The sequence below is a fragment of the Dyadobacter sp. CY356 genome (assembly GCF_021440195.1).
In the GTDB taxonomy this organism is placed as follows: Bacteria; Bacteroidota; Bacteroidia; order Cytophagales; family Spirosomataceae; genus Dyadobacter.
Map to the genome: position 1 here is coordinate 1 of NZ_JAJTSZ010000008.1, position 115,343 is coordinate 115,343.

Sequence of the window (115,343 nt, forward strand, 5' to 3'; positions counted from 1 at the left end):
TCTTGTTGGTGACTATTGGCCTGGTGTTCACCTCTTCCCATCCCGAACAGAGAAGTTAAGCCCAGAACCGCCGATGATACTTGGGTCAAACCTGGTAAAGTAGGTAGTCGCCACAATACCATTACAAAAAAATCCCATCTTCATAAGAGATGGGATTTTTTTGTTTGTGCATAATCACAATCAACCTGAAAACGGATCACTTCAAAGATTTAAGACTATTCAAAGGGTTCAATGTGAATAAGAATAAATTCTATTTCAGGAATTTCCATCTGCAACCTATCTTTTAATTTATGTGCAAGAATATGTCCTTGTTTAACTGAAATACTGGCATCCACGGTTGCATGTAAATCGACCAGATATTTCATTCCGGATTTCCTGATCAGGCATTTTTCAGTGCCCAATATTCCTTCCACGGTTAATGAGATTCGCCTGATATCTTCTATTAAATCATCGTAAATATTTTCATCCATAATCTCGCCAAGAGCAGGGCGGAAAATTAAATAACTGTTATACAGTATAAATCCTGATGCAAATAATGCAGCCCAGTCATCAGCTGATTCGTAACCTTTTCCTAAAATAAGAGCAGTTGTAATCCCTATGAACGCAGCCACAGAGGTAATGGCATCACTTCTGTGGTGCCATGCATCTGCTTTTAAAGATGAACTATTGGTTTCGATACTTTTTTTAATTACAAGCCTGAATGAAATTTCCTTCCAGATGATAATACCTGCCAAAACAAAAAGCGTGAATGGTTTAGGCAAAGCGTGCGGGGTACGAATATTTTCTATGCTTTCATAAGCAATCACCACAGCAGAGGTAATTAAAAAACCAACAACCAGAAATGTAACTAAGGGTTCAGCGCGGCCATGACCATAAGGGTGGTTTTTATCGGCAGGCCTGTTGGAGTATTTAATACCGAAAAGCACCAGAAGCGATGAGAAAATATCACTCGTTGATTCGATTGCATCAGCTATGAGCGCATAGGAGTTACCGAAATAACCTGCAAGTCCTTTGATAACCGCCAAACATGTATTACCTATTATACTGAAATAGGTTGCATTAACTGCCTTTTCTTCATTTGTCATTGCCAAATTGAATTTCTATTATCCTTAATATATCATCTCAGTCCCTGAGGGAGTATTTTCAAACTGCACTAAGGTAAATTTACTATTTGGATAATGATTCCTTTTTTGAAAATATGTAATACTAAATTTAAGATTCACCCATAATATCCTGCGGATACAGACAACTTCTTTTTTACCTTGCAGCTTAAATTTTTAGACTTCATTTAAACATAAAAACTTCAAACTGAACAAACATGAACAATTCTAAAATAGGCTGGATTGGCCTTGGGAAAATGGGAATTCCAATGTCTGGGCAACTATTAAAAGCTGGTTTCTCCATAACAGTTTTTAACCGGAGTAAGGAAAAAGAGCAGGATTTGAAGGCGTTGGGAGCTGGCATAGCAGATACACCAGCCGATTTAATTCAGCAAACAGATTTAATCATTATCATGGTTTCGGATGACAAAGCCATCGATGCTATTTTTAAAGGAGACCAGGGAATTCTAAGTGCCGGAGCTATCAATAAAATCATTATCAATATGAGTACAGTTTCTCCTGCAATCAGTCGTGAAATTGCTGATCTGTGTAAGAAACAAGGGAATTATTATTTAGATGCACCTGTCTCGGGTAGTGTCAAACAAGCAGAAGAAGGACAACTTGTCATTATGGTCGGCGGCGATGATGAGATATTTCATAACGCTAAACCTGTTCTGGAAAAACTTGGAAAACTTACCTTACGTGTAGGCGAAAATGGTGCAGGAAATACAGCTAAACTTGCTGTCAATACTTTACTAGCATTTCACGCACAGGGGCTGGCGGAGGCGATAGTTTTTGCCAATAAAAATGGAATTTCTACCGACGATTTACTGACTATTGTCAATAACAGCGCATTAGGAAATGTATTCGGTAAAATAAAGGGAGAGGCTATCATGAATGATAATTATCAACCAGCTTTTGCATTAAAACATATTGCCAAAGATCTGCGGCTGGCAAAAGCAGAAGGATTAGATACACCTTTGGGTAAAACAGTTTTTCAAACTTTTCAAGAAGCTGAATCTGCTTTTGGAGAGCAGGACATTATCTCTGTGATTAAACAGATAAGGTAAGTAGAATAAGACAACTAAAAATAATTGAGCAACTTTTGCCACGTAAGATCAAATTATTCCCGAGTTTTCTGAATCTTACATATCCTCTTTTTTATTAAAATCTTGATTAATAATTTGAAATATGAATTTTCACAAAAGTGCAATTAAAAAATATCGCCTTGGCAAAAGGAAGGTGAGCAAGCTTGTAGATTTATCCAAATCTTAAATGTTAATTTGATATGAGGTTTAAAAATATCGTCCCGGTTCTCGGAACATTATTCTTTATCACTAATTTCTATACTCCAAAACCTTATTCTAAATTTGTTACTTTGGGATTTCTATAATTATTTTCAAACTTTCAGTATAATTCAAAATTGCAGGTAACTAGTTGAAGGTGAAACGGCAAATCTGCGCAATGTGATGTATTCATTATGGTTTTGTTTCAATGTAAGGATTTAATTTTTAGGTAGATCTTTGAGCAACAAAAAAGCGCAAACAGAATAAATCTGCCTGCGCTCTGTAAGCTTCATATTCTATAAACTAGTTATTTACCAATTTCATAGAACCTTCATTATAACGTTCACCGGTATGTGGATACCTTTCAATCAAATCATCAATCGTTTTCAGATCCTCAGCGGATAAGTTTACATCGACGGCTCCGGCATTCTCTTCCAGATATTTTCTTTTTTTCGTGCCCGGAATTGGAATGATATCTTCTCCCTGCGCCAAAACCCAGGCAAGTGCCAGTTGAGCCGGTGTACAGCCTTTGTCTGTGGCAATCTCTGCAAATCCACCAACCAGTTTTGCATTATTGTCTTCATTTTCCTTTTGATAACGAGGCAATGATTTACGGAAATCATCGTCAGCCAGGGTGCTCAGATCCAGTTTATTTGTTACAAGACCTCTGGCCAGCGGCGAATAAGGAATAAGTGAAATACCAAGCTCACGAACGGTTGATAAAATTTTGCCCTCTACGTCTCTCGTCAGTAAAGAATATTCACTTTGCAAAGCTGAAATCGGGTGAACACCATGTGCTTTGCGAATAGATTCTGCCGAAGCCTCACTTAATCCCAGATAGCGCACTTTTCCTTCTTTAACCAGTTCAGCCATGGCACCGACAGTGTCTTCAATTGGCACATTTTTATCCACCCGGTGGGCATAGTAAAGATCAATCGTATCTATTTTTAACCTTTTCAGACTTTTTTCAACCGCCACTTTTATCCATTCAGGAGAACCGTCAAAATAGGTCCCGGAGGCATTGCTCGGACCAGCAACGTCACCTTTAAATCGGAACCCGAATTTGGTGGCAATAAAGACTTTATCTCTGTTTGGTACCAGTACTTTTGATACAAGTTCTTCATTTAAACCATTGGCATACATGTCGGCAGTATCCCAGAAATTGATTCCCAAATCCAGCGCTTTATGTAATGTCGCGATACTTTCTTCGTCGTCAGTAGGGCCGTAAGCAAAGCTCATTCCCATGCAACCAAGCCCCAGGGCTGAAAGTTTTTCTTCTGTTGTCCCAAGATTTCTATATTTCATAATTCCTGATTTTTGTTGGAACAAAATTACCTGGATATATCTTCAAGGGTTTTATCATATTCAAACATATGCTTATAAAATTCAAACAGCCGGATGTCTTATTTCGCCGGGAGGAACGCCGGTGTGTTTTTTGAAGAAATTGGTAAAGTAAGCAGGATACTCGAAACCCAGACTGTAAGCTATCTCAGAAATATCCCAGTCGGTATGCTGTAATAAAGCGTGGGCCTCACGGGTAATTCTAGCAGCGATATGTTCTGTGGTAGTTTTCCCGGTAGTTTCCTTTACCGAACGGTTTAAATGGTTTACGTGCACTGAAAGATTGAGAGCATAATCATTTGCTGTTTTCATTTTCAGGGCAGCTTCGGGCGTGTCGATTGGGAATTGTCTTTCAAGAAGTTCAATAAAAAGCGAAGTGATCCTTGACGAAGCATTGATGTGTTTCTCATAATTCTCCGCGGGATTCATTTTCATGGCTTCATGAATGATCAGATGAAGGTAATTTCTTAGCAAACTATACTTATGCGTATATTCCGAAGTAATTTCCCGCATCATCTTTTTGAAAATTCCTGAGACTTCTTCCAATTGAAGGTCGTCTAAAAAGAATATAGGATTTCCACCAAGTTTAAATAATGGGGATTCCTGTAAGGATTGGTTGCGTTCATCCGGTTGAATAAATGCCTCAGTGAACAGACAAAACCAGCCTTGTTGAACCCTGGATTCCGCTTCCCAGGAATAGGGTACGACCGGGTTTGAAAAGAGTAGGGCGGGTCTGTCAATGGCGATCCACTTATCTGCATAATGCAGTTTGCCGGTGCCAATAATTAGGGATACTTTGTAAAAATCGCGGCGGCTATATGGTGTGATCAGCGTACAGGATTCTCTTGAAAAGACATTAAAATGGCCTGCGCCGGCATTGTTCATCGGCAAATCAAGTCGGTTAGCAGCAGGAACACGACTGTAAAATTCCTGAACAGTTTCTGAATTAGTCATTGTTTAAGTTATAAAAATCAAACGTTGGAGGGTAGTGAATAAGATATTTTCTAACTAACAAATTTATTACTAAATGTCAGTTTCATGTTTATTGTTCCGTAAAATGTTCTTGATTAATTATTTTACGGAAAGTTTTCTTCCAATTGATTAACTAAGGTAGCGTTAGACTTCTGAACTTTTAATGGCCTAGATCGAATAACATTTTGTTGTTAAATAAATGAATTTAATCCTTTGGATGTTGATAAAGGCCACATAGATTGCCATGTGGATCACTTAATTGTGCAGTAATTTCAGTTAAATGTTTGTCAACCTCTTCTATTATTTTTCCGCCATTACTTGGTATCAGCTCGATGGCAATATTGATATCGTCAAACACAATTGATATTGCCAATCCAACTTCTGTACTGATTTTTCTGGCTGTAACCCAGGTTCCGCTTACTTCACCGGCTCCATCGTCAGGAGCAACACGATTTTTCCATTTAAAGTGAATCTGGTAACGTGGCTGCGGGTTTTGGTTTGATTCATGGAATGGCTTTTTGCCAGAAAACTGATCAATTTAAATCTTGATATTTATCAGTTAGGACTGAGTATTCCCGGCTTCAATCTCAGTATTGAACTGATGCAGCTTTTGTGATCTTCGCCAAATTTCCCTGGCAGATTATTTTAAGTAAAGGTTATTTCTATTCTTTTATCAGGATTGCCGGGGCAATATTTTCTGCCATTGCAGCATCCGGGTGGATGATGGAAAGAGTAATGCAGCGTTAAAATTTTATAACGGAATCAATACAAAAAATTGTGCATTATGCCCCTTGGTTGGTTTTTACTTTTTGGCATTTGATTCCAGGATAAGTTGGATCAATGACGTTTTTTCAAAATTGAAATGGAAAGAAGAGATTCCGGAACCTGTTGAATTTTAGTTTTTATCTAATAGATTTCAACCCAAAAATGAATCCGGAAATTCCCGGATTCATTTTTGGGTTGAAAAAAATTGCGTTACTCAGATAGCCTGGCGAGAACGGCTGGTAATGTATTGAGTCCCCAGTGTTCAAAATATTTTCCATCACGGATTTTTACAATATCAATAACATCAATGGCAACTTCTTTTCCTGTCGGTGTTATACCAAACAACGTTCCCGTGTGGGTGCCGGTAATGGTTTTTCTGGTTGTTACCATATCATTTTCTGCAACCTGCGCATGAATGATTACTTTCAAATCAGGAAAAGCAGGTCGGAGAATGTTATTGAAAGTATGAATCATACCACCCGAACCATTATCTGCGCCTTCCCGTGCGGAATGATTGATGAAATCCTTGTCCATCAATTCGTTAAAAGTTTCCAGATTTCCTTCTTCAATAACCTCCTTATTGAACCTTAAAACAAGTTCTTTATTCTTTTCGGCAGTTTCCATTGATGTAATTTTATTTATATGTTTTAACCGCAAGGTTTATAATGAATCGTATCTTCTAAGTGATGTAATATTTAATTTAAAACATGGATTTAGGTTAAATAACATCCGCTGGGAAATTTACAGAACATTTTCTCATGGAACGGAATTTGATCTGAATTTTATAAACCAAGACACATTAAATTCTTTGACCATGAAAGATATTGAAAATATAGCCGGAGGTTTAGCCGGTGCACTGGCACTAAATATATTACACGAAAGCTACAAAAGGCTGGACAGTGAAGCGCCGCGTGTTGATCTTGTCGGGGAAGAGGCATTAACTAAAACAGTAGAAAGTGTAGGTCTGAAAGCACCCAAAGGCGAAAAGTTATTTGGCCTGACGCTGGCTGCGGATGTGATCAGCAATGCCGTATATTTCAGCGCCATTGGTGTGGGCAAGAAGAAAAATCTTTTGTTTCGGGGAGCAGGTTATGGGCTTGCAGCCGGACTGGGAGCAGTTTTACTTACAAAACCCCTGGGTTTGAATGATGCACCGGTAACTAAAACAACCAAAACAAAAATACTAACAGTCGCCTGGTATCTTGCCGGCGGACTTGTTACTGCGTTAACCATACAAGCTCTGAAAGGAAAGGTATCAGATAAAAATCTTAGAACACTACTCAATTTTTAGTACCAAAATATGAGCGTAAAGAGCAGAGGCGCATTTTTTTCCGGAACCAGCGGGTTGGTACTTCCTGTACCTAATAAAGAGTATTATCCAGCCGAATTTAAAGAAAAAAGTCGGCTGGAATATTACGCATCCCTGTTTAACAGTGTCGAAATCAATAGTTCATTCTATAAGATTCCAATGCCGTCTACGGTAACAAAGTGGGCTGGGAGTGTACCTAATAATTTCCATTTTACATTTAAATTATGGCGCGAAATAACGCATAACAAAGGGCTTGAATTTCAGGAAAATGATGTTTTTCGTTTTATTCAAACCATTAATAATGTTGGAAATAAAAAAGCATGTTTGCTGGTTCAGTTTCCGCCAAGTGTTAAAATTAATTTGTTTTCCAGATTGCAAAAGCTTCTATTAACTATTCGTGAAGCGGATACAGATGGTCTGTGGGAAATAGCAATAGAATTCAGGGAAGCATCCTGGTATCATGAGGAGGTTTATGAAATGGCCGATGAATTTGACGCATCCATCGTGATACACGACAAACCGAAATCGGCGACGCCATTGATAGAAACCCCTGAAAGTTTCAAATATCTACGATTCCATGGTCCCAGTGGAGACTATAAAGGTCATTATGAGGATGACCTGTTGAGTGATTATGCTGAAATGATTGATCAATGGAACGTTGAAGGAAAGGATGTGTATTGCTATTTTAATAACACAGCAGGCGATGCGGTCAAAAATCTGGTAAGTATTAATACTATGGTTACTAATTATACTATTTAAAAGTATTATACTAATCGTGTCTTCAACGCAGCTTTCGTTATAGCATTAAAAAATCATCATTATAATGTAAATAGACCGATTATAATATAATTAAGTTATGCTTGATATAGTATAAAGATTTCTGGTTAAAGTTTAAATAAAAACGTTGTTGAATAGCGGTATTGAAAGATGCGTTTTTATCCTGAAAAAATATTTTTGATTTGCTTGTGATTAACCATTTTTAGGTATTAATTAGCCGCAGGTATCAAAATTTAGTAAAGTATTTCATGGAACTCAACGCTAAGGAAGAATTAATTCAGTCTGAAATTCCAATACCACAAAATGAAATGGAAAGGATCATAAGCCTTTCCGAGCTGGATATGGACTTTTCCGATCCGCAAATTCAATTTAAAGATCTGGTCAAACTTGCCGCCAAAGTAGCTGGAACCAGTATTTCAATGTTGAATATGCTTGATTCGCTGACGCAATGGACAATCTCAAATTATGGATTGGATATTGACCAGATGCTGAGGCAGGATACTGTTTGTCAGTATACCATTATGACTGATGAACATTTTGAGGTGAATGATCTGAAATCGGATGAACGTTTTAAAGACAAGAATTATGTAACCGGCGAGCCAAATGTAAGTTATTACTACGGTATTCCGCTGCAAGTTTCAAAAGGCCTCAATATCGGGGTTTTGTGTATGCTTGATCAACAAAAGAGAGTCCTTGATCCTGAGAAAGTAGAGCTCCTGAAAATTATCGCCGACGAAATTGTAGGGCGACTCAGAACGCAGAAGGTGTTGGAAAGTTTAAAAAACAGACTTTTGGAATCTCATCATACGCAGCAAAAAGTTGCGCACGATATCCGCGGTCCATTGGGTGGAATTATCGGCCTGGCTTCAATCATACGTGATCAGGGTGAGGATAATCGTATGGAGGAGGTACTTGAATTTATTAACCTTATTCACAAAAGCGGTAACTCCATTTTAGATCTGGCCGAAGAGATTTTAAGTGCCCACAAGCCCCAGAAAAAAAATGCAGGGGCGGTAAGTTCTGTAAATGATTTCAATTTATTGATTTTTAAAGATAAGCTTGAAAAACTTTATAAACCGCAGGCTGTTAATAAAGACATACGTTTTAAAGTATTAACAACCTCAGATACTGAATCTGTACCTTTTTCTAAAAATAAACTGCTGCAAATCGCAGGGAATCTTATCTCCAACGCGATGAAGTTCACGCCTGTGGGGGGAGAAGTTACGGTGAAACTTGATCTGTTGATAAACGACTTATCTACAACGTTGGTCATCGAAGTAAAAGATAGCGGAATAGGACTTGATCAGAATGGCATTGATTCAATTTTGGCCGGCACATCGGGAACGACGGATGGAACGGGGGGAGAACATGGTTACGGTTTTGGGCTGGCCCTGGTGAAACATCTGATCGAAAGTTTGAAAGGCAAGCTTTCCATAACCTCTGGCATAGGGGAAGGTGCAGTATTTCGTGTAGAATTACCCCAAAATTAAACAAAGGGTGCCCCGTTTGGGATCACCCTTTGACACGTATTTAATTTAGGTTATTCATTTTAATTGACTGTTAACCAGAGTGCTTCCTTGTGGGCCAACACGGGTATTTTTTCTTTATAATTACTCTTTGGTGTGAAAATCTCGTCTGTTAAAATTAGTGATGAAAATGTAGCCCCTCTGATGGATCGAAACTCATGATAAGAGGAAAGTGAACCCGTTTTCCAGCCTTCATGATTGTCACCTGCCTTGAAAAAAGTTTCCATCAAACAAAAGAAGACATATCCCTCCGGTGTTTCCCTTATAGCATAAATATAGTAATCGTCCCTGCTGCTGCTATTTTCGTAGCGAATTATTTTTTTCTTATTCATTGCTTCTGAGAATAAACCATAATATTCCTCGTTTGTCATTCCAAATGGTTTTCGTTGAACATCGAACAATTTAGAATAACTTACGCTTCAAAAGACCTGATAGATTTGTCACACTTAAATTAAATTCTTCTATCTAAAATACTTTGGCTTTTTTGACACAGAAAGCGTCCGGAAACCGTATAGATTTTAGGATGCCATGCAAACAAAACTGATTATCCCGCCATTCCGGGGGTTTGGATTGAGTTGGATATTTTGTGGCATGATTATTAATGTTTTAATACTGGTAGGGATAATAGGTTAAAAGATTAGATCTACGTTTATTGCTGAACGTTAAATATCAGTCTAAAAAAATGCTATTTTGAAAAAATTTATTTTCAGCTAACTGATTGACGCGTTGTGTGAAAAATATTACTTTCGAATTTTATTTTTAAAGCGCAGATAAACAATAAAAATATTTCATAAAAGTTTTGGTATTATTTAAAAGTCAGAATGTTAAATCTTGGAATTTTCAAGCGGCGTTGTTTTTACAGGTGAGAAGATGGACGAAGGGTTGAAAGAAAAAAATAGCGATAGGTGCGTAATTACGATGGAATTACCCGTTTTGAAAATCAAGTTTGGGAACAGTAGATTTTAAGTTCCACCATGTTTCAAGATAGTCAGTAAAATTATGGATTGTAAATTTTTTAAATAGAATAACTCAATGGCATTTTTGGATCACGTATTACAACCTCCTTCTTATGGATGGAAGGACAATGAAGGCAATTTAGTTAAACCGGGCGCCGGTCAGATTTTTAAAGAATTTTTTACAAGACTTAATGTATTTGCTGATAGAAAAAACTGGCTGCCGTTTTTCAGCTGGCTAAAAGTTTTCTGCCTGATACCTTTCTTTTTTCTTTTTCTTTTCAAATTTCTGAGCTGGCCTCTTTTCATTGCTGCGTTTTTGTACAGCATGATCATTATGGGGACACACGGTACCATCTGGCATCACAGATATTGCACGCATGGAGCCTATAAGTTTAAAAATAAATTTTGGCGGTTTTTTACACAAAACCTGACAATCAACGTGATACCGGAAGAAATCTATGTTGTTTCTCATCACGTACATCACGCAAAATCAGACCAGCCCGGCGACCCATATAATGCCGAAGCGGGGTTTCTATATTGTTTTCTTGCCGATGTAAATCATCAGCCCATTGCAAAGGATTTAAGTGAAGCAGATTATGATCGAGTAAAATCGTTGATGAAACATACGGGTGTCACTGGAAATACATATGCCCAATATTTAAAATGGGGCTCTTATGTGAATCCGGGAAGTGCCGTACTATCCTGGATACTTAACTGGGCATTCTGGTATACTGCATTTTATTTAATAGGCGGACACGCGCTGGCCTGTACGCTATTTGGTGCCGCAGGTTTTTGGGCCGTTGGTGTGCGAACTTTCAATTATGAAGGCCATGGCAAAGGTGAAGACAAGCAGCAGGAAGGTGTTGATTACAATTCCAAAGACAAATCAATCAATCAGATTTGGCCTGGGTTAGTTGCCGGCGAATGGCATAATAACCACCACCTTTTTCCAAAAAGTGCACGAAGCGGTTTCAAACCACATCAGATTGATATGGCTTTTTATTATATCAAATTCATGAATATCATTGGTGCAGTGAGTTCGTACACAGATTCTAAAAAGCAGTTTGAACAGCAGTATCATTTGCCATATCTGGCGAAGAAAAACAGGGTTACACCAATTGAGCAAAAGGTGGAAGTTGAATAGAAATTATTTCAAAGTGATAATTATAAAAATGAAGAATGCGGTTATGCATTCTTCATTTTTTGTTCTATGAAGTCTTTGTGACGTTTTAGTTCTTCGTTGACCAGGGTGTTGATCTCTTCTTGGGTTAGTTGGTCGTTGTATGTTTTTTCGAGTTTTTTTGTCTTATTTAAATCAACAATTATATAAGAGTTTTTGTGAAGAAAAATATCGAAATGAGAGTTATAACCAAAACTACCAACACCAGAATTAATAAAATTGTTATAATGGTAATGTATTCCAAATGAGACGGTGTCTGGGGATATGCTATTTCCGATAGTTGGTAAAGCGTGATCTAAATTCTGAAAGGAAATGTTATCAATTTTAACAAAATAATCAGTCCTTAGATAAAACCTATTAAATTTTTCAAAACCTCCAATAAGCTTATAAAAAAAGGGAACAATCGATTGATCATACAAGTCATGAATCAACTCAACCGTCTTCTCCACCTCCTGATTCCCTTTATTCAACCTAGCTTCCAAAATCGTCAGTTCTTTATCCAAATCATCCGGCTCTTCAATGCTTTCTCCTTTCGCGCCACGAATCATGATTTCAAGAGAATTGCTCAAATTATCCGCGATGTAATTGACAAAGGCTTCAATTATACCACTATCAGCCTGCCTTAAAGCAAAAAAATATTTATTCTTTTCATCAGTTTTTATAATTACTGGTGGAAAATGAAATTGCATAAGAATAAAATTCATTAGGATTCTGGCAGTTCGTCCATTCCCATCGTCAAAAGGATGAATTCGGATAAAGCGATAATGAAATTCTGCTGCTATTAAAATTGGATTGATATTAGTGCCATTAATTTTATTACGATACCAATCGATCAATTCGCCCATCATGGCCGGCGTTTCTTCTGGTGAGGCGAAACGGAAGATTTCACCTGTACTTGTCAAAACATGATTTGGTTGACTTTTATATTTACCAATTTCAACACGTTTTGTTGTTGGCAAACCTTCAGCTGTAATGGCAGTAACCGTGTAAGATTTCTTTAATAATAGCGAATGGATTTCACGAATGAATGCTTCCGCCAACGGATATTCTCCTTTGACAATATCAAGAACCCATTCAATTGCTTCATTATGTCCTTCTATTTCAAGATGATCTTTCAAAGGCTTTCCTTGCGCAGTCAGACCAAAAAGAATAAGTGCTTTGGTTTCTCCATAGGTAAGCGAATTGCCTTCCAGATTGTTGGAATGATAGTTCCAGTCAAGCCGAAATTTCTGCATGATTTTTAATTCCTGCGCTGCACTGATTGGTCTTAAAGAATCAAGTTCTTCCTTCAGTTGCAAAGCTCTTTCTATTGATCCCATCCGCAATACTATGTTTTATGTAAAGCTATTTAATCATAGCAGATAAAATAATAAATACCGGATAATTATTGGGTGTCTGTATTAAGAATTTGAAAAGGAGTGCAGATCTTTAACGACCAAATTAATAATGAAACAAATTTTCGGAAGCTTTCAAAAATTCAGCCACGAATACAGGAATTTTACCAAGTTACATCAGTGAAAAATTCGTGCATTCGTGGCTACCAGGAATAGCTAAAATCTAATCTATTCAGATTTTAAAGACTTTACCGGATTCATCAAAGCAGCTTTAATACTTTGAAAACTTACAGTGAACATGGCCACACTAACGGCAATTCCACCGGCAAGCATAAATATGCCCCACGATAAATCAATGTGATAGACAAAATCTTGCAGCCATTTGTCCATGACATACCAGGCCAGTGGAGAAGCCAGTACAATTGAAACCAGAATTAATTTGATAAAATCTTTTGAAAGTAAGGCGATAACGCTGGCGACATTTGCACCAAGAACCTTCCTGATACCGATTTCTTTAGTACGTTGTTCAGCTGTAAATGCAGCCAGACCCAATAGTCCCAGACAGGAAATAACGATGGCCAGTATTCCAAAATATTTGATCAGTGTATTAACGATCATCTCTGAACGATACATTTTTTCATAATCTTCATCCAGAAAGTGGTATGTGAAAGGATAATCCGGATTAAATGCGCGGGTTATTTTTTCCACATAAGCTATCGCTTCTTTTGTTTTTCCGGGTTGCGTTTTGATCATCATGTATTCTGTATTCAGACCTTTATAATTGACAAGGATCAGCGGCTGAATGGCCTGATGGAAAGAGCTGAGATGGAAATCTTTCATCACGCCGACGATGGTTCCTTTTCCCATCCAGAATTTCACCTGTTTCCCGACAGGATCTTTCATTTTCATCATTTTAACTGCCGCCTCGTTGACGATATAATTTGCCGTATCCGCAGCGAAATCTTTGGAGAAATCGCGGCCGTCAAGCATCTCAATATTCATCGTTTTGGCAAAATCATAACCCACAAAAGTTGCACTCACCGTATTGACCAAATCTTTATCACGACCATCCCAGTCCAGATCACCGGAATTACCCTGAATATTGGTGGGCATAGCACCTGTTGTGGTAGCAGAAGCTACGAAAGGGGAGTTCATGATTTCCTGGCGGAAAACTTCAAGTTTGTTGATTAAATTACCTTCCAGGGTAATGTAGAGTACGTTTTCCTTGTTCAAACCAAGTCGCTTGGTTTGGATATATTTCATCTGACGGCCAATAACCAGCATGCCTATGATCAGGAAAATTGAAAGCCCGAATTGGAAAACGACCAGCCCTTTTCTAAGAAAAGCACCTTTGTTTGTAAATGTCAGTCTGCCCTTTAAAATCCGGATCGGCTGCAAAGAGGAAAGATATAGCGCAGGATAACTGCCGGCAACCATTCCGGTAACCAATACCAGCGAAATGATGGAAAGCCATAAAACGGGGTCCAGTGCTTTTAAACTAATCTGTTTTTGAACAACTTCATTAAATGCGGGCAACAAGCCGATTACGAATATCATTGCCAAAAATGCAGCAAGTCCGCTCACGATTAATGATTCGCCTAAAAACTGCATGACCAAAAATTTCCGTTCCGCACCAACCACTTTTCTCACACCAACTTCCTTGGCCCTTTTGACAGAGCGCGCGGTAGACAAGTTCATGAAATTGACGCAAGCGATCAATAATATGAAAATGGCGACAATGGAAAACACACGAACATATTCTATACGGCCTCCGGTAGGTTTCAGGTTTTCATATTCTCCATGAAGGTAAAGATCTTTTAGGCCCTGAAGTATTGGGAAACTTGCAAACTGTGGTGGTGTATTTTTCTTTATTACTTTTTTAATGATCGCATCAGCGTGGACAGGATCAGCTTGTGGATTGAGACGCACAAAGGTTTTGAAACTAAAATTGCCCCATGTTTTCATCCAATCCTGTTCCTGAACTTTAAAATTGATAACCCAGTCAAGTTGTACGGATGCGTTTTGAGGTATATCTTCAAAAACGGCACTGACAGTATAATCCGATGAATTATCCAGTTTTAAGGTCTTGCCGACTGCATTTGAACTGCCAAAATATTTTTCCGCCAATTTACGGGAAATGGCAATAGAAGTTGGCTGATCAATCGCAGTATTCGCATTTCCCGCTACAAACGGTGTTTGAAATACTTTAAAGAAATCCTGCGTCGCATAAATCCCGTTTTCCTTTGTTGATTTTTCCCCGGCCTTCACCAGCAAATCTCTGTTCCAGGTAATTTTTGTCAGAGCAGCCACTTCGGGTACTTCTTTTTGGATCGCTTCCGACCAGGGGCCAGGTGTTGCTTCTCCAACATTTTTTTCGCCATTCCAGTCCGAGGCTGACCGTACAAGATAAATTTGTTCGAGATCAGGATAGAAACTGTTGTAAGAAATTTCATCCCGCACCCAAAGCCATATCAGCATACTGCATGACATGCCCAGTGCCAGACCAAAAATATTGATAAACGAAAAAAGTTTATTTTTCAATAAACTACGGATCGCAATTTTAAAGTAGTTTTTAAACATGGCCGGAAGTTTAAAATATTGATATTCAGGTTTAGTATGAAATGTGCAGCACAAATTATGTACCAATAATCACAATGCATTTTGTAGTCTGTAAATCAGTTGCTTACAAAAGTTTAACGTATTTATAATGTTCGTTATCGGACAGTATATCAACGTAACTGAACATTACAATCGGCCGTATTTTACCGTTAATCGGAACGTTTCTCAATCTGAAAATGCTGTAAAATATGTACCTTTCCTTTGACATTCACTAGAAGGTACCGCAGGCATGTTATCTGTATTTAAAAAATATATCACCGAAAAAGCAAATATATCAGAAGCCGACTGGGAGGTTATAGCTTCTGTATGTATTATCAGGAAGTTAAGGAAACAACAATTTTTGCTGCAACAAGGTGAAGTTTGGCGACACAATGTATTTGTAATTGAAGGGTGTTTAAGAAGATATAGTGTTGATGACAAAGGAATTGAACATGTAATTCAGTTTAGTACCGAAAATTGGTGGGCAGGTGACAGGCAAAGCTTATTGAATGAAACGCCTTCAAAATATAATATCGATGCCATTGAAAATTCGGTTATAATTTTGATAAGAAAGGAAGATTTTGACATGCTTTGCGCAAAGATACCTGCCTTTAATGAGCTTATCAACAAGATATTACAAGGAGGATTTAACGCCTCACAAGAAAGAATTAATACCATGATAAGTATGACTGCGGAACAGAAATATCTTAATTTTCTGACTACATTTCCTGGTCTGGCCAACCGTGTTCCGCGCCATATGATCGCCTCGTATCTGGGTATCACACCCGAGACGCTAAGCAGAATTAAAAAGCAGTTAATGCATAAATGACCTTTCAGAATTGTTTATAAAAATAATTCTATTCGGTCACTTTAATAAGCGCTTCTGAGTGAATCGTATGTCCTCTGTTGGTTATACCTTCAATAATGATCCGGAAATTTCCTGTCTGTCCGGATGTGAAAAATGAAAGTTCTGCCGGTTTGTGCGTTGATACTATTTCAAAACGGGGATTCCAGTATAGTGTAGAACGATTATCGGTATGTTCTGCATCTGGTTTAAAGATCTCATAATCAGGTTGTGGAAAGGGCAAGGTCCTGTCGAATCCATGTGCGCTAAAAATTGACAGTGCCCGGGAATCAACCTCATTTGTCTTTTTTGTGAAAATATTGATAAGACCGTTGGCACCGTTTGCTCCCTGATTTGCAGTGATCATACCATTCACTTCAACATGATCAATCATCGCCGGATTAATTTGAAATAATCTGTTCCCGGCAGTTTCACCGGTTACCATCACATTGTCTACATATAAATTTGGTTCCTGCGGATGTCCGTCTCTTCCGTTGATCGTAAATCTGTTCCAGATCAGATACCAATTGTTATCCTCAGAAATTAGTTTAAAACCCGGAACTTTGGCTGCAATTGCCTCGGCCGCGCTTCCAAAATTTCCCATACTTTCACCCTTGATATAGAAATCAGGCGTTGCATATCCATTTTCCTGTTTAACAGTTTTGGTACCGGTCACTTTAAATTCTTTAAGCAAAGTGGCGCGCAGTGTATCGTTTGAATGATAAACCCGCGGCGTGACAAGAGATTTGTGCTTCAATTTAGATACAGGTAATTTCTCGGGAAGATAGGGCGAATCCTGATTTACGATAATAACTTTTCCTTCCGAAGGCTGAAACACAAATTTTAAGCTGTCATAAAACATGAGATTTTTAATTGAAAATTCACCTTCTGTGTTCGTCGTTGCCTGATAAATTCCACCCATGTTTTCCGGAATCAAAGTCAGTTTAGTTTTCTTTGGTTTTCCTTTTTTATCCTGATAAATACCATTTATTGAAATGCCCGTTTCAATGGAATATTTTAATTCCGCCGTTATTTCTCTGGGAATAGCGGACATCTCAAAATCGTTTTTAATATTGGTTGATTCGCTAGTTGGTATCGTCAACTTCTCATCCAGAACTGTAACGGAGAAACTTCCTTTTATCAGATTATCCAACAGAGTGCTGTCAAGTCCAACGGTCATTTTGACTTTGCTTAGTATTTTGTAGTCGGTTTTATCAAACTTAACTTTTAACAAACTATCAGCAAGGGGCGCTGAGGCAATTTGATCAATACTTTCGGAAGGATTTAAAATGATGACGGGTTTGTAGAAAAACAGATCAATCCCATAATTTTTCATCCACTGCGTGTACGCCCTCAATACATAATTTCCAGGTAATGTTTTAGAAGAAATTTGTATGGAACCAGCCGCCCTTCCACTGTCTATCGGGATGGCAAGCATTTTACTGATTGTTTTGTCTGCGGCAATAAGATCAACATACAAAACTTTACTCAACGTATCCATGCGCCCGGGAGTCCTGTAATTCATAAAACCACTGAACCAGATATTCTCCCCTGGATAATAGTAAGGGCGGTCGGTGTTCAGATATACTTTTTCCTGAAGACTTTTCGCCAGCAAACTTTCCGGTGACTGCACTGTGATGATACTTCCTGGTTTGTAATCGAGCGGCAACATTCCGGATACTCTTCCATCCGCCATATTTCCTGAAATGGCGACATCCGTTGGGTTCAGAATCGTGCCTTCTTTGTTGATCAGAATGTAGCCGTTCCTTACTTCAAGCCAGCTGACAGGATTGCTGACATCCATATAAAACCGGTTTTTCGTGTAGTCCAGCCTGTTGTGGATTTCTATTTTATCAGTCACACCTATTCGGAATTCATTTATACCCGACAGGCGTGCTACCATTCCGGTGGTATCATATGGCAAAAGGTTGTGCTTTATTTCAAGACTGAAATTATCGCTTCTCGGACTGCCTTTCAATTTATCCTTATATAAAACAAAACCATGTTTAGTAATATTTCCATCCAGTATCGACTTCATCAGAAATTTAGCAGAAGCACGGTATGCGCTCTCCCGGTTTTTCATCCAGGCAGAGGCTATGGATTTGTCGGTCGTTTCCATTTCCGCAAACCGGATATTGCCGACGATAGAAAATTCTGTTGCTGAAAAACCGAATTTTTTCAGTTGAAAAAAGAGTTTATACCCCAGCACATTATTTTCAATTTCCAGCGGAACTGGCGCTTTGGCGGTCATAGCGTTATTTTCCTCTGTAAAATCAAGTACCCAGGAATTAAGTATTTTAAAATTGGCAGTGTTTCCAAAGAAAACTTTTTCGAATTTTTTTAATTGCCTTTCCCAATTTTTATCCCTTCCGGATTTTATAGCGACCTCTGATAGTTGCCGGGAATCGGCACTGAGCAAGATAGATAATGGCGTATTGCCTGTTTCCTTCACAACAACCTTCAATTGTTGGGGAATATAACCTAGAAAAGAAAAGACAATTTCAGCAGAGCCTAATGGGAGATTTGGCAAAATAAATTTACCTGACGAATCTGTGGTAACACCAATGGTTGTATTATTAATGTACACATTGGTAAAAGGGAGCGGTTCCTGTGTTCTGGCATCAATGACGCGACCAGAAATCTTACCGGTTTGGGCGAAAACTGTACAGGAAATAAAAATAAAGAAGATGAGGAGTGTAACGCGCTTCATATAAAATGATTTATGATATTAATATACGTCAAATTTTTCTGTTTTCCAGAAGCTCGTAATTATAATTTTTTGAGTTTAAAAATTTGCGTTTCTTGACATTTATCAAGATCGATTGTATCATTTATCAAGGGATCTGGCCTGTCTGCCTATTAATTTTGTATCAATAAATTAAAACAGCGATACAAAATGTCAAGTATTATTTTAATAACAGGAACAAGCACCGGTTTTGGTAAATTAATGACTATTACCCTGTCAAAAGCGGGACATACCGTGATTGCGGGCATGCGTGGTGTAAACGGAAAAAATGCTGATGCTGCAAGAGAATTATCTGCTATACCAAATGTTGATGTTTTCGAACTAGAAATTACCAGCGATGAATCCATTAAAAGTGCAGTTGATTTTGCATTGAATAAATATGGTAAAATTGATGTGTTGATCAACAATGCTGCCGTTACGGGATATGGATTGCTCGAAGCCTATTCAATTGATCAGGTAAAAAGTATGTTTGAAGTCAACTTCTTCAGTGTATTAAGAAGCTATCAGGCTGTTTTGCCGTCAATGCGTCAAAATAGAAATGGGCTGATAATCAATATCACCACCGGCGCCAGCGGCCATACTTTGCCGTTCATGATTCCTTACTTTGCATCGAAATTTGGTTTGGAAAGCATCACCGAAGGTATGCAGGATGAGTTGAGAGATTATGGCATTGAGAATGTCAGCATCCAGCCGGGTGTGTATCCTACTGAGATGAACAATGGTACTAAAACCGGCGTTAACGCAGATAAACCGGAAATTATTGAAGAATATGGTGATGCGGCAGCCCGGAAGTTCAACGCTATGGGAGCAAGTATGTTTGGGAAAATGACTAGTTTTAATATGGATCCGCAAATTATTGCTGACGGCGTGTTGAAGCTGGTCAATATGGAAAAAGGAAGCAGACCATTAAGATTGCCGCTCGATGCGATAGCAGAAGGTACTGATGTCGAATTTATAAATGCAAGAGCAGAAATAAAAAGCAGATGGCTTGTGAAGTATAGCTAATAATTAAAATTGTCAACAAAAAAGTCCTTGCCTGTCCGGTGAGGATTTTTTTTTGTTCAATCTGGTTAATTGATTTTTAGCCAACCTGTTATGCTCATCCGGGGTTTGTTGGTCAGCAAAACTTCATGTTCCAGTTCACTGCTTTTGAAAAAAACACTTTTTCCGTTGACAGGAGTTATGTTTTGTAAATGGTCTTCATGATAAATACATAATTCTCCGCCGTCGTTTTCTTGCCAGTCGGTATTGAGGTACATAATCATGGAATATTGGCGGCTGCTGTTATTCTTAAACTGATCAAAATGTTTGGTGTAAAAACTACCTTTTTCGTATAGGGTGTAATGAAATTCGTAACCCGTAATTCCGGTGTAGCAAGTGCTGTTCAGATGACTGATAAAATCATCCATGAGATCAAAAAAATCATTTTCAAAAGGATCCTCATGTTTGCGGTCGAGCCAGTAAATTTTGTCACTTCTTATCTGTTTGTTATGGGAAGTGGTTTTATCATTCCCTGTTCCCGCCGATAAAAGCTGTTTGCCGGAATATAAATTATTCAGATTAGCTTTTAAATGAGCAGCCAGCGACGGGCTTAAAAAGTTTTCTGCAATGCCCACCTTGCTGTCTATGAAACTGTCGATGAGGGTATTAAAGATATCTACCAAGCAGATGTTGTGAAGAATGGACCGGCAAAATGCCTTTTATGTAAGTTACGTCTTATTACTGGTTTACTAAGCTAAATACTTTTTAAGACGAAATTGAAAGACAATTTTAAGCCGCAAATGTTAATACCGGTCAATACGTTCTCAACTCGCTGGAAGAATCACCACTACAAAATTGATATTGAAATATGGGTTTTTGTGGCGGCAGGTATTCTGACCATCGGAGTTGCATTTTTGACAGTCAGCTTTCAAAGTATTAAGGCTGCGCTAATGAATCCGGTAAAAAGTTTGAAATCGGAATGAATCATGTTTGCACGATTTTTGTATTTCAATAAAAAACAAAAAACATGACCGCAGAAGAAACCGACAGAATTATCGAAATGGCCTGGGAAGACAGAACGCCGTTTGAAGCCATAGAGGCGCAATTTGGTATACCTGAAAGCCAGGTGATCCAATTAATGCGGGGCGAATTGAAAAGAAGCAGTTTCAACCTGTGGAGGAAGCGGGTCAACAGCGGCGTTAGTCAGAAACATTTGATGAAAAGAGACTCAGGAATTACCCGTTTCAAATCAAAAATGCAAAAAGCCATTGCAATGAATGCAATCAGCAAACGCTAGGCAGTTTACAATCAAAATCTTGAAAGGACGGGTAATAAATAGCTGATTTCATTGTCAAGTTCGGTCAGCAAGTTTTCAATTACACTTTTGTCAAAAACGGCAATATGTTCCAGCAGTCCGGCAAGCCGGGCAACGTGATTGAGATAAACAGAAGAAGATAAGCCTTTTAGTTTATGCCCGGTAGCTTTGATAGCAATCAGGTCTTCGTCTGCAAATGATTGTTTTAGATCTGATAAGTTTTCGTTTAGCCCGCTTATACTCAGTTCCAGAAGTTCGTGAATGAATTTTTGATCATTCAAATATATATCGTAAAGTTTATTGACATCAAAGCGGTTGCTGTCATAACCGGTGATGTTTTCCGATTTTTTCTGTTTATCAGGAGCACCATCCAAACCTACAAATTTATTCAGCATCTGCCATATTATCTCTTCAACAAAGGGTTTGGTAACAAAGTCATCCATGCCCGCTTCCAGGCATTTTTCCTTTTCACCCTTCACGTTTCCGGCTGTCAGCGCAATAATGGGAACATGGTTTTCTCCTTCGAGATCTCTGATGGCAATGGTAGCCTCGTACCCGTTCATTTCCGGCATTTGTACATCCATGAAGATAATTGCCGGCAATTGTTTTTTACATGATTCAACGGCCTTCAAGCCGTTTTCGGCTTCTATAATTTCTGCATTTGGGGCGATTTTCCTGATCACCGTTTTTGCCAGAAACATATTAACAGGATTATCTTCTGCAATCAGAATAACAAGTCCGCCCGTATAGACCTCAATATTTTCTGACAACTTATTAAACTCTTCGATCTGTTCTTTTTGAGATAATCGTGAGAGAGAAAGAAAAATGTCATGTAGTTTGATCGGTTTCATCAAACGGTAATTCACCTTCAATTCATCACAACCTTTTAAAACAACCGCGTCATCTGCCGAGCTGTTCAATAATACAATGGGAAGCTTTTCTGCATCAATTCCATAAGTAATTCGCACTTCTCTTATTGCTTCCAACCCATCCAGTTGAGGCATGTGATAATCCATCAGCACAGCATCAAAAACTGTTTTTCCATTTACGATCATATCCACCGCTTCAAGACCATTCTTGGCCTGAGAGGATTCTATTTTCAGGATTTCAAGCATTTTTTCAAGGATGATCCGGTTATTATCATTATCATCCACAATCAGGACGTGCTTGATGGAATCGACATGTTCCCATATGATAGGCTCGCCCGGTTCAGATTTCAAGGTGAGATCAAAAAAGAAAGTACTGCCAATTCCGGGAATACTTTTGAGTTGGAGCTGGCTCCCCATCATCCCCAAAAGTTTGTTTGAAATCGTAAGCCCAAGCCCGGTACCACCATATTTCTTTGTAGTTGAGCCATCTTCCTGTAAAAATGCTTCAAATATTTTTGCCTGTTTTTCTTCCCTGATTCCAATCCCGGTATCCCGCACCGAAAACCGGCAGGTTACATTATTGCTCTCTTCCGGATTATATACGAGCATTTCAATTTTTAGCTCAATTTCCCCGCTTTCTGTAAATTTGGCTGCGTTACTTAATAAATTAATTAAAACCTGTTTTAGCCTGACCTCATCAACCCAGACAAAACGCGGCAATTCTGCCGGAATATTCAGCAGCATTTCCAGCCCTTTGTTTTGCACAGGAAATGAAATGATATCGGCTGATTGTGAAGCTATTTCAAAAATATCACACTGGTCTATATCGAGTTCGAGCTTTCCGGCTTCAATTTTTGAGAAATCCAGAATGTCGTTGATTATATTGAGCAAAGCGGTGCCGGATTGGTTGACAATGCCCAGATATTGCTTTTGCGTATCATCGAGCTTTGTTTTCAACACAAGATCAGTAAAGCCAATGATACCATTGAGCGGGGTTCTGATCTCGTGGCTCATATTGGCTAAAAACTCCGATTTAGCAACATTGGCCTGCTCGGCCAGAAGTTTTGCCTGTTTTAGTTCATCCCTGCTGAGCGCAATTTCGGTGATGTCCTGCGTGAACATCATAATCCCGCCGATTGAGCCATCAAACTGATACCAGGGACGAACTTCCCATTTAAGATATTGTTCATGGCCCCAGCCGGGTGGTGACCACATTTCTTCTTCTTTAGTGACAATCGCACCGCGCAAAGCTCTTTGATGGATCTCTTTCCAGTGTTCAGCAGTGTTTGGGAAAACTTGGTAATGGGTCAGTCCAATAATGTCGCGGTCGGTCAAATGATATTCTTCCAGCCATTTCCTGCTGATGGCGAGGAATTTAATATCCCTGTCAAACATGGCGATTGCCGCGGGGGCGTGTTCAACAAATGCCAGAAGACGCGCACTTTGGCTGATAAGTTCTTTTTCAGCTTTTTTGCTTGCAGAAAGGTCAGCTGCTACACCCAGATATCCGATAATGCTGTCATCAAGGTCTCGTATCACTGTCACAGCCATAGAAACCGGAAAAAGTAGACCTGCCTTGTTTTTAAAAGTCCATTCCCTCACCTCAAAACCTTCTTTTTCTGCTTTGTAAACAAAAGTTTTGAAGCCCTTAATTGGCATTCCGTATTCTTTACTTAATTCCTTGGACCGGCTTTCAATTTCTTCGGGTATATGAAATATATCAGGTGTAAGATGTCCGATCACCTCCTCACAGGAATAACCCAGAAGTTTTTCAGCACCTTTGTTGAAAACAGTAATTAGTCCGTTTACATCAATGGCAACGATGCTTACGGCAGATGCCGCATTCAATACATCGTCAAGCAATTTTTTGGACTTTGCAGTTTCAATTTCTGCCCTTTTCTTTTCGTCAATATCCTGAAATGTTCCATAAATTCTTTTGCACCTGCCATTATCCATTTCTGCATTACCAATACTTCGAACCCAGACTGAGTTGCCTTTGGCAGTGGTAAGTTCAAGTTCTAATTCGTAACCTTTCCCCTCTGAAATGGCGAGGTCAATTGCATTCATCAGCGTTTTTCTGCCTTCTGCATCCTGGTAAAACTCCAACGCTGTTTTCAAATCAGGCTGATAATCGGCATCAACTTCATGGATTTGTCGGGTAACTTCCGACCAATTAATTTCCCCGGAAAGTAAATCAACTTCCCAGCCACCAACACGCGCAGTCCTGTTGGTTTGCATCAACATTTCCTGGGTTCTTTGAAGTCGTTTGGCAAGTTGCTGACTTTCAGTTACATCGATAGAGTTTCCGACAACATAATCGTCTCCGTATGGATTTTGGACTAGAATATTGTGATAACTCCAAATCAGATAACTTCCGTTTTTATGCTGAGTAGTCATCAAACCGCTTGACTTTCCGGTTTCCCTGATTTCTTTTAAATAATGTCTGAGAGCGTTATGATGTTTGACCGGAATCAGGTCGGCCAGTCCCATTGTTAAAACCTCACTTGTTGAATAACCCAATAACTCGGCACCAGCCGCATTAACGGTTATGAAATTTCCCTGAAGATCGTGTGTGCACATGAGCCCCTGGGAATTTTCAAAAAACGAGCGGAAATTATCTTCGCTGACTTGTAATTTCTGCTCCTGTATTTTTTCTTCGGTAATATTTCGTGCAATCGCAAAAAGATTTCCGGTCGCGGGCTCTGGCGTAGCTACCCATTGAAGATAAATATAGTTGCCGCTTTTCTGGCGGAATCTTTGCGTAAAATTAATGCCCGGAACTCCGGAAGAAAGTTTTGAGATCTGCGCATAAGTTTCTTCAAGATCATCGGGATGCGTCAGCTCAAAAAAAGAAGTTTTCAAAAGAAATTTTTCGTCCCAACCCAGCAGTTGTTCAAATGCAGGGTTGATCTGTCGGAAATAACCATCTGCGCCGGCAATACAGATCAGGTCATTTGAGAGCTGAAAAAGGCGCTCGAAATACTTTAATTCCTGACGTTTTCGCTGATCCACGATCAGTGACATGACCTGTTCAGCAATTAATTTTAAGGCGCTTTTCTGCTGATCATTCAATTTTTTAGCCTTGTTGTCAATCACGCAGATAGTGCCCAAAGCAAATCCTTTCGGATCAATCAATGGATAACCGGCATAAAAACGGATATGCGGATCGCCTGTTACTAGCGAATTATCTTTAAAACGTTCATCGTTGGTTGCATCCTCAACCTCAAAAATTACATTATCCAGAATAGAATATTGGCAAAATGCAAGATCACGCGATGTTTCAGGTATATCCAGGCCTTTGTTTGACTTGAACCACTGCCTTTTTTCATCGATCAGTGAAACGAGTGAAATTGGCGTGTCGCAAATAATTGAAGCCAGCTCGGTAAGTCTGTCAAATTCCATCTCACTATACGTGTCCAGAATCTGGTAGTCTTTCAGTGCTTTTAACCTTTCATTTTCATTATGAGGAATGGGAAGGTTTTTCATTCTGCGTTGAGTATTTCAAGTTTTAAATCTTCTAAATATCCAAGTATTTTCTGGATTAATAAAATCATGTAACCAATATGAACTTTATCAAAACATTACTTTATAAAGACAAACATCAAAATTAGCAGCTTTTTTTGCTATTTCATGTATACTGAGGAATTAGGGAGATTATCTGCACCAGAAAAAGCGCGCATATATTTAGTTTTATAAGATGCCAGCTGACTGTTTTTCTTTTGCGCTTTCAAACTTTTAGATAATCCTATCAGAGACCAGCCATTACCCGGATTTAGTGCCAGATCTTCCCGGTACACCTTTTCAGCTAAAACATACTTCCCGGTTTTCAAAAGAAAAGCGCCTAAGAACTGCCGCGCTGGAATGGGCCAGTCATTTGGTTCAGTGTAAACCAGGTTATCTTCAATTTTAATGGCATTGTTCAGACTTGAAAAGGATTCATCATATTTTTTTTCAGAAAATAAAATGGTGGCGTTTAATATCTCTCCGGCAATATTTGCCATGGAGATTGGCGCATTAAACGGAATTCTTACCTTGGTCAGAATGGGATCTTTGCTATTCTGATATAATAATTCCAGCTGTTTTTTAGCAGAAATTAAGTCATTTGTATTTGCGTAGGCAAGACCTTTGGCAAAGTTTGAAAGGAGCGCGGCATAGCTCCACTTTGGATCGGGCGAGATACTATCATTCAGGATTTCATCCCATTTTCCAAGTCTGGCCAGTGTGAGTGTTGGCAGCATAAACATGTACTGGTCATAAGTTTGCTGAGGTGAAGGATTAACACTTTTCCTGCATCGCAAGGCATCACGCATACCGGTTTTGTACATGCCGCCGCTCATAGCGCAATAAGTCTGCACCGCAAAATAGTGTGTGCTGTGTTTGTTCAATTGCAGATTAGGCGCCAGAGAATCGTAACGGAGCAGGTTTTCATCCGCCTTGTCATTCACTTCAACACCTTTTGCATACATGCCATTTCTCTGGTATTCATGACTTGACATATGCACCATATGGGCAACTCCCGGAAGGAGGTTTTTTAGTTTATCTGCGTTTGGCAGTGCCACTTCGGGATTTCTGGATGCTTCGGTAAGATGTATATGATAATGGAGAGCGGCGGGATGATTGGGGTTTGTCTTTAAAATATTTTCGCATAACATCACCAGTTCCTGTGTCCATGGTTTTGCAGAACCATCTGCATTCCAAAAATCCCAGGCGTGCATAAGCATGACGGCATCCACATATAACGCTTTTGCATCCATGTTTGCCGTCTTCGAAATTGCTAGCTTTTTCATGGCGTCCGCATAGGTAATGTTTAAATTTTTCCTGTTTTTGTCAGAAAGGTCATTGGAATATCGCAGGGTCATGGCTTTGATCAATGCATTTTCACTCTCATTTCCATACGTCGCTGCCTGATTCATTTTTGAAACTATTTCCGGAATGGCAGCGGGCAACTGATAGGAATGCGCCGCATTGTAGTAGGGGCCCATGGCAAGCGCCTGTCCCCAATACGGCATTGGATGCTTTGTGTCAAACCGTGAAGATTCCATGAAAGAGGCCAGTGCTTCTTTCATATGATAGCTGTAATACATGGTTAGTCCCTGGTTAAAATAGAACTGGGCACTGTCGTTATTGGTCGAGATTTTATAAGAATACTGGCCCGAACCGGGTAGTGGCATTACAAACTTTCCATTCGCAGTTATTCCAGGATTTCCTGATGATATTTGTCCGCAAAAGGGAATTTCTTCCTGTTTGTACACTGTATCTTTTCCGCGTTTATCAGGACCAAATTTCAGCATAAAACCCACAATGACAATAGTAAAAAAGGCGAACGATAGAAGTGAAGTTTTCATTAGGTGTTGTTAGCTGGACGAAAAAGGTTTTGATACCTGGAAACAGGATTTGACAGATCTTTTTTAAATGTAAAAATAGTAAGTGACATTTTGATGATAAAGGCGATAATATGGATATAAAGTCTGCACATCTTTTTAGGTCAATTGATCCAGGTTTGTTGTGACACTTTATTCAATCCAAAAATGCCCGGCAGAGTACGTCCTGGCTTTGCCGCCGATCAATACCCTGTTTCCCTGATCGAAACAAAACAACTTCCCGGATCTTTCCGAAATTTGTTCAGCATTCATTTCATTTTTACCAAGTTTCTCACTCCAGTGAGGTATCAGGGTACAATGCGCCGAGCCGGTAACCGGATCTTCCAATATGGAAGCCTGCGGAGTAAAAAATCTTGAAACAAAATCGGAATAATCTCCTTTTGCCGTAACAATAACCCCTCCCGGATCAAGATTGATCTGATCAAAGTGATTTCTGTCTATCCTGATATCTCTGATTTCACTTTCAGTATCATAAACCAGTAGATAATCTCTTGCTTTAAAAACTGATTTTGGCTGAATATTAAGCGACTTTTTAATGTTTTCCGGTAGATCGACAGGTTGGGCTTTTCTTGATGGAAAGTTTAGAAAATACATGTTCTCACGCATGGTCACGAGGAGTTCTCCACTCAATGAATCGAAAATAATTTCGTCCTTGGCGTAATTTAATATTGTTTTGAGTGCATGTGCAGTTGCCAAAGTTGCATGGCCGCAAAGATCCATTTCAATTTCAGGCGTAAACCACCTGAGATGAATCCGGTCACCGGTAATTACAAAAAAAGCAGTTTCTGCGACAGCATTTTCTCTGGTTATTTTCAGCAGCAATTCGTCCGGGAGCCAACCTTGCAGTGGCACAACGCAGGCAGGATTTCCTCCAAAAATACTTTCCGTGAAAGCGTCAATCTGGTATAATTCGAATGTCATTGATTGCTTTAAATGTAAAGTCTGAATATTGAATAAAAATGGTTGGCAGAAGGTTTGCTAATTTAATGGAATGTCCGGGAATTGAGTATGAAAAATCGTTTTAGTTAATCCTTTTAATAGTCATTTTGGAGAAAGTTTTACTTATTCAATCCTTTTCCAGATGAAAACCACTAAATCATAATTTCACATTTTGTTTAGTATTAATTAACATTTACATAATATATGTTAAATCGAAACCCATTAATTTTACCATATCAAAAGGAGTAATTGTATATATTGTTAAATATTTATTAACTTTTATTTGTTAGATTTTTGTTTTTATCTTATTTTTAAGCTATATTATAACAAGTTATAAAAATGTCGTCTTATAAAAAGTTAAGTAATTGTATACTTTCTTTCGTTATTTACTTAATGAGTTTGTAAGATTATAGTTTTTAGTTTTTCTTTGAAGTTTAGTATTAGTTCACCAATTAAACAGATTATAAAATGTCAATTGAGCTTGTTGTGTTTGATATGGCCGGCACCACAGTAAAAGATAAAAATTACGTGGGTTTTGCGTTTCAGAATGCGATGGATAATTATGGTTACCCGATTGCGATTGAAAATATCAATCCGATTATGGGATATGAAAAACCGGTAGCTATCAAAATGATGCTCGAAAAACACGAGCCCGAAAAACAAAAAATAACCGAAGAACTTATAGATAATATTCATACTGAGTTTGTTGATAGTATGATTAAATTCTATGAAACTTCGGATGACATAGTGCCGCTTCCTAATGTTGAAGAAACATTTTTAAAATTGCGTGAAGCGGGGATAAAAATTGCCCTGGACACGGGTTTTTCAAGAAATATAGCAGATGTTATTATGGCGCGTCTGGGATGGAATAACAAGGTTGATTTTCTTGTAGCCAGCGATGAGGTAGAACATGGACGCCCATTTCCGGATATGATAGAAAAAATTAAGGCTGTACTTGAAATTAAATCTTCGGATGTCGTAGCAAAAGTGGGCGATACTGAAGTTGATATCAATGAGGGAATCAACAGCGGCTGCAAATATGTGATCGGCATTACCACCGGTGCTTTTACCCGGGAAGAATTGATTCCATACAACCCCACGCACATCATTGATAATATTTCGGATGTGATCAACATCATTATTCCTCAACAAGTTACGACTCAACAAGATTAGATAAAAAAATGGGCAAATCAGCAATTGTGATCGGTGCAGGAATTGTTGGGCTGGCAACGGCGCGCGCATTGGGTGCAAGAGGTTATCAGGTTACGGTTATAGAAAGATCAAGTAAGGCGGTTGGGGCTTCGATCCGGAATTTTGGAATGGTGTGGCCGATTGGTCAGCCGGAAGGAAAAATGTATGAAAGAGCATTGTCTGCCAAAAGTATTTGGAAAGAAGTTTTAACAGGTGCAAAATTGTGGTTTCATGAAGGCGGAAGTTTACATATGGCTTACCATCAGGATGAACTGAATGTGGTAAAAGAGATTGTTGAAGTGAGTGATAAACGGCCCGTTCGTGTACTTTCTGCGCAGGAAACTTTGGATATGTCGCCGGCCGTAAATGCGAACGGATTGTTAGGCTCGCTGTTTTGTGAGGATGAAATGATAGTTGATCCAAGACAGGCAATTGCCGGTATTCCGGCTTATCTGACTGAAAAATATCAGGTAAACTTTATCTGGGATACTGCCATTTCGGAGGTTGATTATCCTACTGTAAGATCAGGAGCGAAACAATGGGCAGCAGACGAAATTTTTGTATGCAGCGGTGCTGATTTTGAAACACTATATCCAGAATTATTTTCCTCGTCGCCACTAACCAAATGTAAACTTCAGATGCTGCGTCTCGAAGCGCAGCCTGACAACTGGAAGATAGGACCGTCGTTGTGCGGAGGACTTTCCTTGATTCATTATGACGGATTTAAAGCAGCACCGTCTCTTGAAAATCTGAAAGCCAGATATAAAGCGGAATATGCAGAATATTTGAAATGGGGGATTCATGTGATGGCTTCACAAAATGGTCTTGGCGAAATTACAGTCGGCGATTCGCATGAATACGCACTCACTTTCGATCCTTTTGACCGTGAGTTTATCAACACCATGATCCTTGATTACCTGGCTACTTTCGCTCAGTTTAAATCACCGAAAGTGTTCCAGACATGGCATGGGATTTACCCGAAAATGACAAACGGAGGTACTGAAATTGTTTTAAGACCAGAAGAAGGTGTGACAATCATCAATGGATTGGGCGGTGCAGGCATGACGCTGTCATTTGGTTTATGCGATCAGGTGATTGGCGGAACGTATCAATAGAAATAATTTTACTATCCGTAAAAACTGATATTTTTTACGGATAGTAAAAGGAATACAAATATCAAATAAGGTGAGAATCCATTTTGCGGCGTGCAGCATGGTAATGGCATTGTATTGAACATTTGGCAATGGCTTTTGCCTGTGTTACCGGACAAGGATTGAACAAATCAAAGCATATACCCATAAACTTGCTACTCGTATGAAACCTCTCTCTACAAAACGTTTCCAGCTGAAAAGGGCCGGATTGTTTGCGTTTGGGATACTGATTGCCAACGGGAATTTCCTTCCCTCACACGCCGCAGTCAAAACCCGACTTCCAGTTCCGGAAATCAACATTGCCGAATCAAATGGCTTAGCGGGAAAGCATAAAACGATAGAAAATATTCTAGCGTATAATGTAAATCGTTCAGCATTTCGTGCCGAAATTGACATCAAAGGAAAGGTTACTGATTCCAAAGGGCAGACACTGCCGGGTGTTAATATTGTCATCAAAGATTCACAGAAAGGTACCGCCAGTGATGCTGACGGAAATTTTCGGATTACAGTCGCTTCGCCGGCGGATGTTCTGGTATTCTCTTTTATCGGATACAAAACCCAGCAGGTGATCGTAGGTGGAAAAACCTCTGTCAACGTTATAATGGAAGAAGACAATAATGTGCTTGATGAGGTGGTTGTGACAGCGCTCGGTATTAGCAGAGAGAAAAAATCATTGGGTTATTCAACACAGCAGGTAAAAGGAGAAATTCTTAATGAATCTCCGGCTTCCAATTTTGTAAATAACCTTTCAGGGAAAATAGCCGGTGTTAATATTAGTGGAGCAGGTGGAGTAGGATCGTCTGCCAGGATTGTGATCAGGGGCGAGTCATCTTTGTCCATGCAAAGCCAGCCGCTTTTTATTATTGATGGTGTTCCAGTAGGTAATGATGGTACAAATAACAGTGGCTCAGCTGATTATGGCAATAGTGCTTCTGAAATAAATCCTGCTGATATTGAATCCGTTAACGTTTTGAAAGGTCCTGCTGCCGCGGCTTTGTACGGTTCACGTGCGGCGCGGGGTGCAATCGTGATCACAACAAAAAAGGGAAGCAATAGAAAAGGTGTTGGTGTTAGTTTTAACACTTATTTATTTGTTACCAAAGTAGGTCGTTTGCCAAAGTTTCAAAATCAGTTTGGCCAGGGAAATAATGGTGAGTATGACGGATCAAATTTTGGAGCAAGCTGGTCCGCCTATCCAAATGGAAATAATGATGATTATGATGAAAGCTGGGGTCCGAGGATGGACATCGGGACAACAAGGGCTCAGTTTGATTCTCCTACAACAAACGGTTACCGTGGCGGAGATGTAGCGATTAGCAACAGGGGTGATGTTTTACAGACGCCATGGGTTTCTCAGCCAAACAACATCAAGGATTTTTTTACAACCGGAAAAAAATATTATAACAATCTTGCCTTTTCCGGTGGCAACGAGCATGGAGATTATCGTCTTTCGCTTACCTCATTAAACGAAAAGGGAGTTATACCAAACAATGATCTCAACCGATATCAGGTTAATTTAAACAGCTCATACAAACTATCGAAAAAATTAACATCTTCGATCAATATTAATTATGTAAAACAAACGAGTGACAACCGTCCGGATAATGGTTATGGGCGGAGCACGTTCATGTATTTCTTTACCTGGATGGGTAGAAATGTGAACATGAACAGTCTGAAAAATTACTGGCAGCCAGGTCTGGAAGGAATTCGCCAGTATCAGTACAATTATGGAGAAAATCATAACAATCCATTCTTCCTTCAATATCAGGATACCAAAGGTCAGAACAAAGATCGCGTTTACGGTAATATCGCTTTGGAATATGCTTTCACAGATCATTTAAAATTGAAAGCGCGTGTTGCAGACGATTTTTATAACGATTTCAGACCAATGCAATGGGCCGTAAGTACAGTAGATTATGAAAGCGGCCGTTACGAGATTGTTCAAATTAAAAATGAAGAACGTAATGCAGATTTCCTGCTGACTTATAACAACACAACCAGAAACGGAGATTTCGGTATCAATGTTTCGGCTGGTGGAAACCGGTTTGATAACAATGGGCATAGTGAAGATGTTGCCGCGCCTCAATTATTAATTCCGGGTGTTTACAGTATCGGAAATACAGGAACTGCTTTAACCGGTTCTTCAAGTAAATTCAAAAAGCGGATCAACAGTCTCTACGGTACTGCCAATTTGAATTACAAAGATTTCGTCTATCTGGATGTAACGGCCCGTAATGACTGGTCGAGTACTTTGCCGGCCGGGAACAATTCCTATTTCTATCCTTCTGTAAGTGTCAATGGAAATTTGAAAAGCATTTTGAATCTTCCGGAGGTTTTCAGTCAGGTGCAGTTGAGAGGAAGCTGGGCAAAAGTGGGTAACGACACGGGACCTTATGCTTTGAAAAACACATACAATTATGCTTCACCATGGGGAAGTAATTATGCTTTGGTTGGAACCGGATCACTTTTAAATCCAAAACTGAAACCTGAAATTATTACAACCTACGAGATTGGAACAGCAGTAAGTTTTTTCCAGAACCGTTTGGGATTTGATGTGACTTATTACAATGCCTTGTCCAAAAATCAGATCATCAGCCTTCCTTCTGTTCAAAGTTCAGGTGCAACGAGCAGACAAATTAATGCAGGTGAAATCAGAAACAAAGGTGTTGAAGTTGTCCTGAATTTTACGCCAATTAAAACGGCGGATTTCAAATGGAATATTACTGTAAACTGGGCGCACAATGTAGGAAAGCTGCTCTCTTTGACTTCTGATGTTGATAAAATTGTTCAGGCTGCTCCGGGTGAAGATGCTTCCATTCAGGCCAGGGTCGGACAAAAAATGGGATCGATCTGGGGGCCTGGTTACCAACGCGTTCCGGATGGGCCGATGAAAGGAAATGTGATTATCTTCAATGATTCTTATCCAAGAGGAACCAGCGAAGATATTTATCTGGGAAATTATCACCCGGACTGGACGGGCGGTATTTATAACCAGCTGACTTACAAAGGTCTTAGCCTGAACTTTATGTTTGGCGGACAATATGGCGGCAAATTTGTATCACGTTTTTACAACAAGGCTGCCGGTGCCGGTCAATTGGAAGAAAGTGCGTTGGGTCGGGGAGCACGTGCGCCGGGTACAGAATATAACGACAAATATTACATTCCTGGCGCCGCACTGATGGCTGACGGATCATATCAGCCAAACAATACCAGTACAGACGGCACATACAGTGCTGGTGTTTATGGAACGAATGCAAGGTATTTTATCAAAAAACCACTTGATCATATTTCAGAGGCTCAGCTTTTCAGCTCAACCTATTTCAAGCTTCGTGAACTTTCGATCGGGTATGCTTTACCTCCAAAATGGCTGGCTAACAACAAGTTCATTAAAACGGCAAAAATCTCGGTTACTGGCAGAAATCTGTTCCTGGTTACACCAAAAAGCAATAAACATTTTGATCCTGAGGTAACTACGGCCACGGATGGCAGCGGCTTGATCCCCGGATTTGAAAACATGAGTACTCCTTCCACAAGGGAAATGGGTGTTAGTTTGAATTTGATTTTTTAAACGGCAAAACCAGAAATTATGAAAAAGTTAAGCTTTATACCATTCTTGTTACTGTTGCTTAGTTTAAGCTGTACCAACGACTTTGAGGAAATCAATACAAATCCAAATTCGCCGGATGAAGTGACCAATGTGGGTCTTCTTTTACCAAATGCGATCCGTTCGGCTGTCAACAGAAACTACGAAAGTTCGTATGACCGGGGCAGTGTCGCTGCTAATTTACTTGCCTCAGATTATGCAAGTAATTTCAGCAACTGGGCAAGAGCTGACGCCAGCGGATATTTTTTGTGGAGCAATTATGATTATATCCGTGATCTGAACGAAGTCATTATGCTTTCGGAAGAGAAGGGCTTGAAAAATTACAAAGGAATTGCCATGGTACTTCGGTCTTGGATGTTTCAAAATCTAACCGATATCTATGGCCCTATTCCATTTCGCGATGCTGCAAGTGCAAAACTTACGGGCGTTAGTAATCCTACCTATGAGTCTCAGGAAGCGGTTTATGCAGGATTATTGTCAGATCTTGAAGAAGCGAATACTTTGCTGAGTACAGGGACAGAGTCTGTTACGGGGGACATTTTATACAATGGAAATACTGCCAACTGGAGAAAGTTCGCAAATAGTTTGAAACTCCGTTTGTTGATGCGCCAGTCGAAGAGAGTTGACCCGAGTGCGGCAATGAAAAAGATTGTTGAAAACGTCACAACGTATCCTCTTTTTACTTCCAATGCAGACCAGGCAGCGCTTGAATACATTGCCGATATTCCTGCCAATGAATCTCCATATTACCGCTCCGGCAACGGCGGGACGAATACGAAGGTAACGAAACAACTGGTAGATTATCTGACACAAATGAACGATAAAAGACTGTATGTTTATGCACTTCCAACACCGGCAAGCAGCGCGATTGACGCCAGCGGAAACCGCCCGGATCCTTCCAAATTTGTTTATGCGGGAGATTTGAACGGAATCGGATCATTACCAAATGCAAACATTACTTCACCATCCGGTATGATCTGGATGTCGATTCAATACAGTCCGGATCTTGCTAATGCAAAGGCGGGCGAAGGGATTTTGATGAGTTATTCAGAAGTACAATTTATTCTGGCTGAGGCGGCAGAAAAAGGATACATTTCTGGTGGGACAACTGCTGCGGGAACGTATTACCAAAACGGTATCAAAGATCAGTTTACATACCTGGCATCCAGAATCCCTGCTAATTACGCCACATCATATTTAAAACTAACTCCTGCCAGTATCACTGCCGACGACGCTTATTTCAAACAGGATGCTGTTGCTTACACCGGAACGACGGATAAAAAGCTTGAAAAAATTGCCATCCAAAAATGGATTTCTTTGTATCTGGTTGGTTATGAGGCCTGGTCTGAATGGAGGAGAACGGGTATACCAAATATTCCGGTTGGGCCGGTAGGTCCCGGTTATGTGCCAAGAAGAATGTTTTATCCAGCCGATGAATTGCGGATTAATGAAGCAAATTACAGCAAAGGTGTCGCTTTACTTGGTGGCGCAGATGACTTAAAAACACACGTTTGGTGGGACAAACAATAATCTTTAATTGATTCTGGTCATAATATTTAACGCAATGAAATTTAAAACTTCCAAAACCCTTACTTTTCTTGCCTTTGCCGGTTTATTTATTTCCTGCAAAAAAGAAAGTGAAAAATTCCCTGACGGTATTGAACACGTTATTGTGATTGGCGTGGACGGATTGAGCCCGGATGGGATTCAAAAATCCAAATCACCGGTCATTCACGACATGATTGCCAATGGCAGCGTAAAATGGAACGTCCGTACGGTTTTAGGATCCAGCAGCAGCCAGAACTGGGCTTCGATGATTTCCGGTGCAGGTCCGGAACAACATGGTGTGATTAATAACGATTGGGAGCTTGATGACCACAGTTTGCCTCCGATTGTACAGGAAGCGGACGGCCGTTTCCCAACCATTTTCAGTGTGCTTCACAAAGAAAAACCTGATGTGGAAATTGGTACTGTTTATCATTGGGATGGTTTTGGTAGATTATTTCAAAAAAGCGCCGTCAATTATGACAAACGTTTTTCTACAGAAGATTCTACGGCAACAGATTTTATTCGTTACATCAAAGAGAAAAAGCCGGCACTTGGATTTGTTCATTTTGATCATGTCGATCACGCCGGGCATCACGGCGGTCATGGCTCTCCGGAATATTATCAGTCAATAGCAAAGACGGATTCTCTGGTTGCACAGATTTTGAAAGGGATAAAAGACGCCGGAATTGAAGACAAAACGTTGGTTATCATCTGGGCAGACCACGGCGGAATTGGTTACGGTCATGGCGGCGCAACACCTCAGGAAGCAGAAATTGCCGGAATATTTTATGGCAAGGATGTAAAAAAAGGTTATAAAATTGAACAACAGGTTTATACCTATGATCTGGCGGCTACTATCGCTTTTGCACTTAACATAAAACAGCCATATGCCTGGATCGGTCGCCCGGTAAAACCTGTTTTTGAAGGTTTTTCGGAGCCTGAAAATTTATATCTGGGAGAGAAAACGGTTGCACAACCTGTCATTTATCCTGAGAGAAAACTGTATCAGCAGGCTGGTGGGTTGTATACCACGGAAACGTCAACGGTAAAAATTGAAACAAAAGCCGAAAAAGGAGTAACACATTATACGACTGACGGATCTGAACCGAAAACTTCATCGCCTGTTTATAAAGCACCGTTTACAATAAACAAAACGACGGTTGTAAAGGCAAAAACCTTTGATGAAAAAGGGAACGGAAGTCCACTTTCAACCGCTTATTACCGTTTGGTAAAACCAGGTATGGGAAATGGTCTGAACACAACTTTCTATCAGGGAAAAGATCTGACAAAAGTGCCTGTTTTCACAACTTTGAAAAAAGGATCATCCTGGATCAGTCCTGAATTCAATATCAACCGCGACCAGATTAATGGTATGGTTGAAAAAGATAATTTCAGCTTTGCAATTCAGTTTTCCGGATTTATCCGGATCGACACAGCGGGAAAGTATACTTTTTCGACGCAGTCGGATGATGGCAGCAAACTTTTTATTGACGGAAAAGAAGTCGTAGATAATGATGGAAATCACGGTGTGCAGGAAGCAACCGGTTCTGCTGAACTTACTGCGGGAAAACATTCCATTCGCGTAGATTACTATAATAATGGCGGCGGTTTCTGGCTTGACGCTTTTTACAAAGGTCCCGGCATTACCAAACAGCTGATCCCGGCTGATAAACTTTTTACCAAATAATACCCTGACTATTCCTAAACAACCCGGGGCGAAAGTCCCGGGTTAATTTAATATCTTGAATAAAAATTTGATCCGGTGAAATTTTAAAATAATGAGTGAAAAACAACATAACAGAACCGAAGGAGACATTAACCTGACTTCGGAAAGAAGCAATTGGTATGCTGTAATCAAAGATGCGGATACGCTTTCTTATCTTGAACAGGACGCAGAATATTTTTTACACCAGGCTTTGTCAACACCTTGTCTTGATGTTCTGGCATCCTGTGAAGGAATTTATCTGACAGATATCCAGGGCAAAAAATACATGGATTTCCATGGCAATAACGTGCACCAGGTTGGATACCGGAATCCATATGTGCTCGACAAAATCAAAGCCCAGCTTGATATTCTTCCTTTTTCACCAAGACGATATACAAATGTTCCTGCCATTGAACTGGCAAAAAAACTGGGGTCGCTTTTACCGGGTGACTTAAAGCGTGTTCTATTTGCGCCGGGTGGTACTTCTTCCATCAGTATGGCACTCAAACTGGCGCGTATTGTTACAGGAAAACATAAAATTGTTTCGCTTTGGGATTCATTTCATGGTGCTTCTCTTGATGCTATATCTGCTGGTGGGGAACTGGATTTTCGTAAAGATATGGGGCCGCTTATGCCTGGGGTTGAAAGAATTCCACCGCCTATGACCTACCGCGGTCCGTTTATTTCTTCGGGTGACAGCGATCTGGCTTATGCGGATTATCTTGAATATGTGATTGAAAAAGAAGGAGATATCGGTGCCTTTGTTATAGAAACAATTAGAAATACGGATGTTCAAATTCCGTCTCAGGCTTATTGGGACAGAGTCAGGGAAATATGCACACGTCATAAAGTTTTGTTAATTCTGGATGAAATTCCAATTGCATTCGGACGAACCGGAAAAATGTTTGCCTTCGAAAATTATGGTTTCGAGCCGGATATTATTTGTCTTGGAAAAGGCCTCGGGGCGGGGGTAATGCCGATGGCGGCAATTGTTGCGCGTGAAAGTTATAATGTTGCCGGAAGTATTTCGCTGGGACATTTCACGCATGAAAAAAGTCCTCTCGGAAGTGTAGCAGCACTGGCTATGCTTGAATTTATTGAGCAAAATAACATCCTCGAAAAAGTGCAGGATGACGCGTTGTTCATGCGGAAGGAAATTGACATGCTTGCTGAAAGATTTCCACTTATCGGTGACGTACGCGGAATCGGCCTGCTTTGGGGTATTGAATTGGTAAATGATAGAAGATCAAAAGAAAAGGCAGTTCGTGAAGCAGAGATTGTCATGTACGAATGTCTGAAAAACGGAATGAGTTTTAAAGTTTCTCAGGGAAATGTATTGCAGCTTTCGCCTCCTTTGACCATTACGCGTGAAGAGTTGAAAGCCGCGTTGCAAATTCTTGAAAATGCTTTGGAAGTAGCTTCATTGGTAGAAAACGTTAATTGAAAATACCGGATCATGCAAGTAAAGAAAGCATTGTCAAGCTCCAATACGTTATTTGTTATCTGGTCAATTGTGGCGTCATTTGGTGCTTACTTTTGTATGTATGCTTTCAGAAAGCCCTTTAATTCAGGTCTTTATCAAGGGTTGGAGCTATGGGGAATTGGCTATAAATCCATTTTGATACTAGCCCAGGTAGCGGGTTACACGTTGTCAAAATTCGCAGGAATTAAGGTTATTTCAGAATTAAAGGCCCCTGATCGGGTAAAGCTTATAATTCTGTTGATACTGGTTGCGGAGGTTGCTTTATTATTTTTTGGTCTGGTTCCATATCCATACAATTTCATTTTTTTGTTCATCAATGGCCTGCCTTTGGGGATGGTTTACGGTGTCGTTTTCAGCTTTCTTGAAGGTCGCCGGTTCACTGAAATGATTGCGTTGGGGCTGAATATCAGTATTATAGCCGCTTCGGGAATGCTTAAAACGACCTATCTGGAAGTACATCAAATGTTGCCATACGTAACAGAATTCTGGATGCCATTTTTGATGGGATTGCTTTTCCTCCCGTTTTTCCTGTTGTTTGTCTGGATGCTTCACATGATGCCTGCGCCAACAAATGAGGACAAAATTCTTCGTACAGAAAGGGAACCGATGACGGATCAGGACAAAAAAAGTGCGCTAAAAGAATATGGTTTTCCCGTGTTATGTATTCTCATTTGTTATGCGCTGCTGATCGTGGGGCGGGATTTTCGGGATAATTTTACCATTGAGATCTGGAATGAAATTTCGGTAGGCTGGGTAAGTTCTGTTTTATCAAAAACCGAAATGATCACTGGATTTATAGTCCTGATTGTGGTAGCAAGTCTGGCCTTTATCAAAAATAACCTGATCGGTTTCCGAATGACAAATCTGGTCATTTTTACCGGCGTCGTGATGAGCGGGGTTTCCAGTTTCCTTTTTGAAATGCATATGATAAGTGGTTTTTACTGGATGCTGATGATTGGTACCGGAATGTTTCTGGGATTTACCGTAATCCAGTCCGCCTTGTTTGACCGTATGATCGCACTGTTCCGGATCAGGGCCAACGCAGGATTTTTTGTCTACATGTGCGAAAGTATAGGATATCTGGGCAGTGCGGGATTATTACTATATAAGGAATTATTTATGAAGCAGTTAAGCTGGTCGAAAGTATTGATACAGTTTACGTATCTGCAAGCGGCGGTTAGTCTGGCTTTACTCATATTTGGAAATCTATACTTAGAAAGACATCGAAGAAGATTGAAAAAAAAGGAAAAAGACAGTTATGTAGCTGTTGCTTAGAGTAATAAGTTTTAACGTCCGAAGGTTTTGTAGGTATACTACGGGCATTCGGACGTTTGATTTACTAAGTCTGGAAATCAGTCGGCTTCTAAGGCAAAACGGCTGCGCGTTGGCCGGTAATATACCCAATTTTTTTATCCGCACTTTCAATATCTGTTTTTTTCAGTTGCAACGGTTTTCCTTCATAACTTTCTAAAATTATTGAGTCAGCAGACACATACTTTACGATTTCAACGGATTTTATTTCGCCAGGAATATTGGCACCGTACCAATGAATATCGTCTTTCTGGGACCATGTTACGAGTGACAATTCTGAACCAGCCGGATATTTTTCATCCTTAGCACTTCTTGCATGTTCTGCCGCAATATCATTTCCATATAACGTAGACATGGTTTTCTCTTTTTTGTCAACCATACTCGTAATAACTTTTCCTTCCAGAACACCTGAAATTTTGGTGCTGTCAGCCAATGAAGCACTTTCATTATATAAATGTTCTTTTGCGCAACTTGCCAAACCAAGCAAGGATAAAAAGCTCAACCTGATTATATCTTTCATGGATTATTTAGATTTAAGGTGAAGAGGCATGGTAAACACAAAATCATTATCCTTCACCGGTTTGTGACAGTTAATACATTCCTGGGTAAATGTTTCCGTTTTCCCGTAGGGCGTCAGCTGCATTCCCTTCCATCTGGCCCATCCCCAGCCAGCCGTTTTCTCATATTTTTTATCGTCCTTGATCATAAATTCCACTTGCCTGAACTCTCCGGAGTTCACTTTTCCGGTAGAATCGATCAGTTCCTCCCACCCGATTTTGGCAAATGTTGCTCCGTTGGGCCAGGGATTGATATGGTTTTCCTTAATAGCTTTCACTGCAATATCATTCGCCACGATGACCCGCATCGTTCCGTTATCAAAACGATCAGAAGTACTGATTACTTTCCAGTTTTTAAAATCCGGAATGTATTCAATGCCATTTGGCGAAGGTTTTACATTTTCAATTTTAGTCTTCGCTCCAACCCATTCGTTATATTGTTTGTTTGCAGCATGTATTCGGGAAGTATCAGAAGTTTTGACAGAAACCAGACTGGTTATATAGTTTTTCAATACTGAAATATCAACGGCAGACAACTTCGCTTCCGGGTGTAATGCTGCATATTGTTTTAGTGGCATGGCACCTAACGAAATCTGGTTGAAGGCCTCAAACAATTTTGCTTTTTGATCCGCCGGTGCCAGACTATCCCAGGTAGAGAAATTAAGCACTTTTCTTGCATCTGCAATATCCTGCGCAACCATCCAGGAAGCCGGGGCGATTTTATCAAACCATAGAAGCTGGGTTTCATTGGAATGACAATCATAACAAGCTTTTTTTAGCACTAGCCGGACATCATCCGGAACGGGCAATGCCGTGGTAACCGGTGGATTTTTGATATCCGGTCCTGCATATTGCATTGCTATAAAAATCAGGATCGCTACAACAAAAATCAATACACTATTTTTTTTCATCATTTTCATCAAGGGACTGTTTACATGGAAATTTACGGAAATTAAAATTATTTGTTAATCATGCGATTGTTGATTTAATAATAAATGGATAAAAATTTATATCAATGTCTAAAACTTTATATATCAGCCTGTAACAATTTTATTGCGGGATTAAAAGAATTTTAATCATTTCGAAGGAGTACAATTTGCATCAAATAGTACTTTACTTTGCGTAAGCTGCTAAGAGGAAGTATACATATGCCAAATTTTTAGTAGAATAATTACAATAAAAAATATAATTTTGTCGAATTACTCGTTAATTACTATACGCAAACTGCAATTACCGGATTGTGAACAAATTGACAATGGTAGATTATAAAAAACCATCCGAAGCGGATTTAATAGAGGGATTGAGAAATGGTGACAGAGATGCCTTTACTTTTATTTATAAAGAATACTGGTTCAGAATGTATTCCGTCGCACAGCGAAAATTGCAAAATAGTGCACTTGCAGAAGAGCTGATTCAGGATATTTTCACAAGACTTTGGAAAGAAAGAGAAACAATCCGGATTTCACAGCTGGATTTTTATCTTTTTTCTGCGGTTCGCTATGAAGTAATTGACCAGATCCGTGCCGCTGGTCGTCAGCAAACTTATGCTGAATATTACAAAACGTTTTCATCATTTGAAGAACTAAATACCGAAAATACAGTCGCTTTCAACGATCTGGTACAAATGATCGATAAAGGATTGGAAATCCTGCCTGCCAAATCCCGGGAAATATTCAGGTTAAACCGTTTTCAGCATTTTGCTGTTGGGCAAATTGCCAGTCAACTTGGTTTATCAGAAAAAGCTGTGGAATATCATCTTACCAAAGCCACAAAATCCATCAGAACTTATTTAAAAGAAATCCTGATTTCTCTCCTTGTAATAGCCTCCGCTTTTCTGTATTGATCGGACACCAGATTAATCACTATTTAACTTTAATAGAATTATTTAAAGTTTGTTTGGTTATTAATAGCTATATCGTATAATCTTTCAAAGATTAAATAAAATCATTTAGGGGAAATGTATACTTATGCGGCTTGTATGTATAGTTAGCTATTTATACTAAGCCCTTTAATTTTTTACAAGTAAAGTTAATGTCAAATGTCTGATCGCGAAATTCAGGAACTCCTTTTACGCTACCGCCGCGGAAAATGTACGGAAGATGAAATCATGAAGATTCATTTGTGGTATGAAAGCCTTAACAAGGATTTCACAGCTTCAATGGATAAGGATGAAAAATCATCTCTGGAAGATAAAATTTTTGAAAAAATAAGTCAGGATATAAATCGACCTTTCTTACGTATACACGCGGAGGAACCGGTTGTGCATTCTGTCTGGTGGAAATCCTCTTTTTTAAAATATGGTATGGCAGCGGCTGTTATTCTGTTGCTTGGATTTTCGTTTTTGTTCAAGAAAAATCAGGAGCATGCAGCCATGAAAAGTGAATCCCTGGTTATGCATTCGCAAAAAGGAAATTTAAAATCGTCCTTAAACAGTTCAACATCGATCCAGCGAATACGATTGGAAGATAACAGCCTGGTAACACTGGCCCCGGGAAGCCGAATTTCATATCCACATGTATTTTCCGGAGATAAACGGGAAGTACAGCTGGAAGGAGACGCGTTTTTTGAAATATCAAAAAATCCGGCGAAACCATTTTTCGTTTATAGCGGAAAACTGGTCACCAAAGTGTTAGGTACCAGTTTTTGGGTCAAAACCAATAAGGAATCTTTTACGACCGAGGTGGAAGTATTAACAGGAAAAGTATCTGTTTTTGAAAATGGATTTATACATATCAGCCACAATAAAAAGGCTGTGAAAGATACCCAGGGAGTCGTTCTGACACCTAATCAAAGAGTTTCATATGATGAAGAAAGCGGACATTTGCTGACCGGTATTGTGGAGCAACCTATTCTTATTCCCGAAAATATGACCGGTGCCAATATGGTTTTCAATGACGAAGCCTTGCTGGATATTACCACGAAGCTCCAAAAACAATATGGTATTGAAATCGTATTTGCAAACGAGTTGCTGGAAAAATGCACGTTCACCGGCGACATATCCGAAATCCCGCTTTATGATAAACTGGATTTAATATGCAAGGCAAATACGGCCCGTTACGAAATAAAAGGTACCAGGATATTAATTACCGGAAATGGTTGTGATTGATAAGCTTAAAGAAAATTATAACCAATAAACCTGTCAATATGATCATATAAATCCTCCAAAAATTTATCCTTTTCTGAATTGGAAAGGATAGAAAAGCCGATAACGGTGGAACGTTACCGGCTTTGCAATACCTTCTTCTCAACAAGTATCCGGCAAGATACAGGAAGGAGAAAATATGAACCTATTTTTTTTACAAAAAACAATCGAAACTATGAAAAAAAATCGACAAAGGAAAGGTCGTGCCTGTCTCTATCTGCTCATGAAAATTTCATTGACACAAATTATATTTTGCTTATCCTTCGCAGGGTTTACATACGCCGGACATGTAGGAAGAGCACAGGAGGTTTTGGAACGTACGGTTACTGTTAATGCTGAAAAAACTGAATTGCGGCATGTCTTAAATCAAATAGAAAACAGAGCTGATGTTAAATTTGTTTATAGCAACAAGGCAATAGGTGCGAGCCGGGAAGTGGTTTTTCATGTGACAAATCAGAAACTATCTACCGCTTTAAATTCACTTTTAGTACCGCTGGGAATCTCCTACGAACTTACGAAATCGGGCAGGATTTTACTGACAACAGAGAAGGCGGTGATTTCAAGAGAAGAATCGTCACTGGCAACAGAGCTGAAATCATTTGCGGATCTTAAAGTTTCAGGGAAAATTACGGATGAAAAGGGCGAGGGGCTGCCCGGTGTGAGTGTGCGCGTTAAAGGTACACAAGCAGGTACTGTTTCAGACGTGAATGGCGGTTACAGTGTAGATGTGGCGGACAAATCGGCAGTACTCGTATTCAGTTTTGTTGGATATAAAACACTGGAATTGCCAGTGGGAGACAGGTCAGTTTTTGATGTTAGTCTGGCGCCTGATGATAAATCACTGAATGAAGTTGTCGTGATTGGTTATGGTACCTCGCGTAAAAAGGACGTAGTAGGTTCTGTTGACATTGTGGCTGCAAAAGATGCAGGTTCAACCACAGCTACAAACGCTTCTCAATTATTGATCGGTAAATCTGCCGGGGTGCAGGTTTTACAATCCAACGGTACGCCTGGTTCTGATTCCCAGATACTTATCAGAGGTACGGGTTCGTTTACGGGGGTTGATCCGTTATATGTAATCGATGGTATTCAGGGTAGTAAAACGATGTTCAATACCCTGGGACCTCAGGATATTGAAAATATTACAATACTGAAAGATGCATCTTCGACAGCTATCTATGGTTCTGCGGCTGCCAATGGTGTGGTCATTATCACTACAAAAAAAGGTCTTTCAGGTGCACCAAAAATAAACTTCACTTCGCAATGGGGTGTTGCAAAGGCATGGAAACAACTTGATTTATTGAATGCGTCTCAATATGTTGATCTGTTAAAAGATTTCGCTGCTACTACCAACGCAGTTTTGCCTGAGAAATTCAGCACGGCAGATGTACGTGTTGACCGGAATGACTGGCAGAAACAGATTTTTCAATCAGCCCTGGTTTCCCAGAATAACCTGAGCATCAGCGGTGGAAGTGAAAAAGTTACATACAATTTCTCGCTTGGTTACATGAATCAGCAAGCCATTGTGAAAAACTATACCGACAAAAGGGTGAACGGAAGATTCAGTCTTGACGAATCACTTGGCCGTTTCCATTTGGGTCAAACGCTGAATGTTCGTTATGTAAAAGATGAAGGTCAGCTGGCGAATATTACGGAAGCTGTGTCCTACGCTCCTTATAAAGACATTCTGGATCCAAAAATTCCGGGAGGTTATTCTATCACAACAAACGTAGATGACTTCAACGGTGGTAATAATCCGCTGGCCGCCATCAATCTAAACCATCCTGTAACACAAGGATTTGTGTTTTTCCCGCAGGTTTTTGCAGAAGTGGATCTGATCAAAGGCTTGCGTTTCAGAACGCAATTATCTGCCGAAATCGGTGGAGGTAAAAACAGTGGTTATCAATATGGTTACACGGCGGGTAACAATCTGACACAACCGCAGCAGGCAACTTTAGGATACAATAACTATTCATTTTACACACTTGAAAATTATTTTTCCTACAACAAATCGTTTGGAAAACATTCGATCTCAGCTACTTTGGGTAACAGTTATCTTGATCCGGGACATTCGTCGAGTGTGGATGCCAAAGGAACAAATATTCCAAACAATTCCATTCAGAACATTAGCGTAGCGCAGTCTCAAACGGTTTCGGGTTCAAGTTATGGTTATGCACGGGCATCGGTAATTTCATTTTTCGCCCGGGGTATGTATTCGTTCAATGATAAGTATGTTTTAACAGGAAGTTTCCGCCGGGATGGTGCATCAAACTTTGGAGCAAATAACCGTTTTGGGAACTTCTACGGTCTTGGTCTGGCGTGGAGATTTATTGATGAGGATTTTGTTAAAAACAATCTGTCATTTCTTACCGATGGTAAGTTGAGGATAGGACAGGGACGCACCGGAAATAACACGATTCCTACAACCGGTATCACCAACGTTCTGACTTTCAGTGGAAATCCTAATGGAAACCTGGTTTATTCTCTGGGCACGAACGAGGGATTTAATCCTGGAACAACCATCAGTACTTTGTCAAATCCAAATATCCGTTGGGAAACCACAGATCAGACAGATGTAGGATTGGATCTTGGTTTTCTGCATAATAAACTGACAGTCACCGTTGATTACTACAACAGAAAAAGTACCGGTTTACTTGTAAGTGTTCCGGTTCCGGGAAGTACAGGTGCATCTCAGAGCGGTACTCAGCCGAGCAAATATGCTAATGCGGCGAGTGCACAAAATAAAGGAATTGAGTTTTCAGCCGGATACAGAGGTTCAACAGGTAACGGCTTAACTTATACGATCAGCGGAAATATTGCACGTAATAAAAACATCGTAAATTCTTTGGGAAGTGAATTTGCTGCGCCAATTCAGGCAGGTTCATTCAGTAACCTTCCAACTTTCACCTACACGACTGCGGGTTCCCCAATTGGTTCATTTTACGGATATAACAAGGATCACGTAGCAAAAGATCAGGCGGAAATTGACGCTTTGAACGCGGCTGCAAAAGCAAAATCGGGCGATGCTTCGGCTGTTTATCAGGCAGGACTATTACCGGGAGATTTTATTTTCAAGGATCTTAACGGAGACGGAAAGGTGGATGTGAATGATCAGAAAATACTTGGCAATCCGATTCCAAAGATCGTTTACGGTTTTAATGCAGGGCTTAATTTTAAAAACTTCGACTTCAATATGGTCGTTTCGGGAGTTTCCGGATTGAAATTGTTAAATGCCTTTAAGTTCGTAACACTAAACGAATCCACCGGACATAATGCGACAACCGGAATTTTAGACAGATGGAGAAATCCTGGCGACGTAGCTGCACTTCCAAGAGCAGGACAAAGCGCAACGGGCGATGGTAACCTCAGGCCGTCGGACTGGTGGCTGGAAAACGGTGCTTACATGCGGATCAGGAATATTACGCTGGGATATACAATTCCTAAGTCATTTGTCAGCAGCATTGGCAACGGTCACGTTTTCAGTAGTATCCGCTTTTATGTTGCGGCGCAAAATCTTTTGACAATCACAAAATATACAGGTTATGATCCCGAAGTAAGTACGCAAAGTGGTGGAAGTTACATTTTCTCCCGTGGTATTGACGACCGGACCAATTTGCCGCAACCAAGAACATTCCTTGGCGGTATTCAACTTGGATTTTAATTATTGGTAATTACTAACAGAGAATTGAAATGAAAAAATTAGCAATATATATTTTGGGGTTGCTGGCCGTAGTTAACTTAGCCGGCTGCGACGAATCCAAACTGGAACTTACCAGTCAGAGCAGTTATGATTACAGTACTTATTTTACAACGAGTGATGGATTGAATCAGGCTGTCATCGCAACTTACGCAACGCTTTTGCACAATGGGTTATGGTCGAGAGAGTATTATTACATCTTTGATCTTTTGGGTTACGATGCAAAAAAAACGACGAACCTGCAAGGAGACGTGGCGCAGCTGGCTGATTATTCATTTGGTACCAGTCAAACCCAGATCGGACAGCTTTGGAATAGCCTCTATCGAATGATTCTGCGGGCAAATGTGGTGATAGACCGCGCGAATGTATGGGCACCAACAGTGGCTGCTGATCAGGCTAATGCAAAACAATACATCGCCGAAGCTCGTTTTTTAAGATCGTACGCCTATTTCAACATTGTGAATTTATGGGGAAGAGCGCCGCTGATCACTACTTACGACAGTACGGTTGCCAACAATTATTTCCCTCGTGCTTCAACAGGTGCGATGTGGAGTTTCATTGAAAATGACCTGACACTTGCAGCGGCAGATCTTCCGCTGACATACGATGCAGCCACAGGTTTGGGAAGAGCAACCAAAGGAGCAGCACTTGCATTACTAGGTAAAACATATCTCTATCAGGGAAAATATGCCCAGGCTCAGGCCACTTTTACGCAGCTTACAACAGCTCCGTTTTCGTATAAACTGGATACCTCATATGATAATCTTTTCAGCACATCAAACCAGAGCAGCCCTGAAAACATTTTCCAGGTTATGAATGCGGCCTGGACTGATTGGGGAATTGGCAATCAATATTCGGCTTTTGGCGGACAGGAAACCTGGGGTGGCAGAGCCACTCATTCAGCCCGTGCCCAGGAATATGGATTTAATGACTGGTTTAACACATACATTACTACTGCGGCAGTAAAAGCATTCAAATATACAAATCCTGCAACGGGAGCTTCGTACACCGATCCTCGGGCTTATTCTACTTTCTACGGCAATGCGGAAAGTGGAGGTGATACAGTATACTGCGAAAAGTGTGCATCCGGAAAAGTTACATTTCCCTTTAAAGCCAATGATCCGCAGGGATATTATGTGTGGAGAAAATATGAGTATTATGATGAAGTGGCCACTTATGGTGGACCGGCAAGCAGTATCAATGGGCAGGTAATCAGATATGCTGATGTTTTACTGATGTTGGCAGAATCATACATTCAGCAGGGTCAAACCGGAGCACAGCCACTTGCTTTAATTAATCAGGTAAGAAAAAGAGTAAATGCTTTCCAGTATACAGACCTTGGAGCAAGTAAAACAGAAGCTATGGCCATTTTGATGCGGGAAAGACAACTGGAATTAACCGGAGAACAAACCCGTTATTTTGACCTGATCCGCTGGGGACTTGCCAAGCAGACCATCAATGCGGAAAGATCGGCAGAACCAGGTGATGGAAAATCTCCATTTCAGGATAAACACGTTTTATTCCCGATTCCGGATGTTGAGAAAAATTACAATCCGAACGTTGAAAAGGATATTGCCAATAACTGGAACTAGGGATTGGTTGAGTTGAAAATTTTGAATAGATGCGCCGGAGGGATAATTCCTTCGGCGCATATTTTTTGCACAATCCAAGGCACACTTAATTATTCCTTTAAAAGCTGCCTGATATCTGCTGAAAGCTGTTGAACTTCAAGTTCCAGTGTGCCATTATAAATTCCGCGAATTCGTTTGTTTTTATCGACAAGGATAATGTGTTCCGTATGAAGGAACTGAGTACTGTCTTTTGTGAAACCCAGATACTCTTCGGCAAAATATGATTTTCTGGCAAGTGTGTAAATCTGACTTTTATTACCGGTTAACAAATGCCAGTTTTGCGAAGTGATTTCATGCTGTACTGCAAATTTTTTCAATCGTCGGACGTCATCAATCCAGGGAGTAACACTAAATGAAAGCATTACCACACCAGGGTTATTATAATATTTGCTTTGTATGAGTTTTAAATGTCTGGTCATCACCGGACAAATACTGATGCAACTGGTAAATATAAAATTGGCAATATGAATTTTACCGTCAATTTCTTTATCAGTTATATTATTTCCGTTTTGATCCGTAAATGAAAAAGCAGGTATAACGTGTTTGACTTTTTTATTTATTTCTTCTGAGGATGACAAGAATAAAGGAGAAAAATCTGCCGTGTTATAATATGGCAATTTAGCGGCATCTGTATGTTCAGAACATTCAGTTACCAGAGTTGAAATGATCATAACACTAATTATTGAAAACACTATCCGCAACATTGACGCAATTTTTTGTTCCGAGTAATCCATATCTTCTTCCGTTAAGTACAATGTAGTTAGCTCTCACCTTTCCATTATCATAAAACATCGTTTGCGATCCTTCTTCATGTCCCTTTTTATAATGCATATTCCTGATCAGCTCGCCATCACGGTTCCATTCCTTGCAAGAGCCTTCGTACTCATCATTTTCAAAGTGGTACAAAAGTTTATTTTTTCCATCTTCCCACCAAGCCTGATACAATCCGGTTTTGCGGCCGTGATAAAATTTCCGTTTCTCCTGCATTTTGCCATTAGCGTAATATTTGACTCTGGCGCCATGCTCTTTTCCTTCTTCAAATCCGGAAATTTCCACGGTATCCCCCGAAGGAAATAAAGTATAAACAGAACCAGTGAAAGGTTCTCTGTTGTAAAACAAAGAACCTTTGATACGCTTAAAATTTGTTGAGGCACCATTAACAAATACTGATCTTTCCATAGTAGAAGAATTACATCCAGTGGATAGAATGAGCAGATATAAACCTAACTTACTCAGAAACTGTACCTGCTGTACCATAAAACCCACTGCCGTTTATATAAGGATCGCTACTGGTGATGTGATAATGGTAAATCCCGTTTGGATAATCAGCTGTTGCCAGGATATGCCCATGATAAGCATCCAAAGAGCTGTCAACTACCAGTGATCCGTTTTCTTCCGGTCCATACACCGGAAACCCATCCAGCAGAAATCCTAATAATGCTGATTTTGATGCTTTAACAGTAGTCAGGTAAAGTGGTTCTACGTGATAGTGATACTGTCCGGTTTGCTGCGGATGGCCCCAATATTGATCAAAACTTGTCGCCTCACTCGTAAGAGGCTGATTTGGACCAGCATATTGATTAAAAAATGGAACACCATTTAAAGAGATTCCAATTGGGCCTAATGGAGTCGCAGAATGGGTTGTGGCCACTTTCGGGTCAAGTGGAATTTTAAAGGTGTAAGCCTGTTCAGAAATAGCATTAGGATTTTTATTAAATGTGTTACCGGCAAAAGTAGTACCGCTGAAATTCTCATATAAGCTATTGCTTGTCGCGTAATAAACACTTTTATGATCCGGAACCCCTTTTGTTTTGATTGTTACATAAGTTCCGTCGGAAGTAATACTCGTTGCTCCGTAAATTTTGGAATAAATGGCAGGAACCACGTTATCAGTCGTCGTCACGTCATCAGAATCACTCTTGCATGCAGTAATCAGGAAGCAAAATGAAAATAGGATAAGAATCGATTTATTCATGGTTGTCCGGGCTTTAATATTGGTAAATATTTAAAACTTAGACACATTTCCCGTCATTTGGTAACTGAGGCAGGATAACTATTTCATAATCTGAATTTTATCGTCTTTAATGACCTTTAATGCTATTATATAGCTTGTTATTTTAAATATGAAGAGAAATTGTTTAATATGATTTTTCAGAGTATTTATTGACAGTTTTTACTTTATTGATAAAGTTGAAACAATTAAATTTTTTCATTTTAAATTGATCCAATCTTCTGACAGAGATGAATATATCAAGATGCGTTCCGCTTTTTTTTCTTTTCATTATTTCGAGTTTTGGTTTCTCGTTCCAAAATGAAAAAAGAGGAAATACACAGAAACTCGCCAGAGATTCCCAGCTCCGCATTATTCAAAACCAATCCGCAGAAACGATCAGTATTTTTCGGGGCAATGAAACGAAGCCGATTTTAACCCAAAACGCCAAGGCTAATTTCCGTCCCTATTTGCATCCTCTGGTTGCCCCGGACGGTAAAGGTATTTTAACTGAATACAGTCCCGGCCATCACAAACATCAAACCGGAATTTATTGGGGTTATGCCAGGGTGAACGGAAGAGATTATTTCCATCACCCGGATGCAGGATATTGGCGGCGGGTTTCGGCAAAAGTGGTTGAGGCAAAAGGTGTGGAAGTGAAGTGGCAAACGGTTTATGATCTGCTGGATTCTACCGGGACAGCCGTTTTGACAGAAACACAAAATTGGTCAATGCGCGAAAAAGACGGGAAATATTTACTGGATCTGGAATGGAACGGAGAGGCACAGACGGATGTGACCATCGGGAAGTACGACTATGGCGGCTTGTTCGTTCGTATGCCCTGGAAGGAGGGTATCAAAGGAGAAGTAATCAATGCTGCCCGTCAGCGAAATGAAAAAGCGGAAGGCCAAAATGCACTTTGGGTTGACATTGGGATGCAGGTTGAAGGAAGAAATGATCTGGCGCATATTGCCATCTTTGATCATCCTGAAAACAAAGGATATCCGCAAACCTGGCGTGTTGACAGTCAGCTCGGTGCCGGCCCGGCGCGGGCGCGTAAGGAAGACTGGCATATCAAAAAAGGTGAAACCGAAGTGATCAAACATGAACTGGTGGTTTATACAGGTGAGCTCAATGATGTGGCATTGACAAAAACATTTGGCGATTTTATCGGAAACAATGGCACTTATAACACAGCCGCACTTTGGGCCATTGCGCAAAAGGAAGGCAGGGAAGCGAAATTTCTGAGTGCTCAGGAAGCCGTTGCCGCGATGACGATCAAGGATGGATTTATAGTAAATGCTTATGCATCCGAACCGATGATGACCCAGCCAATGGCTTTTTGCTGGGATGACAAAGGACGAATGTGGATCGCTGAAAATAAGGACTACGAATCCCGTGGAAAGGGATTTTCTAATGCAGGAGACAGCCGCATTCTTATTTTGGAAGATACGGACGGCGACGGCGTTGCTGACAAACGAAAAGTTTTCATGGAAGGTATTGCATTTCCTTCTGCGCTGGCGGTTGGCTTCGACGGCGTATTTATCGGAGCACCGCCAAATTTGCTTTTTGTCCCTGACAAAAACGGTGATGACAAAGCGGATATGGATGATATTGAAGTACGTTTGACCGGCTGGGGCATTCGGGACCGGCATGAAACGCTGAACAGTTTTCATTGGGGACCTGATGGCTGGTTATATGGTTTGCAGGGTTTCGCAACGCCGTCAAAAGTGGGTAAGCCAAAAGGAAAGGGAAAAATCTACAAACATAAGGATACATTTCCGGAGGATATTCTTGAAGGTGAAGGCACGGATATCAATGGTGGCGTTTGGCGTTATCATCCGACAAAAGATAAGTTTGAAGTAGTAGCGCACGGATTCAGTAATCCCTGGGGAATTGATTATGATGCCAAAGGACAATTGCTGATGACGGCCTGTGTGATACCGCATCTATGGCATGTCATTCCTGGTGGAATTTATCATCGTCAAGGCGGACAACATTTCAATCCATATGTTTACAATGATATTAAAACCATAGCAGATCATAGTCATCGTTCGGCGCATGGTGGAGCCAGGGTTTATCTTTCTGACGCTTTTCCGAAGGAGGAAAGGGGTAAGATATTTATGGCCAATATTCATGAACATGGAATTTTGTCTGATAAACTGATATCCAAAGGCTCCGGGTTTATTGGCAAACACGGAGATGAATTCATGATGGCGAATAATGCGCAGTGGGTAGGTTTTAGTATGGAAATAGGCCCGGAAGGTGGCATGTATGTGCTCGACTGGCATGATGCCGATATTTGCGGTTCAGATGTTTTGAATTCCGAAACAGGAAGGATTTTCAGGATTATGCCAAAAGTTTCAAAGGCTGAAAACTGGAAAGACCGCTATGCCGATCTCGGTAAGTTTTCCGATTTGCAACTTGCAGAATTGCAGGCCAGTCCCAGCGAATGGCATGCAAGACGGGCAAGAATTATCCTGCAAAACAGAGCGGCCAAAGGAAAGATTGATAAAACTGCTCAGGATCGTATACAAGATTTATATCAAAACAGCCCTAATTCTGACTGGCGTCTCAGAGCCATGTTGACATTACAGATAACCGGAAGCTTCACGGAAAAAATATTATCAGATGCATTGAATGACGGTGATGAATATATCCGCTCCTGGGCAATCCAGTTTTTGACAGAAGATAAAAACGTTTCCCCGGAGACCATTTCAAAACTAGACCAAATGGGTCAGACTGACAAATCTGCCGTAGTGCGTCTTTATCTGGCATCTGCGTTACAAAGGATGGATTTAAATGCAAGATGGAAACTGGCTAACGCTTTGGTAGCACATGCAGAAGATATCAACGATCATAATTTACCAAAAATGATCTGGTATGGCATTGAGCCATTAGTCAAAGAAAATCCGGCGCGTTCCATGGAACTGGCAAGCGTCAGCAGGATTCCGATGATAACCCAATTCATTGCAAGAAGAGCTGTGGATGCAGACGCGGTTGAAGTATTGGTGGAGGCTATTGGAAAATCAACTATAAATCAGAAAGCATTATTGGAAGGTATGCGCGACGGTTTGGATGGCAGAACGGATCTGAAAGCACCTGCAAACTGGAATGCGGTTTATGCCAAATTAAAACTAAAAGAAAAGTCAGTAGTATTGCTTGCCAAAGAAATGTCACAGCATTTTGGTGATACAGAAGCGGCAAAAACTGCGATGATTATTTTGAAAAATAAGAAAGCGACAGTCGGGGAACGTCGGAAATCATTACAATTATTAAGTTTAAGACAAAGACCTGAGCTTGAAAAAGAATTGCCATTACTATTGGAAGATATAAATCTTCGTCTGGATGTCATTCGTGCCATGGCTGGTTATGACAGCGAAACTTTGGCCAGGCTGCTGATTGAACGTTATCCAAAATTCAACTCAACTGAAAAATCGGAAACCATTCAAACCCTGGCTTCCCGGCCAAAATCTGGCTGGTTACTGACGCAGGCCATTTCCAAAAATTTAATTCCCAAAAAAGATATTCCGACCTATGTTGCCAGACAACTAAGAAGGGTAGTAGGCAGTGGTTTTGTTGAAGTATGGGGGCCGATTGACCACGTCGCTTTTGATGAAAAGGCTTATAAAAAGTACAAAAATCTTTTGTCGGACAAAGCGGTATCAGGCGGAAGTTCCGGTAACGGACGTCTGGTTTTTCAAAAAACCTGTGCGCCCTGTCATAAAATGTATGGAGAAGGCGGGATTATTGGTCCTGAACTTACTGGTTCTAATCGTGCCAATCTTGATTATTTGCTGGGAAATCTGCTTGATCCAAGCGGAGAAATTCAGGATGATTATAAGATGGTGGTGGTCACAACCAGGGATGGCAGGACTTACGTTGGAAATATTGCCAAAGAAACGGACAGGCAACTGATTTTACGGATCGTTGGCCAGGATGCCGTGGCAATCAATAAACCTGACATTCAAACGAGGGAAGTAACGCCGGTTTCCATGATGCCATCCGGACTTTTGGAAACGTTGTCAGATAAGGAAATTACAGATCTGATCGGATATATGCGGACTACCAAACAGGTGATGGTTCAAAAGTAGATTTTTAGAGGAATGGCTTTAAATGAGAAGAACTTATAAATAAATTATATGCAAAATCAGGAAATTTCAAGACGGGAATTTATAGCTAATTCGTCGCTGGCAGCGGCAGGATTTGCACTGCTTTCCGGATCGGCTTTTGGTGCACCCGCCTATATCAAAAATCTGGGCAAGCCCAACTCACTATTCAACGGTGTGCAAATTGGTGCCATCACTTATTCCTGGCGCAGTATGCCCGGCAACGCAGAGCAGATTTTGCAATATTGTATTGACTGTAACATCAGCGCCATTGAATTAATGGGCCCAACCGGTGAATCTTTTGCAGGAGCTCCAACCGCACCGCCAAGACCTTCGATGGCTCCGGGGCCAAACGGACAGCGTCCGGAAATGACGCCTGAACAAAAAGCAGCCCAGGAAGAATATGCCATAAAAATGGCCGAATGGCGTGCGAAGGTTTCGATGGATAAATTTGTTCAGCTACGGAAAATGTATAACGATGCCGGTGTAAGTATTTATGCATTCAAACCATCGGCGTTAGGTGTAAAAAACACGGATGCGGAGGTGGATTACGCTTTTCGTGCAGCCAAAGCATTAGGTGCAAGTCATACCACGGTTGAATTGCCGACAGATCCGGCCCAAACGAAACGTCTGGGTGAAATTGCAGCTAAAAATAAAGTTTACATAGGTTATCACGGACACTTGCAGCAAACTTTTGATGCCTGGGATGTTGCCCTGGGTCAGTCAAAATACAATGCAATGAATTTTGATATGGGACATTACGTAGCTGCTGGTTTTGATCCGTTGGTTTTCATTCCTGCCAAACATGAGCATATCGTCAGTATGCACACAAAAGACAGAAAAATCAAAGCAAATGGCGGGCAAAATGTTCCCTGGGGCGAAGGTGACACGCCAATTGTGGCAGCACTTGAAATGATACAAAAGAACAAATATAAATTCCCGGCAACGATTGAACTGGAGTATGATATTCCGGCTGGTTCGGATGCAGTGAAGGAAACGGCCAAGTGTGTGGAATATGCCCGGAAGGCTTTGAAGGCATAGGGAATTAAGAGTTTTATCGAAACCGCCGGATTGATTTATCATGATCTGGCGGTTTTGTTTTATGGAGAAAACGTTTTCGTGTCTATCTTTATGCTTCATTATTAAAGCGTCAGTTATGCAAACCGAAGACCTTCTAAAACAAATCGAATTCATCAAAGAAATTGATAAACTAAAATATATACAGCGCCGCACTAAATTATTTAATAGCGATAGAAATGAAAATGATGCAGAACATAGCTGGCATTTAGCGATGATGGCCATCATTTTGTCAAACCATTCCAATATGGAAATTGATGTGTTGAAAGTCGTGAAAATGGTATTGATCCATGACATCGTTGAGATTGATGCCGGTGATACCTTTCTTTACGATACGACTAAAAATCATACAAATACAGACGAGGAATTATTGGCAGCCAAAAGGATTTTCGGATTATTGCCGGATGCACAGCGTGATGAAATGATTGCAGTCTGGGAAGAATTTGAAGCCGGAGAAACCGCCGAGGCCAGGTTTGCAAAAACGATGGACCGCCTTGAACCACTACTTCAAAATACATCCAACAACGGAGGAACCTGGAAAGAATTTGACGTGGATTATCAAAAGGTGTATGACAAAAAAAGTGTAATGAAATATGGTTCTGAATCTATTTGGAGTTATGCAGAGAATTTGATCAATGAAAGTGTTGAAAAAGGAATATTGAAAAAGGAATAATCTGAAAATCTGCTCCACTTATTACTGCAAGTAACTTATTGTTAATAAGATACGATTACCGTTTACTAAAAATTTAATTTTAACGCCCTTAGATTGAGTAAATTTGATTTCATCCTTAAACGCAAAATTTATGTATATTTTCGTTGAAATGTGGAATCCAAAACAAGCCTGGCTTGACCTGCCGACTTCTGAACGTACCGCCTACATTACCGCCGTTGGCGGAGCAGTTGAAAGTGTGTTAGCCAGCGGCGTGGAGATTATTACATGGTCTTTTAACGATAGTACAATTGACAATTTTAATGGGTTCCAATACTTTGCAATCTGGAAATTTCCAACTCAGGATATGGTGAAAAGCTTTCAGAAAATGGTTGTTGATGCAGGTTGGTACAATTACTTTGAACAGGTAAATGCATCCGGACTGATTGGGGAGCCGGGCCCGGTGTTGGACCACTCCATTGCCCTTTGAAAGATTGCATTGTTAAATCATGTTAAAAATGATTCCCACATGATTAACAGCGGTTTAAGATTCTTAAATTGTCAGCTAAATGCTGACCATTTGTGAATCACTATGTTAAAAAACTACTTTCAAATTGCTTTAAGAAATCTGAAAATAAACCGGATCTACGCTGCCATTAACGTTTTTGGTTTAGGACTTGGAATTGCAGGCGCATTGCTCATTTTTCTTTTTTTGCAATATCATCTTAGTACAGACAGACACCAATCTGACTTCGACCGTATTTACAGAGCCGTTTTGAATGTTCGCCTGGACGAGGGTATTGAATACGAGCGGGGTTCTGCCTATGCCATGGCCACTGCACTTTCCCAGGATTACTCCCAGATCGAGAAAGTAGGTTTTGTGAGCCAGTTACCAAACGTAACCTTATCCGCAAATTTAAAGGGCGAGGTGAAAAGATTTATTGAAAAGGAAAACGTTGCCTATGCGGATCAGGGTTATTTGGATATTTTTTCATTTGACTGGATTCAAAAAAATGGTTCCGTTTTGTTGAATGAGCCTTTTACCGTCGTGATAAGCCAGGAAATGGCTTTAAAATATTTCGGTGATGATGATGTTATTGGAAAAACTTTAAGGCTTAACAATGCCAACGATTTAAGAGTCGTCGGGATAATGAAAAACCAATCCAAGCCGACAGATCTAAAATTCAATATTTACATTTCTCTTCCAACATTAAAAAAACTTGAACCAACAGACTGGATCAGTGACTTTAACTGGGTCAATAGCAGAAGCTTTACTTTTGTGAAAATATCGGAAGGAAGTAAAAGTCAGGCCATCGAAAATGCCATCAACGCTAATCATACCAAATACTACGGACAAACTGCCCAATATCCTGAAAACAAACTGCAACCATTATCAGACCTTCATTTTGACGAAAGATATGGCGGTCAGATACGGAAATCTATTTTATGGGTCTTGGCCGGTATCGGAGTTTTTCTATTGATCATTGCCAGCATCAATTTCATAAATCTTGCAACGGCACAAGCACTGAAACGTGGAAAGGAAATCGGTATCAGAAAGGTTTTGGGAAGTATGAAGAGCCAGATTTTCTGGCAGTTTATGGCTGAGACGGCCTTAATTACTGTTATGGCCTCAATTCTGGCATTGATCTTTGTCTTTTTGCTGATACCGTCACTAAATAACTGGACCCAGACAAAAGCATTTCAATTCAGTACAGTGTTTCAGTTTAAAGTGATCTTATTCTGGCTTGTAACGGTATTGATCGTTATCGGATTTGCAGGTTTTTATCCTTCCGTTATTATTTCAGGCTTCAATCCGGTTTCAGCACTGAAAAGTAGACTGGGTTCGCAACAAATTGGCGGAATCGGATTAAGACGTTCGCTGATAACCGTTCAACTAATCATTGCCCAGATATTAGTGATCGGTACCCTGGTTTTGGTATTACAACTTAAATTTTTTAAAAATGCAGATCTCGGCTTCGATCAGAATGCGGTGATATCGATTCCCTTGCCAAAGTCTGATACAATACAGAAAACGAAGGATGCATTGAAAAATGATATGCTGCAATATCCTGATATCAAGTCTGTTTCACTGCAATATGAAGCACCCACATCCAGCATGGGCTTCGGAGGATCTGTTCGTTTTGATAATCGGGTAACATGGGAGAAATTTGTTATCAGAGATCGTTTTGGAGACGAAAGTTATCTGGATACGTACAAAATGCCGCTGCTTGCCGGGCGTCATATAGTCAAACGGGATTCTGTTGTTGAATTTGTGATCAATGAGGAATTGATGAAAAGGTTAGGCATCAGGGATGCGAAGCTAATTCTTGGTAAACAGTTAGAAGATGGCTGGTCCGGTTACAAGGGAGAAATTGTTGGTGTCGTCAAAAGTTTTCATCTGAAGTCACTGCAAGAACCCATCGAGCCCTGTGTGATTTTCGCTAATCCGAAATTGTATAAGGAAGTGGCCGTTAAACTGAATACTAAAAATCTATCCCGATCCATTGAGCATATTAACCAGGCCTGGCAAAAAACATATCCTAACGAAGTTTTTTCGTATGAATTTGTTGATGAAAAGATTGCGAAATTTTATGAAAAAGAAGAACAACTGACATCGCTGATCCGGTCATTTGCGATGGTTGCCATTTTTATATGCTGTCTGGGTTTATACGGCATGGTTGCGTTTATGGTAACGCAAAAAACCAAAGAGATAGGCGTCAGAAAAGTCCTTGGCGCGAGCGTCAGCAACATTATTTCATTATTTGGAAGGGAATTTTTGATATTGGTAACAGTTGCTTTTATGATTGCAGCACCCATCGCCTGGTATGCCATGAAAAACTGGCTGAATCAGTTCGCTTACCGAATTAATCTGGAATGGTGGATACTGGCTTCCGGCGGCATTATAATTCTTTTGATTACATTAATAACGGTTGGTTATAAAGTTATTAAGGCAGCACTGATGAACCCCGTTAATAGTTTGACATCGGAGTAGTTTGCTTTCTGACTCATTTCTTTTTCTCGCTCTACACTAACCCAGGGTTTTAGCCTTGGGTTACAAGCCATCTGCTTGGCAAAAGGCTTTGGCCATTGGTAGCTGGTATTCACCAGGGCTCGAAATGATTTCAACAAAAAAAATCCTGTTTTTATGCCCATTCCAACGCAAGGAATCTTATGTTTAGGATAAAATTCCTAAACATAAGATTCCCTGATAAAATGAGTATTAATTTTAAAATTTTAACCTTCCTTTATTGTTGTGTTTTATTCGAGACAAATGCCCAGAATATATCCATTTGGAAACCCGATCTTGAAAGGAAAAAACCACAAGACTGGCTCGTCCGGCCTTTCACAGAAAAGGCGGAGATATTTAAAAGTTCGGACGGAAAAGATATCATTCTGTATAACGGATTGTTGAAAAGGACATTTCGAATCTCGCCGGATCTTGGTTGTGTAGATTTTAAAAACCTTTCGAACGGTCAGCAGTTACTGAGAGCGGTCAAAGCGGAAGCCAGAATTACAGTAAATGGAATAAATTATAATATTGGTGGCTTATACGGACAAAAAGAAAATGCGTATTTATTACCGGAATGGGTTGACAAGTTAAAATCTTCCGACAGTGCCTTTCACTATACCACCTACGAAATTCAGGATATAAAGCCATACCTGAACTGGAAGACGTCTATGTGGACCGGCAATAAAAAAAATGCTACGGGCAAAACTGTTTCCTTTCATTATGCATCCGCGTTGCCCGCGTTAAAAGGACTGGAAGTGGTTGTCCATTATTCGCTTTATGATGGTATTCCGCTGATCAGCAAATGGGTAACCATTAAAAATAATACAGGTTCTCCGGTAACTATCAATCAGGTTGTTAATGAAATTCTCGCGGTTGTTGAGGAGGAAAGTGCAGTAGTTGGCACACCGGAAGAAATGTCAAAACCCAATGGGATTTATATTGAAAATAACTTCGCGTATAACAATGCGATGCGCTATCATTTGAGCGATCAGGCCACGCATTGGAAAGTCGATCCGTTGTATACTTCACAGGTAAATTATGATTTTAAAACGCCTTGCTTACTGGAAGTCTATCCCAAAAGAGACATTGGAATTGTACTTGAAAAAGGTCAGTTTTTCGAATCTGTCAGGACCTATGAGTTGTTGAATGACAAATATGACAGGGAGAGAAATGGACTGGCTGTACGGAAGATGTACCGTACAATTGCGCCATGGACCACAAGTAACCCGATTTTTATGCATCTTGTCAGTAAAAACGATGAGGAAGTCCGCACGGCAATAGATCAGTGTGCTGCAACGGGTTATGAAGCTTTAATTTTAAGTTTTGGCAGCCATTGTAACATGGAAGATACCACAGCAGCCAATCTGAAAAAGTGGAAAGAACTGGCAGATTATGCCCACAGTAAAAATATTTTCATCGGAAGTTATTCCCTTTTCAGTTCAAGGAAAATCAGCGTGGAGGATGACGTGATTGATCCAAAAACCGGAAAACCCGGAGGTGCGTTTTTTGGCAACGCACCTTGTATGGGAAGCAAATGGGGACTGGGCTATATTAAAAGTTTAAAACGTTTCATGACTGCCACCGGCTTCAATATTTTTGAAAATGACGGACCATATCCCGGAGATGTTTGTGCATCTGCCACACATCCGGGCCACTTGGGACTGGAAGATTCACAATGGAAGCAAATGGAATTGCAAAAAGGATTATATCGCTGGTGTAATGAGAATGGCATTTATGTCAATGCGCCTGACTGGTACTTTCTTGACGGGACAAACAAAACTGCGCTTGGTTACCGTGAGGTAAATTTCTCGCTTTCGCGTGAGCAGCAAATGATTCTTAACAGACAGAATATTTTCGATGCCATGTGGAATGAAATCCCATCCATGGTCTGGGGTTTTGTGCCGCTTACAAAATATCAGGGGGGTGGGCCGGAAGCTATTCTGGAGCCGCTTTCTGAACATCTGGATGCGTACAAACAATTGATGATGCAATATTACGGAGCCGGAATCCAGGCCTGTTATCGTGGCCCCAGGTTATATGATACGGATCTTACAAAAAAGACAGTCATCGAAGTAGTCAGTTGGTATAAGAAATACCGTGATATTTTAAATTCCGACATTATCCACCTGCGCCGTGCCGATGGCCGGGATTGGGACGGAATTATGCATGTTAATCCGGGTTTGAAGGAAAAGGGTTTGGTAATGCTTTACAATCCACTGAATGAAAGCGTTACCCGAGATATAAAACTTCCTGTATATTATACATCAAAACACACCAGTTTGAAAATCAGGGAAAAGGAAGGGTTAGCAAAAGCGTATCAGGTCGACAGAGAATTTAATGTGCCGCTAACCGTTCTGATTCCTGCCCGAAGTTATACCTGGCTGGTTTTAGAATAGAAATAATTTACGATTTCTCAACACAGAAAATATACAAAACATGACTTCAAAATCTTCTATAATCCGGTTAGATTCCATTGACATTTTCAGGGCACTGACCATGTTCATTATGATATTCGTAAATGACCTCTGGACGCTGGAAGGTGTTCCGCAGTGGCTGGAGCATAGTGCGGCCAAAGACGACGCCATGGGTTTTTCTGATATTATTTTTCCATGTTTTCTCTTCATCGTTGGCCTTTCAATTCCTTTTGCTATCGCCAACAGAAAATCAAAGGGTGACAGCGACCTGACTATTATAAGGCATATCGTCGAAAGAACGGTTGCATTGCTTTTGATGGGAATTTTCACAGTGAATCTTGAAAGCGCAAACGATGGGATGATTATTAGCACCTACGTTTGGGAAATATTTATGGTCATTGGCTTCTTTTTAATCTGGAATGTCTATCCCGACAAGCCTGAAAATAAATCTGTTTACAGACTTTTAAAATTTATTGGGCTGCTGATCCTTATCGGACTTGCGGTAATTTACAAAGGTGGGGAAGCTGATCATATTGTCTGGATGCAGACACATTGGTATGGAATTCTTGGACTTATTGGCTGGACGTATCTTATCTGTGCGTTGGTTTATTTACTTCTCGGTGATAACGTTGCATTAATTATCCTGGTCTGGGTGTTTTTTGCAGTCTTTAATATGGCTGAGTTTTCGGGCGCACTTGGTTTTCTGCATCAAATACGCCCGCATGTATGGATAGTCGGCAGCGGATCTATGCCTGGATTTGCTATGGGCGGGATAATTGCTTCAGTCATTTATAGAAAATATTCTAAGCAAATGATGCCCACTACATTTCTGCTTGTCCTAATAGGTTTGGGCATACTATCTTTTGCGTACGGTTTTGGAACGAGACCATTCTGGGGTATTTCAAAGATCAGGGCAACTCCTGCCTGGGTTGGTATATGCAGCGGTATCAGTTTTATTGCCTTTGCTTTTTTCTACTGGCTGACTGATTTGAAAGGAAAGAAAAGCTGGGCCGAAATCCTGAAACCAGCCGGAACTTCAACGTTAACCTGTTACCTGATTCCTTATATCTGGTATGCTGTAATTGCCCTGGCCGGAATCAGTTTGCCGATCTTTTTGAGAACAGGAATAATTGGCATCATTAAATCCTTACTTTTTTCCCTGGTTGTAGTTTTGATAACCGGTTTAATCAACAGGATTGGTATCAAACTGAAAATTTAAAAACATGATTTTTCTTTGTAATAAACGAAGCAGATGCTTTGTATTAAATGTACATTAAATCTATTTATGTAGTTTAGTCTTCCGCGTTGGTATATTTCCGGCTATTTGACTTTATAGTTTGAAATCTGTTTACAAAACGAAATCAGGATGAATAAAAGACGTGAATTTGTAAAAAAAGGAATTACGGGTTTGATGGCTGGTTCGATAATTTCGATGCCGGAAAAATTCTTTGTTCTGGTAAAAGAAAAGAAAGAAGACTTGTTCAAGCTTGCAATGGCAGGTTTTAGTTTTGTCAATTTCAATCTGGATCAGTCGCTTGAAATGATGAAGAAAACCGATGTCCATTACCTTTGCATCAAAGACTTTCATCTGCCTTATACAAGCACTGCCGAACAAATTGCTGCCTTTCATGAAAAGCTGAAACAGTCGGGCGTGACAGGTTACGGCGTGGGGCCTATTTACGCAAAGACTACAACCGAAATTGACAACGCTTTTGATTATGCAAAAAGGGTAGGTGTGAAGTTAATTGTCGGAATTCCCAACCATGCAGATTTGCCATATGTTGCTAAAAAAGTTAAAGAATCTGGCATTCGCTACGCCATTCATATTCATGGGCCGGGTGATAAGTTATATCCCAATGCAATGTCAGTTTACAATCTGATTAAGGATATAGATCCTGGTGTCGGGATTTGTTTTGATATGGGTCATGATGCCCGCTATGGAAATGATCCCATCGCTGATCTCGAAAAATATCAGAAACGGATTTTTGATATACACCTTAAAAACGTAACCTCCGCCACGCACGACGGCACAACCTGTGAACTTGGCCGTGGCGTTATCGACGTTCCTTTATTCATAAAAACGCTGCGAAAAATAAAGTATTCCGGTATGTGCAGTCTGGAATATGAGAAGGATATGAAAGATCCGCTGGCCGGAATTGCGGAGTCAGTTGGTTATTATAAGGGCGTTTGTGATGCGGTTTGATCTATGTAATTTCGATTTACCATGCAAGAAAAGGTTTTTTGACCCATTCTGATTTTTGAATGAACTGATAAACAACTATTTAAGTTAATGCTGCTTATTTTCATGTTTTTCTGGTGCTCAAAAGAGCCTTAAAACGCTATTTTTGTGTTAACATAATAGTGGCCTTCATAACAAGGGCCTAAATTTTCAACTGATTTTTAAACATAAATTTGTTAAACTCATGCTTCAATCGACACCATTTGATCAGACAGCAGCATATAAGAAGCTGAAAACCCACCATAAAACAATTTCTCAAAAACATTTAAAAGATCTTTTTCTTGAAGATCCGGACCGCGCACGTAAATTTTCTTTGCGTTTTGGCGATATCGTTCTGGATTATTCTAAAAACAGGATTACGACCCGTACCAGAGCTTATCTGGTTCAACTTGCGGAGGAGTGTGGTTTGTCTGATGCTATTGAACAAATGTTTAGCGGAGAAAAAATCAATGCCACCGAAGGACGCTCGGTTTTACATACTGCCCTTCGTAACAGGTCCAATACCCCTGTTTTGGTGGATGGAAAAGATGTCATGCCGGATGTCAACGAGGTATTGGCAAAAATGAAAGATTTCTCCAATAAAGTACGTTCCGGTTCATGGAAAGGATATACAGGAAAAGAAATTACAGATATCGTTAATATCGGTATTGGCGGAAGTGATCTGGGACCTGTAATGGTAACTGAAGCACTAAAATCATATGGAAAAAAAGGTTTAAATGTGCATTTTGTTTCCAACGTGGACGGTACGCACATCGCGGAGACTGTAAAATCACTTGATCCTGAAACGACTTTGTTCATGATCGCTTCCAAAACTTTTACCACCCAGGAAACTATGACAAACGCGCTTACGGCTCGTGGCTGGTTTTTGGAAAAAGCAGAAGATGAGGAGCATGTGAAAAAGCACTTTGTAGCCATCTCAACCAACCGTGCCGAAGTAGAAAAATTTGGTATCGATCCTGAAAATATGTTCGGGTTTTGGGACTGGGTAGGCGGTCGTTATTCGTTATGGTCAGCTATCGGTTTGTCTATTGCATGTTTCGTTGGTTTCAATAATTTTGAGCAATTGCTGGCTGGTGCGCATGATATGGATAACCATTTCAGAACGACAAAACTGGAAAGAAATATTCCTGTGATTCTGGGATTACTTGGTGTCTGGTATAACAATTTTTTCGATGCCCAGACACATGCCATTTTGCCATACGACCAATATCTGCACCGTTTTGCAGCCTATTTCCAGCAGGGTGATATGGAAAGTAACGGAAAATATGTGGGACGTAATGGAGAAGCTGTTAACTACCAGACCGGGCCTGTTATCTGGGGAGAGCCAGGTACAAACGGGCAACATGCTTTTTATCAGCTAATTCACCAGGGAACAAAAGTTATTCCCTGTGATTTTATTGCACCTGCCGTAAGCCATAATCCGATCGGAGAGCATCATAAAATGCTTTTATCAAACTTCTTTGCGCAAACAGAAGCACTTATGAATGGTAAAACGTATGACGAAGCAAGTGCAGAATTGAAGGCAGCAGGTAAAAGTAAAGAAGAGATAGATTTTCTAACACCGTTCAAAGTGTTCCAGGGTAATAAACCAACCAACTCGTTTTTGGTTAAAAAGATTACACCGAAAGTATTGGGAAGTTTGCTTGCGATGTATGAGCATAAGATTTTTGTTCAGGGAATTATCTGGAATATTTTCAGCTTTGACCAGTGGGGTGTTGAGCTTGGTAAACAATTGGCAAACAAGATTTATCCTGAACTTCAAAATGACTGGCCGGCTACGAATCACGACAGCTCAACGAACAGTCTGATCAATCAATACAAACGCTGGAGATAACGGTCAAGCACAATCGCTTTAAAACCGAAACCTAAAAAAACACCAATAGAATCTGCCACTATATCGAACAAATCAAATGTTCGGTCTAGTGGCATTATTTCTTGATAGAATTCAATGCCAACCCCATAGGCAATGCCCGCCAGGATTACAGTAATCGATTTTTGTGGATATATTAAAAGCCATAAAACGGTAAATCCTCCGAACAATCCGGCGTGCACCAATTTGTCAAAACCAACCACAGGCGCTTCCGGAATATCCTTTCCGGGCCAGCTGCAAGCCAGCAAAATAAGTAAAGTCCAGAAAATGGCAATCGCTTTATTTCTGGAAAGAAAACTAAGAAAAATCTGAAAAGAATTATCTGGCTGCATAGTTCAGTCTTAAATTATATCCTACAAAGGTAAACTGACTTTTTGGTAATTCTTTGCTGACTGACGCTTCATCCTTATTTGTTAATAATGGATGCCTTTATAATTCAAAACAAAAAGCTGCACCAGGTTTTGTTGGTGCAGCTTTTAGTCAAATACACTTAAAGAGAGGTTACGATTTATATTTTCGCAATAGTAATGCTGACTTGGTATTCCTCTAATTTTGATGTTTGCGGAAGCTCCGGATAAGGCGAAACTTTTTGCATTTTGATTGAATACTTCTGGCCTCCCAATTTAAAAATCTGAGTGCTTGTGTCTTTATTATCATTAACCAGTGCAATGACAGCACTGGTACTGTAAGTGCCATCGGTTATATTGAATTTGACATTTACACTTCCTGCCGAGATACAAGAGGCGTTGATCGGGCACCGGCTGTCATTTACTTCCAATAAAGTGACATTCAAGGGAATTCCGGAAACCGATACCGTGGTAAGTCTGCGATACGTCACACTGGTATATTGCTCTTGTGCCTGAGGTGTTTTATCGTTTTCACTCCTGCATGCAAGACATATAAACCAGAGGCAACCGATAATAATTATTTTCTTCATGGCTAATGTTTTATAATGATAAGATGCAGAAAGGTCGAAAAAGGTTGGAAGGGAATTCTGCTTTTTTTAGGAGTAAAGGTTTACAAAACCAAAATATTTATTAAATTTTTTTATTAAATATAAAATGCTGATAATTAGATATTTGCAACATTTAATTGTCGGAATTGATACGTTATAAGTTGCTGTGGAAGTAATAGCGATTGTTCTGTCAGAATTGAAATACTTATTTTTGTCTGATTTCATATTTATATGGAAACAAAAAATATTCAATTATCTAAAACCCTTTATGCAATCTTTTATTTAAGTTAAATCCTTTATGCGAAAAATTATCTTAGGCCTCTTTATTGTTCTTATTTGTATTTTAAATCCTGCCAGGTCACAAACCACTTATAAATTCACAGACGGTCTGGCTGTCGGGCCGTGTCATCAATATGGCCGTGAAGCAATTTATAAAGATGAATTTGCTTATCAGCTTTATTCCGGGACTCTGTCGAAACCGCAGGATGGGAGCGTTTTTATTAAAAATGAAAAGGGAGAAGAATTAAAATGGAAACCAGTCAAATCGGATACTTCCGGCCGTTTTCGAGGGGAAGCTTTTACCAATGGTTACATCTATTTGACCTACCAATCTCCCAAAGAACAATCAGTTTTGCTGAACATTACCGGTCATGATATGGTTTATGTCAACGGTGTGCCAAGAGGTGGAGATGCCTATCGGTATGGCTGGATGCATTTGCCGGTTCAGCTTAAAAAGGGCAATAATGAATTTTATATCAGAGTAGCCCGCTTCGGAAGATTTGGCGGAATTACGGCCAAATTGACTTTTCCGGTAAAAAATATTGCCTTCAATACTGATGATCTTACACTTCCGCACATTGTTCCGTCTTTGAAAAATGATTCCTTATGGATGGGAATCGTAGTATTGAATAACACATCAAAAAAACTTTCAGATTTGGAGGCCAGCACGGATCTTTCAGGTAAATTGATCACGACAAAACTTCCAGAAATACCACCTATGAGCAGCAGAAAAGTGGGTATATTGGTTGGTGCAAGTGATTCATTGTCAATTGGAAAACATAAGGTCAGTATCAAGCTGGAACAAAACAGAAAAGTAATTGACGAGACAAATGTAGAACTCGAATCTATTGCGGAAGGCAAACATTATAGCCGCACATTTTTAAGTAATATAGATGGAAGTGTACAGTATTACAGCGTTGCTCCACAAAGTAAATCAGATGGAAAAGCGCCGTCTCTTTTCCTTTCCGTTCATGGGGCGGAAGTGCAGGCGATTAATCAGGCACGTGCTTACAAACCAAAAGACTGGGGTGTGGTGGTAGCACCCACCAACCGTCGTCCGCGTGGTTTTAACTGGGAGGACTGGGGAAGGATGGATGCTCTGGAAGTTTTAGAAATCGCAAAAAAACAATATAAACCAGATCCGTCGCGCATTTATTTAACCGGACATTCTATGGGCGGACACGGAACCTGGTTTCTGGGAGCTACATATCCGGGGAATTGGGCGGCTATTGCACCTTCGGCGGGTTATCCAAATCTTTCGTCTTATGGTTCGCATGACGGACAGATTCCTGAAAATTCAGCAATTCCAATGGAAGCGATTTTACTGCGGGCCAGTAATCCGAGTAATGTTTTGGCCTTGGCTACAAATTATAAAAGTCTCGGAGTTTACATTGCGCACGGTGATGCTGATAAAACGGTTTCAGTTGAATACGCGCGTCAGATGAGGAAATTATTGGGGACCTTTCATAACGATTTTAGTTATTACGAGTATCCGGGAGGTGAACATTGGTATGGTGACGAGAGCGTTGACTGGGCACCGATTTTTAATTTTTTCAGCTGGCATAAGATAAAAAAAGATACAGCTGATAATCACATTGACATTAAAATAGCTAATCCTGGCATTTCTTACAAAATGCGTTGGGCAGGAATTTACCAGCAGATTTCCCCACTTAATTACAGCAGAATTCAACTTGACCGTGATAAAATTAAAAATAACATTACGGGGAAAACAGAAAACGCTGCTTTGATTTCCTTAGATCTTACCGGTTTTGATACAGGACGAACTATCAATATTTCACTTGATAGTCTTGCCGCCATTCCTTATACAGTTAAGAATAGTGATGAAACAATTTATCTGAAAAAGAGCAGTAACTGGGAAATTACCTCAAAACCTGATTTAACACAAAAAGGGCCTGCGCGTAACGGAACTTTCAAAGATGGTTTTAAAAGCCGGATGGTTTATGTTTACGCTACCAAAGGATCACCGGAAGAAAATGCATGGGCATTCGAAAAAGCAAGATTTGATTCAGAAACCTGGTATTTTCGTGGTAATGGTGCGGTTGATATTGTTACAGATAAAGATTTTGATCCGGCAAAATTTCAGGATCGTGGAATTGTCCTTTACGGAAACTCAGAAAATAATCTGGCCTGGAATAAACTGCTTGCCGATTGCCCGGTAAAAGTTTCAAGAGGGAAAATTTTTGTGGGCGAATCTCAATTTACCGGCGAGGATTTGGCGGCGTATTTTGTCTGGCCGAGAAAGGATAGCCAAACGGAATCAATTTCTATAATCTCCGGAACAGGTATCAAAGGATTTAAGGCAGCAAATGCAAATCAATATTTCAGCGGCGGAAGTGGCTTTGCTGATCTGATGATCTTTTCAGCAGAGATGTTGAAATCCGGTGTTGAAGGAGTGAAGATGGCAGGATTTTTTGGGAACGACTGGTCTGATGAGAAAGGAGATTTTGTTAAAAAATAAAGGGACCATTAAAGTCCCTGGTTTACAAAAGCATCAGACAAAACCGTCTGGTGCTTTTTCATATACAGCCTGAGAAGATGGTATCAGCCATTATCTGCAAATTCGGGATATAGCGTCATACCTCCATCAATATACAGTGTTTCTCCATTCACGTAATCAGAATCATCCGAGGCAAGCCATCCAACAGCTTTTGCAACGTCCTGCGGAGTACCGATTCTTTTGTATGGAATCAGGTTTAACAAACCTTTATATTTTTCAGGATCTGACCAAACTTCTTTATTGATAGTCGTTTTAATCGCACCCGGACTGACAGAATTTACCCGTATTTTATGCGGCGCAAGTTCCTGCGAAATTGATTTCATAAACATCATTATTCCACCTTTGGAAGCAGCGTAATTAACATGACCAGCCCACGGAATAATATCATGTACGGAACTCATCAATATGATTTTCCCAACTGATAATTCACTATGATCGGGTTGATCCTGAGTGGCAACTTTTTGCTGGGCTACAAACTGACGGGCAGCTTCACGGCAGCACAAAAACTGACCGGTAAGATTCACGTCTATAACCTTTTGCCATTGCTGTAAGGTCATTTCCAAAAATGAAGAATCCTGTTGTAATCCGGCATTACTGACAAGAATATCAAGTCTTCCGAATTTAGCAATCGTCTCGTTAAACATTGCTTTAACTTCTTCTTCTTTGCTCACATCGGCCTTAACAAGAATGGCAGTTCCGCCACCTTGCGTAATTTCATCAAGAACTTCATGTCCGGCTTCCGCATTTCCACTGTAATTTACAACAACCTTTGCTCCAAGCTGACCAAAATAAATGGCGCAAGCTTTTCCTATACCCGAGCTTGAACCGGTAACGATAACAACTTTATCTACAAACCGCTGATCAGGATTACTCATATCGCTTCGTTATCGATTGATTTTAACTTCTTCCAGACACTTCTTGTTACATTTTTGACAGCCCAGTTTTTTGCGATTAAAATTGCTTTTGCGATAGCGTCTTTTGGGGAAATGTTTGATGTTTTGATTAATTCCTGCGCAATGGTCATTGCTTTTTCACGTGTAGTAGGAGACAAATATCTCAATTCAGGTAATGTCATCATTGCGTCCATAAAAGTCGGTTTGATCTGATTAAGTGATGAATGTGTTGCTCTTAGTATTAAAAATTTATGCCAGGATTTTATCCAGCTTAATGACGTACCCATGAAGATTAATTACGCACTTTTTAAATTTTAGCTGAAAAAAAATCCCCAACTTTCGAAGGGGATTTTTTCAATTCATATTCCTTATTTAACTTCTTCGAAATTCACGTCTGTAACGTCTTCCGCTCCGGTACTTTCGCTGGCTTCTCCATTTCCTTGTGGGTTAGGAGCACCTTGCTGACCTTCGCCTCCCTGAGCATACATCTCCTGAGAAGCAGCCTGCCATGCAGCATTAAGTTTTTCCATTGCGGTATCAATAGAACCCAAATCCTGAGTCTGGTGTGCAGTACGCAATTCAGCAAGTGCACCTTCGATCGCAGTTTTATTTGGTTCAGACAATTTGTCTCCAAATTCTTTCAACTGTTTGTCAGTTGAGAAAATCAGACTGTCTGCTGCATTGATCTTTTCAATTTTTTCACGTTCTGCTTTATCAGATGCTTCGTTCGCTTTCGCTTCTTCACGCATACGGTTGATTTCTGCATCGGTTAATCCACTTGAAGCTTCAATACGGATTTTTTGTTCTTTTCCGGTTCCTTTATCTTTTGCAGAAACGTGCAGGATACCATTGGCATCAACGTCAAACGTTACTTCAATTTGAGGAGTACCACGTTGTGCCGGTGGAATATCAGATAAGTGGAAACGACCCAAAGTACGGTTTTGATTCGCCAAAGGACGTTCTCCTTGCAGGATGTGGATCTCAACAGATGGCTGATTATCAGCAGCAGTTGAGAATACCTCTGTTTTCTTGGAAGGAATTGTCGTGTTAGCTTCAATCAATTTTGTAGAAACACCACCCAAAGTTTCAATACCAAGAGACAAAGGAATAACGTCTAATAAAAGAACGTCTTTTACTTCACCTGTTAATACACCACCTTGAATTGCAGCTCCAACAGCAACAGCTTCATCAGGGTTAACACCTTTCGAAGGTTTTCTTCCAAAGAATTTCTCAACTTCTTCCTGAACACGAGGAATACGGGTTGATCCACCTACAAGAATTACTTCGCTGATATCGCTGTTTGAATAACCTGCATTTTTCATCGCTCTCTTGCAAGGTTCCATCATACGTTGGAACAAGCTGTCTGCCAATTGTTCAAATTTGGCACGAGTCAATGAACGAACAAGGTGTTTAGGAATACCATCTACCGGGAAAATATAAGGCAGGTTGATTTCCGTTTGTGTCGAGCTTGACAATTCAACTTTTGCTTTTTCAGCAGCTTCTTTCAAACGTTGCAAAGCCATAGGATCTTTTGTAAGATCTACACCTTCATCTGTTTTAAATTCAGCCGCAAGCCAGTTGATAATTACCTGGTCAAAATCATCACCACCAAGGTGCGTATCACCATCAGTTGATTTTACTTCGAAAACTCCGTCTCCCAATTCAAGCACCGATACGTCAAACGTACCACCACCTAAATCGAAAACTGCAATTTTCATATCGATATGTTGCTTGTCAAGACCATAAGCCAGGGCAGCAGCAGTTGGTTCGTTTATGATACGTTTAACATCCAGACCAGCGATTTGACCCGCTTCTTTGGTAGCCTGACGTTCAGCATCATTGAAATAAGCCGGAACAGTAATTACTGCTTCTGTTACTTCTACCCCTAAATAATCTTCAGCAGTTTGTTTCATTTTTTGCAAAATGAATGCTGAAACTTCTTGCGGAGTGTATAAGCGGTCTCCAATTGGAATTCGTGGAGTGTTGTTAGGGCCTCTTTCAACACTATATGCGATGGTTTTCATTTCACTGGAAACCTCATCATATTTTTTACCCATGAAACGCTTGATGGAGCTAATCGTATGCTTGGGATTGGTGATTGCCTGACGTTTAGCAGGCGCACCTACCTTACGTTCGCCATTATCCATAAATGCAACCACAGAAGGAGTCGTACGAGCACCTTCGCTATTTGCGATTACGACAGGCTCATTACCTTCCATGACAGCTACGCAGGAGTTAGTGGTTCCTAAGTCTATGCCAATAATTTTTCCCATTTTTATATATTAAAGTTAAATTTTATTTATTTCCTGATCCACAACAAAGATCTTTTTCAAATTCATGTCGTGTTTCAGTATTCTTTAAAAAGCCCGTACCAAACTGCACTAATGGACAATTGCAGTGACAAACTGTCAGTTTTGACAGCCTTATAAAAGTGCTTATTTAGAAATTAGATATAGTCTGGAATAGACCAGGCATTTCATATAGATCGCGTTCTCACCGATATAATTACGTAGATTATCGGCAGATTAAATTACCATTTTGATAGCTAAATCATTGAAGAACAGGAGATATTTTGTTCAATAAAATAAAATGTATATCTAAAAGATTCAACACCTCTTCCCAATTTCTTTTTCTAAATTGAGAAGACCGAAATTCTGTCTATGAGAATTATTCTCAGCGCCGAGTTCGATTCCGGCCATATTTCCGGAAGTTACAAACACTGACTTAAATGACGATTTTATTTAAAAGGTGAAGGTAAATATGCCATTTATGTCAGTCAGACCATCTTTCTATATGAGAATAACTGATAGATGTAGGTAGTTACAGTTCGAAAGATGAGGAGTAACGGTTTTATTGATCAGAAAAATCCCCAAAACTTAAAAGGAAGTGTTCGGAATAATGCTCAGAAGATTCGTTCAATGTGCATATCAACCGCCTTTAAAACGTTGGATAAAGAAAGAGCGGCTATTTTCGATAACCGCCCTTTCAATCAATTTAAGCAATGACTCTTGCCATCAAAGGATCACTTATACTTTCTTTACCAGTCTCTACATGCCCGGCAAATCTTTTTTGAGTGGATGTATATCCCTCAAAATTCAAACTGAAATCGTACCAGTTGTGACTTTTTTCAAGATTTAAAACAACGATAGCGGTTGAAGGTTTTGAACCGGCAGCTTCAACTACTTTCTTTAGTCCTGAACCTTTATATGCGTTGTCTGCGATTTCAATGGTTATTTTGTTTTTGGGATCTCGATTCGTAATAATCAGCTCAATGTTTCCGGTTGGTTTTTTATTTTTATCCAGTTGATATTCGCACTGAACGCTGACCAGCGGATCATTTGCATTACCTGCATACTCACGGAAAAAACCGTTCGGGCCATAGGTGCGTAAATGGTAATGCTGGTTTTCGAAGTTTTCAATTTTGTATGAGTCTTGCAGCGCATCACCCGATTTTACGGCATAATTCCACACTTTGACATCTTCATCTTTGTATTTTCCGGGGGCATAAACCATAAATGGCGAACCGGCAGCATCTTTTCCAAAAACATCGTTAGCTGATTTTAATGTAATTTCAAAAGACTTCTTATCTGCGCTGATATGTCCGTCAGCATATAACTGGTATGGCAACGCGCAGGATGGCCGTGTCCCTTTTTCCTGCTGCGGCATATACGGGGACGTCGAAGGATCCTGATTTATCTGTGAAATTTCAGCGGCTGTTAATGATTTAAATCCGTTTGGCAGTGCTTTGAATTTTGCTTTGTGGATTCCTTCTATAAATTCATCATGTTTAATAAAAGCGGGCAAAGGAATTTTCTGACCGTCATAAGGTTTAAATGTCGATGTTAAATCACCACAAATGGTCCGTCTCCAGGCACTGATATTTGTTTCCTCGATTTTCTTACCTGATTTGTGACTTGTGAATTTTTCAAGAAACTGAATAATTGAAGTATGATCAAAGATTTCAGAACAAACACTTCCTCCGCGGTTCCATGGAGAAGCAACCACGAGTGGTACACGAAATCCTAATCCAATCGGACTTTCGCGTGATTCTTTTTGTGCTTTTTTCTTCATGTCTTGCTCCAAAGTCACAAATTCAACTTTGGTATCAATGCCTTCCGACGTTTTCCCTGTATCCTCTTTGTATGGATTTGGAACGACATAAGGAGGGACGTGATCGAAATAACCGTCATTTTCATCATAACAAAGAATGAAAATTGTTTTTTTCCAAACCTCCGGATTTTTGGTCAGAATATCCATAACCTCAGATACGTACCAGGCACCGTACCATGGAGATGTCGGATGGTCTGAAAAGTTTTCAGGTGCTACCAACCAGGAAACTGTCGGTAATTTTCCTGTTTTCACATCCTCCCTGAATTGATGAAGGATATCGCCTTTTGGTAATTTCACCTCACGACTTGTCGCTGCTTCGTCATATTTGAAAGTCGTGACGTCATGATAATCCGGATCTTTAATATTGGTTGTAAATGCCTTCTGATGCAGATTTTTTTCTCGCTGCGAAAGTTTATCGTAGTTCTCAGGGCTCCATTCTGCCAACTCTTTTTTTACAATTTCCTGCAAAGCAACTTTTTCTTTTAAAGCATTTTTTGCAAGATCCGCGTCTTTTCCAGGAGCCAGAGTTTTTATTTTATTTTCAAGCTCTGCGATTTCCTTCGGCAGTTGTTCGGATTGATTTTTCAGGTGTTTCTGGAAACCTGTTGAATACCGAACGTGATACTGACTAAACCATTCGATAGGATTATCGGTGAAATTGGCCAGCCATGATTCTTCCTCACCTTCAAATCCCATGGGAAGGCTGATTTCATTTTGGTAAATTCTCCATGAAACGCCATGATCTTCCAGTCTTTCCGGAAAAGTTGTCCAACTCGCTTCTTTATCGTAATCTACATTTTCGTTGCGAACGTTGGCATATGCTTCTTCATTTTGTTTTTCACGGACAGTTCCTGTCCATAAAAACAATCGGTTTGGCGTAGTGCCTGTCAATGAAGAACAAAAGTTCTGATCACAAACCGTAAATGCGTCGGCAAGTGCATAATAAAAGGGAATATCCTCGCGGTTATAGAATCCTTGTGTCAATGGCATCTTCCTGTAATCCTTATGACCAGCCTGTTTCGCAATCAGCCATTTGTCATATTTACCATCATTTCGTGCATCCACCTGATTCGGCCAGGAATGGGGCAGGGAGCCCATCCAGGTTGCATTTGAATCTTTCATATTCAAACGAAAAGGTGTGTATGTTTCACCGGCTGCATTGGTTTGCAGCCATACAAGGTTTTTATTGGGTAAAGAAATAGCCCTTGGGTCATTAAATCCTCTCACACCGCGCAATGAACCATAACAATGATCAAAAGAACGGTTTTCCTGCATTAAAATAACCACGTGTTCAGCATCCAGATAAGTACTTCCCGGCTGAGGATCTATGGCTAATGCTTTTTGAATTGATGGAGGAAGTACACTGAAAAGGCCGGCTCCGCCAGTAAGCATGGCCGCTTTTTTTATAAAATCTCTTCTTGAATCCATGGGTTGAATGATCGGGTTTGGAAATTATGCTCAGTATTACCTGAAATTTTTGCTAATGTACCACGCTTGCTCTTTCCGGTTTATTAAATTACGGTTATCTTTTTATACAACAAATATTTTTTACCAACTTTTTTAAATGAAAAAGCTGTAAACCAGGGATATACCCTTGTTTACAGCTTTGATCTGCTATTAAATTTAACTTATTTTCCTCCAAAAAGGCCGCCAAGCATTCCACCTAAATCAAATCCACCTTCTTCTTTTGGTTGATTTGGGGTAGGAGTGTTGTTATTTCCGCCGCCCATAAAACTTTTTCCAATAGACATAACATCACTCATGTCCAGTTTGCCATCTGCCAGCGCATAACCGATCTGATTAAAATCAAACCCTGAACTTGCTGCACCAGCGGCAGAAGTTGCTGCTGCGCCACCACCACCCAGCAAACTGCCAAGTACGCTGTTAAAATCAAGACTATTATCTGATGGATTGCTTGTTTTATTGATAAGACCGCCCAAAACTCCGGGAAGTACTGAGGAAACAATTCCACCCGCGGAGCTACTGCTAAGACCGAATTTTTGCATGATAGCAGAAACTGCATTACCAGCAATTGACGCAACGATAGGGTTATTCATAATTCCGCCGCCAGTTTCTTTTCCTGACAACAACCCCATAATTCCCTGAATATTTCCTGATTGAGCCTGCTCTTGAAGTCCGCCGGTGATTGATCCCATCAAAGTATGCATAACATCAGCATTCTGACTGTTTGGGATTTCCGGGTTTTGTACGATTGCCTGTTGGGAATGTTCCTGTATCAGGCCTAGAAGTTGGTCGAGCATTTTAGATTTATATTTAGTTGTATATAGCTTAGACAAAAATTGTGCTAAAAGTAACGATACGACTAAACATAAAAAAAACCCGCCGAAGCGGGTTGCTGTTTTATTTTACCTGATCAACGACTGCTTTAAATGCATCCGGGTGATTCATTGCCAAATCGGCAAGTACCTTACGGTTCAGTTCAATGCCTTTTGCATTGATTTTACCCATAAGAGCAGAATATGATAATCCGTGTAAACGTGCTCCAGCGTTGATACGTTGGATCCACAATGCGCGGAAGTTACGTTTCTTTTGTTTACGGCCTTTGTAGGCGTATTGCAATCCACGCTCAACTGCGTTTTTTGCTACGGTCCAAACATTTTTACGACGGCCGAAATAGCCTTTCGCTAATTTTAACACTTTTTTACGTCTTGCGCGTGACGCAACATGGTTTACCGAACGTGGCATAATTTTAACTGTTTTTGATTGACGGCGCCCGTTATGGGACTTTAAGGCCGGCTATCGGGTTGAACAAAAAACCGAAATGGTATTTGGTAATCTTATTGGCTTTCGGAATTACTTCCCAAGCAAGGCCAATACTTGTTTGTGGTTAGACACATCAATAAGACCAGTTTTAACCAATCCACGCTTACGCTTGTTTGATTTTTTGGTCAGGATGTGACTATGAAACGCGTGTTTACGTTTGATTTTACCAGTACCAGTAAGCGCAAAACGCTTTTTAGCACCAGAATTTGTTTTCATTTTACCCATGGTACAAAAAAATAATAGTTGAAAAAATATAAAACAGCGCGCAAAATTAGTGATTTTCCTTGTAAAACAAAAATCGTGTTAAAGACAATTGTCAGTAACACGATTTTTTATACCTTAATAAAGAAATATATCAACCAAATTAACCTTGCACTTATTGCGTTCTATCAGCCTACGCCAATCGCTAAAAGCCAACAGCTAAATAAAATCTATTTTTTCGGAGGCAATGGAGCGAGGATGATCGTCATTCTTTTTCCTTCCAGTTTCGGTTCCATTTCAACCTTACCATATTCTGTTAGAGCTTCCGAGAATTTATTCAATAAATTAACTCCTCTTTCTTTGAAAACGATCGTACGACCGACAAAGTGAACGTAGGCTTTTACTTTTGAACCTTCTTTAAGGAAATTGATTGCATGTTTAAGCTTGAATTCAAAATCGTGATCATCCGTATTAGGGCCGAACCGAATCTCTTTAATGACAACTTTCTGTGCTTTTGCCTTTATTTCTTTTTGTTTCTTCTTTTGCTCGTATTTGAATTTCGAATAGTCAACTACTTTACACACCGGTGGCACAGCGGTAGGTGCGATTTCAACTAAATCAAGATTCTGTGTTTTTGCGATTGCTCTCGCGGTATTTATATCTACAACGCCAGCTTCGATATTTTCGCCAACAAGACGAACTTCTTTGGCTGTGATGCGCTCATTGATTTTGTAAGGTTCTTCTACTACTCTGAAACGTCCACTCGGGGGTCTTAATGCCATATTACTTGGTTTGGTGATTTTTTGTTTTTTAGATGCAAATCAGAAATTTAACAATGCTCTGACAAAAATAGTGCGTTAATACGGGAATAATAAGAAAAATTGTAAAATCATCCAATTATTTTCGCTTCTTTTTGAAAATATGTGGCAAATTCTTCAATCGTCATACTACCCAGGTCACCTTCACCTTTTCTTCTGACAGATAATTTACCCTCAGCGGCTTCTTTTTCACCTACAATCAGCATAAAAGGAACCTTGGTAACTTCCGCATCACGGATTTTCCGGCCGATTTTTTCGTCACGATGGTCAATAAATCCGCGTATATCAGTTTCCTGCAACTGAGCAAAAACGGTCTCGGCATAATCTGCATACTTTTCTGAAATTGGCAGAATCGCAATCTGATCAGGTGATAACCATAACGGGAATTGTCCAGCCGAGTTTTCGATCAAAATCGCTATGAAACGTTCCATCGAACCAAAAGGTGCGCGGTGAATCATTACGGGCCTGTGCTTCTGATTATCAGAACCGGTATATTCAAGTTCAAAACGCTGTGGAAGCTGATAATCAACCTGAATTGTTCCAAGTTGCCATTTTCTTCCCAAAGCATCTCGCACCATGAAATCCAGTTTCGGGCCATAAAATGCTGCTTCACCAAGTTCGGTAACAGTACTTAATCCACGTTCGGCAGAAGCTTCAATGATCGCGCTTTCGGCCCGCTCCCAATCCTCGTCTTTTCCGATATATTTTTGTTTGTCGTTAGGATCACGCAAAGAAATCTGGGCGCTGTAATCTTCAAAACCTAATGATTTGAAAACATACAGTACCAGGTCAATCACACGGATGAATTCCTCTTTAACCTGATCTGGACGACAGAAAATATGCGCATCATCCTGCGTAAATCCACGAACACGGGTCAATCCGTGTAATTCCCCGCTTTGTTCATAACGATATACGGTTCCGAATTCGGAGAAACGTAAAGGAAGATCTTTGTAAGAACGCGGTGAAGTTTTATAAATTTCGCAGTGATGCGGACAGTTCATCGGTTTCAACAAATATTCTTCTCCCGGATTTGGAGTTTTAATAGGCTGGAAGGAATCCTTGCCATATTTGTCCCAGTGGCCGGAAGTAACATAAAGATCTTTGCTCCCGATATGCGGTGTGACAACCGGCAAATAACCTGCTCTTGATTGCGCCTTGCTCAAAAATGCCTGTAAACGTTCACGCAGCATAGCACCTTTTGGAAGCCACAACGGTAAACCCTGACCCACTTTCTCAGAGAAAGCGAACAATTCAAGTTCTTTTCCAAGTTTGCGGTGATCGCGTTTTTTCGCTTCTTCCATCAATACTACATACTCTTCCAATTCTTTTTGTTTTGGAAAAGTAATCCCGTAAATACGGGTTAGCATTTTATTTTCCTGCTTGTTACGCCAGTAAGCGCCAGCAATATTGGTAAGCTTAACAGCTTTGATAATACCCGTATTTGGAATATGCGGTCCGCGGCAAAGGTCAGTAAATGCACCTTGCTCATAAAGCGTGATCGATCCGTCTTCCAAACCGTCAATCAGTTCAAGTTTATACTCGTCTCCTTTTTTGGTAAAGAAATCGATCGCGTCCTGCTTGCTGATCGGAATTCGTTTGAACTCACTTTTTTGACGTGCCAGTTCAAGCATTTTTGCCTCGATCTTTGGAAAGTCATCGGATGAAATCGTATTTTCACCCAAATCCACATCATAATAAAATCCTTTTTCGATCGAAGGACCCGTACCTAATTTAACACCCGGATATAGTGCTTCCAAAGCTTCGGCCAATAAATGGGCAGAAGAATGCCAGAATGTAGATTTTCCATCTTCATCATTCCACGTGAGCAACACTACAAGTGAATCTTTTTCAATAGCGCGTGTGGGATCCCACACTTCGCCGTTTACTTTGGCCGCAATTACATTACGCGCCAGACCTTCACTGATACTCAACGCGATACCGTGGGCAGTGATGCCTTTTTCGTATTCGCGCACGCTACCATCGGGCAGGGTTATTTTAATTAGAGACTCGTCTTTCATTCAAAAAAATAATTCTATTACTCTTATATCCTGCAAATCTATTGAATTTTAGCATTTCGAGAGGAATCAATTCTCATATTTATGGTTCCACGCGGTTTTATCATGTCAATTTTAACTCGTGAACTATCGAGCGTCTTGTAATCCTGATTAACATCTTCGCCTGAATAATATTCGGGAAACAGTCTGCCATTTTCACGTTGACGTATTCGCCATAACCCATTTATCGCCATCTGGTCAGCAGGATTTTTCTCCGTCTCATAGGTGAAATATTCCTTTGCTTTGATATCATTTCTTAGTCTTTCATAACAATAACCAACCAGATAATTAATCTGCGGATGATTGGGACGAAGATTAAGCAGTTGTTGAAATGCTAACAAAGCGCTGTAATAACCTCGCTGCCCGACTTCCAATGCGCCAATCTGAAAAAATGCATCAGCATATTTTGGATTGATAATGGTCGCTTTCCTGTAATTAACCAGAGCTGTATCTATGGCAGAAAGGCTTTTATATATCTCTCCACGTTCAAAATATAATTCGGCGTTGTTTGGAAACCGTTTTATGGCTTTGTTGTTAAAAGCGAGAGCCTGATCAAAGTTTAACAATTTTCTGTAAATAATAGTGCTTTGCTGATACGCCCTTATCAAACGGGGATTCATTGTGATCGCACTATTTAAATTGGCCAGACTTGCCAGGGAATCTCCCTGACGTGCGAGTAACATTCCTTTTACATAATAGGCAGAACCATCATAAGGTGCCATTTTCATCGCCTGAACAAGATATTTGTTGGCATCCCGGAATTTATTTTTAACCTGGAAGATATCTGCCAGTAAAATATAAAGATCCGGACTGCTTTGTTGTAAGGCTTCGGCACGTTCTGCGTCTTCCAGCGCATTATCAATTTCGCCAATTTCCCGGTTAACTTTTCCTCTCAAAAGAAAATATTCGCCGACGTTATCTTTTTCATTGATTGCCTCGTTTATGTCTGCCAGCGCAAGAGAATATTGCTCGCGGTCAAAATAAATTCTTGCTCTTTTGAAGTAATTTAAATCGGTGTCAGTATTTCGGCTAATCAGGTCAGAAAGCGACAGCAGTGCATCGTCCTGCCATTGTTTCTTCGCTTTTTTAACAGTTGGTGGTATGCGCGTGGCGTTTCTTGCATCACTTTGACATGACTGTAAAATACTCCCTGACAAAGCTGCCAGAAGTATTAAAACGCTACATAAGAGACGGCATTTTTTCATTTAAACAGAACTCCTTTCAACAGACCAGCTGAATAGATCTTGATATATTTTACTGCAAATTTCAGCAAACTGTTCGAACTTTAAACGTTTTGGTCTGAAAAACGAGAAAATACTCCAAGTGGCAGGTTTTTTCCAAATGAATCCGGGATGAACAATTCACCAAATTCATGATTTGTTAAATCCGGAAAATGTGCTTTGATCAGGTTTTCTAGTATCAATGCGGAGAATCCTAATGAGTATAAATTGATAATAAAAAAGAAATTTTTCTTCTTCAAAAGCAAAGCGCAAAGGCGAAGAATCTCATTCAGGTTTTCTTCCAAAAGCCATTTTTCACCGTCCGGCCCACGGCCATACGCAGGAGGATCAAGTATAATGCCATTGTACTGATTTCCCCGGCGTACTTCCCGGTTCACAAATTTCAACGCATCTTCCACAACCCAGCGGATATTATTCAATTCACTCAATTCCATATTTTCCCTAGACCAGTTGATAACCTGTTTTACAGAATCAACATGTGTCACATCCGCGCCCGATGCTTTTGCAGCCAGTGAAGCAAGGCCTGTATAGGCAAATAAATTCAGAACGGTAGGTTTTTCCTCTGGAATTTGTTTTACTTTTTTAGCAATATAATCCCAGTTTGTGGCCTGTTCGGGAAAAACACCAACGTGTTTAAATGAAGACAAAGCCAGTTTTGCACGCAAGTGCAAAGGGCCGGAGCGGTACTGCATCACCCAACGTTCAGGCATATCGGCCTTTGAAACCCATTGTCCTTTTTCCTGAGAATTTTTATCTCGTTTAAAAACAGCATTGGATTTTGCCTCCCATTCTTTTTCGCTCAGTGTTTTGTCCCAGATCGCCTGCGGTTCCGGGCGCGAAAGAATATAAGGTCCAAAACGTTCCAGTTTTTCAAATCCCCCGGTATCAATTAATTGATATTCTGTATGTTGTTCTGGTGAAAGAAGTATCACTTTTTAATGGTTAATTATTAATGGTCAATTGTTAATGGCTTGGTAACGATTTGCTTATCGTTTCAAAGTCCTGATTATTAACAATTTAAAAGGATATTTTATTTAAATAATAGACATTACGTCTGCCGCGTGTCTGAGCGTCTCCCTGGGTGTTGCTGATTCGTTGTTCACCCCAGGCAATGTAAAAATTGTCAAACCAGTAATCAATATCATCCGTGGTTGTTTTCCTTACCTTGTCGCCTTCAACGGTTGTACTGTTGTCAATAATCCGGGTGTTGTCCAAAACCTGGTCACCTTTAATTACTTTGCTGCGGATTCCGCCATTATGGCTGTATACGAGCTGGGTTGTGCCGTTCGCCTCGCTTTGTACTTTTATTTTCTCACGCAGTTCCATACTGCGCACATTATCGAAGCTGAGACTGTTATCCCAGATCAGTTTACCATTCTGATCCACGTCGGCAACGATGGCATGTGTGTAAGTAAACCCATCGAATACCTGCGAATTATATCCCCTCATGCCGCCATACATAGGATTCCATAAATACGGATTGTATAAACCTCCGCCGAAAGGATAGCCACCCATCATCATGGAACCGTAGCCAAATCCACCCATCATGTTCTGATTCTGGTAGCGATATTCGGGATAAAAAACCTCTGCAACCAACAGAAACTGATTGTTTTTTGGAACAATGTCATGCACCAAAAGGCGGTAATTTAATTTCAGGTCATCTCCGTTTTCTTTCTTTTTACGAATTTTGCGCTCCATTTTTTCCTGCTGGCGCTCATTCATGAAGTTGAAGAAATTTTTGAAGTCTGTAAAGCTATGGTAACGGGTGAAAATCACCTCGTCGTTAACAATCTTCGAAATATAAAGTCCCTGCGACGCAGCATTGCTGGTGCTCTGCATGTTACGATATCCATAAGTGCCGATTACCATGCGGACAGAATCGTTCAGAATTTGTAACCGGCCGCTTAACAATGAATAATCGTCTTCCGGATCAATAGATGCCTGTACATAAAGCTCACCTGTTTCTTCATAGGAACGTGCCACAATTTTGGTCTGACGTCCTTTTTTAACCGCGAAACAAACATTGACCAAATGATGCGTCGTATCTACTTCAACAGTCTGGATAGCATTAGATCCTTTTATGGACGTAGGTAAAATTCTTGTTTGAGAAGTTGTCAGATTTGTGTGGATCAAAACCGGCTCGTTCCGGACCATGCCAGCCATAAAAACCGCATAACCCGTTGTTTTGAAGTCTGTTATTTCAAATCTGTCAACAGTATTAATAGTAAAAGTTTCAACAAAACCAGGGCCAATATTGACCTTTACAATCTGATAAAGTGAACTTCTGTATTTGCTGAACAAGAGAAAAACAGATTGGCCGTCATAACAGGAAGCAACATAATCGAGGTTGGATTCCACAGGTCCGTCTATTGACCAGACCCGGTCAAGATTGGTATCAAATTTTTGAACATTGTACGTTCCCTTATCTGGCTTTGAAATCAATAAAACACCTTTATCACCTAATGGCATTGTCTCAAATGCTGCATTAGCGTTTTGTAAAGGGAGTTCTATCCGTTTTACAACCTGTGCAGATGTATGATAAGAAATAATCAGAAAACAAAACATCACCTGTATCGCCAGGTAAAGGGGACGTTGATTTTTAAGCATGTGCCAAGCCAACAATATGATCAAATTCTTCTGCCTTAACCGGAATTACTGATAATCTTGACTGGCGAATTAATGCCATATCCTTTAATTGTTCATCAGCTTTTATTTGTGCTAATGTAACGGTTTTTGGGAAACGTTCAACAGGAACAAATTCTACAACTACCCAACGGTCGTCTTCTGTCGTTGGATCAGGATAATGTTCCTTCGAAACTTTTGCCAGACCGACAACTTCTTTGCCTTCATTGCTGTGATAAAAAAGAGCAAGATCGCCGGATTTCATGGCCATCATATTGTTACGTGCCTCATAACTGCGAACCCCGTCCCACATGGATTTTCCCTCCTCAACGAAGTGGTCCCATGAATATTTGAAAGGTTCAGATTTGATAAGCCAGTAGTTCATTTTTGTTAGCGGCGGCCGCGCGGTTGAAAGTTGAAAATTATTGAGAAGCATTATTTTGGAGAGTTGAGATTTAACAATTTGGAAGATTATTAAGCTAATCCATTTCAAATTGCTACACTTTCAACTCTCCACTATCAACTCAAAATAATCAAGGGAATTTTGGAAATTTACTAAAATCAGGATCACGTTTTTCGAGGAATGATCTTTGTCCTTCTTTGGCTTCTTCGCTCAGATAGTATAAGAGCGTTGCATTACCTGCCAGTTCCTGGATTCCGGCTTGTCCGTCGAGCTCTGCGTTGAAAGAGCTTTTCAGCATACGGATGGATAAAGGACTTTTCTGCTGGATTTTTTTACACCATTCAACTGTGGTTGTTTCAAGGTCTTCCAATGGAACTACTTTGTTCACTAATCCCATCTGCAAAGCTTCCTGCGCGTCATACTGATCACAAAGGAACCAGATTTCACGTGCTTTCTTTTGGCCAACAACACGGGCAAGATAAGATGCGCCAAAACCACCATCGAAACTTCCAACTTTCGGTCCGGTTTGTCCGAAACGGGCATTTTCAGCTGCGATTGATAAGTCACAGATAACATGCAGAACATGACCGCCGCCAATGGCCCAGCCTGCAACCATAGCGATAACGGCCTTAGGGATAGAACGGATCATCCGTTGCAGATCCAGAACATTCAGACGCGGAACGTGGTCTTCACCAATGTATCCGCCATGTCCGCGGACGGATTGGTCGCCACCGGAACAGAATGCTCTTCCGCCTTCGCCGGTTAATATGATCACATCAATACGTGTATCTTCACGGCAAATGTGCATTGCGTCAATCATTTCTGTGACAGTCTGCGGTGTGAAAGCATTGTGTACGTGTGGGCGGTTGATACTTATTTTAGCAATTCCTTCATGCAGTGTAAAAAGAATTTCTTCGTACTCTTTAATGGTTTCCCATTTTATTGAACTAGACATATGAGCAATCTGTGAATGAGTGAAAATAAATGATCTCTTGTGTTTTGAAGCGATCATTCGAACTTATTGGCGAAATTACGGATTGTTTATCTTTCCGTCAAAAACAAAATGATAACTTTCGGGCATTGATCCATTTGGAAATAAAATGATTTGGAATACAAACGTAACGTTAATAGGGACGCAATCTCCGCCCGAAGAGCCGTATTTCCGTAAGGCCTACGATTTTATGACTGCATGGCGGAACGGACAATCGGAATTTACACTGCATACATCCGGATCTACCGGAACTCCAAAAGATATTCTTGTAAACAAAAACCAGTTAAGCAGCAGTGCCCGGATGACGGGCCAGGCGCTTGATCTGGGGAAAGGAACACGCGCTTTGGTGTGTCTGAATGTCTCCTATATCGCGGGCGTTATGATGCTGGTCAGGGGTATGGAGTTGGGGTGGGAGCTTAGTATTGTGGAGCCATCATCAAATCCATTATCAGAATTTGGTGATCCTGATTTTGACTTTGCGGTCATGGTGCCTTTGCAACTTTCAACAATTTTAACCGACAAAAACACTTCCGGGCACGTTAAAAACCTTGGAAAAATTCTTCTGGGAGGCGCTCCTGTCGGGGTTCAGTTACAAAAACAGATTGATCTTTTAATGATACCGGTTTATCAAAGTTATGGTATGACCGAAACCGTTTCCCATGTTGCATTAAGAAAACTCAATTGTCCCGAGATTGAAAAGGACTATAAAGTTTTACCAGGAATTGAATTTGGACTGGATGAACGCGGATGTCTTTTCGTTGCTGGAATTGTAACAAATGGCGAAAAGATCCAGACAAATGATTTGGCTGAAATTACCTCAGAAAATACTTTTAACTGGCTTGGCAGAATTGACAATGTGATTAATTCAGGAGGCGTTAAAATAATTTTGGATAAAGTAGACGAGATAGTTGCCGGGATATTTTACGATCGGGGTTATGAAAATAATTTCTTTTCCTGGTTTGAAACGGATGAGTTTCTGGGTCAGAAACTGATATTAATAGTTCAAAAAACAGATGAGCCTTTATCGGAACAAAAGCTTATCGGCGAAATAAGAAAACGGATTTCAACCTATGAAACACCAAAACATGTTTACTTTGTGAAAGAATTTATAAAAACACCGACTGACAAGATTGATAAACGACGCACGGCTTTGACAGTTATTGATCAAAATCTGACACTGTGAATCTTCTTGAACGTTACTAATGAATACCTGATATATTATTTACATGGATAAAAATATTCAAATACCCGGCTTGTACATTATTCGCTATCAGACTGCACCAGTCGTTCCGGCGCCTTACTCCAATTTTCAGACGATTAAGTTACAGCTGGTTTCGGAAGATGATTTAAGTGTTGATTTTTCAATAAAATATACGGATCGTGAAGACCTTGAAGAGGATGAAATTCTGGATGAAGGATTTACAACAGATGATGATTTTACCTGGAAAGGTGCTGTTCCGTCTAACTGGATCACAGAATTTGTAAAAATTTATACTTCTTCCAAAATCATCCGTCAGCGCGAAGAAAAAGAATTTGAGGATTTTGTTGAAATAGAAATTGAGGAAAATGATAAGCGGGTTACTGTTTATCCTGTTGATAAAGAACGTTGGGTATATTTTCTGCAAGAGTTTATGCAGGCAATATTGGAAACTTCCGGCCGTGAACTTCCTTTTGAATTAACGTATCTTGACTATGATGCCGAGCCTAAAAGTGAGTTGGCTTTGAAGGCATCGTTCGCGACAAAACTTTTTACCATGAGTGAAAATGGCGGCGCGCCTAAGCAGCTGGAATGGGGGTTTTTGCAAAAAGTTATGGACACAGTTTATCGTGCAGAATTTGTTTATGACAATGCAGCCGAAAGCAAGCCTGTCAAAAAAGGAAAGTATCTGTATATCGGCGACCAACTTTGGTATCAGCTAGGCGTAGCCGTTGTTGAAACAACAGCAAAAAGCAAAGATCTTCAAATGATCGAATCGCTTTTCTCCAAATTAATAGGGTAATCCACCGAAAGGTTTTGCCCGGCTAAGTTCAATTTGCAGCTCATCAACCAATTGCCCGATCCGATCCATAGAAGGAGAAGGATTGGGTAATTGCAGACTTATAAAGGCCTTCACTTCCCAAACTTCAAGAACATCATGCAGTGCAGCTTCCATATCTGGTAAGCCTGCTATATCGGAACTTAGTAACAAAGTGCCTTTTATTTTAACCTGATTAAATGCTTTTCTGTAAAGAAATCCCTGATTTTTTAGTACGAAAAGATAATGTGAGCCATCCTTTATTTCATACCAGTTTCTGATAAATGAGCCTACCAGCAAAGAGCCCGGATATTCAAAATCCGACCCGCTTTCAAATGCCCGGTAATATCCCGATGGTAAATTAGGTAATTGAAAAGAAGGTAGATGTGTCAGAAATGAGGGATTTTGGTAGTTTGCGATATATTCAATCCACTGGTTTTTACTCACCCACTGGATCGTTGGGTAATTTGCTGATTTATCTTCCCTGTAACTTGGCGCAGCCTCCTGATTGATAGCATATTGATTGTTGAAAACCGGCATTCTGGAATCCATTGCAGTTGGCTGGGGCGCATGGTTAGGAGCAAAAGACGGCTGTGATACAGGTGGCTCATACATGTTGCCATTTACAGGTTTGAGTGTCACTTGTCTTGCTACCACGCGGATCGAAGGTTCCGGCTGCTGATAATTATCTATGATCCTGGAAAGCGGCTGCGGCTCTGCATATGTGGGCATTCGCGGAGGAGTAGCAGAAGAACCTGAATGCGAGACGGTCATCGGTCTCGTACCGTTTAATGGCAAAGATAAATCGGGTGTTTCACGAATTCGTCTTAAATCATTTTTTAGCAAATTGTCTACCGTAATGCCAAAAGCTGACGCCATATTTTTCAAATTGGTCAGATTTGGATTGGCACGCGCTTCTTCATAAGCCCCCAAAAGAGACCTCTTGATTGCAATTTTACGCGCAAATTGCTCTTGTGTAAGGCCATTCAGCCTGCGGAGATACTTTATATTATTGCTGACGATGCTCATGAAATATCCTTTGCGAGAAAGTTACAAAGAAATGACAAAATTTTTAGCAAAATTATATTTGAGCGGGTTGAAATGGAATATTATTTGATGGAAATTATGTTTTGCAGGCGCTTATTCCTCCTCATACTTTGTTCTAAATGTGGTATCTAGTTCAAGAAATGCAGTTGTAATCATTTTCAACTTAGTATTTTGACTTGTGATAAGCAATGACGCGTGGGCGCAGTTAGTATCATTTTCATCACAAAAACTGATATTAGTTTTATGAATAACGGAGTTAGAGGTTGATTTTTCTATACGTTCCGTAAACCAGTTATTGAACATTTTGAAACGAGCATCCTGTCTTTTATCCGATGTGTCACAAACAAATATTAAAGCGGTCTCAGGCTTTTGCTCAAAATATTTTGTTAAAAAATCAAGAATAGTGTCTTTAACTCTGGGATCATGTCTGTTTAACATTCGATCTGGTTTGAAACCAAACATGAAGATTTTCTGATTGAATTCAAGGTAGTCTGAAAAGTAGCTGCTCCCATCTGTCAAATAAATGAGGTAATTAATGCCGGATTGAGTGACAAACGTGATCTCCGTCAAATCCGTGTCTGACAAGGAATAGTTATAAGGGTTTAACAAATTTGATACCTTTTGAGTCCAACTCTTCTTTGGAAATTTCTCCGTCCAGATACGCATGTATCACTTTATTGTCATCCAGCATTTTTTGAAACATTTCAGATTTAACCGACTTTCCACGGCTAGTTGAAATAACTTCTTTTGTCTTAACTATAAGTGACTTATCCATATTCTAGGTGTTATACTTATCAAACGTAACAAAATTAAATAAGTTTAAAAACTGCTGGAATCATTTAATCAAATTTTGACTAAGAAAGTTATTGTTCCAAAAGAAAAAGCGCAGAAAACCGAACTTATATTCAATTTCCTGCGCTGTATTTTTCAGTAATTAAAACTGAATCTATTGATTACGGATAAATCTCCTTCCTCGCCGCTTTCAAAGTATTTGTTAGTAATCCACAAATAGTCATCAAACCTACGCCACCCGGAACTGGCGTTATGAAGCTGCTTTTTGGAGCAACATCCGCAAAATTTACGTCGCCTTTAATGGCAAAACCACTTTTCTTGGAAGCATCTTCAACTCTTGTAATACCCACGTCGATAACGACAGCACCTTCTTTGATATAATCCGCCGTAACAAATTCCGGACGCCCTAAAGCTACGATCAGGATATCGGCTGTCTGGCAAATTTCTTTCAGATTTTTAGTTTTGCTATGTGTAATTGTCACGGTGCAGTTTCCCGGATATTCGTTGCGCTGCATCAAAATACTCATAGGCAACCCAACAATCTGACTGCGGCCGATTACGACACAATGTTTTCCGCTGGTTTCAATTCCGGCACGAATCAGCATTTCAAGGATTCCGAAAGGTGTTGCAGAAATGTAGGCAGGAAGTCCCTTACACATTCTGCCAACGTTAATCGGGTGAAAACCATCGACGTCTTTTGACGGATCCACAGCTTCCATAATTGTATTTTCAGAGATATGTTTTGGCAGAGGTAACTGAACGATAAATCCATCCACATCAGGATTTTTATTCAGGGATTCAACTGCCTCCAAAAGTTCAGCTTCGGTCGTTTCAGGTCCAAAACGCAATAGGGTAGAAGTAAAGCCAATCTCTTCACAGCTGCGAATTTTTGAAGCTACGTAAGTCTCGCTGGCGCCATCTTGCCCTACTAAAATTGCAGCCAAGTGTGGTTTTTTTCCACCAGCTGAAATCCAGTTTTCAACTTCAATTTTTATTTCTGACTTAATCTGGGCTGAAATAGCCTTTCCGTCAAGTAGTTGCATTTTATTTGAAAAGTATAATGTTCAATTTTTAAATAAATAATGAAAAGTATAATAATGAAAGTTTGTCATTCTTATATAAGCTAAAAGCTAATACCCAATTCCTCTTTCAGCCTTTCCATTCCAACAGAAGCTTTCTCCTGAATAAAGGTCATATTTTTCTTAAAACTAATATCAGGTTTTGCAGGATCAATAATGTAAATCGGTATGTTATAACCAACATAATTAACCAGACCAGCGGCGGGATAAACGGCCATCGAAGTGCCTACTACAACAAAAATATCAGCCTGTTCTGTAATATCAATAGCGATGTCCATCTTGGGAACCGCTTCTCCAAACCAGACAATATGCGGCCTTAGCTGACTGCCTAATTCACACAAATCACCGGTTTTTAATTCCCAGGAATCCATGTCATAAATCAATTCCGGATTTTTTGTGCTTTCCGATTTAAAGAGTTCGCCATGTAAATGCACCACATTTTTTGAACCGGCAATTTCGTGCAGATTATCAACGTTTTGTGTGATAATCTGCACGTCATAATATTTTTCAAGTTCTACCAAGGCATAATGTGCTGTATTTGGTTTTACAAAAAGTGCCTGTTTTCTTCTTTCGTTATAAAAATTTAATACCAATTCCTGATTTCTTCGCCAGGCTTCGGGTGTCGCTACGTCTTCAATCCGATGATTTTCCCATAATCCACCACTATCGCGGAATGTATTAATTCCGCTTTCAGCACTAATTCCGGCACCTGAAAGAATGACCAGCTTTTTCATGGTTTCGTATTTTTTGATTATATTGTTTCAAAACTAAGTATTAGTAAACAACCTACCGGGGGGTCGAATCCCTCTCTCTCTCTGCGCAATTTGCTTTGATAACAAACAATCTAAACTAGCTTAACTCTTTGTCGTTTTCTTCGCAGCTGGTTTTTTAGCAACGGGTTTCTTTGCTGCTGGCTTTTTTGCTGCCGGCTTTCTAACTGCCGGAGCTTTTTCAGCTGCTGGTGCTTTAGGTGCTGCTTTTTTGAAACCTCCTCTTCCCGTCGGTTTGTCAGGCGTATCGGCTGCTATCTGCAAAATCGCTTCGTAAGTCAAATCCGCCGGTTCTGTTCCTTTTGGAATTTTAAGATTGCGTTTTTCAAAAGCAACATATGGTCCATAACGTCCGTTCAAAACTTTCACGTCCGGATTTTCTGTAAATTCCTTGATTGTTTTGTTGCTGTCTGAGATACGTTTTGTTTCAATAATTTCAACCAGACGATCTTCGGTAACTGCCATTGGATCATCCGTTTTTGCGAGCGAGTAATATTTGCCGCCATGTTTTACATACGGGCCAAATTTTCCAACGCTCACGATCATTTCAGAATCTTCAAATAAACCAACCGTACGTGGTAATTTAAAAAGTTCAAAAGCCTCATCCAACGTGATGTTTTCCATCAGCTGGCCTTTTTTCAAACTGGCAAACTTTGGCTTTTCTTCATCTTCCGCATCGCCGATCTGAACATAAGGCCCATACTTACCAATCCGTACGGTGATTTTCTTACCCGTCGCAGGATCTTCGCCCAATTCACGGGAAGTCAGGCTGCGGTCGATCGCTTCTTCTTTTGCCTCATCTACTTTTTTGTGGAAAGGGGTATAGAAGTCGGTGATCATTTTTTGCCAGGCAAGTTGCCCGTCAGCTATATGGTCAAAGTCTTTTTCGACACTTGCTGTAAAAGAATAGTCAATGATATCCTGAAAGTGATTTACCAGAAAGTCATTAACGACCATCCCCGTACTTGTCGGGAAAAGTTTTGACTTTTCAGTACCGTAAACCTCTTTCAGTACCACACTTTTTATTTCATCTTTCGCGAGTGTCATTTCTCGGTAAGCACGCTCCGTTCCGTCGCGGTCTTCTTTGATAACATACTCTCTTCTTATAATTGTAGAAATTGTAGGAGCGTAAGTTGACGGTCGGCCAATGCCCATTTCCTCCAATTTCTTCACAAGGCTCGCTTCCGTATAACGTGGTGGGTTACGGGTGAAACGTTCCGTTGCTTTCATATCAGCAAGGTTCAGAATCTGGTTAATATTCAATGGAGGAAGCATACCTTTTTGCTCTTCATCTTCCTCATCGCTCGATTCCAGGTATACCTTTAAGAACCCTTCAAATTTGATTACCTCACCCTGAGCGACCAGTTCCTCGTTTGTGGACGAAATTCCAATCGTTGCAGTTGTTCTTTCAAGCTGTGCGTCAGCCATTTGAGAAGCAATAGCACGTTTCCAGATCAGCTCGTAAAGACGTTGCTCATTCCGGTCACTGCTTCCCTGCAATACAGAAAATTCAGTTGGACGAATCGCTTCGTGCGCTTCCTGGGCTGACTCGTTTTTGGTTTTAAAAACCCTTTTATTATAGAAATTATCACCGTATTCACTTGTAATCTGAACACGGGCTTTTTCCATCGCCTCTTCCGACAAGTTTGTCGAATCGGTACGCATATATGATATTTTACCTGCTTCATATAACCGCTGTGCAACGGTCATCGTCTGAAGCACGGAGAAGCTCAGTTTACGTGAAGCTTCCTGTTGTAAAGTAGAAGTTGTAAATGGGGGAGCAGGCGTTTTTTTAGCTGGTTTAACTTCAAGGTTTTTGATTGAAAAAGTCGCTTTGATACATTTTTCGAGAAATGTCATCGCATCGGTTTCTTCGGCAAAGTTCTTCGGCAATTCTGCGTTTAAAACCTTACCATTTCCAAGATCAAAGTGAGCCGTTACCTTGAAACTTCCTTTCGCTCTGAACGCGTCAATTTCTCTTTCACGCTCCACAATAATACGTACAGCCACAGATTGAACCCTTCCTGCCGAAAGATTGGTTTTTCCGATCCTTATCTTTTTCCATAAAATAGGAGAAAGTTCATAACCTACCAGACGATCCAGAATACGTCGTGCCTGCTGTGCGTTAACAAGATCTACATCAATAACACGCGGCGTGGCGATCGCATTTTGCAAAGCTGTTTTGGTGATTTCACGAAAAACGATCCGCTTCGTATCGTCAGGCAAACCTAAGGCCTCTTTGAGGTGCCACGATATGGCTTCCCCTTCACGGTCGGAGTCAGTTGCGAGCCAAACTTCTGCGCCCTTCGCTAATTTCTTTAACTCATTAATGACTTTCACCTTGTCACCTGAGACTTCGTAAGACGGCTGAAAACCATTGTCTACATCGACACCCATATCATGTTCGGGAAGGTCACGTACATGCCCAAAGCTGGATTTAACGATAAAGTCTGTCCCTAAATAATTTTCTATGGTTTTGGCCTTCGCCGGTGACTCTACGATCACCAGATTTTTTGACATAATTTTTGAATTAAGATACTAGGTGGCTCTTTGGAGCTCAAATATAGGGCAGAAAGCAGGAAAAAATCAAAGTACTTGTCAAAAGGTATGTGAGAAACTTCTTTTTGACAAATTTAAAAACATGATAATTTCGACATTTGGCACTGAGAATTAGCAGTAGAAAGAACAAAAATTTGCGTTTGCAGGTTGTACTTATAGCGGCTTAGTTCATAATCATTGTAAATAAAAGCAAAAAAATAACGCTGGTCGGCTACGTTATAAGGAATTTTGTACTTTTATGCGTTTTATTGTTAACTAATAATTTGATCGTTGAATCACTATGGCTTTTAATTTAGAACATGATTAAGGGTGAAATTACCCACGTGCAAGAGCGGAGATAAGTTATCCGCAAAGTAGTAGGCAAACCTTTAACATTGACAAGATTTCCATTATTATGAATATTTATAAGGATTACATTAAAGAGATTGAAGAAAGAAAAACCCAGGGGCTTAATCCAAAGCCTATTGATGGTGCTGAATTGCTGAGCGAAATTATTTGGCAGATCAAAGACTCAAATAATGAGCACCGGGCAGACTCTCTAAACTTTTTTATTTACAATACGTTACCAGGTACCACAAGTGCTGCGGGTGTTAAAGCCAGATTTTTAAAAGAAATCATTCTCGGTGAATCCTTAGTTGAAGAAATATCGCCGGCTTTCGCTTTCGAGCTTTTATCACACATGAAAGGTGGGCGTTCGATTGAGGTTTTGCTTGATATCGCGCTTGGTGACAATATCTTCACAGCCAAGGAAGCTGCAAAGGTTCTTAAAACACAGGTTTTCCTTTACGACGCCGATGTTGACCGTCTGAAAGAAGCATATAAAAGCGGAAGCGAAATCGCGAAAGAAATTCTTGAAAGTTACGCGCAGGCTGAGTTTTTCACTAAACTGCCGGAAGTAGCTGAGGAAATCAAGATCGTTACATTTATTGCCGGTGAAGGTGACATTTCTACGGATTTGCTTTCTCCGGGTAACCAGGCTCACTCACGTTCAGACCGCGAACTCCATGGTTTGTGTATGATCACACCAAAGGCGCAGCAGGAAATCAAAGCATTGCAGGAAGAACATCCCGACAAAAGCGTGATGCTGATTGCTGAGCGCGGCACTATGGGTGTTGGTTCATCAAGAATGTCGGGTGTGAACAATGTTGCACTCTGGACTGGAAAAAAAGCAAGCCCATATATTCCATTTGTTAATATCGCTCCGATTGTTGGAGGTACAAACGGAATTTCCCCGATTTTCCTTACAACGGTTGATGTTACCGGCGGTATCGGAATTGACCTGAAAAACTGGGTGAAAAAAGTGGATGCTAATGGTGAGGTTATCCGCAATGAAAGTGGTGATCCCGTACTTGAAGAAGTTTACTCTGTGGCAACAGGCACTGTTCTGACGATCAACACAAGAACGAAAAAATTGTACAACGGCGATCAGGAACTGATTGACATCTCTAAGGCGCTTACGCCTCAGAAGATGGAATTTATAAAAGCTGGCGGATCATACGCGATTGTTTTTGGTAAAAAAATACAGACCATCGCATGCAGGATTCTGGGTATTGATATTCCGCTTGTATATGCTCCTTCAAAAGAGATTTCTCACGAGGGACAAGGTCTTACTGCGGTTGAAAAAATATTTAATAAAAATGCAGTTGGCACAACGCCGGGCAAAGTTTTACACGCTGGTTCGGATGTTCGTGTTGAGGTAAATATTGTGGGTTCACAGGATACGACTGGTCTGATGACTTCTCAGGAATTGGAGTCGATGGCTGCCACAGTCATTTCACCAATTGTTGATGGTGCTTATCAGTCAGGTTGTCACACGGCTTCGGTTTGGGATAAAAAAGCGCAGGCAAATATCCCAAAACTCATGAAGTTTATGAACGATTTTGGTCTTATCACGGCGCGTGACCCCAAAGGTGAATATCACGCCATGACGGATGTGATCCACAAAGTGCTTAACGATATCGTTGTAGACGAGTGGGCGATCATTATCGGTGGTGACTCTCATACAAGGATGTCAAAAGGTGTTGCTTTTGGTGCTGACTCGGGAACTGTTGCGCTTGCACTTGCAACCGGTGAAGCATCAATGCCGATTCCTGAATCTGTGAAAGTAACTTTCAAGGGCGAAATGAAATCTCACATGGATTTCCGTGATGTGGTTCATGCTACCCAGGCTCAGATGCTTCAGAAGTTTGGTGGAGAGAATGTTTTCCAGGGAAGAATTATTGAGGTTCATTTGGGAACACTTCCTGCTGACCAGGCTTTCACGTTTACTGACTGGACAGCAGAGATGAAGGCGAAAGCTTCTATCTGTATTTCTGAGGATGATACCCTGATCGAATCATTGGAAATTGCCAAAGGCAGAATCCAGATTATGATTGACAAGGGAATGGACAATAGCAAACAGGTTCTTCAGGGATTGATCAATAAAGCGGATAAGAGAATCACAGAAATTAAATCGGGCGAAAAGCCAGCTTTAACGCCTGATGCAAATGCAAAATATTACGCCGAAGTTGTTATTGACCTGGATGTGATCGTAGAGCCTATGATCGCAGATCCTGATGTTAATAATAAGGATGTATCCAAGCGTTACACGCATGATACCATTCGTACACTTTCTTATTACGGAGAAGATAAAAAAGTTGATCTTGGTTTCGTTGGCTCTTGCATGGTACATAAAGGAGATTTGAAAATTGTTTCACAGATGCTTAAAAATCTGGAAGAACAACAAGGAAAAGTCGAATTCCATGCACCGCTCGTAGTTGCAGCTCCAACCTATAATATTATTGAAGAGCTGAAAAGTGAAGGTGATTGGGACGTATTGCAGAAATATTCAGGTTTCGAGTTTGACGATAATGCGCCAAAAGGCACGGCACGTACTGAATATGAAAATATGATGTATCTGGAACGCCCTGGCTGTAACCTTTGTATGGGAAATCAGGAAAAGGCTGCAAAAGGTGATACTGTTCTGGCAACTTCAACCCGTCTTTTTCAGGGAAGAGTTGTTGAAGATTCGGAACGTAAAAAAGGAGAATCCCTGCTTGCGTCTACACCGGTTGTTGTGTTGTCTGCAATTCTTGGACGTATTCCTAACATGGAAGAATATAAAGCTGCGGTGGTCGGCATTGACCTGACCAAGTTCGCACCGCCTGTGAAGCAGTTAGCCAGATAAAATCTGTTTAAGAATTGATAGTGGTTCGGTTTTTGATAAGTGTGAATGTTTAGACATTAATTTAATTACTATGGCTTTTGACTTAGATATGATTAAGGGTGTTTACGCCCGTATGCAGGAAAGAGTTGAAGCTGCTCGTCAAATTGAAGGGCGGCCGCTGACTTTGGCAGAAAAAATATTGTATTCGCACTTATGGGAAGGGACTCCCACACAGGTGTATCAAAGAGGTAAGTCTTATGTAGATTTTGCTCCTGACCGCGTTGCGATGCAGGATGCTACTGCGCAGATGGCTCTTTTACAGTTTATGCAGGCCGGAAGACCACAAGTTGCCGTGCCGTCTACTGTTCACTGCGATCACCTTATCCAGGCTGAGGTTGGCGCTGTTGCCGATTTACAGACTGCAAAAGATAAAAATAAAGAGGTTTACGATTTCCTGGCTTCGGTATCCAATAAATATGGTATAGGATTCTGGAAGCCTGGCGCTGGAATTATCCATCAGGTTGTTTTGGAAAACTACGCGTTTCCAGGCGGTATGATGATCGGTACTGACTCACATACACCAAATGCTGGTGGTTTGGGTATGGTAGCGATCGGAGTCGGTGGTGCAGACGCGAGTGATGTTATGTCAGGATTGGCCTGGGAGCTTAAAATGCCAAAGTTGATCGGTGTAAAACTGACTGGAAAACTGAGCGGCTGGGCTGCTGCCAAAGATGTTATTCTCTGGGTTGCGGGTCAGCTTACGGTAAAAGGTGGTACTGGCTGCATCGTTGAATATTTTGGTGAAGGTGCAGAAAGTCTGTCTTGTACGGGAAAAGGAACCATTTGTAACATGGGTGCTGAAATCGGAGCAACAACTTCTATTTTCGCGTACGATGAGAAAATGGCTGCTTATCTCCGTTCAACCGATCGTTCGGATGTAGCAGATGCTGCCAATGCGGTTGCTGGTTATTTACGTTCTGATGATGAAGTATATGCTGATCCTGCTTCTTTTTATGACCAGTTGATTGAACTTGATCTTTCAACCCTTGAACCGCATGTAAACGGTCCGTTTACGCCGGATTTGGCATGGCCACTTTCTAAATTTGCTACGGCTGTTAAAGAAAATGGCTGGCCGGAAGTACTTTCGGTAGGTTTGATCGGTTCTTGTACTAATTCTTCATATGAAGATATCAGCCGCGCAGCTTCTGTTGCGCAGCAGGCTGTTGATAAAAGATTAGTGGTCACTTCTGAATATACCATTACACCGGGTTCCGAGCAGGTACGTTACACAGTAGACCGTGATGGTTTCCTTGATACTTTCGCGCAGATTGGTGGCGTGGTTCTGGCAAATGCTTGCGGACCTTGTATTGGTCAGTGGGCGCGTCATGGTGCTGAAAAAGGGGAGAAAAACTCAATCATCACTTCTTTCAACCGTAACTTTTCAAAACGTGCTGATGGTAATCCAAACACGCACTCGTTCGTAGCATCACCTGAAATTGTAACGGCTCTGGCAATCGCCGGCCGTCTGACTTTTAACCCTTTGACTGATACGCTTGTCAATTCTGAAGGTCTTACCGTAATGCTTGACGAACCATCAGGACTGGAACTTCCTGCCAAAGGTTTTGCTGTTGAAGATGCAGGATATCAGGCACCTGCTGAAGACGGAACGACCGTTCAGGTTATTGTTAGCCCAACTTCGGATCGTTTGCAACTGCTTGAACCTTTCAAAGCCTGGGAAGGTACAGATCTTAACGGTTTAAAACTTCTGATTAAAGCAAAAGGAAAATGTACGACTGACCATATTTCGATGGCTGGTCCATGGTTGAAATACCGCGGTCACCTTGACAACATTTCTAACAATATGTTGATCGGTGCAGTTAACTATTATAATGAAAAAACAAACACTGTTAAAAATCAGTTGACTGGCGTTTACGGTGAAGTTCCTGCGGTTCAACGTGATTATAAGGCGAACGGTATCGGAACTATTGTAGTAGGTGATGAAAACTACGGAGAAGGTTCTTCTCGTGAACATGCGGCTATGGAACCTCGTTTCCTGGGTGCCCGTGCGATACTTGTAAAATCGTTCGCCCGTATCCACGAAACAAATCTTAAAAAACAAGGTATGTTGGCTTTGACATTCGCTGACACGGCTGACTATGATAAAATTCAGGAAGACGATACTATTGATATCAAAGGATTGCAAACATTTGCACCCGGCGTTCAATTGACCATTGTGCTTCATCATGCAGATGGAACAACTGAGGAATTCCCGGTTAACCATACTTATAACGAACAACAAATCGAATGGTTTAAGGAAGGTTCTGCTTTGAACATTATTCGTAAATCGGTCAATGCATAAGCCTGGCTGATAATTGAAAATACAAAAAAAGCTCCTGGAAACGGGAGCTTTTTTTGTGCGCAATATCACTTTTTTATAGAAAGCTAATAGCCCAAAAATTAAAAATTCATTATTATACGTAATTCCATTTTTTGATTATCAAATAATCGTTTAGCTTTGACGATTGATCAATCACTCTATTCAGTTTGAACGCAAAAGATTCTTATCAGTAGCGTCGGGATAGACTGCAGTATAGATAACCCAAATGAAAAAATTAATCATAAAAATGTTAGCAGGAATCTTAATATTAGCGATCGTGCTGACTGGCGCGGCATATATCTTTTTACAGCAGCCTCAATTTGGCAGAATGCCTGCGGGAGCAAGACTGGAAAGAATCCAGAAATCTCCGAATTATCGTGAGGGCCAATTTCAAAATTTAAGTATCACTCCGGATCTTGCAGAAGGTGTAAGTTATTTTCAGGTTTTAAAGGAGTTTATTTTTAATAAAAGCAAAAGGATAAAACCGGATTCAATTTTGCCTTCTGTAAAATCGGATCTGCTACATCTCAATCCAAACGAAGATCTTTTGGTATGGTTTGGACATTCGTCTTACTTCATGCAGATTGATGGCAGGACTATGCTCGTAGATCCCGTTTTCAGCGGCGCGGCTTCTCCGGTTAGTTTTACAACACCAGGTTTTGCGGGAAGTGATGTTTATGCAGTAGAAGACTTTCCTGCAATTGATTATCTCTTTATCTCTCACGATCACTGGGATCATTTGGATTATGAAACGGTTTTAAAATTAAAATCCAAAGTGAAAAAAATCATTACCGGATTAGGAACCGGCGAACATTTTGAGCGCTGGGGATTTGATCTTTCAAAAATTGAAGAAAGGGACTGGGATGAAGAATTAAATCTGGGAAATGGATTTGTTGTAAACGTTACACCAGGAAGACATTTTTCTGGGAGAGGATTATCCAGAAACCGCGCGATGTGGGTTTCTTTTGTTCTTCAAACTCCGACAAAGAAAATATTTTTAGGTGGAGATTCTGGATATGATACACATTTTAAAAAGATCGGGGATAAGTTTGGCCCTTTTGATCTTGCACTTTTAGAATGTGGACAATACAACTATAATTGGAAATATATCCACATGATGCCGGAAGAAACTGCTCAGGCAGCAGAAGATCTAAAAGCTAAAAAGCTGATGCCGGTTCATTGGGCCAAATTCGCACTGGCACAGCACGATTGGGATGAACCTGTCATACGTGTAATGAAGGCAAGTAAAATCAAGAATTTACCGCTGGTTACACCCATGATAGGTGAGATCGTTAATTTGAACGAAGATAAAGTTTTTCCGGCCTGGTGGGAAAATGTTAAATAGAGATTTTCTTTTCTATTTAACCAGTTTCAATTTAAAAGAGCTATTTGTAAACTTTAAAACATCAACATTATTTTCAGGATTTGCTGATTGCTTTTTGAGTGAAATCTCGAAATTCCCTTCAATTTCTTTATGAATAGTATCATATTTTGTGATAACCAGACGGCCGGTGTCTTCTGAACTCATGGCATACCGGCTGGATATTACGTCGCCTCCTATGGTCGTATAATAAAATGCCTGATTTCTATTTAACGGGTAAACGCCCATTCCATCGAATTTTACATTAATTACCAGCACCTCATCATTCGGATGATTTGCCACGAAAAAGAAACTTACAGTATCCGAATCCGCTGACTTTAACTGAAGGCTTGTGCCTCCTGTCCACTTTTCGTTGTTCTTTTCCGCTGAAAAGGAAGAACTTTCAGGGTTGACGGATTCTTTATCCTTTTCGTTTTTACAAGCAAAAAATCCAAGGGCAAGCATGAGTATGGCTAATTTTTTCATGTGTCTATTTTTTTATAAATGACACAGGACTTTTGTAATTGGTTGTAGCGAGAACGAAAAAAAGGAAAGCAAAATAAATCCGCTTTCCTGACAATCTGTTTTTAGTATTCCTTATTTTCTTAAAATTGCATCGAATTTGCCTGAATCAGAAGACAATCTTCCATTAGTAAAAGCAACTTTGCCATAAGTCGCGTAATATCCGAGAGACTCATTGGTATTAAATTTAACCCCTATATTTTTACCGTCGTTAATGTATAGAGAATCTTGCGTACCTGTTATTGGCAGGACATTTGGATACCGTTCACGAAAAAATGTTTTAGCTTCTTGTTTCGCTTGTTCGGTATCAGCAATGTCAACCGCAACGCCAGTAAGATTATCATTTTCAAAAGCGAACAAAAGTCTTTTGACATTTTCGGCATAAACGGAGTAAACCAGAAGATTATCACTTTCGGCCTCAACTGTTCCAATATTATTATTCTTTATCGTCGTTCTATTTTGCCCAAATTCAAAACTCGGCTCCTTGAACATGGTGCTGTAAGGACTTACAGTGATATATGACAAGTATTCCTGACCTTCGGATTTCGCTGATACGACAGTCGAGCCGATTTTTCTGGCAGTGAATTTTCCGGTAGGTGAAACAGTACCAACGGTCGGATCGCTTGATGCCCATTTATATGAGCCGGATAAATTTTCGCTTCCTTTTGTAATTTCAAACTGGTGCGTTTTGTCATAATTCAGTTCCAGCGAATTGGCGTCAATTTTAGTTTCCGGCTCAGCGTCTTTTGAACAGGACAGGAAGATTGAAGCTCCAATTATAAACAATAAAGATCGTCTTTTCATAGCAAAAGTTGATGAGGATACGTAGAATGATTACGGTATTATTATCGAACAATTTAGTTCATTGAAGAAATATAAACAAGTTTTGTTACAAAGAGTTACTTTATTATTTACATAATTTTTATCAAATTTTTAAATCTGAAAGTGTTCAAAATAGGATTTTAAATATTAATTATAATGTAAAATAATGTTTTAAATGTTTGTTTAAATTATCTATTTAAAATATTTGGTGGTCTTATTTTTAATTAACATATTTGATCCGTAATTACAACGAGGCGAAATAAAGAATCAGAAAAGTGAAGTGTATAGGACAGTCCAGTGAGGAGAAAATCAAAGAAGCTGCCAGGAAAGTATTTCTGAAAAAAGGTTTTGACGGAACCACTTCGAGAGATATTGCCAATGAGGCTGAAATGAACATCGCACTGACCAATTATTATTTCAGAAGTAAGGAAAAACTTTTCCTTGAAATTTTTAAGGACCTTTTAAACCTGTATTTCCAGGATACAGTTAATATTTTTAATAAAGATATTCCTTTGAGAGAAAAGCTCATAGAGTCTGTGGATCATACTTTTGAGATGGTCAGGAAAGAGCCTGATCTTGTGATTTTTATTATGAACGAAGTGCATAAAGCACCGGAACGTCTTATTCCTGATATTAACTTTTTACGTCAGATCAAAAACACGAGACTGAGTCAGCAGCTCGAAGAAGAAGCTAAACGTGGTAACATCAGACCCATAAGCGTTGAAAATGTTTTGCCAATGTTATGCGGATATATTCAGTTTATTTTCATGGGAAAGAATATTCACATGAAGGCTTTTGAAGTGACAGAAGAACAATTTGTAACGTATGCTGATGAACATAAAAATATCGTCAAGGATATGATCATCAACTATATTTTTCTGCCAAAGTAAATTTTTTTGGGCTTGTTTTAAACAAACATTTAAAATATTCATTTTATTTATATTATTCGGAATCCATGAAATTTTCATTTTATCGGGGATTTCTGTTGTTAGTATTAACAGCCGGAAGTTCTCAGGCGCAGCAGCTCAGTCTCGGGCAGCTGGTTGACCTTGCCATGAAAAATAATTACGCGATCCAGACGTCTGTTCTGGATGAAGCAAAAACAAATGCGAAGATCGACGAGGTGAAGTCAAATCTTCTGCCGACTGTAAATGTGACCGGAGATTACAAGCGTTATTTCAAAATTCCCGGCCAGGTTGTCCCGGCAAGCACTTTTGGCGGACCAGAAGGGACTTACAGCACATTTGCTTTTGGTTTGCCTTATAACTTATCAACCACGGCACAGATCACGCAAAAATTGTATAATCCTTCTGTAAAATATGCATTGAAAGCGGCTGATCTCAACCGTGATCTCACCGCACTTAGTACAACAAAAACAAAGGAAGATGTGGCATACAACGTAACTGATGCCTATTATAATCTGGTTACAGTGGTTCAGCAAATGGCTTTTCTTGATAGTAACCTGATCTCGACGGACCGTTTGTATAAAGTTACAGATCTGCTGTATCAGAATCAGTTAGCCCAGCGGGTTGATAAGGACCGGATTATGATCAACAAAATGACGACTGAAACACAATTGAAAACGTTAAGACAATCCTACGACCAGCTCGTTAATCTTTTAAAATACTATACCGGAATTCCTCAGTCAGATTCGCTTCGTATAGAGATTAAGGTTAAAGACGTTTTGCTTCCATCAAGTGCGGAAAAGGGTAGTTTGAAGCGAACGGATGTCACATTACTTGAAAGACAAAAGGATTTGAATATTATACAGGACAAGAATTATAAGTCCGGTTTTCTGCCAACGGTAAGTGCATATGGAGTGGGTAACCTGACCTATTTTGCCAAAGGCGGAGATAATTCTGTATTTAAATCCGTGCCGGGATACTGGGCGGGATTGCAATTGAACTGGAATGTTTTTGACGGATTTGCACGGAAAGCGCAACGTAATCAAAACAGGATTGACAATCAGAAACTTTCAGTGCAGCTGAAACAACTTGAAGAATCAATACAAATGGAGGAAACCAATGCCAGGAATAAATTTGCAGTTGAGCAGCAGAATATCAATTCCAAAAATGAGCAGGTAGCACTCGCTAACCGGGTTTACACACAAATTCAGCTGCAATTCAAGGAAGGTTTGGTTTCACTTTCTGATGTAATTCAGTCGGAACAGACACTTCTGGATGCACAAAGCAATTATCTGACTTCACTCGTTCAGTTGCTTCAGGCCGAGCTGGAATGGAAAAAAGCAACGGGGACTTTACTTGAAAAATAATATAAAAATATAGCTGTTAACCTTCAATAGAATAAAATTATGAAACGCCTTTTAATTTTTGTAGCCGTGATTGCTGTTCTGGGCCTTACTGCTGCAAAGCTTTTGACCAATAAAGAAAATACAGAAGCGAAGATCTATAAGCCTGATCCTAACCTGAGAGTTGGCGTCAGAACGGCTGTTGCTGAACTTCGGAATATGTCGCAGGAAAATAAATTTCTTGGCTCATTTTCACCAAATAGAAAAATAGAAATTCGTCCGCAGGCTGGTGGAGAAATAGTCAGACTCCCTATTACCGAAGGTCAGCATATTGGTACCGGACAACTTGTGGCAAAACTTGACGACGATCAGCTGCGTTTTCAGGTTGAAGCTTTGCAGGTAACCCTGGAAGGTCATCAAAATGATTTAAGACGTTTTGAGGTTTTGGTAAAAGGTGATGCAGTCCCGGCTGTTAACATTGAAAGAACCAAATTGAGTATCCGCAGTACTCAGGCGCAGATCAAACAATTGAACAAACAAATTGCCAATACAACGATTTCCGCTCCTTTTTCAGGCATCATCACTTCAAAAATGGTGGAAAAAGGTTCTGTGGTATCAATTGGAACGCCCATGGCGGAGATTACAGACATTTCTTCATTAAAGCTCGTGGTGAACGTTCCTGAAAAAGCGATCCATCAATTCCGTATGGGACAATCCATCCCGGTTCAGACGGAAGTTTATCCTGATGCTAAATTTCCCGGAAAGGTTACAATGATCAGCGCAGAAGGCGATGAAGCGCATAACTATCCGGTGGAAATTACGGTTCCGAATACGACTGATAATCCTTTGAAAGCAGGAATGTATGGTTCCATTGCAAATCTGAATGAGGTCAAAGGTCAGTCGCTGGCAGTGCCTCGCCAGGCGATTATGGGTTCGGCGAAAGAGCCTCAGTTGTATGTAGTTGAAAATGGAAAGGCAGTTTTGAAAAACGTCTCGATCGGTAATTCAACAAACGAGTATTATGAAATTACAAAAGGTTTGAAAGCGGGTGACCGGGTTGTTACAAGCGGCCAGATCAATCTTCAGAACGGAACTTTGGTAAGTGCTCAGTAATCCTCATTCCTAAAAGTATTTATTATGAAATTTATTGAATCCATAATCAAACGACCGTCGATGATTATCGTACTTTTTGCGATTCTCACCATTGGCGGGATATTTTCGTACCGGCTTCTCAGCTACGAATTATTACCGGAATTTTCGGTGCCCATTGTCACAATCACGACACTTTATCCAGGAGCCGCACCAACAGAAGTGGAGTCTGAAATCAGTAAAAAAATTGAAGATGCCATTTCCGGGTTAGATAATATCGATGATGTTACTTCCAAATCGTACGAAAGTGCATCGCTTGTAATCGTTCAGCTAAAACCGGGTACAGATCTTGACAAAGCCCTCGAAGATGCGCAGCGTGATATCAACAACATGGTAAGCGACTTGCCGGATGATGCAGAAACGCCTTCTTTGTCAAAAATTTCACCTAGTGATCAGCCAATAATGCAGCTTTTGGCTACGTCTTCGCTTCCTAATGAAGTTTTTTATCAGCAGGTCGAAGACAAATATTTACCTGTGATCCAGCAGATTGCCGGTGTTGCAGAAATCAGCATGGTAGGAGGGGATCAGCGTGAGATCCGTGTGAATGTGAATGATGAAAAACTTCGTTATTACGGTTTGTCACTTTTGCAGGTAACCCAGGCCATCAATCAGGCAAACCTTGATTTTCCGACAGGAAAAGTGAAAAGCAGTTCAGAAAATATGACGCTTCGTCTGGCTGGAAAATTCAGTTCACTGGATGATATCAGGAATCTGGTTGTTGCGACTTCAAAAGAAGGAAGTCAGATCCGGGTTGGCGATGTGGCTGATATTACCGATGGGTTAGGAGAGGCGGTAAGTATTAGCCGTTACAACGGACAAAACGGCATTGGACTTTTTATCAAAAAACAATCCGATGCCAATGCCGTAGAAATTAGTCGTCTGGTGCAATTGAAATTATCAGAAATTGAAAAGGCAAATGCGAAGGATAAGGTGCATTTTGCTATTGCATACGACAGCAGCATTTTTACGCTCGAATCTGTTGAAGCGGTAACGCATGATTTGATTCTGGCCGTGGTGCTCGTAGCCGCTGTCATGCTTCTTTTTCTGCATAGTTTCAGAAACGCATTTATTGTAATGGTTTCAGTTCCGGCTTCTTTGGTGTCTGCGTTTTTATTTATGTATGTGATGGGTTATTCGTTGAACCTCATGACTTTACTGGCACTTTCGCTGGTGATCGGTATTCTGGTGGATGACTCGATTGTTGTTCTGGAAAACATTCAGCGACATTTGGAAATGGGAAAAAACCGCTGGCAGGCTACCATTGACGGGGTTACGGAAATTGGTTTTGCGGCCCTTGCCATTACATTGGTGATTGTCGTTGTTTTTGTGCCTATTACAATGGTGAATTCTGTGATTGCGGATCTTTTACGGCAGTTTTCCCTGACGGTGGCCTTTGCGACGATGATCAGCCTTTTAGTGAGTTTCACCCTGACACCGTGGATGACGTCGAACATGGCGCGTATTGAACACCTTGATCCGAAAAATCCTTTTCAAAGGTTTTTGCTTTGGTTTGAAAAACAATTGACCAGCCTGACAAAAGCTTATCATGGAAGCCTGGAATGGGTTCTGTCGCACAAATTAATTTTTACCGGCGGACTTATTGTCCTATTTGTAATGACAGGATGGGTAATGGGACTTGGTATTATCGGACAGGAATTTGTTGCGCAGGGCGATCAGGGTAAGTTTTTATTGACAATGAAACTTGACAAAAGCGCGTCTTTACAACAAAATAACCTGACAGCCAGAAACATAGAGGATTATCTAAGAAAAAAACCGGATGTAACAACAATTTTCGCCAACGTGGGCGGAGCTAGTACAGGTTTGAATAGTTCAGGACAAGGTGAAACCAACCGTACGGAGCTTACTGTTGAATTAAAACCTTTGGCAGAACGTGGCGGATTGGTATCTACGGAAACATACATGCTCAATGTTCGTAAAGAACTTGAAAAGAAATTTGCCGGAATTGAATTTAATTCAGCTATTGTCGGAATGGTAAATTCGGGATCAGCACCCATAGAAATTTTTCTAACCGGAAATGACTTGAATCAAATTTTAGCATCGGCAGATGACCTTTCCAATCGTCTTAAAAAAACACCCGGTGCGAATGATGTCAACGTTTCAGTTGAAGCGGGAAATCCGGAAGTACGTGTTGATATTGATCGTGAGAAAATGGCCCGGCTTGGTCTGAGTATTCAAACCGTTGGCGCAACCATGCAAAATGCTTTTGCAGGAAACGATGATTCCAAATACCGTGATGGTGGAGAGGATTATGACATCCGCGTTATGCTGGACGCCTTCGACCGGAAAGATCCCGACGATGTAAAACATATCACGTTTTTTAGTCCGTCGGCAAATCGTCCGGTTCGTTTGGAAGAATTTTCTACGGTCACTTTAAGTACGGGACCTTCCGTTTTGGAAAGAAAAAATCGTCGCTCATCTGTAACGGTTACCGCCAATACATTGGGACTTGGTTCCGGAACTTTGGTAGCGAATATTCAGGCAGATTTGCAGAAAAATCCCCTTCCCGCCGGTGTGCTGGTAACCTGGGGTGGAGATGCAAAAAATCAGAGTGAAGGTTTTGGCTCATTAGGTCTGGCCATGATGGCGGGTCTGATGCTGGTATATTTCATCATGGTTTTGCTCTACGACAGCTTTATTTATCCTTTTGTGGTGCTGTTTTCTATTCCCGTTGCGGTCATTGGTGCCTTGCTCGCACTTGCGCTGTCATCTTCCAACATCGGGATTTTTGCTCTCTTGGGTATGTTGATGTTGATCGGACTCGTAGTGAAAAATGCAATTCTGATCGTCGATTTTGCCAATCAGCAGAAGGCAATGGGAACGCCATTCCGGCAGGCAATTCTTCATGCGGGAGAAGAACGTTTACGTCCGATTTTAATGACTACCATCGCGATGGTCATTGGTATGATCCCGATTGCGACTGCTTCCGGTGCAGGAGCAGAGTGGAAAAATTCGCTAGCCTGGGTTTTGATCGGTGGTTTGAGCAGCTCCATGGTACTGACGATCTATCTGGTTCCGATGATGTATTATCTGGCCGACAGAGCTGGTGAAAAATGGGCCTCATTTCGTTCCAAATCAAATTCCGGACAAGAATCTACTGTGGCCACCGCCGCTCAATAACATAATTCAACTTTAAAATGAAAGAGCAACTTCTGGAATTGTTAAGCAAAAGCACAGGTTTGCCGGCTTCTTCCATATCCGGAGAATCACATCTGGCGAAGGATTTGGGTTTTGACAGCCTTGATACCATAGATCTGGTTTTACAAATGGAAGATGAATTCTATATTGCAATTCCTGACGAAGATTACGAAAAACTTCAGACAGTCGGACAAATTGAGCGTTATCTTTTGGTCCGGAGTAGTTGGGCAGGTCAACAGCCAAGAGTTTGATCAGAAGCGAATTGAGATGAAAGTAGTTATAGTGGGGGGGGGATTTGCCGGTATAAATCTTGCGCTGTCACTGGCGCATAATATTAAATTTCAGGTTACACTTGTAGATAAAAGCGATCACCATATTTTCACACCGTTTCTGTATCAGCTGGCCGCCGGAATTTTTAAGCCTGGAGACGTCAGTTTTCCTTTCCTGAAAATGTTTTCAGGAAAGGAAAATCTAAAATTTCATTCAGGAGAATTGGTTGAAGTAAGCCCTGCTGAAAATAAAATCATCCTGACGAATGGTATCCTGGAATACGAATATCTCATAGTGGCGACCGGTTCCCAAATCCAGTTTCAGGGCAATCAAAATTTACTGAAAAAAGCGTTTGGTATTGCAACAGTGGAAGATGCTCTTGCTCTGAAAAACCATTTGGTCAAACAATTCGAGACCGTTGATAATCACGGCAAAGTTCAGAAATTGGTGGTGGTCGGTGGTGGATCATCTGGTGTTGAAACATCTGCGATGCTGGCGCAATGGCTGGTTGATATTGAGGCGACGACTAAATTATCCAAAGCAAAACCAGAGATTTACTTAATAGAAAAAAGTGGATCGCTTCTGGCTTCAATGGATGTTAAATTCCAAAAGCACGCTTATCATTCTCTAACCGAGTTGGGGATTAAAATTCTTCTCAATTGTCATGTCAGAGATTATTTAGATGATATGGTTTTACTTTCCTCAGGGGAACAATTTGAAACAAAAACCGTAATCTGGACAGCTGGAATAAAAGCCAGTAAGTTCAACGGCTTTGTCTTGGAAGCATATGGCCCAGAAAATCGTCTGGTTGTCGATTCATTTAATAAGGTTGTCGGGACATATAATGTGTTTGCAATTGGTGACGTGTCTATTCAAAAACCTGAAAATTTACCAAACAGTTATCCGCAAGTGGCACAGGTTGCAATTCAGCAAGGCCAGAACCTGGCTGAGAATTTCCAGTTAATGGCGGAGAGAAAAACTTTAAAAGAATTCGTTTTTAAAGAGGCAGGTTCAGCGATCGTTTTGGGTAAAAGAAAAGCTATTGCTAACACTTCCCGGCCAAATATTTATTTTTATGGAAAGGTGGGTTGGTTCGTTAGATTGTTACTACAACTAAGAGCGATGATTTTCCACGAGAACCAATGGAAGATGTTGTATCGTGGGCTTTATGGGTATTTTTGGAAAAGGTAAACCAGATTAATTATGTTTTAAAATATTTCCAAAAGTCCAAAAATGCCAGATTTGTGAAACTCAAAAATATCGTTTTGCTTTCTTTTAAGAAGGTCAGAAATAAATTCTGTCGACGAATTACCCATCCGAAGTAATATTATTTTAGGAGGAAATCCATATACATTCAGCAGGTCTTGAAAATCTTCATCAAATGTTACAAGTGTAAAGTCATTTGTTTTTGCATACTCCCAAATTACACGGTCTTTTGCCGGCTTTTTTAAGGTTGTGTCACTTACGTGAATACTTAAAGGAAAAACGTTCTGTAATTTTTTAATGACCCGGTAGGATATATTTTCATCAAAAAGTAGTTTCATAGAGAGGTTACCAAAATCTTGGTATTAACTTCTTTGTTGGCAGCAAAAGCCAATGAAGCGAGTATATCTTCGCGTGTTAACTGGGGATAATCGTCGAGAATTTCCTCATAACTTAAATCATTTGACAATAGTCCCAAAATATCTAAAACTGTAATTCTTGTATTTATTATACAAGGTTTGCCAAAGCGTACCTCTGGATTTATTGTAATATGTTCTATCCAACTTTGCATCTTCATGTCAATTTAGATCAACTTTAAGATTTAATAAGCTCTGCAATTACGATTCTAGCTTTTCAGGAATGCGATTATCTTTATTTTGTTCTAACAGAAATCTTTAACATTGTAAGTTTCTCCAAGTGCAATTGAGCCAAAAAGCTCAAGACTTTCTTTTCCATTCCTGGTGCAGTAAGATTTTGAGTTCTTGAATAGTAATGGTTTGGCCTTTTATCAAAGATACAAATTTCATCAATATGACATATTTTTAATTGATGAATGAAGGGGAAAGTAATCTACCAGTAAGAGTTTTTGATTTGTAATACCATTATCAATAAGGGGTAATTAATTAGGGTACACATTTATCGGGTACTGAACGATAAAAACCACCAGGAAAATTGATATGGCTATTTTTTATCAAACGCCTGATAACAGAAATATATCAATTCTCCTCCAAAACCTCTTTATCTACTACAATTTCCTTTTCCTTTTCATAAAGAAGTTTAGTAGCAAGAAATCTTTTTGCGCAGTAATAATTGAAATACGCAAAAAAGGGTGCAGCCAAAACATCCATACTATAATGAACGTGTTGAATCAGTAAAAGAAGGCCCACAATACCCGTAGAAATCAATACAAAAAGTTTGTCATTTTTCTTTTCGAGGCAGAGATAAATCAGAAACAACGTTGCCGTATGTCCTGAATAGAAAAGGTCTTTGGTGATGAAAACCTGTCCGTAGAAATAATTACTTAAAGGATCCCTGAGCGGTATCAATCCTTCCGGCGCATTGAGAGGAACAAGCGTAATGGTAATAATTCTGGTGATGCACAAAGCAACATATGACCAGAGAAATCCAAGAAAAATCATTGGATTGTGTAAAAAACGGATGGTGGCCAATCCCACACAGGACCAGATGAGGATAAATATAATTTCAGAACAATCTTTCGACGGTAGTATAGATAGCAAAATGTCATTTACGACAATACCTTCCCTGACTTCAACAGCCTGGAAAAAATGATTTAAAAAACAGGAAATGATACAAAGTATCAAAAAGCCCGAAACCACGGTAGTTTTGTACGACTTTTTCTGCCATGCTTCCTTCCAAATACTGGAAATCATATTTGATAACGGATGTCTTATATATGGTACTGGTGTCTGGTATTATTTCACAGCAAAATTTAGTTTTACTGTAATGTTTACTAAAATTTGTAACGATAATCGATGGTAAAAGTAAATAATTATGAGGAAAGCCAAATGTCCGTTCAGCTGATAGGTAAATATCTAATTATTTTATAATCCCTAACTATGTCCCTCTATCGTTTTGCTTATTGATTCAAGAAAATTTGTGACAAACTTATCCCTTGTTTCAATATTCAAAAGATCCAGAGACAAATATGGATTCAGATCTTCCAGTTCCACTAACAACAAGTCGCCATGCGAAGTTCTGCAAGCATCCACGCGTTGGATTCCATGGGTAACTGTATTCCAGGATATGAACCGCTCCGCAAATATGAGGTCTTCTGCTGAGGCTTCATACATTTCCAAATTCCATCTTTTGCTTTTGTCAGGTGCATAAAGTGCATATTGAAAATCTTTGTCGATGAAATAAAACGACACCTCGTAAACAAAGTCTATAAAAGGTTGGATAATATTTCCTTCCAGTTCAATGGTCAAAAGCTGCTCCCTGTCAACAACATGCATGCCAATAGAATCAGCTCCGCCTTTCAATTTTATCATGTACTTTTCACAGTCTGGCAGCAGAGATAAATCTTGTAAATGTTCAATGGTCGGTATTACAGGATAACCCTCTTTTGTCAACATAGTCAAATAGGACTTTCCCATCATATCAGCCCTACCAGTCATCGTGTTGTAGCAGGATATTTTTTTTGTATTAATCCTTGTAATAAATGAATTAAAATAATTCTGGTAATACATCACCGGACCGGTATTCCGGAAAATAACCAGATCAACAGCCTCCTCAAATTTTTCGGAGTCACAGGGGGTGACAAAGCAGTAGATCGAAGTATTCCCGCAACCGGGATGTCAGATACAAATCCTCCTCATAATATCTTCTCCCTTTTGCTTCAAAGTATAAATCGGTAAGATATAAAATAGAATATTTCTTTGGTACCATGAAAAATGTAAATAATCGTTCGGTCGCAATATAATATTTTGAATTATCCGTGCTGTTTTTTTATGGTATAAATAAATTTTTAAGATTAATAATAATTAAAATCGTCAGAATGATGACTCCATTCGGATGATCTTCTTCCCTTTTCAATTTGAATAACAGTTTGTTGTATTCCTTATTTAAGGCTCTTTTAATTGCTCCATTAAGTTTTAACAAAATCTATCGTAAATAATAAATTGTATCTTACTGTGTCACTGCTGATTTTATATTTTGCAAAAATTAATTTGGTAAAATTGTCATTTTTAAGGTTTTTATCTAACTTGACGCTGTGAGCGCAGAATATTCTGATTTAATCAAATTGGCTAAAAAATATCATTTTTCATCATCATATATTTATAAAGTTTAGCTTCGACGAATGAAAAGAAGAGATTTTATGCAAATGACAGGTATGGGTATGGGCGCATTAATGTTGCCATCCGTTCCTATATTTGGAAACACTGTTTCAAGCGAGCATTTACTTGAACCGGGCATTGATGTAGCTTTGAAAAAAAGATATGCAGACATCGCCCTGAATGCTACAAAAAGTAAAGGAGCAACTTACACGGATGTACGTATCGGGAGATATTTGCAGCAATTTGTTTTTACGAGAGAAAAGCAGGTTCAAAATATTGTCAATGCAGAATCATTCGGTGTTGGTATTCGTGTGATTGCCAACGGCACCTGGGGCTTTTCAGCTACCAGTGATGTTACGTCTGAAGGAATTGCCAAATGTGCAGAAACAGCAGTAGCGATTGCCAAAGCAAACTCTAAATTTCAAAAAGATCCGGTTGTTCTGGCTCCGCAAAAAGGAGTGGGAGATGTGACATGGAAAACGCCGATCAAAAAAAATACTTTCGAAATCCCGACTGCGGAAAAGATAGATCTGTTGATGAAAGTGAATGGCAAAGCCATGGAAAATGGTGCTGGCTTTGTCACTTCCAACATTTTCTCTGTTAACGAACAAAAATATTTTGCTTCCTCGGATGGAAGTTATATCGATCAGGACATTCACCGGATCTGGCCAACTTTTACCGTAACTGCAATTGATAAGGCTGCCGGAAAGTTCAAGACCCGCGGTGCACTTAGTTCACCCATGGGTATGGGTTATGAATACCTGGATGGACTTGCTTCTGAAAAAATTGCTGGTCCGAATGGTACCGTGGGTTACCGCAGCTCTTATGATATGGTTGAGGATGCTATTCTGGCAGCTAAACAAGCAAAGGAAAAACTTACAACTAAAACGGTTTTGCCAGGAAAGTATGATCTCGTTCTGGATCCAAATCATTTAGGACTTACCATTCACGAATCTGTTGGCCATCCGACAGAGCTTGACCGCGTATTGGGTTATGAAGCCAATTATGCCGGAACAAGTTTTGCGACTTTGGATAAATGGGAATCGAAAAAATTTAATTACGGAAGTAAACTCGTTAACATCGTTGCGGACAGAATTCAGCCACATACTTTGGGTGCTGTTGGTTTTGATGATGAAGGAGTTCCAGCCAAAGAATGGGATATTATCAAGGATGGTATTCTGGTGAATTATCAGGCTATTCGTGATCAGGTTAAAATCATTGGTGGTAAGGAATCCAATGGCTGCTGTTACGCAGATAACTGGGATTCTGTACAATTCCAAAGAATGCCC

General features: G+C 40.2%; 88 protein-coding genes and 1 rRNA gene (1 of these 89 running past the window's edge). 44 read left to right on the top strand and 45 right to left on the bottom strand.

Going from position 1 to position 115,343, the window contains the following annotated elements:
- The first annotated feature begins 4 nt into the window (after positions 1-4).
- Positions 5-116: ribosomal RNA gene (gene rrf, locus LXL81_RS22340) — 5S ribosomal RNA — on the top strand.
- Between the two features lie 99 nt (positions 117-215).
- Here rrf and LXL81_RS22345 read toward each other — a convergent pair.
- A complete protein-coding gene (locus LXL81_RS22345) occupies positions 216-1,085 on the bottom strand; it encodes a cation diffusion facilitator family transporter (RefSeq protein ID WP_234649007.1) in 870 nt (289 codons plus the stop codon).
- A gap of 233 nt (positions 1,086-1,318) precedes the next feature.
- Here LXL81_RS22345 and LXL81_RS22350 point away from each other — a divergent pair, with 233 nt between their 5' ends.
- Entirely contained in the window at positions 1,319-2,170 is an 852-nt protein-coding gene (locus tag LXL81_RS22350) for an NAD(P)-dependent oxidoreductase (protein ID WP_234649009.1), read from the top strand.
- A 519-nt stretch (positions 2,171-2,689) separates the two neighbouring features.
- Here the strand turns inward: LXL81_RS22350 and LXL81_RS22355 are convergent.
- Positions 2,690-3,691, bottom strand: coding sequence for an aldo/keto reductase (locus LXL81_RS22355; RefSeq protein ID WP_234649012.1), 1,002 nt, complete (start codon positions 3,689-3,691; stop codon positions 2,690-2,692).
- Between the two features lie 81 nt (positions 3,692-3,772).
- A complete protein-coding gene (locus LXL81_RS22360; RefSeq protein ID WP_234649014.1) occupies positions 3,773-4,681 on the bottom strand; it encodes an AraC family transcriptional regulator in 909 nt (302 codons plus the stop codon).
- Between the two features lie 302 nt (positions 4,682-4,983).
- Between LXL81_RS22360 and LXL81_RS22365 the strand changes: the two genes are divergently transcribed.
- Both LXL81_RS22365 and LXL81_RS29080 read left to right on the top strand, forming a co-directional pair.
- Complete coding sequence (locus LXL81_RS22365) at positions 4,984-5,169, top strand: hypothetical protein (RefSeq protein WP_234649016.1); 186 nt, start codon at positions 4,984-4,986, stop codon at positions 5,167-5,169.
- A gap of 142 nt (positions 5,170-5,311) precedes the next feature.
- Positions 5,312-5,446, top strand: coding sequence for a hypothetical protein (locus tag LXL81_RS29080; protein WP_255713867.1), 135 nt, complete (start codon positions 5,312-5,314; stop codon positions 5,444-5,446).
- Between the two features lie 228 nt (positions 5,447-5,674).
- On the opposite strand, the gene LXL81_RS22370 is transcribed toward LXL81_RS29080, so the two are convergent.
- A complete protein-coding gene (locus LXL81_RS22370) occupies positions 5,675-6,088 on the bottom strand; it encodes an ester cyclase (RefSeq protein ID WP_234649017.1) in 414 nt (137 codons plus the stop codon).
- Between the two features lie 190 nt (positions 6,089-6,278).
- Here LXL81_RS22370 and LXL81_RS22375 point away from each other — a divergent pair, with 190 nt between their 5' ends.
- From LXL81_RS22375 to LXL81_RS22385, 3 genes are all read left to right on the top strand, one after another.
- A complete protein-coding gene (locus LXL81_RS22375; protein WP_234649019.1) occupies positions 6,279-6,755 on the top strand; it encodes a hypothetical protein in 477 nt (158 codons plus the stop codon).
- A 9-nt stretch (positions 6,756-6,764) separates the two neighbouring features.
- Positions 6,765-7,532 (top strand): DUF72 domain-containing protein, encoded by a 768-nt coding sequence (locus LXL81_RS22380; RefSeq protein ID WP_234649021.1) that lies wholly within the window; start codon positions 6,765-6,767, stop codon positions 7,530-7,532.
- 266 nt (positions 7,533-7,798) lie between these two features.
- Positions 7,799-9,040, top strand: coding sequence for a GAF domain-containing sensor histidine kinase (locus LXL81_RS22385; protein WP_234649023.1), 1,242 nt, complete (start codon positions 7,799-7,801; stop codon positions 9,038-9,040).
- Positions 9,041-9,099: 59 nt separating this feature from the next.
- Here the strand turns inward: LXL81_RS22385 and LXL81_RS22390 are convergent, their stop codons facing one another.
- A complete protein-coding gene (locus tag LXL81_RS22390) occupies positions 9,100-9,447 on the bottom strand; it encodes a hypothetical protein (protein WP_234649025.1) in 348 nt (115 codons plus the stop codon).
- 661 nt (positions 9,448-10,108) lie between these two features.
- Here LXL81_RS22390 and LXL81_RS22395 point away from each other — a divergent pair.
- Positions 10,109-11,176, top strand: a complete 1,068-nt coding sequence (locus LXL81_RS22395; RefSeq protein WP_234649027.1) for a fatty acid desaturase — start codon at positions 10,109-10,111, stop codon at positions 11,174-11,176.
- Between the two features lie 41 nt (positions 11,177-11,217).
- On the opposite strand, the gene LXL81_RS22400 is transcribed toward LXL81_RS22395, so the two are convergent.
- Both LXL81_RS22400 and LXL81_RS22405 read right to left on the bottom strand, forming a co-directional pair.
- The gene (locus LXL81_RS22400) at positions 11,218-12,531 is read right to left on the bottom strand and encodes a Fic family protein (protein WP_234649029.1); all 1,314 of its coding nucleotides are present in this window, start codon (positions 12,529-12,531) and stop codon (positions 11,218-11,220) included.
- Positions 12,532-12,774: 243 nt separating this feature from the next.
- A complete protein-coding gene (locus LXL81_RS22405) occupies positions 12,775-15,126 on the bottom strand; it encodes an ABC transporter permease (protein ID WP_234649031.1) in 2,352 nt (783 codons plus the stop codon).
- Between the two features lie 268 nt (positions 15,127-15,394).
- Between LXL81_RS22405 and LXL81_RS22410 the strand changes: the two genes are divergently transcribed.
- Positions 15,395-15,973, top strand: a complete 579-nt coding sequence (locus LXL81_RS22410) for a Crp/Fnr family transcriptional regulator (RefSeq protein ID WP_234649033.1) — start codon at positions 15,395-15,397, stop codon at positions 15,971-15,973.
- A 28-nt stretch (positions 15,974-16,001) separates the two neighbouring features.
- On the opposite strand, the gene LXL81_RS22415 is transcribed toward LXL81_RS22410, so the two are convergent.
- Positions 16,002-18,698: a carboxypeptidase-like regulatory domain-containing protein gene (locus LXL81_RS22415; RefSeq protein WP_234649035.1), complete on the bottom strand. Its 2,697-nt coding sequence runs from the start codon at positions 18,696-18,698 to the stop codon at positions 16,002-16,004.
- 186 nt (positions 18,699-18,884) lie between these two features.
- Between LXL81_RS22415 and LXL81_RS22420 the strand changes: the two genes are divergently transcribed.
- A complete protein-coding gene (locus LXL81_RS22420) occupies positions 18,885-19,739 on the top strand; it encodes an SDR family NAD(P)-dependent oxidoreductase (protein WP_234649037.1) in 855 nt (284 codons plus the stop codon).
- 65 nt (positions 19,740-19,804) lie between these two features.
- Here LXL81_RS22420 and LXL81_RS22425 read toward each other — a convergent pair whose 3' ends face one another.
- Positions 19,805-20,398 (bottom strand): 2OG-Fe(II) oxygenase, encoded by a 594-nt coding sequence (locus tag LXL81_RS22425; RefSeq protein WP_234649040.1) that lies wholly within the window; start codon positions 20,396-20,398, stop codon positions 19,805-19,807.
- Positions 20,399-20,742: 344 nt separating this feature from the next.
- Here LXL81_RS22425 and LXL81_RS22430 point away from each other — a divergent pair, with 344 nt between their 5' ends.
- A complete protein-coding gene (locus tag LXL81_RS22430) occupies positions 20,743-21,012 on the top strand; it encodes a TIGR03643 family protein (protein WP_234649041.1) in 270 nt (89 codons plus the stop codon).
- An 11-nt stretch (positions 21,013-21,023) separates the two neighbouring features.
- On the opposite strand, the gene LXL81_RS22435 is transcribed toward LXL81_RS22430, so the two are convergent.
- From LXL81_RS22435 to LXL81_RS22445, 3 genes are all read right to left on the bottom strand, one after another.
- Positions 21,024-25,385 carry a PAS domain S-box protein gene (locus LXL81_RS22435; RefSeq protein ID WP_234649043.1) on the bottom strand — a complete coding sequence of 1,454 codons (4,362 nt, stop codon included), beginning with the start codon at positions 25,383-25,385 and terminating at the stop codon, positions 21,024-21,026.
- A gap of 137 nt (positions 25,386-25,522) precedes the next feature.
- On the bottom strand, positions 25,523-27,244 hold the full coding sequence (locus LXL81_RS22440; protein WP_234649046.1) for a M48 family metallopeptidase: 1,722 nt from the start codon (positions 27,242-27,244) through the stop codon (positions 25,523-25,525).
- Positions 27,245-27,412: 168 nt separating this feature from the next.
- Positions 27,413-28,201 carry a PhzF family phenazine biosynthesis protein gene (locus tag LXL81_RS22445; RefSeq protein ID WP_234649048.1) on the bottom strand — a complete coding sequence of 263 codons (789 nt, stop codon included), beginning with the start codon at positions 28,199-28,201 and terminating at the stop codon, positions 27,413-27,415.
- Positions 28,202-28,687: 486 nt separating this feature from the next.
- Here LXL81_RS22445 and LXL81_RS22450 point away from each other — a divergent pair, with 486 nt between their 5' ends.
- The 7 genes from LXL81_RS22450 (at position 28,688) to LXL81_RS22480 (ending at position 40,176) form a co-directional block, all read left to right on the top strand.
- On the top strand, positions 28,688-29,392 hold the full coding sequence (locus LXL81_RS22450; RefSeq protein WP_234649050.1) for an HAD hydrolase-like protein: 705 nt from the start codon (positions 28,688-28,690) through the stop codon (positions 29,390-29,392).
- Between the two features lie 8 nt (positions 29,393-29,400).
- Complete coding sequence (locus LXL81_RS22455) at positions 29,401-30,525, top strand: TIGR03364 family FAD-dependent oxidoreductase (protein WP_234649052.1); 1,125 nt, start codon at positions 29,401-29,403, stop codon at positions 30,523-30,525.
- A gap of 199 nt (positions 30,526-30,724) precedes the next feature.
- Positions 30,725-34,129, top strand: a complete 3,405-nt coding sequence (locus LXL81_RS22460) for a SusC/RagA family TonB-linked outer membrane protein (RefSeq protein ID WP_234649054.1) — start codon at positions 30,725-30,727, stop codon at positions 34,127-34,129.
- An 18-nt stretch (positions 34,130-34,147) separates the two neighbouring features.
- Positions 34,148-35,695: a SusD/RagB family nutrient-binding outer membrane lipoprotein gene (locus LXL81_RS22465; protein WP_234649056.1), complete on the top strand. Its 1,548-nt coding sequence runs from the start codon at positions 34,148-34,150 to the stop codon at positions 35,693-35,695.
- Positions 35,696-35,729: 34 nt separating this feature from the next.
- Positions 35,730-37,400: an alkaline phosphatase family protein gene (locus LXL81_RS22470; RefSeq protein ID WP_234649058.1), complete on the top strand. Its 1,671-nt coding sequence runs from the start codon at positions 35,730-35,732 to the stop codon at positions 37,398-37,400.
- Positions 37,401-37,491: 91 nt separating this feature from the next.
- Complete coding sequence (locus LXL81_RS22475; RefSeq protein WP_234649060.1) at positions 37,492-38,862, top strand: aspartate aminotransferase family protein; 1,371 nt, start codon at positions 37,492-37,494, stop codon at positions 38,860-38,862.
- 12 nt (positions 38,863-38,874) lie between these two features.
- Complete coding sequence (locus LXL81_RS22480; RefSeq protein WP_234649062.1) at positions 38,875-40,176, top strand: DUF5690 family protein; 1,302 nt, start codon at positions 38,875-38,877, stop codon at positions 40,174-40,176.
- A gap of 88 nt (positions 40,177-40,264) precedes the next feature.
- Here the strand turns inward: LXL81_RS22480 and LXL81_RS22485 are convergent, their stop codons facing one another.
- Positions 40,265-40,732 (bottom strand): cytochrome P460 family protein, encoded by a 468-nt coding sequence (locus tag LXL81_RS22485; protein WP_234649064.1) that lies wholly within the window; start codon positions 40,730-40,732, stop codon positions 40,265-40,267.
- 3 nt (positions 40,733-40,735) lie between these two features.
- Complete coding sequence (locus LXL81_RS22490) at positions 40,736-41,683, bottom strand: heme-binding domain-containing protein (protein ID WP_234649066.1); 948 nt, start codon at positions 41,681-41,683, stop codon at positions 40,736-40,738.
- A 326-nt stretch (positions 41,684-42,009) separates the two neighbouring features.
- Between LXL81_RS22490 and LXL81_RS22495 the strand changes: the two genes are divergently transcribed.
- The 4 genes from LXL81_RS22495 (at position 42,010) to LXL81_RS22510 (ending at position 49,200) form a co-directional block, all read left to right on the top strand.
- Positions 42,010-42,612, top strand: coding sequence for an RNA polymerase sigma factor (locus LXL81_RS22495; protein WP_234649068.1), 603 nt, complete (start codon positions 42,010-42,012; stop codon positions 42,610-42,612).
- Positions 42,613-42,807: 195 nt separating this feature from the next.
- Entirely contained in the window at positions 42,808-43,875 is a 1,068-nt protein-coding gene (locus LXL81_RS22500; RefSeq protein WP_234649070.1) for a FecR family protein, read from the top strand.
- Positions 43,876-44,086: 211 nt separating this feature from the next.
- Positions 44,087-47,572, top strand: coding sequence for a TonB-dependent receptor (locus LXL81_RS22505; protein ID WP_234649072.1), 3,486 nt, complete (start codon positions 44,087-44,089; stop codon positions 47,570-47,572).
- A gap of 29 nt (positions 47,573-47,601) precedes the next feature.
- The gene (locus LXL81_RS22510; protein WP_234649074.1) at positions 47,602-49,200 is read left to right on the top strand and encodes a RagB/SusD family nutrient uptake outer membrane protein; all 1,599 of its coding nucleotides are present in this window, start codon (positions 47,602-47,604) and stop codon (positions 49,198-49,200) included.
- Between the two features lie 89 nt (positions 49,201-49,289).
- On the opposite strand, the gene LXL81_RS22515 is transcribed toward LXL81_RS22510, so the two are convergent.
- The 3 genes from LXL81_RS22515 to LXL81_RS22525 are packed head-to-tail and all read right to left on the bottom strand — an operon-like array spanning position 49,290 to position 51,214.
- Positions 49,290-49,910 carry an SCO family protein gene (locus LXL81_RS22515; protein WP_234649076.1) on the bottom strand — a complete coding sequence of 207 codons (621 nt, stop codon included), beginning with the start codon at positions 49,908-49,910 and terminating at the stop codon, positions 49,290-49,292.
- Between the two features lie 4 nt (positions 49,911-49,914).
- A complete protein-coding gene (locus LXL81_RS22520; RefSeq protein ID WP_234649078.1) occupies positions 49,915-50,418 on the bottom strand; it encodes a toxin-antitoxin system YwqK family antitoxin in 504 nt (167 codons plus the stop codon).
- 49 nt (positions 50,419-50,467) lie between these two features.
- On the bottom strand, positions 50,468-51,214 hold the full coding sequence (locus LXL81_RS22525; RefSeq protein ID WP_234649081.1) for a YHYH protein: 747 nt from the start codon (positions 51,212-51,214) through the stop codon (positions 50,468-50,470).
- 266 nt (positions 51,215-51,480) lie between these two features.
- Here LXL81_RS22525 and LXL81_RS22530 point away from each other — a divergent pair, with 266 nt between their 5' ends.
- From LXL81_RS22530 to pgi, 9 genes are all read left to right on the top strand, one after another.
- Entirely contained in the window at positions 51,481-55,323 is a 3,843-nt protein-coding gene (locus tag LXL81_RS22530) for a PVC-type heme-binding CxxCH protein (RefSeq protein ID WP_234649084.1), read from the top strand.
- A 48-nt stretch (positions 55,324-55,371) separates the two neighbouring features.
- A complete protein-coding gene (locus tag LXL81_RS22535; RefSeq protein WP_234649086.1) occupies positions 55,372-56,379 on the top strand; it encodes a sugar phosphate isomerase/epimerase in 1,008 nt (335 codons plus the stop codon).
- Between the two features lie 115 nt (positions 56,380-56,494).
- Positions 56,495-57,088 (top strand): HD family hydrolase, encoded by a 594-nt coding sequence (locus tag LXL81_RS22540; RefSeq protein WP_234649088.1) that lies wholly within the window; start codon positions 56,495-56,497, stop codon positions 57,086-57,088.
- Between the two features lie 130 nt (positions 57,089-57,218).
- Positions 57,219-57,554 carry a DUF6616 family protein gene (locus tag LXL81_RS22545; protein WP_234649090.1) on the top strand — a complete coding sequence of 112 codons (336 nt, stop codon included), beginning with the start codon at positions 57,219-57,221 and terminating at the stop codon, positions 57,552-57,554.
- Between the two features lie 102 nt (positions 57,555-57,656).
- The gene (locus tag LXL81_RS22550) at positions 57,657-60,056 is read left to right on the top strand and encodes an ABC transporter permease (RefSeq protein WP_234649092.1); all 2,400 of its coding nucleotides are present in this window, start codon (positions 57,657-57,659) and stop codon (positions 60,054-60,056) included.
- Positions 60,057-60,277: 221 nt separating this feature from the next.
- The gene (locus LXL81_RS22555) at positions 60,278-62,470 is read left to right on the top strand and encodes an alpha-galactosidase (RefSeq protein WP_234649094.1); all 2,193 of its coding nucleotides are present in this window, start codon (positions 60,278-60,280) and stop codon (positions 62,468-62,470) included.
- Between the two features lie 40 nt (positions 62,471-62,510).
- Positions 62,511-63,707, top strand: a complete 1,197-nt coding sequence (locus tag LXL81_RS22560) for a DUF5009 domain-containing protein (protein WP_234649096.1) — start codon at positions 62,511-62,513, stop codon at positions 63,705-63,707.
- 147 nt (positions 63,708-63,854) lie between these two features.
- Positions 63,855-64,691, top strand: coding sequence for a sugar phosphate isomerase/epimerase (locus tag LXL81_RS22565; RefSeq protein ID WP_234649097.1), 837 nt, complete (start codon positions 63,855-63,857; stop codon positions 64,689-64,691).
- Positions 64,692-64,911: 220 nt separating this feature from the next.
- A complete protein-coding gene (pgi, locus tag LXL81_RS22570; RefSeq protein WP_234649100.1) occupies positions 64,912-66,561 on the top strand; it encodes a glucose-6-phosphate isomerase in 1,650 nt (549 codons plus the stop codon).
- Here pgi and LXL81_RS22575 read toward each other — a convergent pair.
- Both LXL81_RS22575 and LXL81_RS22580 read right to left on the bottom strand, forming a co-directional pair.
- Positions 66,540-66,929 carry a VanZ family protein gene (locus LXL81_RS22575; RefSeq protein WP_234649102.1) on the bottom strand — a complete coding sequence of 130 codons (390 nt, stop codon included), beginning with the start codon at positions 66,927-66,929 and terminating at the stop codon, positions 66,540-66,542. The genes pgi and LXL81_RS22575 overlap by 22 nt on opposite strands.
- Before the next feature lie 176 nt (positions 66,930-67,105).
- Positions 67,106-67,534, bottom strand: a complete 429-nt coding sequence (locus LXL81_RS22580; RefSeq protein WP_234649104.1) for a hypothetical protein — start codon at positions 67,532-67,534, stop codon at positions 67,106-67,108.
- A gap of 316 nt (positions 67,535-67,850) precedes the next feature.
- On the opposite strand from LXL81_RS22580, the gene LXL81_RS22585 reads away from it, so the two are divergent.
- Entirely contained in the window at positions 67,851-70,310 is a 2,460-nt protein-coding gene (locus LXL81_RS22585; protein ID WP_234649106.1) for a prolyl oligopeptidase family serine peptidase, read from the top strand.
- A gap of 83 nt (positions 70,311-70,393) precedes the next feature.
- Here LXL81_RS22585 and LXL81_RS22590 read toward each other — a convergent pair whose 3' ends face one another.
- The 14 genes from LXL81_RS22590 to menB all read right to left on the bottom strand — a co-directional run bounded on the left by LXL81_RS22590 (position 70,394) and on the right by menB (position 86,430).
- On the bottom strand, positions 70,394-71,224 hold the full coding sequence (locus LXL81_RS22590; RefSeq protein WP_234649108.1) for an SDR family oxidoreductase: 831 nt from the start codon (positions 71,222-71,224) through the stop codon (positions 70,394-70,396).
- Entirely contained in the window at positions 71,221-71,529 is a 309-nt protein-coding gene (locus LXL81_RS22595) for a hypothetical protein (protein ID WP_234649110.1), read from the bottom strand. Before LXL81_RS22595 ends, LXL81_RS22590 begins: the two co-directional genes overlap by 4 nt.
- 81 nt (positions 71,530-71,610) lie before the next feature.
- Positions 71,611-73,515, bottom strand: coding sequence for a molecular chaperone DnaK (gene dnaK / locus LXL81_RS22600; RefSeq protein WP_234649112.1), 1,905 nt, complete (start codon positions 73,513-73,515; stop codon positions 71,611-71,613).
- 721 nt (positions 73,516-74,236) lie between these two features.
- Positions 74,237-76,780, bottom strand: a complete 2,544-nt coding sequence (locus tag LXL81_RS22605) for a phosphocholine-specific phospholipase C (protein ID WP_234649114.1) — start codon at positions 76,778-76,780, stop codon at positions 74,237-74,239.
- A 200-nt stretch (positions 76,781-76,980) separates the two neighbouring features.
- Positions 76,981-77,613 (bottom strand): DUF937 domain-containing protein, encoded by a 633-nt coding sequence (locus tag LXL81_RS22610; protein ID WP_234649116.1) that lies wholly within the window; start codon positions 77,611-77,613, stop codon positions 76,981-76,983.
- A 100-nt stretch (positions 77,614-77,713) separates the two neighbouring features.
- Complete coding sequence (gene rplT, locus LXL81_RS22615) at positions 77,714-78,058, bottom strand: 50S ribosomal protein L20 (protein WP_137343242.1); 345 nt, start codon at positions 78,056-78,058, stop codon at positions 77,714-77,716.
- A 108-nt stretch (positions 78,059-78,166) separates the two neighbouring features.
- Positions 78,167-78,361: a 50S ribosomal protein L35 gene (gene rpmI / locus LXL81_RS22620; RefSeq protein WP_234649118.1), complete on the bottom strand. Its 195-nt coding sequence runs from the start codon at positions 78,359-78,361 to the stop codon at positions 78,167-78,169.
- 206 nt (positions 78,362-78,567) lie between these two features.
- Positions 78,568-79,119 carry a translation initiation factor IF-3 gene (infC, locus tag LXL81_RS22625; RefSeq protein ID WP_234649120.1) on the bottom strand — a complete coding sequence of 184 codons (552 nt, stop codon included), beginning with the start codon at positions 79,117-79,119 and terminating at the stop codon, positions 78,568-78,570.
- 107 nt (positions 79,120-79,226) lie between these two features.
- Positions 79,227-81,173, bottom strand: coding sequence for a threonine--tRNA ligase (gene thrS, locus LXL81_RS22630; RefSeq protein ID WP_234649122.1), 1,947 nt, complete (start codon positions 81,171-81,173; stop codon positions 79,227-79,229).
- A gap of 38 nt (positions 81,174-81,211) precedes the next feature.
- Positions 81,212-82,414 (bottom strand): tetratricopeptide repeat protein, encoded by a 1,203-nt coding sequence (locus LXL81_RS22635; RefSeq protein WP_234649124.1) that lies wholly within the window; start codon positions 82,412-82,414, stop codon positions 81,212-81,214.
- 80 nt (positions 82,415-82,494) lie between these two features.
- Entirely contained in the window at positions 82,495-83,382 is an 888-nt protein-coding gene (locus LXL81_RS22640; protein WP_234649126.1) for a class I SAM-dependent methyltransferase, read from the bottom strand.
- A gap of 85 nt (positions 83,383-83,467) precedes the next feature.
- Complete coding sequence (locus tag LXL81_RS22645; RefSeq protein ID WP_234649128.1) at positions 83,468-85,057, bottom strand: hypothetical protein; 1,590 nt, start codon at positions 85,055-85,057, stop codon at positions 83,468-83,470.
- Complete coding sequence (locus tag LXL81_RS22650; RefSeq protein WP_234649130.1) at positions 85,050-85,457, bottom strand: EVE domain-containing protein; 408 nt, start codon at positions 85,455-85,457, stop codon at positions 85,050-85,052. Before LXL81_RS22650 ends, LXL81_RS22645 begins: the two co-directional genes overlap by 8 nt.
- Before the next feature lie 148 nt (positions 85,458-85,605).
- A complete protein-coding gene (menB, locus tag LXL81_RS22655; protein WP_234649133.1) occupies positions 85,606-86,430 on the bottom strand; it encodes a 1,4-dihydroxy-2-naphthoyl-CoA synthase in 825 nt (274 codons plus the stop codon).
- 145 nt (positions 86,431-86,575) lie between these two features.
- Between menB and LXL81_RS22660 the strand changes: the two genes are divergently transcribed.
- Together LXL81_RS22660 and LXL81_RS22665 are read left to right on the top strand one after the other, a co-directional pair.
- Positions 86,576-87,649, top strand: a complete 1,074-nt coding sequence (locus LXL81_RS22660; RefSeq protein WP_234649135.1) for an AMP-binding protein — start codon at positions 86,576-86,578, stop codon at positions 87,647-87,649.
- A gap of 43 nt (positions 87,650-87,692) precedes the next feature.
- On the top strand, positions 87,693-88,466 hold the full coding sequence (locus LXL81_RS22665) for a hypothetical protein (RefSeq protein WP_234649137.1): 774 nt from the start codon (positions 87,693-87,695) through the stop codon (positions 88,464-88,466).
- On the opposite strand, the gene LXL81_RS22670 is transcribed toward LXL81_RS22665, so the two are convergent.
- The 6 genes from LXL81_RS22670 to topA form a co-directional block, all read right to left on the bottom strand.
- On the bottom strand, positions 88,455-89,510 hold the full coding sequence (locus LXL81_RS22670) for a helix-turn-helix transcriptional regulator (RefSeq protein WP_234649140.1): 1,056 nt from the start codon (positions 89,508-89,510) through the stop codon (positions 88,455-88,457). The two genes, LXL81_RS22665 and LXL81_RS22670, sit on opposite strands and share 12 nt — an antisense overlap.
- A 111-nt stretch (positions 89,511-89,621) precedes the next feature.
- On the bottom strand, positions 89,622-89,966 hold the full coding sequence (locus LXL81_RS22675) for a DUF6169 family protein (protein WP_234649142.1): 345 nt from the start codon (positions 89,964-89,966) through the stop codon (positions 89,622-89,624).
- A gap of 154 nt (positions 89,967-90,120) precedes the next feature.
- Positions 90,121-90,303: a hypothetical protein gene (locus tag LXL81_RS22680; RefSeq protein ID WP_234649144.1), complete on the bottom strand. Its 183-nt coding sequence runs from the start codon at positions 90,301-90,303 to the stop codon at positions 90,121-90,123.
- 178 nt (positions 90,304-90,481) lie between these two features.
- Complete coding sequence (locus tag LXL81_RS22685) at positions 90,482-91,363, bottom strand: bifunctional 5,10-methylenetetrahydrofolate dehydrogenase/5,10-methenyltetrahydrofolate cyclohydrolase (RefSeq protein ID WP_234649146.1); 882 nt, start codon at positions 91,361-91,363, stop codon at positions 90,482-90,484.
- An 80-nt stretch (positions 91,364-91,443) separates the two neighbouring features.
- Complete coding sequence (locus LXL81_RS22690) at positions 91,444-92,133, bottom strand: NAD-dependent deacylase (RefSeq protein ID WP_234649147.1); 690 nt, start codon at positions 92,131-92,133, stop codon at positions 91,444-91,446.
- 120 nt (positions 92,134-92,253) lie between these two features.
- Complete coding sequence (gene topA / locus LXL81_RS22695) at positions 92,254-94,689, bottom strand: type I DNA topoisomerase (protein WP_234649149.1); 2,436 nt, start codon at positions 94,687-94,689, stop codon at positions 92,254-92,256.
- 433 nt (positions 94,690-95,122) lie between these two features.
- On the opposite strand from topA, the gene LXL81_RS22700 reads away from it, so the two are divergent.
- From LXL81_RS22700 to LXL81_RS22710, 3 genes are all read left to right on the top strand, one after another.
- Entirely contained in the window at positions 95,123-97,894 is a 2,772-nt protein-coding gene (locus tag LXL81_RS22700; RefSeq protein WP_234649151.1) for a bifunctional aconitate hydratase 2/2-methylisocitrate dehydratase, read from the top strand.
- Positions 97,895-97,964: 70 nt separating this feature from the next.
- Positions 97,965-100,232 (top strand): aconitate hydratase, encoded by a 2,268-nt coding sequence (locus LXL81_RS22705; protein ID WP_234649153.1) that lies wholly within the window; start codon positions 97,965-97,967, stop codon positions 100,230-100,232.
- Positions 100,233-100,476: 244 nt separating this feature from the next.
- Positions 100,477-101,595 carry an MBL fold metallo-hydrolase gene (locus LXL81_RS22710; protein ID WP_234649156.1) on the top strand — a complete coding sequence of 373 codons (1,119 nt, stop codon included), beginning with the start codon at positions 100,477-100,479 and terminating at the stop codon, positions 101,593-101,595.
- Positions 101,596-101,607: 12 nt separating this feature from the next.
- On the opposite strand, the gene LXL81_RS22715 is transcribed toward LXL81_RS22710, so the two are convergent.
- Together LXL81_RS22715 and LXL81_RS22720 are read right to left on the bottom strand one after the other, a co-directional pair.
- On the bottom strand, positions 101,608-102,096 hold the full coding sequence (locus LXL81_RS22715) for a DUF6252 family protein (RefSeq protein ID WP_234649158.1): 489 nt from the start codon (positions 102,094-102,096) through the stop codon (positions 101,608-101,610).
- Positions 102,097-102,207: 111 nt separating this feature from the next.
- Complete coding sequence (locus tag LXL81_RS22720) at positions 102,208-102,936, bottom strand: Ig-like domain-containing protein (RefSeq protein WP_234649160.1); 729 nt, start codon at positions 102,934-102,936, stop codon at positions 102,208-102,210.
- Positions 102,937-103,229: 293 nt separating this feature from the next.
- On the opposite strand from LXL81_RS22720, the gene LXL81_RS22725 reads away from it, so the two are divergent.
- From LXL81_RS22725 to LXL81_RS22750, 6 genes are all read left to right on the top strand, one after another.
- Complete coding sequence (locus LXL81_RS22725) at positions 103,230-103,844, top strand: TetR/AcrR family transcriptional regulator (protein WP_234649162.1); 615 nt, start codon at positions 103,230-103,232, stop codon at positions 103,842-103,844.
- Positions 103,845-103,909: 65 nt separating this feature from the next.
- Positions 103,910-105,226, top strand: coding sequence for a TolC family protein (locus tag LXL81_RS22730; RefSeq protein WP_234649164.1), 1,317 nt, complete (start codon positions 103,910-103,912; stop codon positions 105,224-105,226).
- 39 nt (positions 105,227-105,265) lie between these two features.
- Positions 105,266-106,315, top strand: a complete 1,050-nt coding sequence (locus LXL81_RS22735) for an efflux RND transporter periplasmic adaptor subunit (protein WP_234649166.1) — start codon at positions 105,266-105,268, stop codon at positions 106,313-106,315.
- A 24-nt stretch (positions 106,316-106,339) separates the two neighbouring features.
- Positions 106,340-109,489, top strand: a complete 3,150-nt coding sequence (locus LXL81_RS22740) for an efflux RND transporter permease subunit (protein WP_234649168.1) — start codon at positions 106,340-106,342, stop codon at positions 109,487-109,489.
- A gap of 17 nt (positions 109,490-109,506) precedes the next feature.
- Positions 109,507-109,758: a phosphopantetheine-binding protein gene (locus LXL81_RS22745; RefSeq protein WP_234649170.1), complete on the top strand. Its 252-nt coding sequence runs from the start codon at positions 109,507-109,509 to the stop codon at positions 109,756-109,758.
- 16 nt (positions 109,759-109,774) lie between these two features.
- Complete coding sequence (locus tag LXL81_RS22750) at positions 109,775-110,968, top strand: NAD(P)/FAD-dependent oxidoreductase (RefSeq protein WP_234649172.1); 1,194 nt, start codon at positions 109,775-109,777, stop codon at positions 110,966-110,968.
- A gap of 17 nt (positions 110,969-110,985) precedes the next feature.
- Here the strand turns inward: LXL81_RS22750 and LXL81_RS22755 are convergent, their stop codons facing one another.
- From LXL81_RS22755 to LXL81_RS22770, 4 genes are all read right to left on the bottom strand, one after another.
- Complete coding sequence (locus LXL81_RS22755) at positions 110,986-111,321, bottom strand: DUF5615 family PIN-like protein (RefSeq protein WP_234649174.1); 336 nt, start codon at positions 111,319-111,321, stop codon at positions 110,986-110,988.
- On the bottom strand, positions 111,318-111,551 hold the full coding sequence (locus LXL81_RS22760; RefSeq protein ID WP_234649176.1) for a DUF433 domain-containing protein: 234 nt from the start codon (positions 111,549-111,551) through the stop codon (positions 111,318-111,320). The genes LXL81_RS22755 and LXL81_RS22760 overlap by 4 nt, the downstream gene beginning before the upstream one ends.
- Positions 111,552-111,975: 424 nt before the next feature.
- Positions 111,976-112,650: a sphingomyelin synthase family protein gene (locus LXL81_RS22765; protein ID WP_234649178.1), complete on the bottom strand. Its 675-nt coding sequence runs from the start codon at positions 112,648-112,650 to the stop codon at positions 111,976-111,978.
- Positions 112,651-112,830: 180 nt separating this feature from the next.
- The gene (locus LXL81_RS22770) at positions 112,831-113,394 is read right to left on the bottom strand and encodes a hypothetical protein (protein ID WP_234649180.1); all 564 of its coding nucleotides are present in this window, start codon (positions 113,392-113,394) and stop codon (positions 112,831-112,833) included.
- Between the two features lie 683 nt (positions 113,395-114,077).
- Between LXL81_RS22770 and LXL81_RS22775 the strand changes: the two genes are divergently transcribed.
- Positions 114,078-115,343, top strand: partial view of a TldD/PmbA family protein gene (locus LXL81_RS22775; RefSeq protein ID WP_234649181.1) — the 5' portion only. The gene runs 378 nt beyond the window's last position; the window shows 1,266 of its 1,644 coding nt (coding positions 1-1,266); it begins with the start codon at positions 114,078-114,080; the stop codon falls past the right edge of the window.

What these genes read in the sequence shown, in the direction of transcription:
- LXL81_RS22345 (WP_234649007.1), bottom strand. Translation starts at nt 1,085, where the DNA reads ATGACAAATGAAGAAAAGGCAGTTAATGCAACCTATTTCAGTATAATA.
- LXL81_RS22350 (WP_234649009.1), top strand. Translation starts at nt 1,319, where the DNA reads ATGAACAATTCTAAAATAGGCTGGATTGGCCTTGGGAAAATGGGAATT.
- LXL81_RS22355 (WP_234649012.1), bottom strand. Translation starts at nt 3,691, where the DNA reads ATGAAATATAGAAATCTTGGGACAACAGAAGAAAAACTTTCAGCCCTG.
- LXL81_RS22360 (WP_234649014.1), bottom strand. Translation starts at nt 4,681, where the DNA reads ATGACTAATTCAGAAACTGTTCAGGAATTTTACAGTCGTGTTCCTGCT.
- LXL81_RS22370 (WP_234649017.1), bottom strand. Translation starts at nt 6,088, where the DNA reads ATGGAAACTGCCGAAAAGAATAAAGAACTTGTTTTAAGGTTCAATAAG.
- LXL81_RS22375 (WP_234649019.1), top strand. Translation starts at nt 6,279, where the DNA reads ATGAAAGATATTGAAAATATAGCCGGAGGTTTAGCCGGTGCACTGGCA.
- LXL81_RS22380 (WP_234649021.1), top strand. Translation starts at nt 6,765, where the DNA reads ATGAGCGTAAAGAGCAGAGGCGCATTTTTTTCCGGAACCAGCGGGTTG.
- LXL81_RS22385 (WP_234649023.1), top strand. Translation starts at nt 7,799, where the DNA reads ATGGAACTCAACGCTAAGGAAGAATTAATTCAGTCTGAAATTCCAATA.
- LXL81_RS22390 (WP_234649025.1), bottom strand. Translation starts at nt 9,447, where the DNA reads ATGACAAACGAGGAATATTATGGTTTATTCTCAGAAGCAATGAATAAG.
- LXL81_RS22395 (WP_234649027.1), top strand. Translation starts at nt 10,109, where the DNA reads ATGGCATTTTTGGATCACGTATTACAACCTCCTTCTTATGGATGGAAG.
- LXL81_RS22400 (WP_234649029.1), bottom strand. Translation starts at nt 12,531, where the DNA reads ATGGGATCAATAGAAAGAGCTTTGCAACTGAAGGAAGAACTTGATTCT.
- LXL81_RS22405 (WP_234649031.1), bottom strand. Translation starts at nt 15,126, where the DNA reads ATGTTTAAAAACTACTTTAAAATTGCGATCCGTAGTTTATTGAAAAAT.
- LXL81_RS22410 (WP_234649033.1), top strand. Translation starts at nt 15,395, where the DNA reads ATGTTATCTGTATTTAAAAAATATATCACCGAAAAAGCAAATATATCA.
- LXL81_RS22415 (WP_234649035.1), bottom strand. Translation starts at nt 18,698, where the DNA reads ATGAAGCGCGTTACACTCCTCATCTTCTTTATTTTTATTTCCTGTACA.
- LXL81_RS22420 (WP_234649037.1), top strand. Translation starts at nt 18,885, where the DNA reads ATGTCAAGTATTATTTTAATAACAGGAACAAGCACCGGTTTTGGTAAA.
- LXL81_RS22430 (WP_234649041.1), top strand. Translation starts at nt 20,743, where the DNA reads ATGACCGCAGAAGAAACCGACAGAATTATCGAAATGGCCTGGGAAGAC.
- LXL81_RS22435 (WP_234649043.1), bottom strand. Translation starts at nt 25,385, where the DNA reads ATGAAAAACCTTCCCATTCCTCATAATGAAAATGAAAGGTTAAAAGCA.
- LXL81_RS22440 (WP_234649046.1), bottom strand. Translation starts at nt 27,244, where the DNA reads ATGAAAACTTCACTTCTATCGTTCGCCTTTTTTACTATTGTCATTGTG.
- LXL81_RS22445 (WP_234649048.1), bottom strand. Translation starts at nt 28,201, where the DNA reads ATGACATTCGAATTATACCAGATTGACGCTTTCACGGAAAGTATTTTT.
- LXL81_RS22450 (WP_234649050.1), top strand. Translation starts at nt 28,688, where the DNA reads ATGTCAATTGAGCTTGTTGTGTTTGATATGGCCGGCACCACAGTAAAA.
- LXL81_RS22455 (WP_234649052.1), top strand. Translation starts at nt 29,401, where the DNA reads ATGGGCAAATCAGCAATTGTGATCGGTGCAGGAATTGTTGGGCTGGCA.
- LXL81_RS22460 (WP_234649054.1), top strand. Translation starts at nt 30,725, where the DNA reads ATGAAACCTCTCTCTACAAAACGTTTCCAGCTGAAAAGGGCCGGATTG.
- LXL81_RS22465 (WP_234649056.1), top strand. Translation starts at nt 34,148, where the DNA reads ATGAAAAAGTTAAGCTTTATACCATTCTTGTTACTGTTGCTTAGTTTA.
- LXL81_RS22470 (WP_234649058.1), top strand. Translation starts at nt 35,730, where the DNA reads ATGAAATTTAAAACTTCCAAAACCCTTACTTTTCTTGCCTTTGCCGGT.
- LXL81_RS22475 (WP_234649060.1), top strand. Translation starts at nt 37,492, where the DNA reads ATGAGTGAAAAACAACATAACAGAACCGAAGGAGACATTAACCTGACT.
- LXL81_RS22480 (WP_234649062.1), top strand. Translation starts at nt 38,875, where the DNA reads ATGCAAGTAAAGAAAGCATTGTCAAGCTCCAATACGTTATTTGTTATC.
- LXL81_RS22485 (WP_234649064.1), bottom strand. Translation starts at nt 40,732, where the DNA reads ATGAAAGATATAATCAGGTTGAGCTTTTTATCCTTGCTTGGTTTGGCA.
- LXL81_RS22490 (WP_234649066.1), bottom strand. Translation starts at nt 41,683, where the DNA reads ATGATGAAAAAAAATAGTGTATTGATTTTTGTTGTAGCGATCCTGATT.
- LXL81_RS22500 (WP_234649070.1), top strand. Translation starts at nt 42,808, where the DNA reads ATGTCTGATCGCGAAATTCAGGAACTCCTTTTACGCTACCGCCGCGGA.
- LXL81_RS22505 (WP_234649072.1), top strand. Translation starts at nt 44,087, where the DNA reads ATGAAAAAAAATCGACAAAGGAAAGGTCGTGCCTGTCTCTATCTGCTC.
- LXL81_RS22510 (WP_234649074.1), top strand. Translation starts at nt 47,602, where the DNA reads ATGAAAAAATTAGCAATATATATTTTGGGGTTGCTGGCCGTAGTTAAC.
- LXL81_RS22515 (WP_234649076.1), bottom strand. Translation starts at nt 49,910, where the DNA reads ATGATCATTTCAACTCTGGTAACTGAATGTTCTGAACATACAGATGCC.
- LXL81_RS22520 (WP_234649078.1), bottom strand. Translation starts at nt 50,418, where the DNA reads ATGGAAAGATCAGTATTTGTTAATGGTGCCTCAACAAATTTTAAGCGT.
- LXL81_RS22525 (WP_234649081.1), bottom strand. Translation starts at nt 51,214, where the DNA reads ATGAATAAATCGATTCTTATCCTATTTTCATTTTGCTTCCTGATTACT.
- LXL81_RS22530 (WP_234649084.1), top strand. Translation starts at nt 51,481, where the DNA reads ATGAATATATCAAGATGCGTTCCGCTTTTTTTTCTTTTCATTATTTCG.
- LXL81_RS22535 (WP_234649086.1), top strand. Translation starts at nt 55,372, where the DNA reads ATGCAAAATCAGGAAATTTCAAGACGGGAATTTATAGCTAATTCGTCG.
- LXL81_RS22540 (WP_234649088.1), top strand. Translation starts at nt 56,495, where the DNA reads ATGCAAACCGAAGACCTTCTAAAACAAATCGAATTCATCAAAGAAATT.
- LXL81_RS22545 (WP_234649090.1), top strand. Translation starts at nt 57,219, where the DNA reads ATGTATATTTTCGTTGAAATGTGGAATCCAAAACAAGCCTGGCTTGAC.
- LXL81_RS22550 (WP_234649092.1), top strand. Translation starts at nt 57,657, where the DNA reads ATGTTAAAAAACTACTTTCAAATTGCTTTAAGAAATCTGAAAATAAAC.
- LXL81_RS22555 (WP_234649094.1), top strand. Translation starts at nt 60,278, where the DNA reads ATGAGTATTAATTTTAAAATTTTAACCTTCCTTTATTGTTGTGTTTTA.
- LXL81_RS22560 (WP_234649096.1), top strand. Translation starts at nt 62,511, where the DNA reads ATGACTTCAAAATCTTCTATAATCCGGTTAGATTCCATTGACATTTTC.
- LXL81_RS22565 (WP_234649097.1), top strand. Translation starts at nt 63,855, where the DNA reads ATGAATAAAAGACGTGAATTTGTAAAAAAAGGAATTACGGGTTTGATG.
- pgi (WP_234649100.1), top strand. Translation starts at nt 64,912, where the DNA reads ATGCTTCAATCGACACCATTTGATCAGACAGCAGCATATAAGAAGCTG.
- LXL81_RS22575 (WP_234649102.1), bottom strand. Translation starts at nt 66,929, where the DNA reads ATGCAGCCAGATAATTCTTTTCAGATTTTTCTTAGTTTTCTTTCCAGA.
- LXL81_RS22580 (WP_234649104.1), bottom strand. Translation starts at nt 67,534, where the DNA reads ATGAAGAAAATAATTATTATCGGTTGCCTCTGGTTTATATGTCTTGCA.
- LXL81_RS22585 (WP_234649106.1), top strand. Translation starts at nt 67,851, where the DNA reads ATGCGAAAAATTATCTTAGGCCTCTTTATTGTTCTTATTTGTATTTTA.
- LXL81_RS22590 (WP_234649108.1), bottom strand. Translation starts at nt 71,224, where the DNA reads ATGAGTAATCCTGATCAGCGGTTTGTAGATAAAGTTGTTATCGTTACC.
- LXL81_RS22595 (WP_234649110.1), bottom strand. Translation starts at nt 71,529, where the DNA reads ATGGGTACGTCATTAAGCTGGATAAAATCCTGGCATAAATTTTTAATA.
- dnaK (WP_234649112.1), bottom strand. Translation starts at nt 73,515, where the DNA reads ATGGGAAAAATTATTGGCATAGACTTAGGAACCACTAACTCCTGCGTA.
- LXL81_RS22605 (WP_234649114.1), bottom strand. Translation starts at nt 76,780, where the DNA reads ATGGATTCAAGAAGAGATTTTATAAAAAAAGCGGCCATGCTTACTGGC.
- LXL81_RS22610 (WP_234649116.1), bottom strand. Translation starts at nt 77,613, where the DNA reads ATGCTCGACCAACTTCTAGGCCTGATACAGGAACATTCCCAACAGGCA.
- rplT (WP_137343242.1), bottom strand. Translation starts at nt 78,058, where the DNA reads ATGCCACGTTCGGTAAACCATGTTGCGTCACGCGCAAGACGTAAAAAA.
- rpmI (WP_234649118.1), bottom strand. Translation starts at nt 78,361, where the DNA reads ATGGGTAAAATGAAAACAAATTCTGGTGCTAAAAAGCGTTTTGCGCTT.
- infC (WP_234649120.1), bottom strand. Translation starts at nt 79,119, where the DNA reads ATGGCATTAAGACCCCCGAGTGGACGTTTCAGAGTAGTAGAAGAACCT.
- thrS (WP_234649122.1), bottom strand. Translation starts at nt 81,173, where the DNA reads ATGAAAGACGAGTCTCTAATTAAAATAACCCTGCCCGATGGTAGCGTG.
- LXL81_RS22635 (WP_234649124.1), bottom strand. Translation starts at nt 82,414, where the DNA reads ATGAAAAAATGCCGTCTCTTATGTAGCGTTTTAATACTTCTGGCAGCT.
- LXL81_RS22645 (WP_234649128.1), bottom strand. Translation starts at nt 85,057, where the DNA reads ATGCTTAAAAATCAACGTCCCCTTTACCTGGCGATACAGGTGATGTTT.
- LXL81_RS22650 (WP_234649130.1), bottom strand. Translation starts at nt 85,457, where the DNA reads ATGAACTACTGGCTTATCAAATCTGAACCTTTCAAATATTCATGGGAC.
- menB (WP_234649133.1), bottom strand. Translation starts at nt 86,430, where the DNA reads ATGTCTAGTTCAATAAAATGGGAAACCATTAAAGAGTACGAAGAAATT.
- LXL81_RS22660 (WP_234649135.1), top strand. Translation starts at nt 86,576, where the DNA reads ATGATTTGGAATACAAACGTAACGTTAATAGGGACGCAATCTCCGCCC.
- LXL81_RS22665 (WP_234649137.1), top strand. Translation starts at nt 87,693, where the DNA reads ATGGATAAAAATATTCAAATACCCGGCTTGTACATTATTCGCTATCAG.
- LXL81_RS22670 (WP_234649140.1), bottom strand. Translation starts at nt 89,510, where the DNA reads ATGAGCATCGTCAGCAATAATATAAAGTATCTCCGCAGGCTGAATGGC.
- LXL81_RS22675 (WP_234649142.1), bottom strand. Translation starts at nt 89,966, where the DNA reads ATGTTAAACAGACATGATCCCAGAGTTAAAGACACTATTCTTGATTTT.
- LXL81_RS22680 (WP_234649144.1), bottom strand. Translation starts at nt 90,303, where the DNA reads ATGGATAAGTCACTTATAGTTAAGACAAAAGAAGTTATTTCAACTAGC.
- LXL81_RS22685 (WP_234649146.1), bottom strand. Translation starts at nt 91,363, where the DNA reads ATGCAACTACTTGACGGAAAGGCTATTTCAGCCCAGATTAAGTCAGAA.
- LXL81_RS22690 (WP_234649147.1), bottom strand. Translation starts at nt 92,133, where the DNA reads ATGAAAAAGCTGGTCATTCTTTCAGGTGCCGGAATTAGTGCTGAAAGC.
- topA (WP_234649149.1), bottom strand. Translation starts at nt 94,689, where the DNA reads ATGTCAAAAAATCTGGTGATCGTAGAGTCACCGGCGAAGGCCAAAACC.
- LXL81_RS22700 (WP_234649151.1), top strand. Translation starts at nt 95,123, where the DNA reads ATGAATATTTATAAGGATTACATTAAAGAGATTGAAGAAAGAAAAACC.
- LXL81_RS22705 (WP_234649153.1), top strand. Translation starts at nt 97,965, where the DNA reads ATGGCTTTTGACTTAGATATGATTAAGGGTGTTTACGCCCGTATGCAG.
- LXL81_RS22710 (WP_234649156.1), top strand. Translation starts at nt 100,477, where the DNA reads ATGAAAAAATTAATCATAAAAATGTTAGCAGGAATCTTAATATTAGCG.
- LXL81_RS22715 (WP_234649158.1), bottom strand. Translation starts at nt 102,096, where the DNA reads ATGAAAAAATTAGCCATACTCATGCTTGCCCTTGGATTTTTTGCTTGT.
- LXL81_RS22720 (WP_234649160.1), bottom strand. Translation starts at nt 102,936, where the DNA reads ATGAAAAGACGATCTTTATTGTTTATAATTGGAGCTTCAATCTTCCTG.
- LXL81_RS22730 (WP_234649164.1), top strand. Translation starts at nt 103,910, where the DNA reads ATGAAATTTTCATTTTATCGGGGATTTCTGTTGTTAGTATTAACAGCC.
- LXL81_RS22735 (WP_234649166.1), top strand. Translation starts at nt 105,266, where the DNA reads ATGAAACGCCTTTTAATTTTTGTAGCCGTGATTGCTGTTCTGGGCCTT.
- LXL81_RS22740 (WP_234649168.1), top strand. Translation starts at nt 106,340, where the DNA reads ATGAAATTTATTGAATCCATAATCAAACGACCGTCGATGATTATCGTA.
- LXL81_RS22745 (WP_234649170.1), top strand. Translation starts at nt 109,507, where the DNA reads ATGAAAGAGCAACTTCTGGAATTGTTAAGCAAAAGCACAGGTTTGCCG.
- LXL81_RS22750 (WP_234649172.1), top strand. Translation starts at nt 109,775, where the DNA reads ATGAAAGTAGTTATAGTGGGGGGGGGATTTGCCGGTATAAATCTTGCG.
- LXL81_RS22755 (WP_234649174.1), bottom strand. Translation starts at nt 111,321, where the DNA reads ATGAAACTACTTTTTGATGAAAATATATCCTACCGGGTCATTAAAAAA.
- LXL81_RS22760 (WP_234649176.1), bottom strand. Translation starts at nt 111,551, where the DNA reads ATGCAAAGTTGGATAGAACATATTACAATAAATCCAGAGGTACGCTTT.
- LXL81_RS22765 (WP_234649178.1), bottom strand. Translation starts at nt 112,650, where the DNA reads ATGATTTCCAGTATTTGGAAGGAAGCATGGCAGAAAAAGTCGTACAAA.
- LXL81_RS22770 (WP_234649180.1), bottom strand. Translation starts at nt 113,394, where the DNA reads ATGACTGGTAGGGCTGATATGATGGGAAAGTCCTATTTGACTATGTTG.